Origin of the sequence: Streptomyces sp. T028 (assembly GCF_048159505.1) — a bacterium.
Classification (GTDB): Bacteria; Actinomycetota; Actinomycetes; order Streptomycetales; family Streptomycetaceae; genus Streptomyces.
Genome location: NZ_JBLRVZ010000020.1, coordinates 1 through 113,790, shown reverse-complemented (window position 1 = coordinate 113,790; position 113,790 = coordinate 1). Strand labels below are relative to the sequence as shown.

Here is a 113,790-nt window from a genome sequence, read left to right as displayed (position 1 = left end):
CCGGGCGATGACCTTCATCCGGCGCAGCGGCGACCACGACTCGGGGCGGCCGCACGCCTTCACACGGTCATGAGGATCTCCCCCTTCACCGACCCCTTCAGCGACGCCTTCACCGGCCCCTTCACCGGCCTCGGCGCCTTCCGGAGCGAGCTGCGCGACTGGCTCGACGACCACGACCTGTCCCCGTCGGTCGTGGACGGCGGGCTGGACGGGCAGGTCGCGCAACTCGGGCGGGTACGGCGGGCGTTGTGGGCGGCGGGCTGGATGCGGTACGGCTGGCCGGCCGAGGTCGGCGGGCTCGGCGGGCCGAGCGCCCTGCGCGCGGTGCTCGGCGAGGAGGTCGCCGCCCGCGGCCTGACCGAGCCCGGGATCTGGTCGATGGTGGAGGTGCTGGTCCCCACCCTGATCGACTACGCGCCGCCCGCGCTGGCCGCCGAGATGGTGCCTCGGCTGCTGGACGGGCGCGAGCAGTGGTGCCAGGGCTTCTCCGAACCGGGTTCGGGCAGCGATCTGGCGTCCGTGTCGACGCGGGCCGTCCCGTCCGCCGACGGGGAGGGCTGGGTGGTGTCCGGGCAGAAGGTGTGGACGAGCCTCGCCCAGTACGCGGCCCGCTGTGTACTGCTGGCCCGCACCGGCGGCCCCGGACACGCCGGGATCAGCGCGTTCTTCGTCGACATGGACTCCCCCGGGATCACGGTCCGCCCGCTGCGCACGATGCACGGCGTGGACGAGTTCGCCGAGGTGTTCCTCGACGACGTGCACGTCCCCGGGGCACGGCTGCTGGGCGCGCCCGGCGACGGCTGGCGCCTGGCCATGGACCTGCTGCCGCACGAGCGCTCCACCTGCTTCTGGCACCGGATCGCCCACCTCTACAGCCGACTGGACCGGCTTCTCGCCGACGGCTGCGAGGCCGACCCGGACGCGCTCGGCGCGGCCTGGCTCGATCTGCACACCACCCGCTGCCGCTCGGCCGCCACCCAGGCCCGGCTGGCCGGCGGCGGGCGGCTCGGCCCGGAGACCTCCGTGGACAAGATCCTGCTGGCCGGCGCCGAGCAACGGCTGTTCGACACCGCCCGGGAGCTGCTGCCGGGCACGGTCGAGCTCTCCCCGCAGGCCGGCTGGCGCACCGAATACCTCTACTCGCGGGCCGCGACGATCTACGGCGGCACGGCCGAGATCCAGCGCAACATCGTCGCCCGCCGTCTGCTGGACCTCGGAAAGGAGTGACCCGTGGACCCGGCCGAGCGCGCCCTCCTGGCGGACACCCTGCGCAAGACGCTCACCTCGGGCGCCGACCTCACTGACCTGGGCTGGCCCGAGATGCTGGTCGAGGAGCCGGAGACGGTCGTCCCGCTGCTCTTCCGGCTGCTCGGCGAGACGGGCCGGCACGCCCCGGTCCTCAACGACGTCCTCCTGCACGCGGCGGGCCTCCCCCTCACCGGTACACCGGCCCTCCCGTTCACGGGCGGCACCTGTCTGGTCTGGCTCAGGGACGGATCCTCGTACGACAGCCCGCTCGACCCCGAACTGCCCCTGCGGCGCACCGACGTCGACGCCGGCGCCCCGCTCCTCCCCCTCGCCGCCGGGCGCCGGGCGCTGGGCTGGTGGCTGCTGGGCACCGGCCACGCCATGCTCACCCTGGCACGCCAACACGTACTGGACCGCGAGCAGTTCGGGCGCCCGCTCGCCTCCTTCCAGGCGCTGCGGCACCGGCTGGCGGAGACGTACGTCGCCCTGGAGGGCGCAAAGGCGGCGCTCACGGCAGCGGCCGACGACACCGGCTCCCTGCTGGCGAAGGCCGCCGCCGGACGGGCCGCGCTCACGGCCGCCCGGCACTGCCAACAGGCCCTGGGCGGCATCGGGTTCACCGCCGAGCACGAGCTGCACCGGCATGTCCGGCGGGCGCTCGTCCTGGACGGACTGCTCGGCTCCACCCGTGAACTCACCCGTGAGGCGGGCTCGTTGCTGCTGCGTGAGGGCCGCACGCCTCGTCTGGTCGACCTCTGAGGAGCCCCGGATGACCCCTGTCGATCTCTGGCCCGACCTGCTCGACTGCCTCGACCTCACCCCGTGCGATCCGGGCGTCTACGAGGGCCGTTCCCAACAGCTCGAGTACCGGCGGCTGTTCGGCGGTCAGCTGCTCGCCCAGTTCGCCCGAGCCGCCACCCTGGCCGCCCCGGGCAAGGGCCTGAAGTCGTTGCACACCCAGTTCCTGCGGGAGGGCCGGACCGGCGAACCGGTGCGCTACACGGCAGAAGTCCCCCAGGACGGACGGACGTTCACCGCCGCACGCCTCACCGCCCGTCAGTCGCACGGAATCATCGCCGTGGCGAACGCGAGCCTGCATGTGTGGGAGGAGGGGCCGGACCGGCAGACGGTCGGCCCCGTGCCGTCGCTCCCCGGCCCGGAGCGGACCGCCGAACTCCCGCTGCTCCCCTGGGAGTCGCGCGCCGCCACCGACCTCGACACCGAGAAGCCCGAGCCGCCCGTCTTCGAGCTGTGGACCCGGGTGCCGAGGGTGCGCCGGCCCCTCGCGCCGGCCCTCCTCGCGTACGCCACCGACCTCACCCCGATCGGCACCGCGCTGCGGCCGGTGGCCGGGGTGACGCAGACCGACTCGGGGCGGGCGTTCGTCTCGGCGGTCACCTCGCACACCGTGTGGTTCCACCGCCCGGCCGAGGTGGGCGACTGGCTGCTCCTGCGCCAGCACAGCCCCGTCGCCGCACACGGCCGGTGCTTCGGGCGGGGGGATGTGCTGAGCGGGGAGGGGACACTGGTCGCGTCGTACGCGCAGGAGGCGTTGCTGCGGTTCCTGTGAGGGCGCCCCCTGCCCTGAGGGCGTTCCTGGGAGAGGCGAGAACCCCCTCAGGGCGCGGCCGCCTCCACCACCACCGCCGATCCCATCCCCCCGCCCGCGCACATGGACGCCACGCCCACTCCCCCGCCCCGGCGGCGGAGTTCGTGGACGAGGGTGACCAGCATGCGGGCGCCGGAGGCGGCGACGGGGTGACCGAGGGAGCAGCCGCTGCCGTTGACGTTGACCGTGTCGGCGTCCAGGCCGAGGCGGTGGATCGCGGCGACGGGGACGGAGGCGAAGGCCTCGTTGATCTCGAAGAGGTCGACGTCGGAGACGGACATACCGGCCCGGCCGAGGGCCTTGGGGATGGCTCGCAGAGGGGTCAGGCCCGTCTCGGACGGATCTGCGGCGACCGAGGCCCAGGCTCGGACCGTGGCGAGGGCCGGCAGGCCCGAGCCGTCGTCGGCCACGGCCAGCAGCGCTGCCGCGTCGTTCGCGCCGGAGGCGTTGCCCGCCGTGATCGAGAAGCCCTCGATCTCCGGGTGGAGGGGCTTCAGCCCGGCCAGCTTCTCCGCGCTGGTGTCGCGGCGCGGGTGCTCGTCGGACTCGAACACCCCGTGCGGGGTGTCCACCGGCACGGTCTCGGCCTTGAAGCGGCCCTCGTCGAGCGCGCGGACCGCGTTGCGGTGCGACCGCAGCGCCCACTCGTCCATCTCGGCACGGCTGATGCCCGCCCGGACAGCCGTGTTCCAGCCGACGGTGATCGACATGTCGAGGTTGGGGGCGTCGGCGCGGTCGGGGTGCGAGGGCGGCACCCAGCGCTCGGCGCCCCGGAAGGTCAGCCCGGGCGCGGTGGACAGGGACTGCACCCCGCCCGCCAGCACCAGCCGGTCCATGCCCGCCCGGACGGAGGCGGCGGCGGTCTGGACCGCGGCGAGGCCGCCGGCACAGTGCCGGTTCAGGGCCAGCCCCGGTACGTTCGGCAGGCCCGCGGTGAGGGCGGCGTGGCGGGCGACGACTCCCCCGCCGTAGTGCGACTCGGCGAGGACGACGTCGTCCACCAGGGCCGGGTCGAGGCCCTCCGCCACCGCGCCGACCACCCGCTCGGCCAGCTCGTACGCGGTGGTGTCGCGCAGGGTGCCCTTGAACGCGGTGCCGATCGGCGTGCGCAGGGCGGCGACGATCACGGCTTCAGGCATCGGCGGCCTCCTCCAGTTCGGCGACGAGGGTGCGGCGCAGCAGCTTGCCGGTCGCCGTGCGGGGCAGTTCGGGGCGGAAGACGACCGCGTCCGGGGTCTTGGACGAGCGCAGGCGCGCCTTGGCGTAGGCCCGGATCTCCTCCGGATCGCCCGCTCCGACGAGGACGGCGACCAGTCGCTGCCCCCACTCCGGATCCGGCACCCCGAGCACGGCGGCCTCCCGCACGCCCGGGTGTTCGAGGAGTACGTCCTCGATCTCGGCCGGGGCGATGTTCTCGCCGCCCCGGATGATGGTGTCGTCGGCGCGGCCCTCGATGTAGAGGTAGCCGTCGGCGTCGAGCCGTCCCCGGTCGCGGGTGGCGAACCAGCCGTCCGTGACGGTGCCTTCGGCGCCCGCGTACTCGCCGGAGATCTGCTCCCCGCGTACGAAGACGAGCCCGGTGACGCCCGCGTCCAGGGCCTTGCCGTGCTCGTCGCGGACCTCGACCTCGATGCCGGGCAGCGGGCGGCCGACCGAGCCGAGCCGCTCGCGGACCGCCGGTTCGTCGGAGGCCACGGCCCGCCAGTGGTCGTCGGGGCCGAGCACGCACACCGAGGAGGCTGTCTCGGTCAGGCCGTAGGCGTTGACGAAGCCGGTGTCCGGGAACTGCCGCAGCGCCCGCTCCACCACCGGCCGGGGCGCGCGGGCGCCTCCGTAGGCGAGGCTGCGCAGGCTCGGCGCCTCGGCGGGGGTGTCGCCGAGTTCGGCGGTGATCCGGGCGAGCATGGTCGGTACGAGCATGGCGTGCGTGACCCGCTCCCGGCGTACGGTCGCCAGCCAGCCCGCCGGGTCGAAGGACGCCTGGTAGACGATGCGGCGGCCCGCGTAGAGGTTGGTGAGCAGGTTCATCAGCCCGGCGACGTGGTACGGCGGGAGCGCGACGAGCGTCGCGTCGGCCGGGTCGGCGGAGCCGAAGTCCTGGGTGTTGAAGACATAGGAGAGCAGATGGCGGTGGCGCAGCAGGGCCGCCTTGGGGGCGGCCGTGGTCCCGCTGGTGTAGAGGACGACGGCGGTGGCGTCACGGTCGTCGGGGGCGGGCCGGGGGACGGCGTCACCGGATGGCTCCAGGAGGCCGTCCAGGTCGTCGGCGCGCAGCAGCTCGGCGCCCGGGTGGCGGGCGGTGAGTTCGTCCAACTGCTCACGTGAGAGACGGTAGTTGAGGGGTACGAAGGGGACGCCGGCCAGGGCCGCGCCGAACAGGGCGACGGGGTGGGCGAGGTGGTTCGTCCCCAGGTACAGGACCGCTGAGCGGTCACGGAAGCGGTCGGCCGCGTGGTGCGCGAGGCGCTGGAGTCCGGCGGCGGAGAGCGACCGGCCGCCCTCGGTGACGGCCGGCCGGTCCCCCGCGGATGCGGCCATTTCCAGGATCACGACTATGTTCATGAGAACGTCATTCTCATACACTCAGAGGCCGACTCGCAAGAGAGGGGAATGATGGTGCTGATCGAAGGTTCCTCGGCCCTGGTGGTCGGCGGCGCGGGCGGTCTCGGCGAGGCGACGGTACGGCGTCTGCACGCGGCCGGGGCCCGGATCGTGGTGGCCGATCTGGCGGACGACAAGGGCAAGGCGCTCCAGGACGAGCTGGGGGTGCGGTACGTGCGCACCGACGCCACCGACGAGGAGTCGGTGGCCGCGGCGGTCCGGGAGGCGGAGGACGCGGGTGAGTTCCGGATCGCGGTGGACTGTCACGGCGGTCCGGCGAGCGGCGGCCGACTGGTCGGCAAGGACGGCTCGCCGCTCGCGCTGGAGGGGTTCCGCGCGACGGTCGACGTCTACCTCACCGGCGTGTTCAACGTCCTGCGGCTGGCCGCGGCCGCCATCGCCCGCACGGCGCCCTTCGGCGAGGACGGCGGGCGGGGCGTCGTCGTCACCACCTCCTCCATCGCCGGATACGAGGGCCAGGCGGGCCAGCTCCCCTATGCGGCGGCCAAGGGCGGGGTGACCGCGATGACCCTGGTGGCCGCCCGGGATCTGTCCCCGCTCGGCGTCCGGGTCGTCTCGGTGGCGCCCGGCACGATCCTCACGCCCGCCTACGGCAAGGCGGGCGAGCAACTGGAGGCGTACTGGGGGCCGCAGGTGCCCCACCCGCGTCGGATGGGGCACCCCGAGGAGTACGCGGCCCTGGTCCAGCACCTGTGCGAGAACGACTATCTCAACGGTGAAGTGGTGCGCCTGGACGGCGCGTTGCGTTTTCCGCCGAAGTAGCTCCCGAAGCAGCTCCCGAAGCAGCTCTACTCGCGGTCCATCTCCTGCCGCGCCTTGGCCCACAGCCAGCCCGCGTAGCCGTGCAGTCCCTCGCCGAGCCTGCGGTTCATCTTCCCGGCGAGGGCGCGGGCGTAGCTGCCCTCCAGGAGGGCGGCGAGGCGGAAGCAGGCGAGGACCTGGTACCAGCAAAAGCCGGAGACGTCCCGGCCGGTCGACTCGCCGTAGTACGCGACGAGTTCGGCGCGGCCGGGGACGCCGTCCCAGGGCTGGAACTGGGGGTCGCTGCCGGGCGGGTCGCCCTTCTCGCGCCAGGCGGTGAGGATCCAGGCGAGGTCGAGGAGGGGGTCGCCGAGGGACGCCATCTCCCAGTCGACGATCGCGGCGAGGCGCGGGGCGTCGTGGGCGAACATGACGTTGGCGAACTGCAGGTCGCCGTGGACGATCCCGGTGGCGGTCTCCTTCGGGGTGTGCGCGGCCAGCCAGTCGGCGACGCGGTCGACCTCGGGGGACTCGCCCTCGCGGTAGCCGGGGGTGTCGCGGTAACCGTGCAGCATCTTCAGGTACTTGGGCGTCTGGCGTTCCAGCCAGCCCTCGGGGCGGCCGAGATCGGCCAGGCCGTGCCGGGCCGGGTCGACGGCGGCGAGTCTCGCGGCGCCGTCGACGAGGGCGAAGGCCAGCGACCGGCGCCATTCGGCGTCCTCCGCGTAGCGGCCGGGCAGTGTGCCGCGCGGTGCGAAGCCGTCGATCTTCTCCAGGACGGAGAAGGGCCCGCCGAGCACGTCGTCGTCGAGCACGCTCGCCCGCAGTCTGGGGTGCGGTACGTCGGTGTCGGCGAGGGCGGCGAGGACGCGGCTCTCGCGGCGGAACGCGTCCGAGGCGCCGGAGCGCAGATGGCGGCCGGGGCGGCGCAGGACGAGTTCGGTGCCGTCGGCGCGGCGGAGGGTGAACAGCAGGTTCTGGGCGCCGCCGGTGAGCGGTTCGAGGGCGGTCACGGGTCCGTCGCCGGGGAGGCCGCCCAGACCCGACCAGGCGTTGAGCCGGTCGAGGTCGGCCTTGCGGTCCAGGTCGGCCTTGCGGTCGTCGTCGGTCACCAGGTCACCGCCGTCTCGGGAAGGCGGTCCGCGTACTGGGCGCGGGCCGCGGTCAGCCGGGTGGGCAGATGGGCGGAGCCGAAGAGCCGGTCGTCGGCCGGTTCGGCGCCCTTGAGCAGCAGCCGCGCCACCACGTCCTGGTGGGCCTCGGTGGGGCCGTCGGCGACGCCGAGGGTGGGGCCGGAGTGCCACATCCTGGTCAGCGGCAGCTCGTTGGAGACGCCGAGGGCGCCGTGCAGATGCAGGGCGCGGTAGGCGACGTCGACCAGCACCTTGGGGGTGGCGACCTTCACGCCGGAGACATGGAGGCGGGCGCGGCGGGCGTCGGCGCGGTCGCCGGTGCGGGCGGCCTTGTCCATGTGCCAGGCGGCGTGCAGGACCTGCAGCCGGAACTGCTCGATCTGGATCCAGGTGTCGGCGAGTTGGTGACGTGCCGCCTGCTGGTCGGCGAGGGGTCCACCGCGGGTGCGGCGGGAGGCGATGCGCTCGGTCATCATCTCCAGCGCCTTCCTGCACTGGCCGACCGAACGCATCGCGTGGTGCAGCCGGCCGCCGCCGAGGCGGGTCTGGGCGATGAGGAAGCCGGAGCCGGGTTCGCCGAGGAGGTTCTCGGCGGGGACGCGGCAGCCGGTGAAGCGCAGATAGCCGTGCACGCCCTCGCCGAGCGGCTCGCCGCCCATGCCGGTGCCGCGCACCATCTCCATGCCGGGCGTCCCGGCCGGGATCAGGATCATCGAGGCGCCCCGGTGGACGGGCACGTCCGGGTCGGTGATCACCATGGCGATGACGAAGGCCGCGAGGGGGTAGTTGGAGGCGAACCACTTCTCCCCGTCGATCACCCACTCTCCCCCACTCTCGGCTCCGCTCGAGCGGGAGGTGCCCCCATCGTCCCGGACGGCCGTGCAGGTGAAGCCCCCGGGGTCGGCGCCGCCGGTCGGCTCGGTCATCGCGAAGGTGGAGACGATCCGCCCGTCGAGGAGCGGTTCGAGGTACTCCTTGCGCTGCTCCTCGGTGGCGTAGTGGGCGAGGATCTCCGCGTTGCCGGAGTCGGGGGCCTGGGTGCCGAAGCACATGGGCGCCCAGCTCGACCTCCCCAGAATCTCGTTGAGCAGCCCGAGACTGACCTGCCCCATGCCCATCCCACCCAGCGTGGGCGGCAGATGCGCGGCCCACAGCCCCTGCTCACGCACCCGGCGCTGCAACGGCCGTACGACCTCCCGGAAGACCTCGCTCCCGCGGTCGTAGGGCTCGGCGTTGCCCGGGAACAGCACGTCCAGCGGCTCTATCTCCTCGCGGACGAGTCGCGCGGCCCAGTCGAGTTTCTCCTGGAACGCGTCGTCGGTACTGAAGTCCCACATGACGCACCCTCCCACGTTGAAGCCCTCGTTGACGCTTGTTCAGAATGTTATTCTGCACAGGCGAGAACGATACTCTCACCCACGAGAACACTCCAGGAGGCGGCGGGATGGGATACGCGGACGAGCTGTTCGACCTCACCGGCCGGGTCGTGCTGGTCACCGGCGGCAGCCGGGGGCTCGGGCGGGCCATGGCGTTCGGCGCGGCCCGCTGCGGTGCGGACGTGGTGGTGGCGAGCCGCAAGTACGAGGTCTGCGCGGCCGTGAGTGAGGAGATCGAGAAGGAGACGGGCCGCTCGGCCCTGCCGTACGGCGTCCACGTGGGCCGCTGGGACGAGCTGCCGGGCCTGGTGGACGCGGTGTACGACCGCTTCGGCCGGCTGGACGGGCTGGTCAACAACGCGGGGATGTCCCCGGTCTACGACGACCTTGCCGCCGTGACGGAGAAGATGTTCGACGCGGTGCTGGACCTCAACCTCAAGGGCCCGTTCCGGCTGTCGGTCCTCGCGGGCGTCCGGATGGCGGAGGCCGGCGGCGGCGCGATCGTCAACGTCAGCTCCACGGGCTCCGTCCGGCCCCGCCCGGCGATCGTCCCGTACGCGGCGGCCAAGGCCGGGCTCAACGCGATGAGCGAGGGCCTCGCCCACGCCCTCGGCCCGGCCGTGCGCGTCAACACCCTGATGTGCGGCCCGTTCGCGACCTGGGCGACGCGGGGCTGGCAGGAGGACCCGGACCAGCTCGCCGAGGGCGTCCGCCCGCACGCCCTGCAGCGCATCGGCGCCCCGGAGGAGATCGTCGGCGGGGCGCTCTATCTGCTGTCGGACGCGTCGTCGTACACGAGCGGGGCGACACTGCGGGTGGACGGCGGGATGCCGTAGGCCCGACGACGTGTCAGGTGAGATCACCGTGTTCGCCGAGGCGCGGCGGCGGGCCGTACGACGTCTCCTGTCCCGGGATCCGGAACGGGCTGCCCACCAGGCGGTGGCCGCCCGCCTCGACGACCGCGCCCGGTGCGGCCGCGAGGGCCTCCGGGAGGGTGCGCACGGCCGCCGCGGGCACCCGCAGGGGGCGTAGCCGGGCCTCCCAGCCGGTCGCCGTGTCGGCGGCGAGGGCCTTCGTCACGGCGGTGACGACCTCCTCGCGGTGGGCCGCGCGCTCGGCCATCGTCGGGTAGCCCTCGATGCCGGCCTCGGTGGCGAAGGAGCGCCAGAAGCCGTCGTGGGTGATGAAGAGGGCCAGGTGGCCGTCGGCCGTGGGGAAGAGCTGGGCGGGGACGTAGTAGGCGTGGGCGCCGCCGAGGCGGCGGGGTGCGCGGCCCTCGTTCAGCCAGGTGGCGGCGTGGTAGTTGAGCTGGGACAGCATCACGTCGCGCAGCGAGACCTCGATCTGGCCGCCCCGGCCGGAGTGCACCTGCGCCACCAGGCCGAGGGCCGCCGCGAGGCCGGCCGAGTTGTCCGCCGAGGAGTAGCCGGGCAGCAGGGGCGGGCCGTCCGGGGCGCCGGTGAGGGCCGCGATGCCGGTGGCGGCCTGGACGACGTAGTCGAAGGCGGGTGCGTCGCCCGCGTCCATGCCCCAGCCGGTGAGGATCACGCACACCAGCCGCTCGTTCCAGGGCGCGAGCTCCTCGTAGGTGAGGCCGAAGCGGCGGACGGCGGAGGGTTTGAGGTTGACCAGCAGGGCGTCGGCGTCCCGGACCAGTTCGCGCAGGTGCTCCTGCCCCCGCGCCGTCGCCAGGTCCACGCGCACCGAGCGCTTGCCCCGGTTGAGGCTGGCGAAGTAGGCGTCCGAGACCTGACGGGAGAGGTCCCCGCCGGGCGGCTCGACCTTGGTGACGCGCGCGCCCAGGTCGGCCAGGAGCATGGTGGCGTAGGGGCCCGCGAGGATGTGGCCGACCTCCAGGATCCTGAGGCCCGCGAGGGGCCCGGTCATCGGAAGCCCGCCGCGACGGCCGCCACGGCGTCCCGGGTGCGGAGTTTCGAGGCGACGAGTGCGTCCCGGCCCTCGCCGATCGGCAGCAGGCGGACCGACAGGTCGGTCACGCCCGCGTCCGCGAACCGCCGGAAGCGCGCCTCGATGGCCGCCTCGTCGCCCGCCGCGCACAGGTCGCCGACGTCACGGGCGTCCCCGTGCTCCAGCAGCCGCTGGTAGTTGGGCGAGATCTCGGCCTCGCCGAGGATACGGTTGGCGCGCTCGCGGGCCGCGTCCACCTCGTGGGGCGCGCACAGGCAGACCGGGATGCCCGCGACGATCCGCGGGGCGGGCCGGCCGGCCGACTCCGCCGCCTTGGTGAGGGCCGGGACGACATGGTCGGCCACCGCCCGCTCGTCCGCCATCCAGAGGATCGTGCCGTCGGTGCGCTCCCCGGCGATCCTCAGCATCACAGGGCCCAACGCCGCCATCAGGACAGGCAGTTGGGCGACGGGGGAGATCGTCAGCGGGTTGTGGACCCGGAAGCGTTCGTTCTCGACGTCCACCGAGGCCGTCCCGCTCACCGCCGCGCCCAGCACTTCGAGGTAGTCACGGGTGTACGCGGCGGGCTTCTCGTACGGTACGCCGAGCATGTCGCGCACGATCCAGTGGTGGGAGGCGCCGACGCCGAGGGCGAGCCGGCCGCCCGCCGCCGCGTGGGCGGACAGGGCCTGCCGGGCGAGGGCGACGGGGTGCTGCGCGTGCACCGGGACGACCGCGGTGCCGAGTTCGATGCGCGAAGTGGCCTGGCCCATCAGGGAGACGGCGGTCAGCGCGTCGAAGTCCGTGGGCACCTGCGGCACCCACACCGTGTCGAAGCCGGCTTCCTCCGCCCAGCGGGCGTCCTCGACCATCCGCGTCGCCTTGTGCGCGGCGTCGCCCCGCTCGGGGCCGCTCATCACTCCGACTCTCATGTCGGTTCCGTCCTGTGGGTAAGGGCGCGGATGTCCGCGACGATGACGTCGAGCGGGGTGCCGGTCGGGTACACGGCGGCCGCTCCGGCCGCGCGCAGCCGCGGTACGTCTCCCGCCGGGATGGTCCCTCCGACGACGACCGGGATGTCGTCGCCGCCGGCCGCCCGCAGCGCCTCGACCGTGCGCCGGGTCAGCGCCAGATGCGCCCCGGACAGGATCGACAGCCCGACGAGGGCCACGTCCTCCTGTACGGCGGTGGCGGCGATGTCGTCGACACGGCGCCGGATACCGGTGAAGACGACCTCGAAACCGGCGTCGCGCAGCCCGCGCGCGACCAGTTTGGCACCCCGGTCGTGACCGTCGAGACCGGGCTTGGCGACAAGGACTCGGGTGGGCATCAGAACACCACCGGCTGCCGGAACTCGCCCCACACCTCGCGCAGGGCACCCGCCATCTCCCCCACCGTGCAGTAGGAGTTGGCGCAGTCGATCAACGGTTCCATCACATTGGCGTCTCCTTCGGCGGCGCGGCGCAGTCGGGTGAGGCGGGCGCGTACGTCGGCGGTGTCGCGCTCCGCCTTCACCCGGGCGAGGCGCTTCAACTGCCGTTCGCGGCCCTCGGCGTCCAGCTCGTACGTCGCGAGATCGGGCGGCGCCTCGTCCACGGTGAACCGGTTGACGCCCACCACCGGACGCTCCCCCGAGTCGACCGCCTGGTGCAGCCGCCACGCCTCGTCGGCGATCAGCCCCTGCAGATAGCCGTCCTCGATGCACCGGACCATCCCGCCGTGCGCCTCCAGATCGGCCATGACCCGCTCGACGCGCTCCTCGGTGGCGTCCGTCAGCGCCTCCACGAAGTACGAACCGCCCAGCGGATCGGCGACCTTGGTCACGCCCGTCTCGTGGGCGAGGATCTGCTGGGTGCGCAGGGCGAGCGTGGCGGACTCCTCGCTCGGCAGGGCGAACGGCTCGTCCCAGGCGGCGGTGAACATCGACTGCACCCCGCCGAGCACGGAGGCGAGCGCCTCGTAGGCGACGCGGACGGTGTTGTTGCGGGCCTGCGGCGCGTACAGCGAGGCCCCGCCCGCGACGCACCCGAAGCGGAACATGCAGGCCTTGTCGGTCTTCGCGCCGAACCGCTCGCGCACGAGGGTCGCCCAACGCCGTCTGCCCGCACGGTACTTGGCGATCTCCTCGAAGAACTCGCCGTGGGTGTAGAAGAAGAAGGAGATCTGCGGGGCGAACTCGTCGATGGTCATGCGTCCGCGGGCGAGGACGGTCTCGCAGTACGTCACCCCGTCGGCGAGGGTGAACGCCATCTCCTGGACGGCGGTGGCGCCCGCGTCGCGGAAGTGGGCGCCTGCGACGGAGATCGCGTTGAAGCGGGGCACCTCGGCGGCGCAGAACTCGATGGTGTCGGCGATGAGCCGCAGCGACGGCTCGGGCGGCCAGATCCAGGTGCCGCGCGAGGCGTATTCCTTGAGGATGTCGTTCTGGATGGTACCGGTCAGCCTGGCGCGCGGGATGCCGCGTTTCTCGGCGGCGGCCACGTACAGGGCGAGCAGGATCGCCGCCGTGCCGTTGATGGTGAAGCTCGTGCTGATGCGGTCCAGCGGGATGGTGTCGAAGAGGATCTCGGCGTCGGCGAGCGTGTCGACGGCGACGCCGACCCGGCCGACCTCGTCGGTGTACTCGGGGTCGTCGGAGTCGTAGCCGCACTGGGTGGGCAGGTCGAGGGCGACGGACAGTCCGGTGCCGCCCTGGTCGAGGAGATAGCGGTAGCGGCGGTTGGACTCCTCGGGGGTGCCGAAGCCGGAGTACTGGCGCAGGGTCCAGGTGCGGCCCCGGTAGCCGGTGGGGTAGTTGCCGCGTGTGAAGGGGAAGCCACCCGGGGCGGGCGGCTCGGTGCGCCGGTCGCCGGGGCCGTAGACCGGCTTCAGGGGAATGCCGGAGGCCGTGGTGTCGTCGTACGTCATGACAGCTGGTCCTTCATCACCTTGCCGGTGGCGTTGAGCGGCAGTCCGGTGCGGAACTCGACCTGCCGGGGCACCTTGAAGCCGGCCATGCGCTCCTTCGCCCAGGCGATCAGCTCGGCCTCGGTGACCGCGCCGCGCGGCACGACGAACGCCTTGCCGACCTGGCCCAGCCGCTCGTCGGGCACGCCGATCACGGCGGCCTGGGCGACCGCCGGGTGCCGCATGAGGAAGCCCTCGATCTCGGCCGGGTAGGCGTTGAAGCCGCCGACGACGAACATGTCCTTCTTGCGGCCGACGATCCTCAGGCGGCCCTCTTCGTCGAGTTCTCCCAGGTCGCCGGTGTGCAGCCAGCCGTCGGTGTCGATCGCCTCGGCGGTGGCGGCGGGGTCGTCGAGATAGCCGCGCATCACGCCGTACCCCCGGACGAGGACCTCGCCGTCGTCGGCGACGCGGAGCTCGAAGCCCTCGCAGGGGCGGCCGACGGTGGTGGCGACGGCCTCGTAGGGGTCGCCGGGGCGGGAGGCGGTGACGGTGCCGGCCTCGGTGAGGCCGTAGCCGGTCATCAGGTGGCGGAACGGCAGTTCGGCGGTGATCCGGCGGACCAGCTCGACCGGGATGTCGGCGGAGCCGGTGACCGCGACCCGCAGCGAGGACAGGTCCCGGCCGCCGCCCGACTGGAGGAGGGAGTGGTACAGGGTCGGCGGGCCCGGCAGGACCGTCACCCGCTCCTTCTCCACCAGCTCCAGCACCCGGTCGACGTCGAACACCGCCAGCGGCAGCACGGTCGCGCCCCGGATCATCGAGGCCACCAGGCCCGCCTTGTAGCCGAAGATGTGGAAGAACGGGTTGACGATCAAGTAGCGGTCGCCGGCGCGGAGTTGAGCGAGGTCGCACCACTCCTCGTAGAGCCGCAGGGTCTGGCCGTGGGTGGTCATCACACCCTTGGGGCGGCCCGTCGTCCCGGACGTGAAGATGATGTCCGCCAGGTCGTCCGGGCCGACCTCGCGCTCCAGGGGTTCGCCCGAGCCGAGGAACCCGCCTTCGCCGAGGTCGATCACGGGGATCCCGGGCGGGCCGGTGAACTCCCGGTCCAGGAAGCCGCCTTGCACCAGCAGCAGCTTGGCGCCGCTGCGGACGACGATGTCGTGCGCCTCCTCGTCGCGGAAGCGGGTGTTGACCGGGACGAGGACCCCGCCGGCCGTGAGCAGGCCGAACGCGGCGACGATCCACTCGGCCGAGTTCGGCGCCCACAGCGCGACCCGGTCGCCGGGGCCGACGCCCGCCGAGGCGAACGCCCCGGCGGTGCGCCGGACCTGGTCGGCCAGCTCTGCGAAGCTCCACCGCACGTCACCGTCCACGACGGCCTCGGCGTCGCCGAAGCGCTCGGCGGCGTCCCGCACCAGAGCGGGAATGCTCCGCCACCGCACTGTCGAAGTCATCCGTCTCATCCGTCGATCAGGCGGGCCAGGTTGCCGCCCATGACCTTCGCCTTGTCCTCCTCGGTGAGCTTCACCAGGTGGTCGACGTAGGTGACCGGGTCGGCCAGGCCCTCGGGGTGCGGGTAGTCGGAGCCGAACAGGACGCGCTCGATGCCGACGAGATCGCCGAGGGCGGCCATGTCCTCCTCCCAGAACGGGCTGATGTGGATGTTCCGCTTGAAGACCTGGACCGGGTCCTCCTGGAACTCGTGCGGCATCTTCTTGTACACGTCGGCCAGCCGGTCCAGGACCGGCAGCACCCAGGAGGCGCCGTTCTCGATGACGGCGACCTTCAGCTCGGGGAAGCGGGAGAGCGCGCCGTGGCAGATCAGCGAGGACACCGCGTCCTCGATCGGCCGCCACTCGTTGACCTGCCGGAACGCGTTGGGCTTGAAGGGCAGGAACTCGCGCTTGTTGCCCTCCCAGTCGTTCGCGTAGTTCGCGTAGCCGGAGTCGGAGGAGTGGAAGGCGACCAGGACGCCGGTCTCCACCACCCGCTTCCAGAACGGGTCGAACTCCGGCAGCGCGAAGGACCGGGTGCCGCCGAAGCCCGGGACCGGGGCGGGACGGATCAGGATCGCCCGTGCCCCGCGCTCCACGACCCAGTTCAGCTCGTCGATCGCCTTCTCGACGATCGGGAGCGTGATGACGGGGACGGTGAAGATACGGTCCTTGTAGGCGAAGCCCCAGGTCTCGTGCAGCCACTGGTTGAGGGCGTGGATGACCGCGTGGATCAGCTCCGGGTCGTCCTTCATCCGTTCCTCGATGAGGCTGGCGAGGGTCGGGAACATCAGGCTGCGCCGGATGCCGAGGTCGTCCATGAGGGCGAGGCGCGGGGCCGGTTCGCGGAACGCGGGGACCGAGCGCATGGGCTCGCCGAAGATCTCCCGGCGGGTCTTGCCGTCCGGGTTGCCGACCTTGAAGTACTCCTCCATGGCGCCGGGGCGGGCGACCACGTCGAAGGTGGGGTTCGGGATGTACTCGCTGATCTGCCCGCGGATCGCGATCTTCGTGCGGCCGCGGACGTTCACGTACTCGATCGCCCCGTCGTACTCCTTCGGGAGATACCGGGTGAGCGCTTCCTGCGTCTCGTAGAGGTGGTTGTCCGCGTCGAACAGCGGATACGCGAGATCACGAGAGGGCATGAGAGATCCTCCTTCGCCGATAGCGAGAATCGTATTCTCACTTGAGTGGAGTGGCAATGCCGTCGGCGGCAGTGCCGCCGGCGTTCAGGCCCTGGCGGAGCACGAACTTCTTGACCTTGCCGCTCGGGGTGCGCGGGAACTCGTCGACCGTGTGCACCTGTTCGGGCCACTTCTGCCGGGCCATGCCCGAGCGCTGGAAGTGCAGCCGCAGCTCGGCGAGGACCGGCGCCGACCAGCCGGGCAGCATCCGCAGCACGGCCGCGGCCCGCTCGCCGAGCCGCGGGTCGGGTGCGGCGACGACCGCCGCCTCCGCCACGCCGGGCAGGCCCAGCAGGACCTCCTCGACCTCCAGGGCGCTGATGTTCTCGCCGCCCCGGATGATGACGTCCGCCTTGCGGTCGGTGATCGACAGCCAGCCGTCGTCATCCACGACCCCGATGTCGCCCGTCCGGTACCAGCCGTCCTCGTCGAAGGCGGCGGCGGTCAGGGCCGGGTCGGTGTAGCCGAGGCAGAGGTCGGGGCCGCGGGTGAGGATCTCGCCGTCGTCGTCGAGCCTCAGCTCCACGCCGGGCAGCGGGAGTCCGTCGGTGTGCAGCCGCTTGGCGGCCGGTCCGTCGTACGGGGTGCAGGTCACCGAAGGGTGCTCGGTGGAGCCGTACGCCCGGAACACCGTGATGCCCAGGTCCTCCAGCCGGGTCGTCACGGCGGAGGCGACGGACGCGCCGCCGAGGCCGGCGTACCGCAGCCGGGCGAGGTGCTCGGGCGTGCAGTCCGGGTGGTCGAGCAGGCTCGTCATGTAGTACGTCGCGCCGCCGCCGACGGTCAGTCCCTCGTCCTTCATCAGTGCGAGCGCCTTGGCGGGGTTCCAGGTGTCGCCGAGGTGGACCGGGGTGCCGTCGAGCACGGGGATGAGGAAGGCGTTGACCATGCCGATGAAGTGGCCGACGGGGGCGACGGTGAACTGGCGGCCCCGGTCGGGCGGGTAGCTCGCGGCGAGCTGGCGGGTTTCGAAGCCGAGGGTGCGGTGGCTGTGGATCACGCCCTTGGGGTCGCGGGTGGTGCCGGAGGTGAAGGCGATCAGGGCGGGGGCGTCCGGGTCGACGGGGAGGGTGCCGGGCAGCGGCTCGTCGGCGAGCAGGTCGTCGAAGTCCCGGCCGACGACACCGACGACCGGCACGGAGGCGCACAGCTCGGGGTCGAAGACGAGGCGTCCGAAGCGTTCGGCGGCGAAGAAGGCCTTCGGGCGGGTGGCCTCGACGATGTACCGGACCTCTTTCGGGCCGTAGAAGTGGACCACCGGGACGACGACCGCGCCGAGGAAGGCCGAGGCCCAGAAGACGGCCGCCGCCTCCCTCCAGTTGGGCAGCTGCATGGCGATCACGTCGCCGGGACCCACGCCCCGCGCGGCCAGGCCGCCGGCCAGCCGCCGGGCCAGCTGCTCGACCTGCGCGAAGGTGCCCGCCCAGGGCCGTACCTCGGAATGGACGCGGAACTCGGTGTCCCTCGCCGCCGCCAGCCCCTTCGTCAGCAGGTCACCGAGGGTCTCATGGGTCCACCACCCCTCGGTCTCGTAGCGTGCGGCCAGTTCGGGCGGCACCGGCCGCAGGGCGCCGGAAGGGAAGGTCGGCATGAAGGGGATCGCCTCCTCTGCTGCACGAGAACTGCGAGAACTGCGAGAACTGCAGGAGAACTGCACTCGCGAGAATTGCACTCTCGCACAACGAGAAGGTAACTTCCATACATGGCACGCGACCACGGCTTCCATCCGGTGCGGATCACCCGGATCGTCGACGAGACGCCGGATGTGCGCACGTTCGCCCTCGACGCCGGATTTCCCTACCGGGCGGGGCAGTTCCTGACGTTCCGGCTGCGCGGGACCCTGCGCAGCTACTCGATGTCGAGCTCCCCCGACACCGACGGCGAGTTGTGCGTGACCGTCAAACGGGTGCCGGGCGGGCTGGTGTCCGGCTGGATGCACGACGAGCTGCGGCCCGGGGACGTCCTGGAGGCCACCCGGCCCAGCGGCTCCTTCTGCCTTCGCCCCGACGCGGGCGACCGGCCGCTGGTCGCGTTCGCCGGGGGCAGCGGGATCACGCCCGTGTTCTCCCTGGTGAAGAGCGCGCTGGCGACGACCGCACGGCCCGTACGGCTACTGACCGCCCACCGCGACGCACCGGCCGCGATCTTCCGCGCCGCACTGGACTCGCTGGCGGACCGCCATCCCGGGCGGCTCACCGTGCGGCAGCACTTCGACGACCGCGACGGCCTGGTCACGGCCGGGCGGATCCGGGATCTCGCGGCCGGTGGTCCGGCCGACTTCTATCTCTGCGGGCCCGAGCCGTTCATGACCCTGGTCGAGGAGACACTGACCGCGCAGGGGGTCCCCCGGGAGCGGATCGTCGTCGAACGGTTCACGCCGGTGAACGGCTCGGCGGCCCCGCCGACGCGGCCGGCCGACGGCACGGTCACCGTCGTCCTGCGAGGTCAGCGTCGCTCGGTGCCCCAGCGGGCGGGCGAGACCCTCTTGCAGAGCGCCCGCCGGGCCGGGTTCACGCCGCCCTTCTCGTGTGAGTCGGGCGACTGTGCGACCTGCATGGCCAGGGTCATCGCGGGGGAGGCAAAGATGCGGGTGAACAACGCCCTCGACGCCGACGAAGTCGCCGAGGGGTATGTGCTCACCTGCCAGGCGGAGCCGGCGGCGCCGGACGTGACGGTGGAGTACGAGGACTGACATGGTCGAGCTGGAGATCGAGAACGGGCTCGCCGTCGTCACCATCGACCGGCCGCACGCCCGCAACGCCGTCGACCTCACGACCATGGCCGAGCTGGAGAAGGCCCTGGACGCGGCGGAGGGCGCGCCGGCGCTCGCCGTGACCGGGGCGGGCGACAAGGCGTTCGTGTCGGGCGGCGACCTCAAGGAGCTGGCCCGGCTGCGCACCGAGCCGGAGGCAGCGGAGATGGCGCTCAGGATGCGTGCCGTCTGCGACCGCATCGCCGCCTTCCCCGGACCGGTCGTCGCCGCCCTGAACGGGCACGCGTTCGGCGGGGGCGCGGAGGTCGCGGTCGCCGCCGACATCCGGATCGCCGCCGAGGACGTCCGCATCGGCTTCAACCAGTCGCGGCTGGCGATCGTGCCGGCCTGGGGCGGAGCCGAGCGGCTGGCTCGGCTGGTGGGTCCGGGACGGGCGCTGCTGCTGGCCGGCACCGGCCGGATCATCGACGCCGCCGAGGCCGAACGGCTCGGTCTGGTCGACCTGGTCCTGCCGCGCGCCGGATTCACCGACGCCTGGCGGGAGGTGGCCCGCGCTCTGGCGACCGCGCAGGCCCGAGAGATCAAGGAGCTGACCACCCGCACGAGAACGCCGGAGGAGGCCGCCGCGGCCTTCGCCCGGCTGTGGGTGGCCGACGAGCACTGGGAAGCGGCCGAGAGGGTGATGTCCCGTGGCAAGTGAAGTCCGCGTCGAGGAAGGTCCGTTCGGGCCGGAGGTCCGCCCGGACGGACCGGTGGAGCAGACCGTGCTGTACCTGCACGGGGACCCGCGGCTCGCGGGCACCCCGCAGGACGCCCTGCCCACCGCCCGTGAACTGGCGCGCGCCACCGGGTACGCCGTGCTCTGCGCCCGCTACCGGCCCAGGTTCCCGCAGGCGCTTCAGGACGTGTACGACGCCTGGGAGCACTGCCGGGCCCAGGGCGGCGCGGTGGCGGTGGCCGGCAAGCGGCTCGGCGGGGCGCTCGCCGCGGGTCTGCTGCTGCGGCTGCGCGACGAGGGCGCGCCCCCTCCCACCTGCGCGGTGCTCGTGTCCCCGCTCCTGGACTTCACCCTGGAGGCGGCGAGCCTGCTGCTGAACGCGGCCGCCGACCGCACGGTCGACGCGGAGTCGCTCCCGGTACGGGCGGCGGCGTACGCCGGGGACACCCCGCGCACCACTCCCCTGCTCAGCCCGCTGCACGGCAATCTGCACGGCCTGCCCCCGATACAGCTGCACGCGGCCGGCACGGAGGTCCTGCTGGACGACGCCCTGTCCTTCGCGACGCGGGCGGCGCACTCGGGGGTGGCGGTGGACCTGCGGGTGTACGAGGACGCGTCGGCGCTGGGGCTGCGCCAGGTGGGGGCGATGGCGGAGTACCTGCACGGCTGGGGCAAACGGGCACATTACAGCCCGTCCGGCGTCTGAGGACGAGGCCCCTTCAGGGCCGAAGCGGGGGTCTGGGGGCGGCAGCCCCCAGCTCCCTCACCCCTCGTCGAGAATGAACTGCGCGGCCCGCCAAGCGAGCGCCATCACGGGCCCGTTGAGATTCCCCGACACCATCACCGGCAGGACAGACGCGTCTACGACCCGCAGGTTGTCAACACCCCGCACCTTGAGCCGCGCGTCGGTCACGTCCTCCGGCGCAGAGCCCATCGCACACGTGCCGATCGCGTGGAACCCGCAGTACCCGCCGTCCAGCGAGCTGCGGATGATCTCCTCGTCGGTGCCGACGCCCGGCCCCGGGAACGTCTCCCGCCGGATCCGGGAGGCGATGGGCTCGGTGCTGAAGAACTCCCGCAGCCGCCGGAACAGATCCGCGCCCACCTCACGGTCGTACGCCGACCGCCAGTACCCGGGGTCGATGTCGAGCCCGGCGTCCGGGTCGGCGGAGGTGATCGCGAGGGAGCCCTCCGAGGTGGGCCGGAGCACCATCGCGCAGGCGGACAGGCCGGGTTCCCTCTCGACCCCGGCCGGTTTGCCGGGCGTGAGCGCGCCGAGCGACCAGGGGGCGAGCAGGATCTCGGCGTCGGGTCGGGCCGACTCGGGGCGGGTCTTGAGGAAGCCGATCACGTCGTAGGCGGGCCGGGCGAGCGGGCCGCGCCGGGTGAGGAGGTAGCCGGCGCCGGTGCGGGCCTGGGCGGCCGGGGTGGCGAGGAGGCGGTTCACGCCGAGCGGGGCGTTCAGCCGGAACCGCAGGGCCAGGCAGCGGTGTTCGCGCAGCCGGGCGCCGACGTGCGGCCGGTCGAGGCGGACGTCGACGCCGGCCTGCCGGAGCGTCTCGGCGGGGCCGATGCCCGACAGCTGCAGCAGCCGGGGCGTGCCGAGGCTGCCCAGGCTGAGGACGACCTCACGCCGTACCCGTACGTCCTCCTCGTGCCCCTCGGCGGTGCGGACCCGTACGCCGACGGCCTTGTCGCCGTCGAACAGGACCCGCAGGGCCGTCGTGCCGTGGGCGACGGTCAGGTTGGGGCGGGAGCGGGCCGGGCGGAGGAAGGCGCGCGCGGCGCTGAAACGCTGTCCGGCCTTGATGGTGGCCATCGCGTACCCGATGCGCTCGCCGTCCTCCTCGTTGACGTCGGGGACGGTCCGCAGGCCGAACCGGGCGCCGGTGGCGAGGAGTTCGTCGCACAGCGGGTCCGGGTCGCGCACCCCCGACACATGCAGGGGCCCGCCCGCGCCCCGGGTGGCGGTGGCGCCGAACGCGTTGTCCTCCAGGGCCCGGAACACGGGCAGGACCTCGTCCCAGCCCCAGCCGGGGTTGCCGAGCCCCGCCAGGCCGTCCCAGTCGGCGCGGGTCCCCCGGTTGTAGACCATGCCGTTGACGGAGCTGGAGCCGCCCAGCACCTTGCCGCGCACCCACACCTCGGGGTTGCCGCCCTCCCTGAGCGGGCGGGTGCGGTAGTGCCAGGAGAAGGCCGGGTCGCCGAAGAGTTTGCCGACGCCCTTGGGGATCCTCAGATACGGGTGCCGTCCGGTGCCGCCCGCCTCGACGAGCAGCACCCTCGTCCCGGGGTCGCGCGAGAGCCGGTCGGCGAGCACACAGCCCGCCGATCCGGCGCCGACGACGACGTAGTCGTACATGTCTCTCTCCTCTACAGGTCGTCGCGGTACACCCGCCCGCCCTTCATGACGAAGCACACCCGTTCGGTGACCGACAGGTCGGCGAGCGGGTCTCCCGGTACGGCGACGACGTCCGCGAGGAGTCCCGCGCGCAGCCGTCCGCGGTCGTCGGTGTCGATGAGGTCGGCCGCGACGACGGTCGCGGCGCGCAGCGCGTCGAGCGGCCGCATGCCGCGGTCGGTCAGGGCGAGCAGTTCTCTGGCGCCCCTGCCGTGCGGGATCGCGGGCGCGTCGGTGCCGAGGGCGACCTTGACGCCGCGCCGGATCGCCCGGGCGGTGGACTCGCGGGCGCGCGGGAAGACCTCGGCGGCCTTCGCCTGGAGTTCGGGGGCGGCGTGGGCGGTGTTCATGCCCTCGGTGAGATAGGTGGTGGCGACGAGGAAGGTGCCGCGTTCGGCCATCAGGTCGAGGGTGGCGTCGCTCGCGAGGAAGCCGTGCTCGATGCAGTCGATGCCGGTCTCGACGGCGGCCCGGATCGCGGTGTCGCCCATGCAATGCGCGGCGACCTTCACCCCGGCCCGGTGCGCCTCGTCGACGATGGCGCGCAGCTCCTCGTCCGAGTACTGCTGGGCGCCGGCCGGTCCGGTGTGCGACATGACACCGTTGGAGGCGCACACCTTGATCACCCGGGCGCCGTACTTGAGCTGGTACCGGACGGCCTTGCGGACCTCGGCGACACCGTTGGCGATGCCCTCCTCGACGGTCAGCGGGAGCACGCCCGGTGCGAACGCCTGGAACATGGTGGGGTCGAGATGCCCGCCGGTCGGGGCGATCGCGTGCCCGGCGGGCACGATCCGGGGGCCGTCGACCCAGCCCAGGTCGATGGCCTTCTTCAGCGCCACGTCCAGGAGCACGCCCCCGGTCTGCACGAACAGACCGAGGTTGCGTACGGTCGTCCAGCCGTGGTGGAGGGTGCGGCGGGCGTTGGCGACCGCGCGCAGGGTCCGTACGGCGGGGTCCTCCTGGACCGGGATGAGGGGACTGCGGTGGTCGGGGCCGCCCAGGAAGAGGTTGACCTCCATGTCCATCAGGCCCGGCAGCAGGGTGACGTCCCCGAGGTCGCGCACCACCGTGCCCTCGGGCAGAAGGGCCGGCCGGCCGACCTCGGCGATCCGCTCGCCGACCACCAACAGCTCACCGGGCTCGACGAGTTCGCCCTTGTCGACGTCGAGGAGGCGGGCGGCCCGCAGCAGGACCGGTGGTTCCGGCGGCCGTTTCATCACACGGCCGGTTCGACGACGGCGTCGATGCTCGACGGACCGCTGTCGGGGACGCGCGGCTGCCCCCAGGCCTCGACGGGAAAGGCGACGGTGATCAGTGAACAGAACGCCCACAGCAGGTGTCTGTCCTCGTCGCCGATGCCGTCGAGCCGCACCTTCTCCAGGTACGCGGTGCCCTTCTCCAGGAGGGGGAACGCCACGTCGTAGAAGGCCTGGAGTTCCTCCATCGTGCCGGCGACGCGCTTGGCGTAGCGGGCCCGTTCGCCGTGGATCGCCCAGTCGGCGAAGGGTTCGAGCTCGGCGAACTCGGCGGGAAAGACGTTGGCCATGTCCGGGATCTCCCTCACTTCGCGTACTCGTCTCACTTCGCGTACTCGTCCACGAACCTGCGTGCCGTGGAGTGCAGATGGCGCAGCAGAACCTCCTGGTCGCACAGCGGGAAGCTGTCCAGGGTGCGCGACTCCAGCATGGTCTGGGTGGCCTCCAGGGTGTTGCCGTCCTGCAGCCCGTACTCCTTGAACGACACCACCGCGAGCTCCTGCTGGAGCCGCTGGAAGGCGTTCTCCGGCGGGACGAAGTAGGCGGTGCCCTCGAAGATGTGCGTGTTGTACGAGGTCGGCCAGTAGTGGTACGTCAGCACCCAGTTGGGCCGCCAGATCAGCAGCATGAAGTTGGGGAAGAAGACGAAGGAGTCCATGCCCCAGACCTTGCTGCGGGTCGGGTTGACGGCCGACGGGAGTTCCTCCGTGGTCAGGCCGATGTCGGGGGCGTCCCAGGCGCCGAACAGACCGCTGCGCAGGGCCCGTTCGACCGGCTTGACCATGGCCCGCTCCTTCGGCGGTGCGATGCCGCCCCAGGAGGAGACCATGCTGTGCGGGCCGTCGATGTCGTACGACAGCGCCTCGTAGCCGTACTTCTTGATCTTGGCGGCCTCTTCGGCGACGTACTGGCCGGAGTGCAGGATCGGCGCGTGGTAGAACTCGGCGAACGCGTCGATGAACAGCTTCCAGTTGCTGCCGATCTCGGCGCGGTACTTGTGCACCTGGGTGAGCTTGTGGAACGGGTAGCCCTCGATGCCCTCGCCGAACCTGCCGAGGTAGTCCTTCAGGGACTGGCTGTTGTCGGGGTCGAGGTTGACGAAGATGAACCCCTCCCAGACCTCGGTGTGCACCGGCAGCAGTCCGTAGCGGGACTTGTCCAGGTCGAAGAACTCCGACTCCTGCTGGACGAAGGTGAGCTTGCCCTCGAGGTCGTAGCGCCAGGCGTGGTACTTGCAGGTGAAGGCGCGGCAGGTGCCCTTGGTCTCCTCGCGCGGGTAGTCGTCCCAGACGAGCTTGTTGCCGCGGTGCCGGCAGACGTTGTGGAAGGCGCGCACCTCGCCGTCCGTGCCGCGCACCACGACGACGGAGGCGCGGGCCGCGTCCAGCTCCTTGGTGAAGTAGCTGCCCTTGCGGGGGAGTTGCTCAACGCGGCCGACGTTCAGCCAGGTCCGGCGGAAGATCGCGTCTCGTTCGCGTTCGTAGAACTCGGCTGAGATCGAGTCCGCGTAGGAGACCGGCTCGGTGTCGATCTCGAAGTGCTCGGTCCAACTGCCCTCGGAGGGCTTCGGGAAGTGCGCCATGGAACGGAACCTCCGGTCGGTTGACCCCGTCAAGATAACAGCGATCTCTCTTGAGGAGAATACCGTTTCCGCTTATCGTCGACAGAGTTCTCAAGACGTCTGGGCCCTGGGAGGACGCACGTGACCGCTACCACGCGCCACCGGCACTGGATCGACGGCGGGGACGCTCCACCGGACGGCGGAGACGCACCACCGGACGGCGGGAGCCGGCTCACGACGCTCGACCCGGCCACCCGCGAGCCAGGTGACGAGATCGCCGCGGGCACGGCCGCCGACGTGGACCGGGCGGTGGCGGCGGCCGAACGGGCCCGGCACGGCTGGGCCGCCCTCTCCCCCGCCGGCCGCTCGGCCGTGCTGCACCGGATCGCCGACGCGATCGAGGCCGACGCCGACACCCTGATGGACCTGGAACGGGCGTGCACGGGGAAGATCCCGGCGCAGCTGCGGCTGGAGGTCGATCTGTCGGCGCAGTACTTCCGCTACTACGCGGGGGTCGTCCGGGCCGCCGGGCAGGGCTCGGTCGTCGAGCAGGGGGCGGGCGTGCACACGTACACCCGTTACGAGCCGTACGGCGTCGTCGGGGTGATCACCCCCTGGAACCTGCCGCTGAACCAGGCCTGCCGGGCGCTCGCCCCGGCGCTGGCGATGGGCAACGCGGTGGTGGCCAAGCCCTCGGAGTTCACCTCCGTCTCCACCCTGCGCCTGGCCCGGCTCGCCTCCCGCGCCGGGCTGCCCGACGGGGTCCTGAACGTGGTCACCGGCACCGGTCCCGAGGCGGGGGCCGCGCTCGCCGCGCACCCGGGGGTGCGGCGGCTCGCCTTCACCGGGTCGGTGGCCACCGGCCGGCGGCTGGCCGAGGTGGCCGCCGGGCGGCTGATCCCCCTCACGCTCGAACTGGGCGGCAAGTCACCCCTGTTGGTGTTCGCGGACGCCGACCTGGAGCGGGCGGTCGCGGCGGCCGTGGCGGCGCTCGCGGCCAACTCCGGGCAGGTCTGCTCGGCGACCACCCGGCTGCTGGTGGAGGAGTCCGTTCACGACGAGGTGGTGGAGCGGGTGGTCGCGGCCGTGGAGAAACTCCAACCGGGCGTGGACTTCGGCCCGTTGATCACCGAGGCGCAGTACGAGAAGGTGCTCGGCTTCCTGGCCGGGACCCCGGGGGCGGTGACCGGTGGCGGGCCGTACACGGAAGGTCCGGCCGCGCGCGGGCTCTACATACGGCCCACCGTGTACGCCCGGGTCGACCCGGCGGCCCGTATCGCCCGCGAGGAGGTGTTCGGGCCGGTGCTGGTGACCATGGCCTTCCGGGACGAGGCGGACGCACTCGCCCTCGCCAACGACACCGACTACGGGCTGGTGGCGGCCTTGTGGAGCGGCGACCTGGCGCGCGGGCTGCGGCTCGCCGAGCGCATCGACGCCGGGCAAGTGGCCGTCAACGGCGGCCCGTTGACCGTGGAGACACCGTTCGGCGGCTACAAGCGGAGCGGTTACGGGCGGGAGAAGGGGCTGGCCGCCCTGCACGAGTACGCCCAGCTCAAGACCGTCAGCGCACAGCTCTGGTGAGGAGGCAGCGGATGTACGACGAGAACAGGCAGCGGGCCGCACGGGCGGTGCGCGCGGAGGTCATCGGCGACGACGGCGGGCGGACGGCCCCGCCCGGGGACCCGGTGCCGCCCGAGTACCAGGACTATCTCACCGCGATGGCCTGGGGTGTCTGGGCCCGCGGCGGGCCGCTCAGCAAACGCGACCGCAGTCTGCTGGTGCTGGCGATGACGGCGGCGAACGGACGGATGGACGAGTTCCGGATCCATCTGCGGGCCTCCGCCAACACGGGTGTGACCGACGACGAGGTGAACGAGCTGCTGTACCAGATCACGGCGTACTGCGGTGCGCCGGCCGGGAACGCGGCCCGCTCGGTCATCCGTGAGGTGCGCACCGCGCGGGAGGGGGTGTGAAGGGCTTGGTCGTCGGTTTCGTCGGGCTCGGGAACATGGGCGGCGCGCTGGCCGCCAACCTGGTGAGGGCCGGTTTCGAGGTCCTCGCGTACGACACCGCGGGCCCGGACCGCACACCCCTGGGGGCCCGCTGGGCACCGGGGCCCGCGGACGTGGCCCGGGGTGCCGACGTCGCCGTGCTGAGCCTGCCCGACGGGACGGTGTGCGAGGAGGTGGTACGGGATCTCGTGGCCGTCCGCGACCGGCGGGTCACGCATGTCGTGGACACCTCCACGGTCGGGGTGTCGGCGGCGCGCAGGCTGGCCGCGATGGGGCTCGCCCATGTGGACGCGCCGGTGTCGGGCGGGGCGGCCGGGGCCCGCAAGCGGACCCTGATGGTCATGTACGCGGGTACGGACGACCACTGCGCGCACGTCGAGCCGGTCCTCGCCGGGCTCAGCGACCGCCGGCGCCGGGTGGGCGACCGGCCGGGGCAGGCGCAGGCGCTGAAGCTCGCCAACAACTTCCTGGCCGCCACCTCGCTGGCCGCGACCAGCGAGGCCGTCGCCTTCGGCACGGCGGCCGGGCTGGATCCTGCGGTGATGGTGGACGTCCTCAACGCCGCCAGCGGCCGCAGCGGGGCCACCGCCGACAAGTTCCCCGACGAGGTGCTGACCGGGCGGTACGCGTCGGGGTTCAGCAACACGCTGATGGCGAAGGACGTACGGCTCTATCTGCGCGAGGCCGCAGGACTGGGCGGCGCGGCGGCGGTCGCGGGGGTGACGGAGGCGGTGTGGGAGGCGTTCGCGCGGCAGGAACCGGGGGCGGACTTCACACGGATCTACCCCTTCACCGCGGGCATTGCGGAGTCCTCGCAGACCGGCGGCCCCGTGTCGGAACCCAGCAGCACGGACAGCACCTCGCGCACGACCTCCGGGTAGCGCTCGTCGCCGTCCTGGTCGGCGAGCCACAGCTGGTGGATGCCCTCGACCAGGGCGAACAGCGCGGTGGCGCCGGTACGGGTGTCCAGGCCGCTGGGCAGCCGGTCCCCGTATCGGGCGGCGAGGTGCTCGGCGAGATGGTCCTGGAGGGTGCGGCAGCGGTCGCGGACATAGCCGCGGGCGGGTTCCTGGCCGGTCACCGCCTCGGCCATGACGACGCTGTGCACACGGGCGAGGGACGGGTGGTGCTGTTCGAAGGCGACGGCCTCGGCGAAGTCGCCGGCCCAGTCCTCGCCCACCCTGCGGTCGGCCAGATTCTCCCGGGCGAGCCGGTTGCGCAGCTCCAGCACTTCGAGGAGCAGCCGCTTCTTGCTGGGGAAGTAGTGCAGGACGCCCTGCCGGGTGAGCCCGGCGCGCTCGGCGACGGCGTCGATCGAGGTGCCCTTGAACCCTCGGTCGGCCAACACCTCCAGCGCCGCCTCGAGGATGACCTCACGCCGTGCGCACACCACGGAGCTGCCCCTTTCCGCCGTTGGACGGGTGCTCGCACACCCTACCGATTCCGGGATGTTCCTCACAGACCCATCGCGGAGAGAGCGGCGCGGGCCGCGTCCCGGGCGGCGGCTCCCGGGGCGTCCGGGCCGGCGACGTCGGTGAGCAGCCGTACGTCCTTGGCGAGCAGTCCGCCCGCGTGGGCGGCGATACGGTCCAGGGTGCCGCCCGCGTCGACGACGCGCTCCAGCGCGAAGCTGGCGGAGCTGCCGCGCGGGAGGATCCGGCCTAGGCCGTCCCGGTCCAGGCCGAGGCGGTCGCCGAGCGCGAGGGTGTCGGCGGCCAAGCCCAACTGGGCGGTGAAGAGGAGGTTGTTGAGGAGTTTGGCGAGTTGTCCGGAGCCGGTGGGGCCGAGGTGGACGACGGGGTCGCCGTAGGTCTCGAAGACGGGGCGGCAGCTGTCGTACGCCTTCTCCTCGCCGCCCACCATGACGAGCAGGGTGCCCTGCTCGGCGGCCCGGCCGCCGCCGCTGACGGGGGCGTCGAGGACGGTGACCTGTTGGGCGGCGGCCCGCTCGGCGAGGCGGCGGCAGGTGTCGGGGTGGACGGTGGAGTGCACGACGAGGCAGCCGCCGGGACGCAGCCCCGTGAGGACCTGCTCGGCCACGCCGAGCACGTCGCCGTCGTCGACCACACACAGGCACACCAGATCGGCTGCGGCGCCGAGCGCGGCGGGCGAGGCGGCGGTGCGGGCGGGGGTGCGCTCGAAGGGGGCGAGGGTCCCGGGGCGTCTGGCCCACAGCGTGGTCTCGAAGCCCGCCTCGACGATCCTGCGGGCCATGGGCGCTCCCTGGCTGCCCAGGCCGATGAAGCCGACGCGCATCCCTTCAGTCCTCCTGTGTCCGGGGCCGCCAGAACACGGCCAGCAGTCCGGCGGTGGCCACGACGCCCACCCCGGCGGTCAGCGCGGCGCCCGCCCAGCCGGTGACACCGGTGCCGGCCGCCTCGTCGAGCGCGTACCTCCCCGGCCCCCACGCGCTCAGCGCGAGCGTGAGGACGCCCAGGACGAGGACGTACTCGTAACCCTCCTTGAACACGAAGAAGCCGTTGCGGCGGTGCGCGAGCAGGCCCGCGACGAGCATCACGGACAGCACCGCCGCACAGGCCAGGGGTGTGAGGAAGCCCGCCAACAGCAGGGCGCCCGCGCCGAGTTCGGTGAGGACGCTCAGCCAGGCCTGCAGCCGGGGGCGGGTGAGGCCGAGGCCGGCGAACCAGCCCGCGGTGCCGGTGATGCCGCCGCCTCCGCGCCAGTGGTTCCAGCCGTGGGCCGCCATGACCGCGCCGAGGACGACCCGCACGGCCAGCAGGGCCGCGTCCGAGGCCTCACCCATGGCGGCCCTCCACCCCGGGCAAGGCCTGGACCCCCAGCGCGCACTCCTCGACGAAGGCGAGGACATGCAGATGGTAGGCGAGGGCGGTGCGTCCGACGCTGGTGTTGTGGCCCGCGCCCGCCTGTTCGTGCCGTACGACGCGGGGCGCGCCGGTGAACATCGAGGCGAGGTCGGCCAGCCCCTCGGGGCCGCTCAGCCAGACCTGCTCGTACTCGGCGATGGTCAGATGCACCGGCACCGGAACGCGTGCGGCGAGGCTCGCGAACTCCGCCTGCCAGTTCTCGCGGTGGCCCTCGTAGGCGGGCGAGGCCGCGCCGATGCCCCGGCCGCCGTGCACGTCCGGCGGGTAGGCGTGCGGCGGATACCACAGGACGCGACGCAGGTTGGGCCGGGTGCGGGACGGGTCGCGGCGCCATTCCTCCATCGCCCGCAGGGAGTTGGGGTGGTGCGTCCGGCCCATCCCGGCGAGCTCCACGCCCAGCAGGTCCGCGCCGCGCGGGTCGCTCGCCATGCGCACGGTGAGCTCGCAGCCCGCCGAGTGCGCCCACAGGAACACGCCGACCCCGCTCTCCCTGCCTTCCAGCAGCGCGTCGACGGCCGTGAACGCGAAGTCGGTGCGCTGTTCGGGGGTGCGCATCCGCTCCTCGTGTCCGGCCGAACTGCCGTAGCCGGGACGGTCGAGGGCGATCACGGTGAAGCCGGCGGCGACCGCGGTGCGCAGCAGGGAGAGCCGGGGGTGGCCGGGGTGGTCGAAGTAGGCGGAGGTGGTGGCGCCGCCGTGCAGGGCGACGATCACCGCCTGCGGGCGGGGTGCCGCGGCGACGAGCGCGGAGGCGGGCACGCCGTGCACGTCCACGACCTGTCGCCGTACGGCGGTGGTGAGTTCGGGTCCGAGTGAGGTCATCCGTCCGTCCTGAGCAGGAGTACGCCGCCGGGGGTGAGCCCGCCGCTGGAGACCACGGCCGTGCGCGCGCCCGCCACCTGGCGCGCGCCGCCCTCGCCGCGCAGCTGGACCACGGCCTCGTGCAGCAGGCCCATGCCGTGGGTACGGCCGTGGGAGAGCTGTCCGCCGTGCGGGTTGAGCGGGATCACCCCGTCGCGGGCGATGTTCTTGCCGCCGTCCAGGAAGTCGCGGGCCTCGCCGATACCGCAGAAGCCGAGCGCCTCCAGCCAGGACAGGCAGTTGAAGGTGAAGCCGTCGTAGAGCAGCGCCACGTCGACGTCGGCGGGGCGCAGGTCGGTGCGGGTCCACAAGTGGGCGGCCTGGCCGAGCACTTGGGGTTCGTGGGTGAGGGTGGCCTGGTCCCATTCCGGGCGTTCGACGATCTGGGTGCCGACGGCCTCGATCCTGATCGCGGGCTTCGGCCGGTCGGGTGCGGTCTCGGCGGCGGACACCACGACGGCGGTGGCGCCGTCGCAGGGGACGTCACAGTCGTAGAGGCCGAAGGGGGTGGTGATGGTGCGGGCGGACAGGTAGTCGTCCATGGTGAGCGGGTCGCGGTAGACGGCGTCCGGGTGGAGGGCGGCGCCCGCCCGCTGGTTGAGCGCGATCCAGCCGAGGGTCTCGCGGGTGCTGCCGTAGCGGTGCATGTGCCGCTGGGCGTTCATCGCCAGCATCATCGCGGGCGAGACCGCGCCGAAGGGCTTGAACCAGCCCTCGGGACCGGCCGGTTGGGGCATGCGGATGCGGCCCTGGCGGATCAGTTCGGCGTACGTCGCCTCCCACACCGTACGGAAGCACAGCACATGCCGCGCGAGTCCTGCGGCGACGGCGAGCAGCGCGGCGATGACGGAGCCGCCGGGACCGAAGGTCTCACCGGCGCCGTTGTGCCAGACGGGACGGATGCCGAGGGCGGACTCCAGGGCGGTGACCCCGCCTTCGGCGAAACCGCCGTAGGCGCCGCCGCCGGGGTAGGTGGAGAGGCCGTCGATGTCGTCGAGGGTGAGTCCGGCGTCGGCGACGGCCTTCTCGCAGGCCTCCACGGTGAGTTCGAGGGGCGGGACCATCAGCCGCCGGCCGAGGCGGGAGGCGCCGGCGCCGCTGATGACGGCCCGCTCCTCGAACCTGCGGGGGCTCACCGGCGGGCGGACGCACGCGCCGACGCGCTCGGGGGGCGGGTCGTCCGGGGGCAGCTCGGCCGGGGGCGGCTGGTCGGGGGCCGGGCGGAACAGGGGCAGCCAGGTCTCCCCCGCCCGTTCGAAGACGGCCTCCATGCGCAGGCCGATCCACAGGTCCTCCGGTGCGCAGTCGACCACGTTCGTGGTCAGGCGCACCCGGGGGTCCTCCTCGACGGCGACCTGGGCGAGGACGAACGGGGTGGGCAGGCCCGGGAAGGGGAAGCGGTGGTTGACGGTGAAGCCGATGAGCGTGGCGCGGCCGGAGACCTCGCGGATCGCGAGGTCGTGGGATCGGCACTGTCGGCACACCGGCTGCGGCGGGTGGACGAGGGCCTCGCAGGCGGTGCAGGCCTGGAAGCGCAGCCGCCCGTCGCGGCCGGAGGTCCAGAAGAACTCGGTCTCCTGGGACACGACCGGCTGCGGACGGGCGGTGTGCTCGGCTTGCGGGCTCAACGGACCTTCGCCTCCGCCTTGCGCACGGTGACCGGCTCCGCCAACCCCTGTTCGTCACAGACCCGTTGGAGGGTCACCAGGGTCTCCTCCAGGCCCGGACCGAGCCGGGGGCCGGGGGTGAAGGTGGCGGGGAGGTGCCGCATGCCCTGGATGACGCCGATGGTCTCGTAGTGCACGGCGCCCTCGGGATCGCACACGAAGTCCGGTGCGCGATCGAGGACTTGGAGCAGCATCCGCTTGAACACCGTACGGGCCACGTTGGAGCCGATGCAGCGGTGGATGCCGAGGCCGAAGGCGGTGTGGCGGTTGCCGGGGCGGGCGAGGTCGACGTGGTCGGGGTCGGGGAAGACGGCCGGGTCGCGGTTGGCCATCGCCCAGGACAGCCACAGCCGGTCGCCCTCCCGGAACTCCTTGCCGGCGATCTCGCAGTCCTCCGCGACGGTACGGCCGTCGCCGGGCGCCGGGGTGAAGTAGCGCAGGAACTCCTCGGTCGCCGAGTCGAGCAGGGTCGCCCGCTCCCGGCTCAACCGGTCCCGTTCGCCCGGGTGTTGGGAGAGCCATTCCAGGGCGTGGGCGGTGAGCGCGGTGGTGGTGTCGAAGCCGCCGCCGATGAGGAGGGCGAGCGCGCCGACGAGATCGCCGTCGGACGGGGCCTCCCCGTCGATCTCCATCCGGGCCAGGGCGTCGGCGAGACCGGGGCGCGGGTTCGCCCGCACCTCGTGAAGGGTGGCGCCGATGTCCTTGATCATGGCCATGTGCGCCTCGATCACCCGTGCCATGTCCGGGGAGTGGGGCGGGGTGTAGACACCGGCGTGGGCGGGCTCGTTGTACAGCTCCCACTTCTTCAGCGGGATGCCCATCATGGCGAGGGTGAAGACGGCGGGGACGATGTTGGCGAGGTCGTCGACGAAGTCGATCCGGCCGGACTCGATCCGCTCGTCGAGGCAGGCTCGGGCCACCTCGTCGATGAAGGGGATCCAGCGGGCGATCGCCGCCGGGGACAGATAGGGGTTCAGGGCATTGCGGTAGGCGCGCTGCTCGGGCGGGTCCATCTCCAGGAAGCCGCCCCGGATACCGCGGCCGCGCGCCGGGGCCGGGATGTTGATGCCCTGGTAGCCGCGGCGTTCGCCGTGCACGTCGTGGTCGTTGGAGAGCTTCTCCTGGGCGCGGGCGAAGGCGAGCAGTTCGCGGTTGCCCGCGGCCACCCAGTGCCCGCCGTAGGTGTCGGACCAGGCGAGCGGGCAGCCCTCGTGGAAGGAGCGGGTCTCCTCCTCGAACCGGTCGCGGTACTCGTGGGCGTGCCGGTCGAAGTGGACGCGGGGGTGTTTGCGGGTCTCGTCGTCATCGGTCATCTGATTCCTCCGTGGATACTCCGCCCTTCAGGGCGGAGAGGAAACGGACTCCTGCGGAGCGGGTCAAGGGGCTGCGATGCGCCGCCAGGGCGGATCGCAGTGCTCTGACCGGCAGTTTTAATCTTTACGCACTGGCTCGCTAGTTTGTGAGCGTGACCGAGACGTGCGTGAAGCGGGCGTTCAAGTACCGCTTCTATCCGACCGATGCGCAGGCGGCCGAGCTGTCGCGCACGTTCGGGTGCGTGCGGAAGGTCTACAACCTGGCGCTCGCGGCCCGTACCGAGGCGTGGGCGCGGCAGGAGCGGGTCAACTACAACCAGACCTCGGCCATGCTGACGGCCTGGAAGAAGACTGAGGAACTGGCGTTCCTCAATGAGGTGTCGTCGGTGCCGTTGCAGCAGACGCTGCGGCACTTGCAGAGTGCGTTCACCGGTTTCTTCGCCAGGCGAGCCAAGTACCCGCGCTTCAAGTCCCGGAAGAAGTCGCGGAAGTCCGCCCAGTACACCACCAGCGGTTTCCGCTTTTGTGACGGGAAGCTGACTCTGGCGAAGATGGCGGAGCCCCTGGCCATCGTGTGGTCGCGTTCTCTGCCCGAGGGGGCGGAGCCGTCCACCGTGACGGTGTCGCAGGACAGCGCCGGGCGCTGGTTCGTCTCTCTGCTGTGCGAAGACCCGTCCGTCAAGCCACTGACCGCCACGGACGCGGCGGTCGGCGTCGATGTCGGCCTGGACCACCTGCTGACCCTCTCCACCGGAGAGAAGATCGCCAACCCCCGCCACGAACGCCGCGACCGCGTCCGGCTCGCCAAGGCCCAGCGGGAACTGTCCCGCAAGGCCAAGGGAGACGGCACCAACCGGCGCAAGGCCCGGCGCAAGGTCGCGAAGATCTACGCGAGGATCGCCGACCGCCGCCGGGACGGGCTGCACAAGCTGACCACTCGACTCGTTCGTGAAAACCAAACGATCGTGATCGAGGACCTGACCGTACGCAACATGGTCAAGAACCGGAGCCTGGCCCGTGCCATCGGCGACGCGGCGTGGTCGGAGTTCCGGGGCCTTCTGGAGTACAAGGCCGCCTGGTATGGGCGGGAAGTGATCGCGGTGGACCGCTTCTTCCCCTCCTCCAAACTGTGCTCCGTCTGCGGCGCCCTGGCTGACAGGATGCCGCTGAACGTCCGCACCTGGACGTGCGACTGCGGCACGACCCATGACCGGGACGTGAACGCGGCGCAGAACCTTCTGGCCGCCGGGCTGGCGGTGACAGTCTGTGGAGCCGGTGTAAGACCTCAACGGAGAACTCCGGGCGGGCAGTCGGCGACGAAGCAGAAAACCCCACGGCGCGAGCCGTAGGAATCCCCCTCGGTTCACGAGGGGGAGGAAGTCAACCGAAGGCCTCTTCGCCGACGACCGTCGTCCGGTGCAGCAGCCGCTCGGAGTTCTCGTCGTACGGCAGCGCCCGGTGCAGGATCCCGGTGTTGTCCCAGACGACGAGGTCGCCGACGGTCCAGTCGTGCGTGTAGCGGAACCGGTCCTGGGTGCTGAAGTCCAGCAGCTCGTCCAGCAGGGCGCGGCCGTCCTCGGGGTCCATGCCCACGACATGGTCGGCGGTGGTGCCCGTGACCAGGGAGCGCCGGCCGTCGCGGCGCCGCCAGACGAGGGACATCTCGTGGGTGGGCTGGGAGCGCCAGGCCGCGAGCTCCTCCTCGGTCGGGTCCGGGTTCACCAGCCGCTGCGAGGCCTCGAAGCTGTGCACCACGCGCAGGTTCTCGTACCGCTCACGGTCCTTCTCCGGCAGGTTCTCGTACGCGGCGTAGGTGTTGGCGAACTGCGTTCCGCCGCCGACGGTCGCGACATGACGGGCCGTCAGCGTGGTGGCCTTGACGGGCACGTCGTCGGTGGTGCCGTCGAGGTGCCAGTAGAAGGCGCCCTTCAGGTACTTGGCGGTGCGGCTGACCGCGGGGTCGAGCGAGATCGGGAAGATCTCCCGGCCCCTGAGCGAGACCACCTCTCCGAGCCGCCGGCTGAACGCCAGCTGCTGCTCGTCGTCGAGGTGCAGCCCGCGGACCAGCAGGACTCCCCGCCATTTCAGGGCCTCGGCGGCGCGTTCGACGAAGGCGTCGTCGAGGGGATCGGACACGCCCGTGAACTCCACCCCGAGCGACGGGCTCAAGGCCTTCGAATCGATCATGGAAACACCCCTTCCATTCGCGAGAACCATATTCTCATCATGGTCGTGACGGGAAGTGGAGAGCATTAGATTCTCTTGTCCGGATCCTTGATTCGCTCAAATGGAGAATGTAGTTTCCGGACATCCGGGGTCTGACCATCGGGGGCCGACCGAACTAGGAGGCGGGATGCGGTTCAAGGACAAGGTGGCGATCGTCACCGGGGCCGGACAGGGCATCGGCGAGGGGTACGCGAAGGCGCTGGCCGCCGAGGGCGCGAGGGTCGTCGTCGCCGAACTGAACGAGGAGCAGGGGCAGCGGGTCGCCAAGGAGATCGGCGACGCCCTCTTCGTGAAGGTCGACGTCGCCGACCCGGCCTCGGCGCAGGCCCTCGCAGACACCGTCGTCGCCGAACTCGGGCGCATCGACCACCTGGTCAACAACGCCGCGATCTTCCACGGCATGCGCCGCGAGGGCATCGTCACCGTCGACTACGACTACCTCGACCGCTTCCTCAGGGTGAACCTGCTGGGCGCACTGCATGTGACCCGCGCCGTCCTGCCGCACCTGAAGGAGGGCGCGGCGATCGTCAACCAGTCGTCCACCGCCGCCTACCAGCCCACCGGGTTCTACGGGCTGGCCAAGGCCGGCATCAACCACCTCACCGTCTCCCTCGCCGCCGAGCTCGGCGGGCGCGGCATCCGCGTCAACGCGATCGCCCCCGGGCCGACGGACACCGAGGCCACCCGCAGCATCGTCCCCGAGGAACACCGGGGCGCGATGGTGCAGAACCTCGCCCTCAAGCGCATGGGCACCCCCGCCGACCAGGCGGGCGCGGTGCTCTTCCTGCTCTCCGACGACGCGAGCTGGCTCACCGGGCAGATCGTCGCGGTGGACGGCGGACAGGTGGTGCGGCTGTGAGCTCCCTCCTCGTGAAGTCGCAGCTGATCGACGGCAAGCTGGTCGCGGCGGAGACCACCTTCGCCTCCCACAACCCCGCGACCGGCGAACTGCTCGGCCACGCCCCCGACGCCACCACCGCGGACGTGCTGACCGCCGTCGCCGCCGCCCGCCGCGCCTTCGACACCACGAGCTGGTCCACGGACCGGGAGCTGCGGCTGCGCTGCCTGCGCCAGTTGGAGCGGGCCCTCGACGAACACCGCGAGGAACTCCGCGAGTTGACCATCGCCGAGGTGGGCGCTCCGCGCCAGCTCACCCACGGCCCCCAGCTCGACGAGCCGATCGGCCTGGTCAGGTACTACGCCGACCTGCTGGAGAAGTACGAGTTCAGCGAGGACCTCGGGGAGATCGAGTCGCGCGGCCAGCGCCACCACCGCTGGGTGGAGAAGGAGGCCGCCGGGGTCGTCGCGGCGATCCTGCCGTACAACTACCCCAACCAGCTCGCCCTCGCCAAGCTCGCCCCCGCGCTCGCGGCCGGCTGCACGGTCGTCCTCAAGGGCGCCCCGCAGAACCCGCTCATCACCCTCGCCCTCGGTGAACTCATCGCCGAACACACCGACATACCGCCGGGGGTCGTGGGCGTGCTCAGCTCCTCGCGCGCCGAGGTCGGCGAACTCCTCACCACCCACCCGGACGTGGACGCGGTCACCTTCACCGGTTCGACCCCCGTCGGCCGCAGGATCATGGCCGCCGCCGCGGACACCGTGAAGCGGGTCTTCCTCGAACTCGGCGGCAAGTCCGCGATGATCGTCTTCGAGGACGCGGACTTCGCGAAGTCGGCCATGTTCGCCGCGTTCACCATCTGCTCCCACTCCGGGCAGGGCTGCGCGCTCACCTCCCGCCTCCTCGTCCCGCGCGCCCACCACGACGAGATCGTGGCCCTCGTCGCCGCCGGCCTCGACCGCGTCAAGGTCGGCGACCCCACCGACCCCAGGACCTCCATGGGCCCGCTCATCAGCGAGCAGCAGCGCGACAAGGTCGACGGCATGGTGCGGCGGGCGGTCGCCGACGGCGCGACCCTCGTGCGCGGCGGCCACGCGATCGACCCCGGCTGGTTCTACGAGCCCACCCTCCTCGCGCACGTCGACCCCGACAGCGAGATCGCCCAGGAGGAGGTCTTCGGACCGGTCCTCGCGGTGATCCCCTTCGACGACGAGGAGGACGCCGTCCGCATCGCCAACCACTCCAGGTTCGGCCTGTCCGGCGCCGTCCACAGCGCCGACGAGGACCGCGCCCTGCGCGTCGCCCGCCGTATCCGCACCGGCACCTTCTCCATCAACGGCGGCAACTACTTCGCCCCCGACGTGCCGTTCGGCGGCTACAAGCAGTCCGGCGTCGGCCGGGAGAGCGGACGGGCGGGCTTCGAGGAGTTCCTGGAGGAGAAGTCGTTCGCCCGGGTCGTCGTACCGCAGGACCCGGCATGAGGCCCCTCGAAGGGATCCGCGTGCTGGAGGTCGCGATGTACGGCTTCGTGCCGTCCGCCGGGGCCGTGCTCGCCGACTGGGGCGCCGACGTCGTCAAGGTCGAGCACGCCGTCACCGGCGACCCGCAGCGCGGACTGCGCCAGACCGGCACCTTCAAGGTGGAGGGCGACCCCAACCCGAACGTCGCCCACGCCAACCGGGGCAAGCGCTCCCTCGGCCTCGACATGGCGACCGAGGACGGCCGCGAGGTGCTGTACGAGCTGGTCAGAGGCGCCGACGTGTTCCTCACCAGCTTCATGCCCGCCTCCCGCGCCCGGCTCGGCATCGACGTCGACGACATCCGCGCGGTCAACCCGCGGATCGTCTACGCCCGCGGCAGCGCCCTCGGCCCGCGCGGACCGGAGTCCGACAAGGGCGGCTACGACATGACCGCCTTCTGGTCCCGCGCCGGCACCGCCCGCTCCATCACCCCGCCCGGCACGGAGGGCCTGATCAGCCCGCCCGGACCGGCCTACGGCGACACCGTCTCCGGCACCAACCTCGCGGGCGGCGTCGCGGCCGCCCTGCTGCGCCGCGAGCGCACCGGCGAGGCCCCGGTCGTCGACGTGTCCCTGCTCGGCAGCGGGCTGTGGGCGCTCGGCCACTCCATCGGGCTCTCCCTCCACCTCGACCGCGCCTGGGAGGGCGTCACCCCGAGCGCCCACGGCTCGCCGGCCAACCCCCTCTCCGGCCTCTACCGCACCGCCGACGACCGCTGGATCTCCTTCGTGATGCTCCAGCCCGCGAGGTTCTGGGCGAACGTCTGCCACTGCCTCGGCCGCCCGGACCTCGCCGACGACCCCCGGTTCGCCACCGCCGGGTCCATCGCCGCGCACACCCACGACGCGGTGAAGATCCTCCGCGAGGTGATCGCCACCCGCACCCTCGCCGAGTGGTCAAAGGACCTCGCCGCCCTGGACGGCCCCTGGGCCCCGGTCCAGGACACCCTCCAGGCCGCCGCCGACGCGCAGGTGCGCGCCAACGGCTACATCGGACAGGCCGGCGAGCTCGAACTCGTCGCCAGCCCCGTCCAGTTCGACGTCGAGGACACCCGCCTCGGCCCCGCTCCCGAGTTCGCCGCGCAGACGGAGGAGATCCTCTCCGAGCTCGGCTACGACTGGGACCGCATCCTCGCCCTCAAGGCGAGCGGCGCGGTCACCTGAAACCCGCTGATCCTCCGATCCGGCTGTTCCTCCGATCCCGCAGTTCCCCTCCCCCGGACGACGGCGTCCGGGCTCCCCGAGGAGGCACCTTGCGCAGGCTGCTCATCGGCTCGGTCACCGTGCTCGCGGTGCTGCTGGCCGGCTGCTCCACCAGATCCGACGACGACTCGAACTCCGACACCGCGCAGAAGGCGACGCCCGCCGCCGGGGCGTCCGCGGCCTCGGCCGACTTCGGCACGCTGAAGAACGTCTGCGGTCCCGGCACCGCGAAGTCCTCGTCCGTCCAGGGCGTCACCGACAAGAGCGTCCAGGTCGGCGTCATGTCGGACGTCGGCTACACCAAGAACTCCGAATTCCCGGACGCCGCCAAGGTGTTCACCTCCTGGTGCAACGACGCGGGCGGCATCAACGGCCGCAAGATCGTCGCCGTCACCCGCGACAGCAAGCTCATGCAGGTCCGCCAAGCCGTCCTGGACGCCTGCAAGTCCGACTTCGCCCTGGTCGGCGGCGGCTCCGCGCTGGACGCCCTCGGCGTGCAGGACCGTCTGAAGTGCCTGCTGCCCGCGTTCCCCGCCCAGTCCAGCCAGATCGGCGCCATCGGCTCCGACCTCCAGGTCCTCTCCGGCGGCGCCGCCCCCGGCTACTTCCAGTACGCCGGCTACTACACCTGGCTGCTGAAGGACAAGTACCCCGACTCCGCGCGGAAGGTCGGCATCATCTCCGGCGACGCCCCCGTCACCAAGGTGATGTCCGGCCAGTTCAAGGAGGCCATCGCCGGCCTCGGCGGCAAGGTGTCCTACAGTGACCGCTACCCCGCGGCCGGCGTCTCCGACTGGACGCCGTACGCCCAGTCCCTCAAGAACAAGGGCGTCAAGGGCCTGGTCTTCCTGGGGGACTTCGCGAGCCTCGCCAAGCTGGAGCAGGCGCTCACCAACATCGGCTACACCCCCGACTGGATCGACGCCAACAGCAACGCGTACGGCCCCGCCTTCCGCCAACTCGCGGGCACGGCCCTGGCGAAGCAGCACAACTACGCCGAACTCTTCGCCACCGCAACGCTGGAGAGCGCCGCCGACAACCCGGCCACCCAGCAGGTGATCGACCTGTTCAAGAAGTACGCGCCGGACAAGCAGGTCACCTACCCGGTGCTGCGCGCCTTCTCCGCGTGGCTGCTGTTCGCCACCGCCGCGAAGGACTGCGCCGAACTCACCCGCACGTGCGTGTACGACAACGCGGTCAAGCAGACCGCGTGGACCGGCGGCGGCCTCCAGGCCCCGACCGATCTGAGCAGGTCGGACCTCCCCTCGAAGTGCTACACGATCGTCGAGGCGACCGCGAAGGGCTGGCAGCTCGCCGACTTCGAGCCGACCACCGGCGTCTACCGCTGCGACGCCCCCACCTACAAGTACAAGGCCGACTACGGCAAGCCGGCCACCCTCGCGGACGTCGGCAAGTCCCTGGCCGACGTCACCTGAAAGGGAGGTGAGCCACCGTGAAGGTACGCGTCGACCCCGAGCGCTGCCAGGGCCACACCCTGTGCTTCATGCGCGCCCCGGAGGTCTTCGAGCTGAGCGAGATCGACGGGCACTCCACACCGGTCACCGACGAGGTGCCCGAGGACCAGGAGGGAGCGGTTGTCGAGGCCGTCCGCTCCTGCCCCGAGCGAGCCATCGGCGTGTTCTGAGAGGAGGCACCCCAATTGACCGCCCCCGACATCCCCGATATCCCTGACACCCCCGACACCCCCGACATCGCCGACGCCGCCAACGCCGCCAACGCGGCCAGGCCGGTCAGGACGGCGGTCGTCACCGGCGGCGCCTCCGGGATCGGCCGGGCCATCGCGCGGCGTCTGGCCGCCGACGGTCTGAAGGTCGCCGTCCTCGACCTCGTCCCGGCCGAGGAGGGCCACGGCCTCACGGTCGACGTCACCGACCGGGACCAGGTCGACAAGGCCATGGACGCCGTACGCGAACGCCTCGGACCGATCTCGGTGCTGGTGAACGCGGCCGGCAAGGACGGCTTCACCCGCTTCGGCGAGCTGTCCTTCGCCGACTGGCAGCGGGTCGTCGACATCAACCTCAACGGTGTCTTCCACTGTGTGCAGTCGGCACTGCCGGACATGTGGGAGGGCCACTGGGGCCGGATCGTCAACATCTCCTCCAGCAGCGCCCACTCCGGCCAGCCCTTCATGGCGCACTACGTCGCCGCCAAGTCCGCGGTGAACGGCCTGACCAAGTCCCTGGCCCTGGAGCTCGGCCCGCGCGGCATCACCGTCAACGCGATCCCGCCCGGCTTCGTCGACACCCCGATGCTGCGCACCGCCGAGCGCAAGCAGCAGCTGGGCGGCTCCGTCGAGGACCACATCGCCCGCACCCCCGTACGCCGGGTCGGCCGACCGGAGGACATCGCGGCGGCCTGCTCCTTCCTGGTGAGCGAGGAGGCCGGCTACATCACCGGCCAGATCCTCGGGGTGAACGGGGGCCGCAACACATGACGAGGCTGCCGCCGGTTCCGTACGAGGACTGGGACGCCGAGGCCCTGAAGCCACTGACGGGCGGGCGGAAGGTGCCGCCGTCCAACGCCCTGGGCCTGCTGGTCCGCCATCCACGGCTCGCGAAGGCGTTCCTCACCTTCAACACCCATCTGCTGCTGCGCAACTCGCTGCCACCGAAGACCCGGGAGCTGGTGATCCTGCGGGTGGCGTGGCGGCGCAGGTGCGCGTACGAGTGGGCGCACCATGTACTGATGGGCCGTCAGACAGGGGTGACGGAGGAGGAGTTGACCGAGGTACGGACGGGCAGTCCGACTCTGGTCAACCGTGCCGTCGACGAACTGGACGCCACCTCCACCCTCTCCGACCCCGTCTACGAGGAGCTGGCCGGGGAACTCGACGAGCACCAGCTCATGGACCTCGTCTTCACGGTCGGCGCGTACGGGGCCCTGGCGATGGCGTTCAACACCTTCGGCCTGGAACTCGACGAGGGCCTTGCGGACGGCGGCTTCGACGAGACCTGAGGACGTACGACTTGTTCGCCCGGCCGACTCGGGCCCTCAGCGTGCGAACTTTTCGATGGCCGCCGGGGTGACGGGGGTGAAGAAGTTGACGAGGTTGCCGTCGGGGTCGCGGAACAGCAGCGACCGGTTGCCCCAGGGCATCGTGGTGGGCCCGGCGACGAAGTCGATGACGAAGCCGGTCAGGTTCTGGTGAACGCGGTCCACGTCGTCGACGAGGAACTCGGTGATCACGCTGTGGTTGTCCGCCGGGCGGGCGGAGCCCGGGGCGAACAGCGGGACGGTGCGGGTGCCGGCGATCGCGAGGGTGGCGCCCGCGGTCCTGAGTTCGGCGAAGTCCTCGGTGGCCCACGTCGCCCGCGCCCCTGTGGCCCGCTCGTAGAACTCGACGAGGCGCGCGACGTCGCTGGTGATGATGCGGACCGAGACGAAGTCCATGGGAATCTCCTTGGCTGTGCTGGAGGCGTGCACGTCGCAGGCTAGGAGAAATAGTGGTCAGAATCGGTCCTGTATTGGCGTTAGGCTGAGGACATGCCCCGACCGACCGCCCGTGTGCTGACACTCCTGGAGCTGCTGCAGTCGGGCGGCACCCGGACGGTGGCCGAACTCGCCGACCGGCTCGGCGTCGAGGGGCGCACCGTGCGCCGGTACGTGGACCAGCTGATCGACCTGGACGTGCCCGTGGAATCGGTGCGCGGCCGCTACGGCGGGTACCGGCTCGCCCCCGGGTACCGCCTGCCTCCGCTCATGCTCAGCGACGACGAGGCGCTGGCCGTGCTGCTCGGCCTGGTCGCCGGCCGCCGAACAGGGCTGACGACGACGGAGCGCACGGCGAGCGAGACGGCATCGGCGAAGATCCGGCGGGTGCTGCCCCAGCACATCGCCCGTCGGCTCGACACACTCCTGGAAGCTCTCGCCTTCACGGATCAGCCCGGTGAGTTCGACACCCCGGACGCCGAGGTCCTGCTCACCATCGCCGATGCGGTGCGCCATCGCCGACCGGTCTCGATCCGCTACACCGACCGTGACGGACGGCGCAGTGAACGCACGCTGCACGCGTACGGGGTCGTCGCCCATGCGGGCCGGTGGTACGTCACGGGCCAGGACGCGCGGATCGGCGAGGACCGAACCTTCCGGCTCGATCGCATCGCGGACGCGCGGACCCTGCCCGGCTCGTTCGAAGAGCCCGTGGGTCCCGGTCCGGCACAGCGCCTGTTGTCAGCCTTCGCCACGGCCGAGTACCGGCACGAGGTGACCTTGCGGATCCACGGCACCGTTGAGCAGATCCGCGTCCACCTTCCCGCCGGCGTCGCGAGCCTGGCGGAGGACGCGCCCGTGGCAGGCGAGGACCGGGCGACCGAGCGCTGGCTGCGCGTCGAGCTGCGGGCGGAGCGGCTCGACTGGTTGCCTCCGGTACTCGCCGCACTCGACCGGCCGTTCGTCATCGAGCGGCCCGATGAACTGCGCGACCTCGTCACCGCGCTCGCCGATCGCCTCACGTCCTACGCCCGCCAAGCCTGACAACGAGGAACCGTGAGCTCATGAGCCCCCTCTGACGTGCTGCTTCATCTCCTCCAGCCGGGTCAGGATCGGGAAGCCGTCCACGCTGAGGGCGTTGCCGTGACCGGTCTGGTGGATGTCGAAGACGGACTGGAGGGCGGCGTAGAAGCCCTGGACGTCGAGGGTCTGGTTGACGGCGCGCTTGGCCTGGCGCAGGCCGAAGGGGGGCATACGGGCGATGCGGTGGGCCAGTTCCCGGACGGACGCGTCGAGGTCCTCCAGGGGGACCACCTTGTTGACCATGCCCACCTGTTCCGCCTCGTGGGCGGTCAGTGGCCGGCCGGTGAAGAGGATCTCCTTGGCCTTGCGCGGGCCCAGCTCCCAGGTGTGGCCGTGGTACTCGACGCCGCCGATGCCCATGTGCACCACCGGGTCGGAGAACTCGGCGTTCTGCGCGGCGACGATCAGATCGCAGGGCCAGCACAGCATCAGCCCGGCGGCGATGCACTTGCCCTGCACGGCGGCGATGGTGGGCTTGGGCAGGTTGCGCCACTTCAGGGAGTACTCCAGATAGCGGCGCGTCTCGGCGTCGTAGATCCACTCCAGGGTGATCTCGCCGGGGCCCGGCCAGCGGTCCTTCAGATCGTGGCCGGCGGAGAAGTGCCGGCCGTTGGCGCGCAGGACGACGACCCGTACGTCCTCGTCGCGGGCGGCTCGGGTGAAGGCGGCGTCGAGATCGTCGAGGAGCGCCATGGTCTGGGCGTTGGCGACCTCGGGGCGGTTCAGGGAGATGGTCGCGATGCCGTCCTCGGCGTCGTACAGGATCTGGTCCATGCCGCTCCTTGGAAATGGTCAGCGGGGCAGGCCGAGGATGCGCTCGGCGATGATGTTGCGCTGGATCTCGCTGGTGCCGCCCGCGATGGTGCCGGCGAAACTGCGCGCGTAGCGCTCGAACCAGCTGGAGACGAAGTCCTCGTTGTTCATGTGGTGGTGCGGGCCGGTGAGCACGGGGTGCGGCAGCGCGTCGGCGCCCGCCGCCTCCAGGGCGTACAGGGAGGCGCTCTGGACGGCCTCGGAGCCCAGCAGCTTCAGCACCGAGATCTCGGCGGGGTCGCGGTCCCGGCCGAGCCGGCGGTGGCCGAGGAGGCGCAGGGCCTGGAGGTCCATCTGGAGGGTGGCGTACCACTCCTGGTCGCCACCGGTACCGGCGGCGTCGCGCACCAGGTCCGCGAGGCGTTCGGCGTACGACAGCCAGAGCAGGGTGCGTTCATGGCCGAGGGAGCCGTTGGCGACCCGCCAGCCCTCGTTCAGGGGGCCGACGAGGTTCTCGCGGGGCACCCGGACGCCGGTGAGGAACACCTCGTTGAAGTCGAGGTCGTCCTCGGCGGCGATCGAGCCGAAGGGGCGGCGGACGACACCCTCGGTGTCGGTGGGGATCAGCAGGGCGCTGATCCCCTTGTGCCTGGGCGCGTCGGGGTCGGTGCGCACGAAGGTGAGCAGGACGTCGGCGTCGTGGGCGCCGGAGGTCCAGATCTTCTGCCCGTCGACGACGAAGACATCGCCCTGGAGCACCGCCCGGGTGCGCAGCGAGGCCAGGTCGGAGCCCGCCTCGGGTTCGCTCATGCCGAGCGCGGCGGTGAGCTCGGCGCGCAGGATCGGCACCGCCCAGCGGGCCTTCTGCTCCTCGCTGCCGAAGGTGAGCAGGGAGGCGGCGATGATGCCCAGGCCCTGAGGGTTGAAGCTGTGGTAGATCCGCCGGTCGGCCAACTCCTCCAGATGGGCGAGCTGTTGGGGCAGGGTGGCATGGCGGCCGCCGTACTCGGGCGGCTGGCCGGGGAGCAGCCAGCCGTGGTCGAACAGGGTGCGCTGCCAGCGGCGGGCCCAGTCGGGGACATGGGCGCTGGACCGTGAGCGCTCCCGGGCCTCTCCCTCTGCGGGCAGCTGTGCGTCGAGGAACGCGGCGAACTCGGCGCGGAACCGGGTGACCTGGGGATCGTCGGCCAGTTTCATCATGTGAGCAACGCCTTCCGGTGGGCTGACGCGGTGCCGAGGAGCAGATCGCAGGCCTGGGCCCGCTTCAGAGCGAACTGCAGCTCGTTCTCCCAGGTGAAGCCCATCGCGCCGAAGAGCTGCAGTCCGTGGCGGAAGACCAGGCGCTGGCACTCCCCCGCCGCCGCCTTGGCCATGTGCGCGGCACGGGTGCTGCGGGGGTCGTCCTCGGCGATCGTCAGGGCGGCGAAGTGGGTGAGGGCACGGGCGCGTTCGATCGCCACATGCAGGTCGGCGGCCTTGTGCTTGACGGCCTGGAAGGAGCCGATCGGCCGCCCGAACTGCACCCGCTGCTTCACATGGACGAGGACCAGGTCGAGGACCCGGCGGCAGGCGCCGACCGCGGTGGCGGCGAGTCCGGTGAGCGCCAGGTCGGGCACGCCCGCCACCAGGGCGCCGGAAGCCACCACGGCGCCGGACTCCACCCGCGCCACATGGAGGTTCGGGTCGAGGACCGGGATCCGCTCGGCGGCCAGCTCGGTGCCGCGTACGACGGTGACGCCGTCCGGGGTGAGCAGGGCGACCTCGTCGGCACGGTCGGCGTCGAGGACGTACCGCCCGAGGCCGTCGAAGACGGCGGTGCCGCTGCCCTCGGGGAGCCGTCCGGTCAGCGGGGCGAACCAGGTGGCGGTGGCCAGGAAGGGGGTGGGATCGGCGGCGTACCCCAACTCCTCCAGGATGAGTGACAGTTCCAGCGGGGGCGCCTCCAGCCAGCCGAGGCGCAGATAGGTCTCCCACTGCTCCCGCTCGGGCCTGCCGCGCACCTTGGCGACCGTCTCCCGCGCCGTGCGCCGCAGCAGCCGCTGCTCGTCGTCGAGTTCGAACTCCACGCCCAGCCTCCCTCCGTACGCGCCGTGCGAGAATAACATTCTCACTATCGGGAAGTAAGAGTCTTGTTTCTGAGACAGCGCAATTCGGTAGGGGGAGTGCCCTCTCTTTTCACATGAGTGGAGTACCGTTCTTCCATGAGTGCCGTCCCCGCAGATCCGGTCGAGACACCCGAGCCCGCCTGGCGGCAGCGTGCCGTCGAGCGCTCCACGCGCGCCGCGAAGCTGCGCGCGGAGCAACGCGTCCAGCGCTTCCTGGACGCCGCGCAGGAGCTGATCGCCGACAAGGGCACCACCGACTTCACCGTGCAGGAGGTCGTGGAGCGTTCCCGCCAGTCGCTGCGCAGCTTCTACCAGCACTTCGACGGCAAGCACGAGTTGCTGCTCGCGCTCTTCGAGGACGCCCTGTCCCGGTCCGCCGCGCAGATCCGGGAGTCCTCGGCGGCCGGACGTGACCCGCTGGAGAAGCTGAGGATCGCGGTCGACCTGCTCTACCACTCCTCCGAGCCGCGCGCCGGTGCGCAGTCCCCGCTGTTCACCGACTTCGCCATCCAGCTCCTGGTCAGCCACCCCGACCAGGTGGCCAGTGCCCATCTGCCGCTGCTCGGCTTCTTCACCGAGCTGGTGGAGGACGCCGTGGCGGCGGGCCAGGCCGTCTCCCCCAAGCCGCGCCGCACCGCCTCCCTGATCATGCAGACGGCGATGTTCACCGCCCGGGCGCCCTCGGCACCGGTCGGCGCGCATCCGTCGCCGATCTCGGCCGAGGAGGTGTGGGCGTTCTGCCTGGGCGGGATCACGGGCGGGGCGGTCACGGACACCCCCGCCGCGGAGGAGGAGCCCGAGAGCGAGCCCGAGGCGACCGCGGCAGCTCCCGAGCCCGCCGCGAAGGCTCCCGCCAAGAAGGCGGCCGGTCCCCGCCGGACGACGGCCCGCACCACGGCCCCCAAGTCGCCCGCCGCCAAGTCCTCGGCCAGGGCGTCCCGCAGCAAGGCCTGACCCCACCGACAGCAGGAGGAGGCCGTCCCGTACGCGTCACGGGGCGGCCTCCTCACGGACGTCTCACGCCCCCAACGAGTCCAGCACCCGCCGCGACCCCTGCACCGCCGTCCGCTGCATCAGGTCCAGTACGCCCCTGAGGCCCGCCATCTCCGAGCCGCCTCCCGCCCGGCCGGGCCCCCCGTGCCGCAGCGCGGGCAGCGGTGAACCGTGGCCGGTGGTCTGCCCCATGGTGAGCGAGTCGAGCAGATGCAGCCGACCGTGCCAGGCGGCGGTCTCGGTGACGAGACCGGTCGTCCACGGAACGTCGTCGCTCACCGCGGGCGCGGCGAGGCTGCCGCGCCCGCGCACCAGCAGCTCCGCCGCGTGCGCGGTGTCCCGGTACGCCAGCACGGTCGCCGCCGGTCCGAACGGCTCGACCTCGTGCGGCGCGGCGGCCTCCGGGTCGGCGGAGACGAGGAGGGTGTCGAGGAAGGCGCCCCGCTCCGGGTCGGCGTCGACCACGCGCACCTTCTCCGGGTCGCCGTGCACGAACCGCCCCGACTCGGCGATCCGGCGCACGGCCCGCCGTACGTCCTCGCGCTGGGCGAGGCTGACGACCGCGCCCATCCGAACGCCCTCGGCGGCGGGGTTGCCGACGGTCACCCCGGCCAGCTCGGCGGCGATCGCGTCGAGGGCGGCGGCCTCCTGCTCGCGGGGGACGAGGACCCGGCGGATCGCGGTGCACTTCTGGCCCGCCTTGACCGTCATCTCGGTCACCACCTCCCGCACGAACGCGTCGAACAGCGGCGATCCGGGCGCGACGTCGGGGGCCAGGACGATCGCGTTGACGGAGTCCGCCTCGGCGTTGAAGCGGACCGAGCGGGACACCAGCGCGGGATGGACCCGCAGGGTCCCGGCGGTGGCCGCGGAGCCGGTGAAGGACAGGACGTCCTGCTCGCCGAGGAGTTCGAGGGCGGGCCGGACCGAGCCGACGGTCAACTGCAGCGCCCCGGGCGGCAGTACGCCGGCCTCCGTCACGATCCGTACCAGGTGCTCGGTGAGGTACGCCGTCGGGGTGGCCGGCTTCACCACGCTCGGCATGCCCGAAAGCACGGCCTGCGCCAGTTTCTCCAGCGGGGCCCAGACGGGAAGTTGAAGGCGTTCACCTGGAGCATCAGCCCCGGGGAGGGGGAGACGAGGTGGAAGCCGAGGAAGTCCTCACCGCGGGCGAGACGTTCGGCGGGGCCCTCGACCAGGTGCGGTGCGTCCGGGAGTCCGGCGCGGGCCCGGGCGGCGTAGTCGCGCAGGACGCGGATGCCGCCGTCGACGTCGTAGCGGGCGTCGTTCGGGGTGGCTCCGGCGCGCGCGGAGAGGGCGTAGAGCTCCTCGCGGCGGGCGCGCACGGCATCGGCGACCGCGTCCAGCAGACCGGCCCGCCGATGAAACGTCAGGGCCCGCAGCGCGGGGCCGCCCACGCGGCGCGCGTGGCAGAACGCCCCGGCGAGGTCGAGGCCGGCGGAGGAGACACGGCACACCAGGTCCCCGGTGACCGCGTCGTGCACGTCGGTCGCGGACCCGTCCGCGACGGTGGGGGTGACCCAGGTGTCCTGCAGATGGCTCTGGAGCATGGGATGCGGCCCGCTTTCTTCGAGAACGCCGGACTGTCTTCGAGTACGTCGGAGGGGAGGGCGTGCCTTATGGCACCGGGTGGTGGCCCCAGATGTCGGCGGTGTAGACGCGGCTGACCCAGGTGCTCTCGTCGACCTGCACGCCGCCCGCGCCGATCTCGATGCCGAAGCCGGCCGGGGAGGTCATGCAGAAGGAGAACATCCCGTCGTTGGCGTGCTTGCCGAGCGTGGCCATGAGTTCGACGCCGTGCTCGCGGGTGCGGTCGTGGGCGCGGCCGACCTCCTCCGGGCTGGAGACCTCGCACAGGATGTGGTGGGTGCCCTCGTTCCGGTACGACCGGATGAAGGCGATGCTGTGGTGCCTCGGATTGCAGCCGAGGAAGTAGAAGGTGCCCCAGGGGTAGTCGGCGGTGTCGCTGAGCCGGAAGCCCAGGACGTCGCAGTAGAAGTCCACCGCCTCCTGCACGTGCGGCGTCTTCATCACCACATGCCCGAGGCCCTGGTCACCGGTCACGAAGTCGACGCCGAGCGGCGACACGAACTGGGTGGGTGCCAGGCGGCGGCCGCAGAAGAGTTCCGTGCGGATGCCGAGCGGGCCGGCGAAGTGCACCATCCGGGCCACCTGGCGGTCCCGGCACTCCTCGTCGGTGCCGACGCGGACCTCGACGCCGGCCTCCTTGAGCCGCACGGTCATCTCGTCGATCGCGTTCGGGTCGCGGACCTCCCAGCCGATGACCGTCACCCCGCCCGTCTCCGCCTCGGTCAGCCACATGCGGAACGGGTGCTGGTCCATGCGCAGACGGTGGGACGCGAACCCGCCGGGCTCTCCCGGCTCCACCGCGAGGCCTATCACTGTGCGGGCGTATTCCGCCCATGCTGTCGGGTCGGGGGCGCCGATTGCCCACGTACCCAAGGCTCTGGATCGTCATGACGAAGAAGGCATTGGCATTTGTCAGACCCTTGACGGTCAAGGGTCGTACGAATACGTTGGCGCCATCGAGCCGAGGAGGTCCGACGATGCCGGGAGAAGCGCCCGAGAAGGCCCGCCTGCAGCCCGTCGACGAGAGCGCGCTGCACGAGAGGACGCTGGCGTCGCTGGCGCCGTATCGCGACGAGGACGGCCGGATCTACACGATCTGGGCGACCCTCGCGCACCACGAGGACGCGCTGCGCCGCTTCCTCGTCTTCGGCAACCACGTGCTGGGGAAGAACACCCTGCCGCTGCCGTCCCGGGAGCTGATGATCCTCAGGATCGCCGCCCGTGCGCGGGCCGCGTACGAGTGGGACCAGCACGTACGGATCGCCCGCCGCGCCGGGCTCGCCGACGGGACGATCCTGGCCGCCGCGCAGGGCGACTGGGACGGGCTGGACGAGCTCGACCGGGTGCTGCTCACCGCCACGGACTCGCTCCTCGACCGCCAGGGCGTGGACGACGGGCTGTGGGCCCGGCTGACCGCGCACCTCGGCACCGAGCAGGTCATCGACGTCCTCTAAAAGAAGCCGTATGAAGCTCGCCAACCTCGCGGGCCGCCCGGTCGTCGTCCGCGACGACCTCGCCCTCGACATCGCGGACGCCGGCAAGGGAGCGTTCGAGCCGCGCCTGGAGGTGCTCTGCGACCTCGCCCGCCACGACGAGCTGCGGGCGCTCGCCGAGTCCGCCGACGACAGCGCCTGGAAGCCGTTCGAGCCGCGCGACCTGGGGCGGGTGGCCAAGCCGTACAAGGCGATCGGGGTCGCCCTGAACTACCGGGCGCACGCCGAGGAGTCCAGCCTCCCGGTCCCGGACGAGCCGTCGGTCTTCGCGAAGTTCGCCTCGTCGGTCGTCGGCCCGTACGACGCCATCGTGGTCGAGCCGCAGTACGACAAGGTGGACTACGAGGCCGAGCTGGTCGTGGTCATGGGGCGGACCGGCAAGAACATCCCCGAGGGCGAGGCGTGGTCGTACGTCGCCGGTGTCACCGCCGGTCAGGACGTCTCCGACCGCAAGGAGCAGTGGCGCAAGCCGATCAACCAGTTCACGCTGCCGAAGTCGTACGACACCTTCAGCCCGATCGGCCCGTACCTGGTGACGCCGGACGAGTTCGCCGACCCCGACGACATCGAGGTGGCGGGCTGGGTCGACGACCTGGAGGTGCAGCGGGGCCGGACCTCGGACCTCATCTTCAGCGTGCCCGAGCTGATCGCCTGGCTGTCGAGGCGGGTGACGTTCGAGCCCGGCGACCTGATCTTCACGGGCACCCCGGCCGGCTGCGGCGTCCGCCGCACTCCTCGCCTCTACCTCACCGAGGGTAAGGTCCTGCGGACCCAGGTCACCGGCGTCGGCACCATGGTCAACCCGGTCGTCGCCGGCTGATCCCAGCCGGCCGACCGCAGCCGGTCGACTCCAACGGAAGGGCGGGAGATCGTGACGGACACCGTGGGCGAGCCGGGCATCGCCGGCGCCAGCCGGACCCGGGAGTTCTCGGAGCTCCTGCGCCACCACCATCGTGAGCTGGGCACCACCGAGCCGCGGGATCTCGACGCGATCGAGATGGTCACCGACCTCACCCGGCTCGAGGCCCGGCTGACCAAGGACTTCGAGAAGCACGTCCACCGGCCGCTCGGCCTGACCTGGGCGGGCTTTCGGATCCTGAACGCGCTGTGGGTGTACGGCCCGCTAGCCCAGCAGGACATCGGGCGGGTCTCCGGCTCCACCCGGGCCTCCATCTCCAGCGCGCTCGCGACCCTGGAGAACCGCGGCCTGGTGGCCCGTGAACGGGTCGAGAGCGACCGTCGTCAGCTGACGGTGGAGCTGACCCCCGAGGGCCGCGAGACCCTGCGCCTGGCCATCGAGGCCCAGACACGGCGCGAGCGCGCCTGGACCGGCGTCCTGCGCGACGACCAGCTCAGTGAGCTGGTGCATCTGCTGCGTACGCTGGTCAACCAGGAGACACCGCCCGCGGAGTGAGCGGCCTCCGGGAAACCGGCCCACCGTCACAGGTGTTTTTTCATCAAGCCTCTAACGGTCAAGCATCTAACAGTAGGTTGGTTTCTCAAGGGAGAGAATCATGGTCCGTCGTGTCGTCACCGGTGTCGGCTCCAGCGGCAAGCCCGTCATCGTCAGCGACGGGGAGCCGCCCGTCACGCGTCAGTACACCCACACTCCCGGCTTCGGTCGCTCCCTGGTGTGGAACACGACGGCACCCGCCGCCCCGTCCGACGATCCGACGGCGTCTCTCACGTCCTATGTCCCGGCCCGCGGCGAGACCATCGCGCTGACCGTCACCTTCCCGCCGGCCACTGTCTACGCCGACCCGGCGTGGGACCCCGCGGCGGCCGGCGCCGAGCAGTTGGAGGCCACCCCCGGCCTCGCCGAGCTCTTCGAGCCCGACAACCCGGGCATGCACACCATCCCCACCGTCGACTACGGCGTCGTCCTCAGCGGCGAAGTCGTCCTGGACTTCGACGGCGGCGAGACCGCGGTCCTCAGGCCGGGTGACCTCGTCGTGCAGAACGGCACCCGGCACGCCTGGCGCAACACCACCGCCGAGCCCGCCACGGTGTTCTTCGTCCTGATCGGCGCGGGCGGCACCTCGTGAGCGCGCCGGCGACGGCCGCGCCCGGCGCCCCGGTCGTCGAGCTCGACCTCGACGACCTGCGCCGCGACCCCTACCCCGCCTACGCCGAGCTGCGCCGCACCGCCCCGCTCGCCTGGGTCCCCTCGGTCGGCCGGTATCTGCTCACCCGCTACGAGGACATCGTCCGCTACGAGGACATCGTCCACGCGGAGAAGCTGCCCGAGGTGTTCTCCTCCCGCGAGGACGGCTCGCTGCTGCTGCGCACGGTCGGCCCGAACATGCTCCGCGAGGACGACCCGCACCACCGCCGGCTGCGCTCCGCCGCCGAGCCGCCCACCCGCCCCCGCCAGGTCCGCGACCTGTGGGCCGGCGCCTTCGAGAAGACCGCGCACGACCTGCTCGACCGGATCGCCGGCCGCGGCGAGGCCGACCTGATCGCCGACTTCGCCGAACCGCTCGCCGCCGCCAACCTGGCGCTCGTGCTGGGCCTGCGCACCGCGAGCGCCGAGGACGTCTCCGACTGGTCGCGGGCGATGATGGCCGCCAACGGCAACTACGCCGACGACCCCGACGTCTGGCTGCGCGCCGAGCGGGCCACCCGCGCCATCGAGGACACGGTCGCCGAGGCCGCCCGCCGTGAGCCCGACGGCTCGGTGATCTCCTCCATGGTCCACGCCGACGGCCCGGTGGAACTGCCCGAGATCCAGAACAACGTCAAGGTGATCATCGGCGGCGGTGTCAACGAGCCGCGGGACGTCTTCGGGGTCGGCGCCTGGGCGCTGCTGAACCGCCCCGAGGTGCTGGACCGGGTGCTCGCCGACCCGGCCGCGTGGAGGCGGGTCTTCGAGGAGACCGCCCGCTGGGTCTCGCCGATCGGCATGTACCCGCGCCGGCTCACCCAGGAGTACGAGATCGCCGGGGTGACCCTCCCGGCCGGCAGCCGCGTCACCCTGGTCATCGCCTCGGGGAACCGGGACGAGTCGGTGTTCGAGCGGGCCGGGGAGTTCGACCCCGACCGTCCGCACCGCCCGCATCTCGAACCCAGCTAGAAGCCGAGAAGTTCGTCACCGGGTTGCTGGGCAAGGAGGTGATCCGCGCCCAGGACCGGGCCGGCTTCGTGGTCAACGCCCTCCTGGTGCCGTACCTCCTCTCCGCGATCCGGATGCTGGAGTCCGGCCACGCCTCGGCGGACGACATCGACACGGGCATGGTCTGGGCTGCGCCCACCCCATGGGCCCCCTGAGCCTGGCCGACCTGATCGGCCTGGACACCCTCACCGCCATCGCGGAGGCGATGTACGCGGACTTCAAGGACTCGCTGCACGCCCCGCCACCCCTGCTGCTACGGATGGTCGAGGCGGGCCTGCTGGGTCGCAAGTCGGGCAGAGGGTTCCATGAATACGCCGGGAACACCTGAGGGGCGCGGGGCCCTGACATATGCGGCTCCGCCGCGTGGGCGCGACCAGCCCCCACGGCGCCGCACGTACTCACGCATGGGACTTGGCAGACGAGGCGAACGCATCGGCACCGTCCAGATCGAAATCACCATGATCACTGCCAAGCCCCTGCGCGACCAGCGCGGCCGCCGCACTCCCCAGCACCGCCGCGTCACTCGGCGTACGTCCCAGCCCGATCCCCCGCAGATACCCCGCCGAGAACGCGTCCCCGCACCCGGTGGTGTCGACGACGTCGACGACGAACGCCGGCACCGGCTCCGCCCCGTCCGCACTCACCACCAGCGCCCCGTCTCCACCCCGCGTCACAGCGACGACGCCCACCCCGGCGGCCAGCAACTTCCGCGCACCGGTCAGCAGATCGTCCTCGCCGGTGAAGCCGAGGACCTGGTCCTCGTTGGGCAGGAAGTGGTCGACGTGGGGAAGCGCCGCCTCGATCTGCTCGAAGCTGCCGAGCACCCCCGGCGCGAGCAGGTCGACGGAGGTGACGACCCCGTGCTCCTTCGCGTACGACAGGATCCGCGTCGCGGTGTCGACACCGATCAACTCGGGCCCGCCGAGGTGCAGATGGGTGGCCTCGGCGAGGGCGTCCCAGGGCACGTCGTCCAGGCCGTAGGTGATGTTCGCGCCGAGCAGGTGCAGCGAGGGCCGGTCACCGTTGGGGCGGATGGGCAGGACGCTGGCGGAGGTCGCGGTGTCCGTGCGGCGGACGAGGAACTCGGTGTCGATTCCCGCCCTGTTCAGCAGCTGCACGAGCATGTCACCGCTGGGATCGGAGCCCACGGCGCCGGCGCTGTACACCTGCGCGCCCAGCTTGGCGAGGGTGAGGGCGGTGCCGCCGGCCGTTCCCGCGGCGGTCATCCGGATGTCCTCGACCAGGGTCGCGCCCTGCCCCTCGGGTATCGCCTCCACCGGCCGGACCAGGACGTCCAGGACGTGCACGCCCATCGTGAAGACCTTCATCTGCTCCCCCTGTTGTCCTCTTGCGCGGGTGGTACGGGACGGGTGGTTCCGTAGTTGCGGGCGATCGCGGCCTCGATCACCGCGAGTTGCTGCTGTTCGTCCAGGAAGCGGGGGGTGCCCATGGAGGCCGCGCGCTGGTAGACGCCGCAGGCCCATTCGAGGAGCAGGGCGTGTTCGACGGCCTGGTCGAGGGTGACCGCGTGGGTGACCGCGCCGTGGTTCGCCATGAGGGCGGCGCTGCGCCCGTCGAGGGCGGTGAGCACCGACTCGGCGAGCTCCGGGGTGCCGAAGGTGGCGTACGGCGCGACCCGGACCGTACCGCCGACGGCGAGCAACTGGTAGTGGATGCAGGGGAGTTCGTCGAGCACGCAGGACACGGCGGTGGCGTGGGGCGCGTGGGTGTGGACGACGGCTCCGGTGCCGTAGCGGCGGTAGACGCCGAGGTGAAGCTCCAGTTCCGAGGTGGGCTCGTAGGTCCCCTCGACGAGCTTGCCGTCGAGGTCGACCACGGTCACCTGGTCCGGGGTCAGTGCGGCGAGGACCGCTCCGGTCGCGGTGATGGCGACCCGGTCGTCGACGCGGACGCTCACGTTGCCTGCCGTGCCGATGAGGAGGCCCTCGGCCCCGAGGCGCCGGCAGGCGTCCGCGACGGCGGCCCGCTCCTGGCTCAGCGCCGAGCTTGAGGCGGTCATGGGCGCGAAGGTAGCGTAAACATGAAACAAAGTCACGTTCACGTTCGGAGACGGTTCTTGAACACTCCTCTGCGCCGCACCCCTCGTCAGGCGCGCAGCAAGGCCCGTCTGGCACTGGTCCTGCGGGCCGCCGAGCGCATCCTGGTCGAGGAGGGCGTGGAGGCGCTGACGACGACCCGGGTCGCGGCCGAGGCGCAGGTCTCCGTGGGCTCGCTGTACCAGTACCTCCCAGACCGCGGCGCGATCATCGACGCCCTGGCGGCGGGGTACTTCGCCCGCCTGGAAGCCGTGATGGACGATCTCGTCGGGGCCGCGGCCGTGGAGCGGTGGGAGGATCCGGTCGGGGTGCTGATCGACGCGTACGCGGGGATCTACCGTACGGAGCACGGTTTCCGGGCCCTGTGGTTCGGCAGCGGGCTGACCGAGCGGACCCGGGCGGCGGACCGTGAGCACAAGCGGCGGATGGCCGACGGGATCCGCCGGGTGCTGCTCGCGCTGGACGTCGTGCGCGACGACGAGCCGCTCGCCCGCGCCTGCCATGCCGCCGTCCTCGCGGCCGACGCGCTCGCACAGGAAGCCTTCCGCCGGGACGCGGACGGTGACGCGACCCTGCTCGACGAGGCGAAGGTGATGCTGCGCGGCTATCTGACGGACGTCGTGGGCCGCTACTGAGCCCCGCCCCACCCACAAAGGGAACAGAGCCTCGAAACACCGACGGATCGGCTTCACCGTCGGGACGACAGGATTTGAACCTGCGACCCCTTGACCCCCAGTTGCGGAGCCCCTGAGCGGCGTGCGACGGGTCGTTCTTCGAGGTCAGTGTTGAGCGTACTCGGCCGAGTAAAGGAGTCTTTGAACTCAGGCCTCCGCCGGACTGCCTCGTCGCCTCACGCACCGCCTTCCTCTGATCGATGAGAGCTGCTACAAGCTCTGGCGCTTCCATCGTCGCGCTTCAGCTGGGAGCGGGCAAGTGAATGCATGTGCGCCTCGGCGCTCGGGCGGTGACGCTGTCCAGTTAGAGTGTGCGGTTCATCATCCGCAGCTTATTGAGGAGTTGACGGCGCTTCAGGCACGGACGAATGGCGAGTGTCTGTGCGTACGGCCTCGGGACGCTGGAGACTTGTCCTGCGTCCGTCTCGAACCGTACGGCCCCTGCGCCAGATCCTCTTGACGGCTGTTCTGCATCAGGCCAACCGAGCCCGCACCATCGACACTCGCTTTCCGGCGCGGGATCGGCCTGTTGCCACGCCCGGCTCTGTGACCGGCACAAGTTCAGCCCCGCGCATGCTGCGCCCCGCCGTCGGAGAAGGAAACGGGAAACAGCATCGATCGCCTTGTCCGCCCGGGAGGCGCTGCCGCACTCTTTCGTGCAGCACCAACCCGGCCTGGGTGGATGGGCTTTGGAGGTTTCCGTGCCACAGTCGTCCACCGAGTTCGGCGAGGAGCTGAGGAAGCGGCGTCTGGAGGCCGGGCTGAGCCTCACGGCCTTGTCCGGTGCCGTGCATTACAGCAAGGCGCAGTTGAGCAAAGTCGAGCGGGGAATCAAGGCACCGAGCCGTGATCTCGTTCGGCTGTGCGACGCCGCCCTTGGTGCCGACGGAGCGCTGATTGCCTTGGCCGCCGAGGCTGCTCCTGACGTACCTACTGAACCAGCACCCGGCCACATCGACGAGGAGGACTGGATCATGCAGTTGTCGCCGGATGGCCCAAACAGGTTCCAGTCCCTGGGGCGGCGAGAGGTCGTGAGCGCTGGCGTCGCATCAATGATGACGTGGCGATCTGACGGATCCGGCCCGGTCTCCCCGGCATCGGGTGCCGGCATGCTGGAAGCCTCCAGCTCGCTGTTCACGCACTACCGGCGACTCGGCCAGGCGGTGGAACCCGGCCTGCTCCTGCCCGTCCTGATCGCGCAGACGCACACTCTTCGGGAACTGTCCGCTCAGACAGACGCCGGCACCCGCCAGCGGTTGCTGGCCCTCGGCTCCCGGTACGCCGAGTATGTCGGCTGGCTGGTGCAGGAAACCGGGGACGACCATGCGGCACTGTGGTGGACGCAGCGCGCGGTCGACCTGGCAGCAGCCGGCGATGACCAGGCACTGGCCGGCTACGCGCTGGTCCGAAGGGCCTTGGTCTCCTTGTACCGCGACGACGCCCAACAGACCATCAGCCTGGCCCGCCGCGCGCAGAGCGGCCGACTGCCACCACGGATCCGGGGGCTGGCCGCACAACGCGAAGCCCAAGGGCACGCACTCGCGGGTGACCTCAATTCCTGTCTGCGTGCCCTGGAGCGCGCTCGTACACTCCTCGCCCGCGAGGACGACAGCTCCGACGGGCCGGTGATTGGCACAATGCACCTTCCCGACCCGGTCGGCATGGTGACCGGCTGGTGCCTCGTCGATCTCGGCCGGCCTCGGGAAGCGAGCGAGGAACTCGACCGCCAACTCGCCCTGGTCAGCCAGGACGCGGTTCGCACCCAGGTGCGATACGGCGTGCGCCGTGCGCTCGCCTATGCGTCCGCCGGCGAGCTCGACCAGGCGTGTGCGCTGACGGCACCACTGCTCGACGACGTGGTGGCAGTGCGCTCAGCGACAGTCACAACCGATCTACGGCGTCTTGCCCGGGTCCTGGCTCGCCATGCGAACCACCCTTCCGTACGTGAGCTCGGGCCGCGGCTCGGCACGTTATCGCGCTCGTCCACTTCCTGAGGGGGACATCACCGTGAAAGAGGTCTTCATCAACTACCGCACAGGCGACGGGGAAAAGACCGCCGCTCTGATCGACCAGGAGCTGTCGCGTCGCTTCGGCCCGCAGCACATCTTCCGTGCGTCGAGGTCCATCGCGCCCGGCGAGGCCTACCCCGACTCCCTGTTGGCCGCGCTGCGACGCAGTTGCCTGCTTCTGGCCGTGGTCGGGCCGGACTGGACGAACTTCCGTACACGGCTGCACGACCCGGAGGACTGGGTGCGCAGGGAGATCGAGGAGGCGTTCAGCTGTGAGCTTCCGGTTGTTCCCATTCTGGACGGACGGAAGACGAACCGGCTGAGCACGGCCGATCTGCCGTCCGAGCTGGCGCGGCTCGCCGACCTGCAATCCATTCCGTTCGACACCCATGACACCGAGAGCGGTATCAAACGCATCGGCGATCTGGTCGCCGAGATGGTTCCCGGGCTCGACGACCTGTCCCGAGCCGACGTGACGTCGCCCGTGTCGGACACCGTGACCAACTCGATCACAGACGTGAGCGGAACGGCGGTACAGAGCCGTGACTTCACCGGAGACGTTGGCGGCACCGTTGTGAAGGGCGCTCAAGGCCCTATCCACACGGGCAACGGCAGCATCTACCAGAACTCCCGTCACGTGTCTGGCGACCGGCACTTCTCGGGGAACGGGATGACGTACTTCGAGGGCGACAACCACGGCAACGTCCAGCATCGGTTCGGTGAGCCGGATCGGCGCGAGGACGATGGCCGGTGAACCAGCAGGGCACTACACGAGTCGAGAACCCACACGGCTTCATACACACCGGTGCCGGCAACATCTACGTCAACGGCGGCGCACACCTCCAGGACTCGGACAAGCCAGCCTTCCGACGCGTCGCCGAAGACCAACTCCGCCGGTTGCGACGCGTGTTGGTCGACCCGCCCGGCATGGGCAAGGCCCGCGCGATGCTCGCCGACACCGGCACCGTCATCCTGGACGGTGATCCCGGCAGCGGCCGTACCTCTGCGGCCCGCGTACTACTGCGGGACTGCCGCCGGGACAGTGGCGTCTTCCACGAACTTCTGCCCGGCGAGGAGGACGAACTGGCCCTCCATGACCCTGCGCTGGTCGGAACCGGCGATCAGTTGCTGCTGGATCTGTCGGGCGCCGACGACCGCCAGTGGTCCGCGGCACGGGCCGACCTTCCTGCGCTCCGCAAGTCCGTACACGAACAGCACTCACATCTTGTCGTCGTCATGCCGCACGACGGCATCCTCGATCCCGATCTCCAGTACTACCGGGTCGGTATCGGGCGGCCTCCAGGCCTGCAGGTTCTCAGACGGCACCTCCGTATACACGGCATGCCGTACGAGCAGTACATGCGGTCCGACGTCACCGTCGACGAGTTCGTGGGCGTGGAAAGACCGATGCGGGAGATCGCGGACTTCGCCGACCTGGTGCGCCGTGCCCGCGAGACCGCCCGGCCGGACGAAGAATTCGCACAATGGTGCACGACAGCCAAGACAGCACGCAACGACCGGCGGAAGGAAGTCGCCACACGCGTCGCCGCATTGCGCGAGGATCCTCAGCGGGCGCTGCTGATCACCGTCTCCATGCTCCACGGGGCACACGCCGATGTCATCCACCGCGCGGCCCAGCTCCTGCTGCGCACTCTCGCTTCCCCATCGGACGGGCTCCCGCTGCTCCAGCACAAGGACCTCGCCGAGCGGCTCACGGAGATCTCAGCCGCTACCGGGCCGCACGGACACGTGCGCTTCACAGACCTGGACTACGACTCGGCCGTCCGCGCACATTTCTGGGACCACATGCCCGACCTGCGGCCCCACCTCGGCACATGGGCCGCAAGCATCGTGGACCTGAACGACCCGCACGTCACCCCCACCGTTCGTGACGATCTAGTGACGCGTCTGGCCGGCCAGTACCTACGAACCAGGCGCGGAGACAGCCTGGCGTCTCTCGCCGAACGTTGGAGCATCGAGGCGACCAGCAGAGCGCGGCTGGAAGCCGCTGTCCATGCGCTCGCCTGCGGCCTTGAAGATCCGGCCCACGGCAGGGAGTTCCGCGAACGTATCTATCAATGGTGTGCTCACCGTCGCCTCCGGGGCGAGTTCGCCCAGGTACTCGTCCGGATCTGCGCCGATGCCCTCGCGGCCAGCCATCCGGATCAGGCTCTGCTCAGGCTGTACTACCTGGCCCGGCGCGAGCGCGACCCGGCGCCTGCGCTGCAGGCGTTGGACGACCTGGTGGCCGGCAGCCGGCGGCTGCGCCGAAGGCTCCTCGACCGCCTCGCGCGATACAGCCCCTCCCCGCCCGACCTCAGCATCTTCCTGCGAGTCTGCGATCCGGTGCCGCTGACGGATTCCTCCGAAACCTCACGCGCGCTGGTGGAGGAGAGAGAAGTACAGCGCTCCTTGACCACCTGCTGGCATGCGGTACTGGCCGGGCTGCCGCGGGCGACGTGGCAGCCGCACGCGGCACGTTGGCTCCACCGGGCGGCCGACGGCATCGGGCGCCGTGGTGAGCTTCTGCTCGACCTCCTCGTCAGCGCGGCCGAGCGATGCGGGGAACGACGGGGTGAGGCCTTCGCCGCGCTGTACGCAAGCGCCCGAGAAGCCGAGCGCACTGCCCCGGGAGGTCTCAAGCGCTCCGCCGAGACCACCGAACTGCTACTCCACAAGATCAATGTGGCCCAGGGCCTCGGCCCAGCCACCCCTCCGCCGTCAGCCAGGGGGACTCAACCGTGACGACCGCACGAAAGACGACAACCCTCTTCCTCACCGTCTTATGCGGCCTGCTGCTGACCATCGTCGGTCTGACCCACCGGTGGCCCATGTGGACATGGCCGACGCTGGCCGCGCTCCTCCTCGTCCTCCCCGCAGCGGCCTTCCGCATCGCTTCACGCCGCCGGGGCTCCATCCCGGTCAGCTTCGAAGAACAACGCACGGCGACCCCCGTAGAACGCACAGAGTGCCACGTCAGCCGAGTGGCACTGCCCAGCCACTGGGACGACTACAACTTTGTGTTCTCGGCGACCGTACGCTGGTATCTCCTCGACTCACCCGGAACCGGCCCCGTCCTCAATCCGGCAGGACTCGCCGTCGAAACGGTCCTGAACCGTGCCCGCGCCGTCACCGAGAGACGGGAACCGGGCCGAGTCTCACTCGTACAGCATGAACTCAGCGGTGTCCTCAGTCGTATGTGCCCGGACCCCACCGGGCATCTACAGGCGATGGCGGAAGACATCAGCCTCACCTTGCTGGAACAGGACCAAGAGCGCTTGGACAAACTCGCCGACGTGCGCAAGGACAAGGCAGTCTGGGAACACCAACGCAAGTACGAGCAGAGCAAGCGCCAGTACCTGGGCGAGGACGTACTCAAGGACACCGGCAGCGCTGTGGTCTGGTGGCTCGCCAAGAACGACGAGCACGTGGAAAAGACGGTGGCGGATCTGGCCCTGCTCGCGCAGCTCACGTCCGCAGCCAATGACACGGACATCCCCGAGCGCCTTCAGAACCTCCTCTCGCAGCAGCCCAGCGAGGGAATCGCTCCGGAAATCGTGGAGGCGGAACCGGCTCCCGCGTCACAGGAACGGACGGCCACGGATCATCTCTCGGGCTTCTTCGACGCCATGGGCTTCACGGAGGGAGACGACCGGCGGGCGATGCTGGCCAAACAGGTCTCCGACATCATCACGCAGCAGAACCGACACGAGACAGCCGAGGCCCTACGACGCCGGTTCGATCCGCCGACGGCCTTCACGTCGGACAACGGTGAGGAGCCGAATTCCTCTGCCGACGCGCCCGATGAACCATCCGCATCCCCCATCTAGGAGAAGACGATGGACAGTGAGCTGGCCGCTCTTGCAGCGTCGGGAGCAACCACACTGGTTTCCCTCATGGTCACCGACTCCTGGACACATGCCCGTGAACTTGTCGCACGGTTCTTGGCACGGATCGGTTCGGACGACATCACAATCGCCGACATGGCCGACGCGAGGACCCGGCTGCTCACCGCCGACGCTGCAGAAGACGAGCAGGCCATCAATGCCGTCACAGCGCAATGGCAGGTCCGCCTACAACAGCTCGTCGAAACCGAGTCGGTCACCAGCAGCGAACTGCGCCTCCTGCTGACCTCGTTGCAGCAGCTCGCCGCTACCTCAGTGAGGCATATTGGGACCGTGCACAACGACATCACCGGCGGCGTTCAGCACGGTCCCATCATCCAATCAGGCCGAATCACCGGGCTTACCTTCCACGCCCACCAACCCCCAGCCCCCGAACAAGGCTGAGTTGCGGGGCGCGCCGAACGGTCAGCGTCGCAAAGCACCCCTCGCATCTGTGGAACCCCTGACGCCACGCCAGAACACGCGTCATGGCACAACCTTCCTGCGGCCATGGCCTCCAGCAAGCCAGGCCATGACGGTTAACGCTGGGAAGAGCTCCAGCCTTCAGCATCGGCGCGACGTTCACCAGCATTCCGCTGCCGGGACCGGAGCTGGCCTGGCCTCGTGACGGACGCCCGCCCTTTGATCGGCGCAGGGGCGGGCGTCGTCGTGTCGGAGCGGGTCAGTCGGCGCAGAGGGTAAGGTCCACCGTGTCACCGGCCATGACGGTCTTCGGGGTGTGCGGGTTCACGGCGACCACCGAGCCCGGCTTGCAGGCCTTGACGGCCTTCTTGTCGACAGTGCCGAGCTTCGTCCGCGTCTTCGACAGGTACGCCTTGGCGCCCTGCAGATCCCAGCCCGTGAAGTCGATCGGGAGGGGCCGGCCGTCAGAGGCGGCATACAGCATGGTGGCGGCGTCACTCGATACGGTCGTGCTGCTCGCCGCGGGCCACACCCTGTGATTCGTGCCCCCCGGCCATCGAGGCCAGCGCGGTCCCCCCGCCCTCCACGATGAGGGCGGTGGCGACGGCAGTGATGCCGAGGGCTCGGCGGCGACGGGTGCGGCGCACGATACCCGGTGCGTCGAATGCGGGTACGTCGGTGGAGTCAACGTAGTTCGTCATGGCGTTCACCAGTTCCTACCCCTGCGCCGGCCACGGCCCCTAGATCTGCCCGCACCAGCCGCAAATTGCGAGCGCGATGTGCCGATGGTCGCGTTCGTGTCCGCCGTACTACCCCTGTCACCTCTTACGGGGCAGCCCACTCCTCCATGACCGAGGCAGTTTCTTCGATACAGACATCGACAATATCGGTGAAGGATTCAAAACTGTGCGACGGGAAGTAGATCGGCACGAGCCCGAAGAGCGGTTTCGTGACGTCCACCCGTGCCATATCGACACGCGAGTCTAGGTCGTAGTGCATAAGGGTGTTACGGAACGGCTTCGAGGCGGGGTCAGTAATCAACCTCGCCGCTGATGTGTCCGTGATCTTCTCAATGAGCGTCATGGACTTCGCTGTGAGCTCACCGGGTCGTTCGTCGTGAATCATGTTTAGGCTGCAAAGAACCTGATACACGGTCAAGAAGCGAATCTTGAATACCGTGTACTCCACCCTGCTGGCATCCGGGCTAAGGCTGGCCACCGAGTCAACGAAGTTCATCAGGCCTCGAAAAACCGTCAGAAGCCTGTTGATGTCTGGGGTGCCCTTTCCGTTGAAGACTCGCCGGTAGTATTTAGCTGCACGTACGTCATTGGGACGCTGACCGAAGAGGATTGGATCCAAGTAGCTCGCAAATGTCTTAGCACCCGAATCTGTTCTTGCCCCGAGAGTGCGAAAATAGCGCCCATACTCCTCGTAGATGGCTTGCAGCTTCGGTCCTGATCCTTCCTCTAGCAATACGTCAGGCTCGACACCCAGATGGAACGTGGCGGCGTGAGTTGTTGAGATGATCCTCCCGTCATAGCTGTAAAGCCCCAGGTCTGTTTCCAAGAAACGAGCGGCCTTGAGCCATGTGTTATTTAGAAACTTTTCGCTGTGTGCGGTGGAGATCTCCTCCCGGAAGTAAGCGAGCTGCCCGTCGATGCCTCGCCTGTTGTCTTCAAACAACTTCAAGCTATGCCGCGAACGCGCAACGATTGACTCAGCATCGCTCGACAGCAGCGAGGGCAGTGCCGGATCAATGATCTTGAGCTTTCGGTAGGATTCGTGCACAAAGAGCGAGAGGTAGGGTGCCATGCAAAACATGATCGTTGCACCGTGCTCAGCAGCTCTCGAATCGCTCAAATCGCGCGACATTCGCCCGACGTAGGTTGCATCGCTGTTCATGCCCTGCGCAATGACATCATCTCGAACGCTCACTATTTTCTTCCTCTCCTCATTGAAATAAGCTGGGTGGGCTTGGAGCATCCCACTCCGCGAACTATGTAGGCGGGAGTGTGTTTTGGGCGAGGCGGAAGCGGTGGCCTTCTGCCGTGTCACCGAAGTCGCGTTCGCCTCGATCTTTCGCGAGGGTCCGCCGACGGAGTCGGTGGACCCTTTTGCTTTCCGGAGCTGATGGTGGGCAGGCCAGCGGCCCGGTTGTCGCGTCGGGTGGGCGCCGGGTTCCACTGCCCGGGGCGGGTGATGTAGTCGTCGGAACGGTGGAAAGTTGCTGGTCAGCCGGGGGTGGGCAGGAGCGCGAGCCGTTCGAGGGCGGTGGTGATCTCGCCGGTCCAGGGCCAGTGCTGGGTGAGGCGGAGAATCCTGCGTCGGCCGGTGGTGACGAGCTGGGCGGCCGCGGAGAACAGGCGGAAGCGCAGGCGGCGGGGTTCCCAGAGGCGGGCCTTGCCGGTGAGGGCGAGCATGGGCATCCAGGCCAGGAGGTCGAGGGCGATCTGGACAATCTCGAGCCAGACCTTGTTCTGGGCTGTTGTGTGGAGGGGCAGGTTGCGCAGTCCGGTGGCCCGGGCGGCCCGGATCCGGTCCTCGGCCCGGGCCCGCAGCCGGTGACGGAGCTCGAGGGCGGCGATCGGCCGGTCAGGGGTGTTGGTCGCGAAGCATGTGATCCGCATGCCGTCCGCGTCCGTGATCCTCAACTGGGCGCCAGGATGGGGCCGTTCCTTTCGGACGATCAGTCGCATTCCCTTGGGCCAGCCATCCAGGAGCTTGCCGGTGAGCTCAGCGACCCAGGCCCCGTCACGGGCCTCACCGTCGGTCTCGACGGCCGGGGTCCAGGCTGAGGCGGGGACCTTCAGCACGTGTTCGTGGATCGCTTCGGTGACCGTCATGCCGACCGAGTAGGACAGCCATCGTCCTCGTCGCGCGAGCCAGGACACGAAGTCGTGGGTGCCGCCCGCGGAGTCGGTGCGGATCAGGGTCTGCCGCCCCCGCCGGTATCGCTTAGGCAGTTGAGCCAGGGCGAGTTGGGCGGTGGTGATGTGGTCGGCTGCCGTGTTGGAGCCCGCGTTTCCCGGCCGCAGGAGGGCGGCGACGGGCTCACCGGTTCCGCCCGGTCCGTGGTCGAGGAAGGCCGTCAGCGGGTGATGGCCGTAGGTCTTCTTCCAGGTCGCCGCCGCGTCCTCCTTGTCGGAGTGGGCGATCACGAGGACTCCGTCGAGATCGATGACGACCTGCCCGTCGGCGTCCGGGGCGTTCTTTCCGGCCAAGGACCAGGCATGGCAACGGACTTCGGACCGTGCGGACCGGATGGCCTGAAGGGCGTTCTCACCGGAGGCGGCGAGGGTGTCGATCAGGCGGGAGATGGTGGGGTCAGAGGCGACCGGGCCGAAGACGGCCGGCTCACACCGCAGCATCGCGACGTCCGCGAGGCAGTCCCCGCCCAGTGCGACCGCCAAGGCGACGTCCAGGAGGGCCTTGCCGGGATCGTGGACGGCCCGCGGCTTCCGCCACGGAGCCAGAGCCTGGGATATGGCCTGGTCAAGACCGGTCTTGCGGACCGTTTCGACGAGCAGGACCGACCCAGCCTGGGAGACGACCTGGCGGCCGTCGTCCTGGAAACGGACGCGGGGGTAGGACCCGATAGAGTGCTTCACCTGGGAAGTGCCTCCGGCGGTGGCAGGAACAAGGACCTCGACAATCCTCATTCTTGCTGGTCAGGGGCACTTTCTGCTTTCCTGACCACCTGCCGGACAGCCCGCTTCATGAAAGCGCGAGGTTCGTCATCGTCGCGGAAGCGCTTGTAGAACCACTCGGGTACTCGGGTGGTGTCCAGGCGCGTGCGGAGTACACCGTCCTGCACGTCCCGTGCGACGTTCCGTAGGCGGTGCCATTCGCCTTCGGGGACGGGTCCGGGGCGACCGTTGCGCAGCTCGGTGTTGACGACCTTGGTGAGTCGGTCGCGTTCGTCGGCCACTTTGCGTTGACCGGACCAGATCTCGTAGGCGATCTGGTAGGCCGCCAGGGACGGGACAAAGAAGCTGAGGAGGGTGTCGCCCAGAGTGGCGTCCGCGACCACCAGACCGGCGACGAGGCCGACGGCGGCCCACAGCATCGCGGTAGCGGCAATGAGGTGGCTGTAGCGGCGGCGGAGGCGGGCGTCCCAGGCGAGGTTCTGTTCCTGGGCGATGAACACGTCGTAGGGGTGGTGGACGTCGTGGGTGGGGTCGTACCAGCCGGCGGTGATGCGCTTGTCCTTCGCGGAGCCTCGGGGGAGCTTGCGCGCGAGACGGCGGACGTCGGGTTCGGGGATGGGATCGCCTGCAACGGTGGCACGCCACGGCAAGTGGAACAGAGTGATGTCGAACATCTCCTGAAGCAGGGCGCCCTGGCGGGCGGTGTTCCCGGCGAGGCCCTTGAGTAGGAAGGCAGATACGACGAACCAGAAGAACCCGACGATCGAGACGATGGTCCGGCCGTGGCCGATCAGCGTAATCAGGACGCCGGCAGCGGCGAGCGCGACGGCGGCTGTGACGCGCACGGCTTCGAGGAGTTGGCCGCGATGGTGGCTTGCCGACGCGGCGCGTTGCAGGAGCAGCATGTCGTCGTCGAGCTGCCGTTCGTGGATGGCCCGAGGTGGGATCCCGTGGACGCCATCGGGGTCGGTGGAGAAGTTCATGGCCTGGTCATCCGGTTTCCGAACAGCTTCTTCCACACGTCGTAGGCGGCGCGTTCCTGTTCCTCGTCTTCCAGGTCGACCGCCTTTTCCGCGATGGCGCGGGCCTGGTTGAGCGCGTTGGCAGCGGCGAGTTTCTGGGGCGCGTTCATGACGGCGTTGACGTCACCGCCTAGGCCGGCAGGGTCGGGCCACTCGTCGTCGATGCGTTCGGCGGCGGTGGCCAGGAACAGCACGATCTCGTCCTGGTAGCGCCCGATCGGCGGTTTCACCAGTGACTGGGCCATGACCTCCAAGAGGAAGGAGGGCGACACGGGCTCGCCGAGTTCGCGGTTGATGCCCTTGACCATCTTCACGAAGGGGACGTACTTGCCGTCGCAGTCGGCGTTCTTGGCGATGCTCAGCTCGTGGTGGCGCTTGGGGTTGGTCGCGATCCAGTCGCCTGCCGAGGGGTTGGGGATGTAGTAGCCGCCGTCGGCTCGCTTGAAGGCGGGGACTACGTCGATCGACATGACCTCGTCGTCGGGGCCGTAGGGGATGACGACGGCCATGCCGTCGCGGGCGACGGAGCTCCACTTCTGACGGAGCAGGGTCTCCAGGGCGTTGATCACTTGGATGGGCGCCTGATCGCGGAAGCTGGCCTGGGAGCCATCGGCGTCGAGGACCACGAAGATGTCGATGTCCTTGAGCTTCTTCGTCTTGGTGTCGCGCCGGTAGCTGCCGGTGAGGAAGTCGTCGGCAAGATCCCAGTGCGACCGGACGAAGTCGCGGATGGCCTCGTGCCGTGCCTTCGCCAGGTCCTGCTCGGTCTGGGTGATCTCCAGGTTGTGCTTGAGCTTGGTGAAGGCGTCGTCGATGTATCCCATAGCGGTGTGTCCCTGCTCGTGGTCTCAGGTGTGGTAGTACCGCATGCCGGTCGAGGCGTGCGGGGCGGAGCCGAGGGTGCCGAAGGTGATGCCGCGCAGGCCGTCGGTGCTCGCCCGATGGCCGGGGCCCCATCCCGGTTGCGGGGTACGGGGCCCGCTGAAGGTGCAGAACAGCCGGTAGGTGGTGCCCGCGGGCACCCGGTCGAACTTGGCCCGGAAGCGGGCGGCCCGGGCACGAGAGGCGGTGAACTCGGCGTTGCCGTCGCCGGAGGTGGTGTAGGACACCGGGAACTCGATCACCGGTGCCACGGCCCCCGAGGGCTGGTGGCACTCGAGGACGACCGTGTCGAGGGAGCCCTCCTCGATCCACGCCTTGATCGCGTTCTCGTTCTGCACCCAGTCGCGATGCAGCCGGTCCATGTTGATACCCAGGTCGGCGAGGATGTCGGTGATGGTGCCGAGGATGACGTCGGTCAGGTGCGTGGCGGTGTGGGTCCGGGTGTAGCTGTAGCTGTAGGTGTAGGTGGAGGTCATCGCTGGGTCACCGCCCGTCGCAGAGCCTCACGGTCGATCAGCGGACCGGAGTTGGCAGCCTTCGTCTCCGGAGCGAGCGGGACAGCGTCGGACAACCGGGCGTGACCGTTGGCGGCTGCCTTCACCTGCTCCTGGAGCGGGGCCGGGGACGGCAGGTGGATGGTGAAATCGTCGGCGCCCGCCGCGCCGGGGACGGGGTTGAGGTTTTCCTCCAACGTCAGCGCCGCCGTGCCGGACACCGTCGTGATCTCGCAGTGCATCTTGCCGGCCACCAGGGTGATCGGGTGCTGCCGCAGGTGCCCTGCCGCGATCAGCATCCGCCCGACTGCCTCGGCGGCCGACATCGCCTGCACCGCCTCGTCGCGGGACAGCGCGGAGGACTGCGCCACGGTGTCCGCCACGAGGTCCGAGATCACCGCCCAGGTTCCGCTGGCGCTGCGCATGGGAGAGGCCGCCACCTGCCTAGTACGCCGCACGGGACACCTCCGGCTCACCCGTCTCCGCGACGGCGTTGCGCACCGCGGCGGCCAGGTCGTCTTCGGTGAGGTTGCTGGGGTCCAGCACCGTGTCCAGTCGCTGAGCCAGGGCTTCGAAGACCACCTTTCGCGTACGGCGGCCGTCCAGCCCGTGAGCTGCCTCGGCGATGCGGTCCATCGCCTGGGAGCGCGCCAGCTCACCCAAGGCGGGGTACTTGTCGGCCAGCATCACCAGCGTGGAGGCCAGGATCTTCCGCAGCGCTTCCGGCTCGGGAAGCGGGATGAGGATGGCTGCGTCGGAGCGGGAGAGGAACGCCTCGTCCAGGGCGGTGGTGAAGTTGCTGGTCGCGACGAAGAACAGGTGCGGGTGCTGAGTGGCGTTGAGATCCAAGGCAGTGAGCACCGCGTCGGTGGCGCGGTGGACATCGGCCGGGTTGGCTGCCAGTGACGCCGCCGAGCGGGCGACCGCCATCGACTCGACCTCGTCGAGGATCACCACGGTCGGCACACCGTCCGACGCAAGACCTGGCACGTACTCGCCGAGCAGCTCGCTGACCCGCTGCTGCGACTGACCGTGCTCGGCGCTCATTAGCCCGTGCGGGTTGATCTCAATCCGCCGGACCGCGCCTCCGGGGACGTAGCGGGCGACCTGCGCCGGCAGACCCCGTGCCAGGGTGGTCTTGCCGGTACCGGGAGGGCCGTAGAGCGTGCACAAGCCGTGCAACGCCGTCACCGCGAACGGCAGGTCAGGCCGCACGAGCAGCGACAACACGGTCTGGTTGCGCAACCGCTCCTTGATCTCCTCCGGCACCACGATGGCGTCCCACAACGCGGCCTCCGCCGAGTCGGCGGTGATCACCTCGTCCGACAGCACGCACTCCTGGACTCTCGTCACCTCAGCTCCGTCCCCCCACACACCGTGGGTAACCTCAGATCCGAACATCATCTTCCGCATTTCGGGTAGAGTACACGACATGACGGAGATGCAACTCGACACACTTCGCTCGGGCGTGTTCCGCTGGAGCTGAGCGATTTGACCGACCGGTAACCAAGGCGTGCCTAAGATGCGAGCGGAGCATTCAAGATCGAGAATCGTCCGCTGATCAGTGGACGTCGACTGGCCCGGAGACGAGCGACGTGAACGACCCCCAACTGGACCCCGGCGACATCGCAGCCCTGTTCGATCGCGCCCGACTGCGAATGGCGCGCGAACTCCGTGGGCTCACCCAGGTCCAACTGGCCCGGGAAGTCGGCTCCGTCACCGCAGCCTCGATCAGCCAGTTCGAGAACGGACACACCAAGCCCGCCACATCGACGCTTCGCCGGCTTGCGGTCGCCTTGCGGGTACCGCCATCGTTCTTCGCCGCGCCAGCCCGCCCCCCTGCTCAGGACCAGGTCAACGGGTTCTTCCGCAGCCTCCGATCCACCTCCCCCCGAGATCGCCAGCAAGCGCTCGCGCACGTGCACCTCGCACGGGAACTCGCGCTTGAGCTTGAAAAACACGTCGCGTTGCCCGACCTCAATCTGCCGCGCATCCCAATCGACGAAGGACAGCCTCTTCAGTCCGCCGATATCGAACAAGCGGCAGCCCAGGTCCGTGACCACTGGAATGTCCCACGCGGGCCAGTTCAAGATGTCGTGCGACTACTAGAAATGAACGGGATTATTGTCGTCCGCTTCCGTGTCAGCATCGAAAAAGTTGATGCATTCTCCGTCGACTTCCCAGACAGGCCCGTTGTTGCTCTCGGGGCTGACAAGGGCCTGCGCGACCGCTCCCGCTTCGACGCAGCCCACGAACTAGGACATCTGGTCTTGCATGGCCTCACTGGAAAAATTGGCGACAAGGTCACTGAGAGCCAAGCCCACGAGTTCGCCGCCGCGTTCCTCATGCCAGCCGACGACATCAGATCCGAAATTCCGGACCGGCTCGACTGGCCCGCCTTTCTTCACTTGAAAGCGAAGTGGCACGTCTCGCTAGCCGCCCTTTTGGTCAGGGCAAAAACGCTCGGCGTCATGAGCGAACACACCTACGCCCAGGGATGGAAAGCCTTGTCTGTACGAGGGTGGAGAAAAGTAGAGCCTGGTCCCCTGGGAAATCCAGAGGCTCCCGTACTCCTGCAGCGCGCACTAGAACTCATGGAAACAACAGGTACCTCCTTCGCTGATTTCATCAGTCGTTCTGGCCTTCCGGAAGGCGACGTTCGAACCCTGCTCAGTCGGGATATCAGCGAACGACCCCGCGTAGAGTTTTGACCTACGTCCCGGCCACTCAGTACTCGAGGCCATCGAGATCCGGACCGTTCCCGGGCCAACGACTCCGACGAGCACTTATAGCCGTCATGTGTACAGGTCAGCGATGCGTTGCCGCTGCACCAGCAGACGAAGAACCTGCTGGGTACCCCTTGGCGCCCGGCCAAGGGAAATGCCCTGGTCACGGCAGGCACAGCTGGCGTGGTGGTCGCAGGTGGTCGCACGAGACTGGAGGTGTCGGCTCTTCCTCCGCACTCTGGAGGCGATCCTCATGCGTACCACCGCCGACCGCGGCCGCGTCTACCGCAGGTGCGGCTGCCGAGACACCCACCGCCGCCAGCTGGGAGCACACTGCCCCCGAATGCTCATCGACGGTCACCACGGGACGTGGACGTTCGCGGTCGACGTTCCCGCCCCAGCCCGCCACCGGACCACTGTCCGGCGAGGCGGCTTCACGAGCCACGACGCCGCCGAGGCCGCCCTGCGGACGTTCCTGGAGGGCGAGGCGGGCGGGTTCAACGCCGACCCGAACCAGACCGTCGCCGACTACCTGAACACCTGGCTGACGGCGAAGACGCTGGTGCTCAAGCCGACCACCATGGCCCGCTACCGGGACTATGCGCACAACGATCTCGTCCCCGCCTTCGGCAGCCTGAAGCTGGACGAGCTCAGGCACCGGCACATCAGCGCCTTCGTGACCGGCCAGCTCGCCGCCGGCCGCGGCCGCACCACCCTCTATCGATGCCTCGCCACCCTGTCCAGTGCGCTGGGCGACGCAGTCCGCCAGCACCGCCTCGCCCATAACCCCGCCAGCCCGCCGGCCCTGCGGCGGCCGCCCGCGCCGGAGCGCCGGATCTGGACCACCGACGAGGCGGTCCGCTTCCTCCGGCACTGCCACACGGCCGACCCGGACATGGCCGACCTGTTCGAGCTCCTCATCGGCACCGGCCTGCGCAAGGGCGAAGCCCTCGGCCTGCACTGGGACGACGTCCACCTACGCGAGGGCGTCCTCTACGTGCGCTGCACACTCTCCGCGATCGACAACAACCGACTCGTCATCACCGCGCCCAAGACCCGCTCCAGCAGGAACTGGGTGGCCATCTCACCCCGCGTCGCGTCCGCCCTCCGACGCCGGGCCCGGTCCACGGATCGCAGCCACACGGCCCCCGGCGGTCCGTTCACCGGGCTGGTCTTCTGCCGGCCCGACGGCCGGCCGCTGCGGCCCAGAACCGTCCTGGACCGGCTCCGGGAGCTCTCCGACGAGGCCGGTGTCCCCCCGGGTTACCGTTCACGACCTGCGCCACCTGGCCGCCACCCTCACCATCACCGCCGGCGTCCCGCTCACCGTGGTCTCCAAGACCCTGCGCCACTCCACCCTGTCCACCACGGCCAACATCTACAGCCACCTCACCCGGCAGGCCGCCCGCGAAGCCGTCGAGACCATCGAACACACCCTCACCCGGGCCGAACAGAGAGCCGACCGTCAGGCCCGGCAGACGCGGCCGCGCTCACCACGCGACCACATCCAACGGCTGCGCGAGGCCCTCCACCGGCTCCGCTCCCCCGCCCCGCCGCCCTTCAGCGCCACCGCGGCCCGGCCGCAACCCCGGCCTGCGACCACCAGCCCTCCAGGAACCCGAAAGGCCGCCCTCCCGCAACGAGAGAACGGCCTCCGACCTGCATCAAAGCTGGTCGGGACGACAGGATTTGAACCTGCGACCCCTTGACCCCCAGTCAAGTGCGCTACCAAGCTGCGCCACGTCCCGTCGCGCTTCCGCGGCGGTGAGCTGCGGGAACGCGCAGGTAAACCTTACCGTACGGGGACGGGTGCGGGCTTACGGGGAGCCGACCGGCACTGCGCACCTTGACAGACACTTTGGTCTGACCTTTGAATGATTCACACTTCGCGTGAATCTCTTCGCGTGAATCTCTTCGCGTGAATCTCTTCGCGTGTATCACTGCGCACGCATCCGGCAGAGGGGTGTCCCCGCCGTGGACTTCGAGCTGACCGAGGACCAGAAAACGATCCGCAAGGCCGTCGCCGGGCTTCTGAAGGACTTCGACGACCGGTACTGGATGGACAAGGACCGCGACCACGCGTTCCCCGAGGAGTTCTACGCCGCCGTCGCGGGCGGCGGCTGGCTGGGCATCACGATGCCGGAGGAGTACGGCGGTCACGGCCTCGGCATCACCGAGGCCACGCTGCTGCTGGAGGAGGTCGCGCGCTCCGGCGGCGGGATGAACGCCGCCAGTGCGATCCACATGTCGATCTTCGGCATGCATCCGGTGGTCGTGCACGGCTCCGAGGAGCTCAAGCGCCGCACCCTGCCCCGGATCGCCTCCGGCGACCTGCACGTGTGCTTCGGCGTGACGGAGCCGGGTGCGGGTCTCGACACGACGAGCATCACGACGTACGCCCGCCGGGACGGCGACCACTACGTCGTCAGCGGGCGCAAGGTGTGGATCTCCAAGGCGATGGAGTCGGAGAAGATCCTGCTGCTGACCCGGACGGCGAGGCTCGACGAGGTCGGCCGGCGCACCGACGGCATGACCCTGTTCCTCACCGACCTCGACCGCGCCCGGGTCGACATCCGCCCGATCCCGAAGATGGGCCGCAACGCCGTCACCTCGAACGAGCTGTTCATCGACGATCTGCGTGTCCCGGTCGAGGACCGGGTCGGCGAGGAGGGCGAGGGCTTCCGGTACCTCCTCGACGGGCTCAACCCGGAGCGGATGCTGATCGCGGCGGAGGCGCTCGGCATCGGCCGGGTCGCGCTCGACCGGGCGGTGCGCTACGGGCGTGAGCGCGTCGTCTTCGGGCGGCCGATCGGCCAGAACCAGGGCGTGCAGTTCCCGCTCGCCGACGCCCTCGCGCGACTGGACGCGGCGGAGCTGGTGCTGCGCAAGGCGACCTGGCTGTACGACCAGGGGCGGCCCTGCGGACGGGAGGCGAACACCGCCAAGTACCTGTGCGCGGACGCCGGTTTCACCGCCGCCGACCGGGCGCTGCAGACGCACGGCGGGATGGGCTACTCCGAGGAGTACCCCGTGGCCCGCTTCTTCCGTGAGGCGCGGCTGATGCGGATCGCGCCGATCAGTCAGGAAATGATCCTCAACTATCTGGGATCGCACACACTGGGACTGCCGAGGAGCTACTGATGACCGACCGGTCGGGTCTGTTCGATCTCACGGGGCGTTCCGCGCTGGTCACCGGCGCGGCGGGCGGCATCGGCTCCGCGGTCGCCGAGGCGCTCGCGCGGGCGGGTGCGGCGGTGCTGGTGACCGATGTGGACGGGGCGGCCGCGGCGGCCGTCGCCGGGAAGATCGCCGCGGGCGGGGGTACGGCGGACAGCGCGCCGCTGGACGTCACGGACCGGTCGGCGGCGGACGCGGCCGTGGCCCGCGCGGCCGGACTCACCGGCGGCACCCTTCACATCCTCGTCAACAACGCCGGGATCACCGCGCCCGCCATGTTCGACAAGCTGACGGAGGACGCCTTCCGCCGGATCCTCGACATCCACGTGCTCGGCGCCCACCACTGCGCCCAGGCGGCGCTGCCGTACCTGCCCGAGGACGGGCGGGGCCGGATCATCAACGTCACCTCGTCGGCCGGGTTGGTCGGCACTCTGGGCCAGGTGAACTACTCCGCCGCCAAGGCCGCGGTCATCGGGCTGACGAAGTCCCTGGCCCGGGAACTGGCCCGCAGGAACATCCTCGTCAACGCCCTCGCCCCGCTGGCGGCGACCCCGATGACCGAGACCATCCGCACGAACGAGAAGTTCGCCCCCCAGATGCTGGCCCGGATCCCGCTCGGCCGCTGGGCGGAGCCGGCGGAGGTCGCGGGCGCCTTCGTGTTCCTCGCCTCCGACGCGGCGTCCTTCGTCACCGGACAGGTGCTGCCGGTGGACGGGGGCATGGTCATTTGACTGCTCCCCACCCCGAGGGGCAGGGGATTCCTGGCTCAGGCCGCCTCCTGGAGCTGCGCTCCAGGAGGTCTTGCGCCCTCGACACCAGCCGGGTCCAGACCAGCCCGGACGAGCATCACACGCGCGGAGTTCTTGTCCCTGGGAGACACGAGCCCGCACGTAGTGCACGTGTACGTGCGTTCCGACAGCGGCAGTGCGTGCTTGGTTCTCGCTCCGCACTGTCCGCAGTCCATGGTGGTGTACGCGGGATTCACCAGACGCACATCCCGCCCGTGCTTGCGGCCCATCTCGAGCAGCGCCCGTTTCGCGGCCCCGATGGCGGCATCCGCCGCCTTGCGCGCCATCGGCGTCCTTGCGAGGAACTTCGGCTTGAAGTCCTCCACCGCGACTACGTCGTGATCACGCACGACCTTCTTCGCCCACTTGCGGGCGGCGTCTTGCCGCTGCCGTGCGATCTTCTGGTACGTCTTCGCCCGCCACCGCTTCGCCTCCCTGTATCCCTTCGAAGCCGCCTGCGCTCTCTTCGGCCTGCGGCGGGCCACCATCCGGTCGTACCGGGTCAATTTCGCCTGTGCCTTCCGGCCGTACTCGCCGTTCGGCAGGTCGTGGGCGGCGCTGGTGGTGGTCGCCGTCTCCTTCACCCCCCAGTCGATCCCGATCACTCTGCCAGTTTTCGGCAAGGGTCGGCTCCGGACGGGGACGACGAACGAGGCGTACCAATGCCCGGTGGTGTCCTGGTAAACACGCACCGAGGACGGCTCAGCGGGCAATGTGCGGGACCACACCACGCTCAGGATGATCCCACCTGCCAGGTGCAGGCGGCCATCCTTCAACCGGAAACCCCGCCGCGTGTAGTTCAGAGTGGGCCGCACCTCCATCTTCTTCTTGTGCTTCGGCATCCCAGCCCGGCAACGCGTGGGCAACCGCTCCTTGATGTCCTTCAGGGCCTTCGCACGGGACTTTCCGAAGTCCCGGACGACCTGTTGCTGCGGCACCGAGGACCCCTCGGCCAGCCAAGGCGTCACAGCGCGGGCCTGGGTCAACAGCCGGTCCAGTCGGGCGGGACCGCATTTCTCCCCATCGGCATGGGCCCTTTTAGAGCGGGCCACGCACTCGTTCCAGATCCACCGACACCGGTCCCACTCCGCCAGCAGCCCCGCGTCGGCCGCGGGCGACACCCGCAATCGGTACGTGTACCTGGCGTGGCCAACCCCGTCGGGCACTTTCACTGCCACCATCGCCTCGCCCCCTCCCGATTCCACGCCGCCGCCAACCAACCGTATGTACGACGCCCATACACCCGCACCAGCCTTCCGCGCCCGCCACCCCTATCAGCGAACATTGGCACACGCGTTCGATCCCGCTCCATCGGGCAGCCTGCACAGCTCTCCATTCCGCGGGAGCCGGAAACGAGATGCGGGGTTCCACGCCCAGGTGAGCAGGCCCTGTTCTCGTATAGCTACGGCCAACGGATATGTAGCGCTGCGTGATGCTAGGGGTCGGACCCCGCGCGAGGGCGAGCGGTACAGCGGGTGGCGGCCGAGGCTCAGTTCTCGTATGGCTATGGCCAGGTGGCATGTGGCTCTTTGTGATACTCGGGACTTCCCATGGCAACAGAGCCGCCCGCAGCCTCCGTCGCATCCTTCGCGACTCGTCCTCTGGCGCCTGTGAGGAGGGTCGATCGAGCAGTCTGCAGTGTCAGATGTTCCCGGTAGGGTCCCCGTGGTGGTGTGAGCCGGTGTTGGAGGGATTATGGCGAGACGAATACGGGACGAGGCGTTCCGGATAGAGCAGGGGTGCTATGCCCCCCACGTACGTCCGATCAATGAGATGGTCAACGCCTTGCGCGACTAGGACGGGCGTGGCTGGATGCCGCACGTTGACCCTGGCACGGAGGCGTGGAGGCGCGCGCCTTGTCGATCCTGCGGGGACCCGGGCCCCAAGACGCAGGAGGGCGCCGGTTCCGGATTTCTGTGCGTGGAGAACGACGATCCGACAGCGGAGCTTCAGGTCCGGCTCTTCGAGGGGGCGGGGATTGCGCCGCGAGACGTCACTCCCTGGAACGCCTACCCCTGGTAAATCAACCGCTCGCCGAAGGCGGCCGAGCTTCAGGCCGGCGTCGAGGTCCTGAAGCTGCTGCTGGGGCTGATGCCGAAGGTCGAGGTCGTGCCTCTCCAAGGCAGCGAAGCCCAGGACGCGTGGCGCCGCCTGCTCAAGACGCACCCCGGAGTCGTCCGTGAACGGAGTCTGAAGATGGTCAGCACCTATCCACCGGGACGGCAGGCTCTCTTCGTGCGAGACCCGGATGAACGCGCCCGCCGCGCACAGCACAGAGTCGACTCCTGCCGGACCGTCGGGGACGTGCTCCGTGGCGAGGGCGGGCAGAGGTAGGGTCCGCGCACAGATCAGGCCGTGGAGCAGCTTGGCAATAGGCGAGGGGTAGCGCCGGGATGAGGGGGCGAAATGGCACAGGCGACGCTCTGGAGGTTCCGCGAGTGCGGCGCGGAGAATCCGAGGGGCAGCGCTCAGTCCCGAGAGATCAACGAACCAGATCAACCCCACGCGCCACTCTGGTCATCGCGTGGCCCTGGACCCGTGGCCGACGGGACGCACCAACGCGTACGACACGTCTGGCTCCGGGTGGGTTGTGTACACCCGCGAGCCCGGCAGGTGGCGGCAGCGCTGGGACAGCCTTGCCCTGTCGCCGCGTCTTGGTCACCGTTGGCGAGATGAGAGACCCTCTCTCCTATTGCCCTGAGGACTCCACGAAGTGAACGCAGAATTCTGGGTCGCCGTCTTCGCTGCAGGCGTCGCCCTCATCGCACTGATCAGCAGCTCGGTCAGCGCCGCCAGAGCCCGCGTCAAAACCATCGAAGACGCCTATATCGCACGCTACTGGCAAATCCTAGACGGCTTCCCCTCCCTGGCCCTCGTCACCGAGGACGGCACAGCATGCAGCAGCGAGGAACTCAAAGCCGTGCGCCTGTACTTGCGGCTTTGTGAAGACGAGCTGGAACTGCGCGAGTTGGGCTGGGTCGGCGGCGAGACCTGGGAGCAATGGCGCCCCGGTATCCGAGCCCAGCTCAACCAGTGGCCCGTCGCCGCCGAATGGGCCCTCATCCGCGACTGCCATCGCGCACCCCACCAGTTCAAGCTACTGCGCCAATTGGACGCTACCCCTGACTATGATCCCTACCGGCCCCGCCCCTACATTGGCCGCTTCACGCGCCAATGGCGGGGACTGTGATTGTCCCTGCGGCCCACCGAACGGCATGGAGACAGGCGGCACGGCCCCTCCAGGCCATGAAGACCGGCCGCAGCCAGGGCTAATGCGTTCTCAGTCGGCGAGATGAGCTGATCGCCTGCGTCATCTTCCCTGTTGGGTCGACGTGTTGAAGCGGATCGAACAGGGGTGGAAGCGTGCCGGGGTGGCGTACGTTCTGGGTGCCGGAGGATCGTCGGGTGGCGGGGGATCCGTGCCAGTTCTGGCCGGGCGGGCGGACCTGGCTGTTCGGCCGGGCCCTCTCCCGCGGGCTTCGGTAAGCGTCTTCAGCACACCAGGAGATCGATGGCGACCTCCAGTCGTTCGAGGTAGAAGTCCCGTGATGCGGCCTGGTGCTTGAGGCCGGTCGATGCGCTAATCATCGTCTGGGCGACTTGGCGGGCCGCCGCTTGTCCTGCCTCGACGGCGATGGCGTCTGTGATCAGTTGCTCGAAACGTTGCGGCGTGGTCTCGACGATCTCCCCCAGGAGGTCGGGGTTGTCCTCGATGACCACCGCCACATCGCGCGTCAGCGGGCCGATGTAGCGGCCCGCCCACTGGTCGAACGCATCGAGGAGGCGCTCTGCAAGGGGTCGGCCGGTGTCGGCCAGGACGTGTTCGACCGCCGTGATGTCGCGCTCCAATACCTGGGTGACGGCGGCGCGGAACAGGCTCTCCTTCGAGGAAAAGAGGAAGTAGAGCCCGGGCCGGGAGATGTGCGCCGCCCGCGCCACCTCCTCCATCGAGGTCTTCCGGTAACCGAATCGCGCGAACGTGACCATGGCGGAGTCCAGAACCATGGTCCGACGGTTGGTGTCGGCGACTGTCGACGGCGAGTGGCCGGCATCGGGACTGCTCATGGGCCGAGCATACGAGCGAGATACGTACTATACAAATCAAGTCTAATACGTATAGTCGCCGCCATGACTACTTGCGAACCCATCTCCACGCCCTTCACCGCCTCCAGCACCGCGGACGAGGTCCTGCGGGGCGTCGACCTCACCGGCGTCCGCGCGATCGTGACGGGCGCTTCCTCCGGAATCGGGATCGAGACGGCTCGTGCGTTGACCGCTGCCGGGGCGGAGGTGACGCTCGCTGTCCGGAAGACGACTGCGGGTGACGCCGTCGCTGAGACGATCTCGAAGTCGACCGGAGGGATACGGCCCCGAGTCGTCCGGCTGGACCTTGCCGAAAGGATCACTGTCACGCGATTCGTTGACGCGTGGGGCGGCCCGCTTCACCTGCTGATCAACAACGCGGGCGTGGTCACTGGTGGCCTCGAACGAACGCGTGAGGGCTGGGAGCTGCAATTCGCGACGAACCATCTTGGCCACTTCGCCCTCGCCACCGGCCTTCATGACGCCCTGGCCCTGGGAGCGGCCGACCGCGACGGAGCACGGATCGTCTCGGTCAGTTCGACGGCGCACATGCGTTCCGGCATCGACTTCGACGACCTTCACTTCGAGCGTCGCAGCTACGATCCGCAGCTTGCCTACGCTCAGTCGAAGACCGCGAACTCTCTCTTCGCCGTCGAGGCGACTCGCCTCTGGGCGTCCGACGGCATCATTGCCAATGCGGTGAACCCCGGCGGTGTCGCGACGGGACTGCAGCGGAACTTCACAACGCAACAGAAGGAGTCGCTCGATGCGGCCGAAGCCGCCGGAGTCTTCACGTACAAAACGGTCGAGCAGGGGGCTGCCACCAGCATCGTTGCGGCCGTCGCCCCGGAGTTCGCGCACTCCGGAGGCCACTACCTCGACGATTCACAAGAGGCCTACACCGTGACGAACGACGCCGACCTCGCGCAGCACCCGCACGGTGTCAAGGAATGGGCGCTCGATCCCGCCACCGCCAAGCGCCTCTGGACGGTCTCGACCGACCTGCTTCGCGTCTGACCTCCTGACGCCACAGCAAGCGGTACCGCCGCCTTCTTGATTGGTCACCGCATCGACTCACAAGACCGATACCACATGGCCTGCGAAGATGGCAACGTCCGATGCGCAGAGCCAACCCGGTCGGTTCCTCTCCGAGAACCCGGTGCGGGGCACCGCCTTCGGCGCGACCGAGACGCTGGCCAGCGCGGCTCAACACGCTGAACTCGGCAGAGAAGTACGCGCATGCGTGGTCGGTTCACCCAGTTCGGCAACAAAAGACGCGACCCCTGATGACCAAGGTTGTCGAAGCCTTTGACTACGAACAGGGGTCGCGTTTGCGTGCCATCCTCCCTGATCGGTGTCCTGCAGCGCCACTTGTCGGACACCGATTCCACCTGCCCAGAACCGGAACCGTCACAGCTCGCCTGCCTGGCGGACGTGTTGGGCCGGCTACCCGATCCGCGCCGTGTCCGGGGCCGCCGCTACCGCCTGGGCTCCCTGCTCGCGCTGTGCCTGGTCGCCGTCCTCGGCGGAGCCACGTCCCTGGCCGCCATCGCCCGCTTCGCCACCGATACGGCTCCGACCTGCGCGAACAACTCGGACTGACCTCCAGCACACCCAACGCCTCCACGCTGGGAAGGCTCCTGGCCCGCCTCGACGGCGATGCCCTAGACGACGCCGTGGGTGCCTGGCTCGCCCGCTACGTCGCCGACCCGGTCGACGAACCCGGCGACACCCTGGTCGGTCTGGCCGTCGACGGCAAGACCGTGCGCGGATCCCGCACCGACGGCACTGCTGTCCACCTGCTCGCCGCCGCGCTCCACGCATGCCAGACCGTGATCGCCCAGCGCCAGATTGCCGCGAAGAGCAACGAAATCCCCGCCTTCGCCCCGCTGCTGAACCGGATCGACCTGCGCGGTGTCGTCGTCACCGCAGATGCGATACACACCCAGCGCGCCCACGCCGAACGCGTCATCACCGCTGGCGGCCACTACCTCCTGGTCGTGAAGGGCAACCAGAAGAAGCTGCACAAGCAGCTGCGATGCCTGCCCTGGAAGCAGATTCCGCTGCAGGCCCGCACTACCGGGGCCAGACACTGCCGCCGCGAGATCCGCGGTCTGAAGGTCTGCACCGTCCTGCCAGGTCTGCTCTTCCCGCACGCGGTCCAGGCCATGGAGATCAAGCGCCGCCTGACCTGCTGGGCCACGTACTCCACCGCGGCGGCCGGCACCTCCTTGGCCGACTCCGGGAACCGGGCCTCCACCTCGAAGAACTTCAGCAGCAGCGCAAACCCGAGCCGAGTCGCACCGGACTTGTTCCGCACCCGCTTCATGTCGTCTTCCAGCAGCGTCCAGACCTCGATCAGGTACTCCGGCTCCCAGTCCTGCCGCACCCCGTACTCCTCCACCCCGTCCGAGATCACTCGTTCAGCTCAACGAGGCGCCTGGCGAGGGGAAACGACGACCACAGCAGTCACCCAGCGCTACATGTCCGTTGGCCGTAGCTATACGAGAACAGGGCCGAGCACGGCACCTCCTCGCAACAGACCATGTGACAGCACCCGGGGCCTGCGTATTGAATGTGAAGGCCGGACCTCTGCAATGGTCCGGCCGAAACGGACGCACCCCGATGAGAGGCCCGAGACCGTGCCGCGCTCCGCACAGCAGCAGCCCACCCCCCGTTTCGAGACGCTGACCGTGCCGAAGGCGTCGGACGTGCTCGCGAACGAGGTACGGGAGCGGATCCTGTCCGGGGAGTTCGGCGAGGGCACGGCCCTGCCCCCGGAGCGGCAGCTCGTCGAGCAGACCGGACTGAGCCGGGCGACCGTGCGCGAGGCGCTGCGGATCCTGGAGGTCGAGGGACTGCTGGAGATCCGGCCGGGACGCGGGGGCGGGGCCTTCGTGCACCGGCCGGGGCGGGAGTCCCTGGCGAACACCGTGCAGTTGGTGATCCGGGGACAGGGCATCCGCCTCGAGGCGCTGCACGAGACCCGTGAGGCGATCGAGCCGGCCTGCGCCGCGCTGGCGGCCCGCCGCCGCACCGAGCGGGATCTGGAGGAACTCGACGCGGCGCACGCGGAGTTGGTCGGCGCGGGCGAGGACGTCCAGCGGTTCCTGCGGGCGAACGTGCGCTGGCACACGGCGGTCGCGCGGGCGGGGGACAACGAACTGCTCATCGGGTTCATGAGCGCCCTCGCCCGGTCCATCCACGCGGCGACGAACCTGGAGACGTTCCTGGACGCCGGGATCCGCGAGCTGACCGCCCGCGCGCACACCCGGATCACTGAGGCGATCCGGGCGGGCGACGAGGCGGCGGCGGCCCGGCGGATGACCCGGCACGTGTGCGGTTTCGCCGCGGCGGCTGCCGAGGTGGACGACCGCCGGTCCATCTGAGAATGTGATTCTCAAATTCGCGCAACACCATTGACAGCTTCGGTCTGACCTTTAATACCATCCCGGTATGAGCGAGGTGAGTCCCGTACTGTCCGTGGCCGCCGACGGCGACATCCGCGTCGTCACGCTGAACCGCCCGGACCGGCTGAACGGCGTGTCCGAGGAGCTGCACCGCCGGCTCTCCGAGGTGTGGCGCGAGCTGGCCGACGACGCCGGGGCGCGGGCCGTCGTCCTGACCGGCGCGGGCCGGGCGTTCAGCGCGGGTGGCGACTTCGACCATCTGCGCCGCCACCACACCGATCCGGAGCTGCGGGAGCGGTCGATCCGGCTGGACCGCACGATCCAGACCGACATGATCCGCTTCCCGCTGCCGGTGGTCGCGGCCGTGAACGGCCCGGCGGTGGGTCTGGGTTGCTCGCTGGCCCTGGGCTGCGACCTCGTGCTGATGGCCGAGGACGCCTATCTGGCCGACCCGCATGTGTCCGTGGGGCTGGTCGCGGGCGACGGCGGGGTCACCCTGTGGCCGCTGCTGACGAGTCTGCTGCGGGTGAAGGAGTACCTCTTCACCGGGGACCGCATCCCGGCCGCCACGGCGGTCGAACTGGGCCTGGCCAACCGGGCGGTGCCCGGCGACCGGTTGATGGACGAGGCACTCGCCCTCGCCCGCCGGCTCGCGGCCCAGCCCGCCGAGGCCCTGCGCGCCACCAAGGCGGCCCTCGCGGCGGTGGTCGAACAGGTATCACGGGGCGGCATGGAGGCCGCGCTGCTGGCCGAGCGGGCCACGATGACCAGCCCGGACCACATCCGTATCGTCGACGCACTCGCCTCCCGGGCCGCCCGCCCGGCGGCGCCCGAGGAGGCCTGAGAGGCGTGGAGTCCGAGGAGTTCGTCCTGGTCCGCGAGCTGCTGCGGTCGTTCGCGGCCCGGCACCGGATCGGCTCGGCCGACGAGGCGGAACCCGCCGCCCGTGCGGCGGCGCAGGAGGCACTCGACGGGCTGGGCCTCGCCGGTCTGCGCCGTACGGCGCCACCGGTCGCCACCGTCCAGGAGTGCGCGCTGCTCGCCGAGGAGCACGGCCGCCGCCCCCTGACCACGTCCTTCCTCGGTACGGCCCTGCTGGCTCCCGAGGTCGTACGGCTCCTCGGCGAGGCGGAGTTCGAGGGCACCCCGACGGTCGCCCTCGCCCCCGACCTCGGCTTCCCGCCGGCGAGCCCCGGGGAACTCGTCGCCTGGGACTGCGAGGGCGCGGACAGCGCCCTGTGCGTGGACGCCGAAGGACTGGTGGTCCGTACCGGGTTGGGCCCGCCCGCCCCCACCGCGGACCTGTTGCGCACCGTGCGGTGCGCCCTGCCCGGCGGCCCGGTCGTCGGCAGGCTCGCCCCTGAGGCCCTGTTGCACTGGCAGGCCTATGCCCTGGTGATCGTGGCGAGCGAACTCGTCGGTGCGGCCCGGGAGTTGGTCGCGCTGAGCGTCGAGTACGCCCGCGAGCGCCGCCAGTACGGCCGTCCGATCGGCTCCTTCCAGGCGGTACGGCATCTGCTGGCCGACGCGACGGTCCTGGTGGAGGCCTGCACGAGCGCCACCCGGTACGCCGCCTGGTGCCTGGACCACGAGCCGCCCGGCCGGGCGCTCACCGCGGCCCGGGTGGCGAAGGCGGAGGCCGGCTCCTCGGCGGTGGAGGCGGTGTACACGGGCATGCAGGTGTTCGGCGGAATCGCCCAGACGTGGGAGCACGTGGCCCATCTGTATCTGCGCAGGGTCCTGGTGGGCGCGGCCGTGCTGGCGCCCCCGGGCGAGCTGCTGCCCGTCCTGGCGGAACCGGAACCGGAACCGGAGGCGGTGGCACCGTGACCATGACCGAGACCCCCCTCGACTTCGGCGACCCGGCCGACCTGGAGCGCCTGCGCACCGCCTTCCGCGCCTGGCTGGCGGACCACCCGCTCCCCGAGCGCCTGCCGGACGAGCCGCCGCCCGTCTTCCTCCACCGCTGGCACCGCCTGCTGCACTCCGGCGGCTGGGTCGGCCTCGACGTCCCCGAGGAGTACGGCGGTCGTGGACTGACGTCGCTTCACCAGGTGGCCGTGAGTGACGAGTTGGGCGCGCTGGGCGCACCCGGTGTCCCCCGCGTCGGCTATCTCGCCCACGCTCTGCTGGAGTTCGCCTCCGAGGAGCAGCGCCGCCTGCTGCTGCCGCGCATGCTCGCCGGTGACGACGTCTGGTGCCAGGGCTTCAGCGAGCCCGGCGCCGGCTCCGACCTCGCGGGGATGACCACGTACGCCGAACGCCACGACGAACGCCACGACGACGGTCACTACACCGTGCGCGGGCAGAAGCTCTGGACGAGCTACGCGCAGTACTCCGACCACTGCCTGCTGCTGGCCCGCACCGACCGCACGGCTCCCCCGCACGCCTCGATCACCGCGTTCGCGCTGCCTCTCGACCGTCCCGGGGTGACCGTGCGCCCGTTGCGCGCGGCCAACGGCGACGACGAGTTCTGCGAACTGTTCCTGGACGACGTACGGCTCGCGCGGTCCGAGCGGATCGGGGCGGAGGGAGACGGCTGGGCGCTGGCGATGACCACGGTGTCGTACGAACGCAACGCCCTGGACACCGGGCATCTGTCGAAGTACGGGCTGCTGGTGGAGCGGCTGCGGCGGGCAGCGCGCGAGCGGCGCGGCGAGCTGCCGGACGGGCTGCTGTCGGAGATCGGGCGCTGCTTCGTCGACTACGAGGTGCTGCTCGCACACGCCCGCCGCCGGATCGCCGAACGGCTCGCCGGACAGCCGGCGGGGCCGGAGTCGTCCGTCGACAAGCTGCTGATGACCCGGGCCGAACAGCGCCTGTACGCGACGGCGTTGAAGGTGTTCCCGCACGAGGTGCACGGGCCGGGCGGGGACGTCTTCGCCGAGTACCTCTACTCGCGGGCCGCGTCCGTGTACGGCGGCACCTCACAGATCCAGCGGAACATCATCGCCAAGCGCGTGCTGCGCCTGACCGACGGAGCGGACCGATGAGCCAACTCAGGCGTCACGACGAGGAGTTCCTAAACATCCCGAACGTGATCAGGCTGGCCGCCCGCCGGTTCGGTGACGCCCCGGCACTGGTGGAGGGCGAACGGCGGCTGAGCTTCCGGGAGGTGGAGGAGCTGATGCTGCGGGCCGTCCGGTCGGCCGTGGCGCTCGGTGTCGGGCCGGGCGACCGGGTGGGACTGTGCGGGCCGAACTCCGCGGAGTGGATCGTCGCCGCGCTCGGCATCCAGGGCGCGGGCGGGATCGTCGTCCCGCTCAACACCCGCTTCAAGGCCGGGGAGATCTCCTACATCCTGCGCAGGTCCGGTGCGAGGGCGCTGTTCGCCGCCGCCTCCTTCCTGGGCACCGACCACGTCGCCGCGCTGAAGGAGGCGGACCCCGGACTGCCCGCGCTGGGGACGACGGTCTCGCTGCTCGGGCCACGCGGTTCGGCCGGGCTGAGCTGGGAGGAGTTCCTGGCCCTCGGCGAGGAGTCGGACGTCTCCGCCGCCCACGCGGCGATCGACCGGCTCGGCCCGGACGACGTATCGGACGTGATGTTCACCTCCGGCACCACCGGCCACCCCAAGGGCGTGATCCTCACCCACGGCCAGTCGCTGCGCGCCTATGGCTGGATGTCCGAGGAATACACCTTCCGCGCCTCGGACACCTTCCTGGTCGTCCCGCCGTTCTTCCACTGCTTCGGCTACAAGGCGGGCTGGCTCGCGTCCTTCCTGCACGGCGTGACCGTCGTCCCCATGCCGGTCTTCGACGCCGGCCGGGCGCTGGAGATCATCGAGCGGGAGCGGGTGAGCATCCTCCTCGGCCCGCCCACGATCTTCCACGACCTGCTCGACCACCCCGAGCGGGCCGCGCGCGACCTCTCCTCCCTGCGTGTGTCCATGACCGGCGGCACGACGATCCCCGAGTCCCTGATCCGGGCGATGAAGAAGGACCTGGGCTTCGACATCGTGCTGAGCGCGTACGGGCTCACCGAGTCGACGGCCCTGGTCACCTCGACCCGCCCCGGCGACAGCGAGGAGACGGTCGCCCGCACCACCGGCCGCCCGATCCCCGGCGTCGCGGTGCGGATCGCCGGGGGCGACGGCGCGGACGGGGTCGGGGAGGTCCTGGTGCGCGGCTACAACGTCACCCGCGGGTACTGGGACGACCCGGCCGCCACCGCCGAGGCCGTCGACCCGGACGGCTGGCTGCACACCGGAGACGTCGGGTGCCTCGACTCGGCGGGCAACCTGTCGATCGTCGACCGGAAGAAGGAGATGTACATCGTCGGCGGCTTCAACGCCTACCCTGCCGAGATAGAGAAACTGCTCCTCGGCTACGGGCCCGTCGCCCAGGTCGCGGTCGTCGGCGTGCCCGACGAGCGGCTCGGGGAGGTCGGCTGCGCGTTCGTCGTCCCCCGGCCGGGCGCACAGGTCACCGAGGCGGACGTGGTGGCCTGGGCCCGGGAGCACATGGCCAACTTCAAGGTGCCGCGCCATGTCCGGTTCGTGGAGGCACTGCCGCGCAACGCCGGCCAGAAGGTGCTCAAGCACGAGCTGCGCGACCGGTTCGGGAGCCGCTGACATGGGGCAGGAGGGCCCCCTCGCCGGGATCACGGTCGTGGCGCTGGAGCAGGCGGTGTCCGCCCCCATGTGCACCCGTACGCTCGGGGACTTCGGGGCCCGTGTCATCAAGGTGGAGAACCCCCGGGGCGGTGACTTCGCCCGGCACTACGACGACGTGGTGGGCGGTCTCGCCGCGCACTTCGTGTGGGCCAACCGGGGCAAGGAGTCCGTCGCCCTCGACCTCAAGACGCCCGCCGGAATCGACGTCCTGCACCGGCTGCTGGACCGCGCCGACGCCCTCGTCTCCAACCTCGTCCCCGGCGCCATGGCCAAACTCGGCCTCTCCGCACGGGACTTGGCGGCCGGTCACCCGGACCTGATCGCCGTCGACATCGACGGATACGGCTCCGGCGGCCCCCTCTCCCACAAGCGCGCCTACGACCTGCTGGTCCAGGCCGAGTCGGGGGCCTGCTCGGTGACGGGCAGCCCGGGACATCCCGCGAAGCCCGGGCCGCCGGTGGCCGATGTGTGCAGCGGGCTGTACGCGGCGCTGTCGGTGACGGCGCTGCTGTACGCCAAGGGGCTGGGCGGGCCGGGCCGGGTGGACCGGGCGGCGCCCGCGTCGGTGCCCGCGTCGGTGTCGGTGAGCCTCTTCGACACCATGGCCGAGCTGATGGGCTACCCGCTCACCTACACCCGGCACTCGGGCGTCGAGCAGCAGCCGCTCGGCATGAGTTCGCCCGCCGTGTCGCCGTACGGCGCCTATCCGACGGCCGACGGGCAGACCGTCGTGCTGGGGACGACGAACGACCGTGAGTGGGACCGGCTCGCCCGTGAGCTGCTGGGGCGGCCGGACCTCGCGGACGACGACCGGTTCCGCACCAACGCGGGGCGGGTCGAGCACCGGGACGTCCTGGACGCCGAGATCGCCGCCTGGTGCGCGCGGCACGGCCTGGCGGACGTCCAGGACCGGGCGGACGCGGCGGGCATCGGCAACGCCCGCTACAACACGCCGAGCGAGGTCCTCGTCCATCCGCAGCTCGCTGCCCGCGACCGCTGGCGGGAGATCGACACCCCGGCCGGGCCGGTGCCGGCGCTGCTGCCGCCGCCGGTGATCGACGGCTACGACCCGCCGATGGGCGCGGTGCCCGCGCTGGGGCAGCACACGAACGCCGTGCTCGCCGAACTCGGGCTGTCCGAGCGGGAGATCGCCGCGTTGCGGGAGCGGGGTGCCGTCGGATGACCGTGCTTCTGACGAGCGACGCCGACGGGGTGCGCACCCTGACCCTCAACCGACCGCACCGCAGGAACGCCCTCGACACGGAGCTGTGGGAGGCGCTGCGGGCCGCCCTGACCGAGGCGGGGCACGACCGGGACGTACGGGCCCTGGTGCTGACCGGGACGGGCGGGGCGTTCTGCTCCGGGGCCGATCTGCCCAAGGAGGTCAGCGCGGCTCATCCCCTGTACCGGATGCGGACGTTGACCGATGTGACGCTGCTGCTGCACGAGCTGCCGGTGCCCACGGTCGCCAAGGTGACCGGGCCGGCGGTGGGCGCGGGCTGGAACCTGGCCCTCGGCTGCGATCTGGTGGTGGCGACCCCGGAGTCGACGTTCTCGCAGATCTTCGCGCGGCGCGGGCTCTCCCTCGATCTGGGCGGCTCCTGGCTGCTGCCCAAGCTCGTCGGACTCCAACAGGCCAAGCGGCTCGCCCTGTTGGCGGAGACGGTCGATGCGGCGGAGGCCCATGCGCTCGGCCTGGTCACCTGGGTGGTGGACGCCGAGGGGATGGACGCCTTCGTCGACGGTCTCACGGCCCGGCTGACGGCGGGGCCGCCGGTCGCGCTCGCGCAGACCAAGGCGCTGCTGAACGAGGGCGCCGATCGCACCCTGCGGGACGCCCTCGCGAGCGAGGCGCGGGCGCAGTCGGTCAACTTCGCCTCCGCCGACGCCCCGGAGGCGTTCGCCGCCTTCGCGCAGAAGCGCACACCGCGCTTCACGGGCCGCTGGGCGGTTCCGGGACGAACGGAGGACACATGATGCGGGAAGCGGTGATCGTGGCGGCGGTGCGCACGCCCCTCGGCAGAAGGGGCGGGGGTCTGGCGGAGGTTCATCCGGCGGACCTGTCCGCCGCCGTGCTCGGCGCCCTGGTGGAGCGGACCGGCCTCGACCCCGAGACGGTCGACGACGTGATCTGGGGGTGTGTCTCCCAGGTCGGCGACCAGTCGAGCAACATCGGCCGGTACGCGGTCCTCGCGGCGGGCTGGCCGGAGAGCGTGCCGGGGACCACGGTCAACCGGGCCTGCGGGTCGAGTCAGCAGGCCTTGGAGTTCGCGGTCCAGTCGGTGTTGTCGGGGCAGCACGAGGTGGTCGTGGCGGGCGGGGTGGAGGTGATGAGCCGGGTGCCGCTGGGCTCGGCCAAGGCAGGCGGAATGCCGTACGGCCCCCAAGTCCTCGCCCGCTACGAGGACTTCTCCTTCAACCAGGGGCTGTCGGCCGAACTGATCGCCCGTAAGTGGGGGTTCACGCGGGAGCGGCTGGACGCGTTCGCGGTGCTCTCGCACGAGCGGGCGGCGGCCGCGCAGGACGCGGGAGCGTTCACCGGGGAGATCGTGCCGGTGGCGGGGATCGGGGCCGACGAGGGGATCCGGCGGGGCAGCGGCGTCGAGACGCTGGCGCGGCTGAAGCCTTCGTTCCAGGAGGACGGGGTGATCCACGCGGGCAACGCCTCGCAGATCTCCGACGGCGCGGCCGCCCTGGTCGTCACGACCGCTGACCGGGCACGGCAGTTGGGGCTGCCACCGCTCGTCCGCCACCGGGCGGGCGTCGTGGTGGGCTCCGATCCGGTGCTGATGCTGACCGGTCCGATCCCGGCGACCGAGAAGGTGCTGCGCAAGGCCGGGGTGGGGCTGTCCGAGGTCGGGGTGTTCGAGGTGAACGAGGCCTTCGCACCCGTACCGCTGGCCTGGCTCGCCGAGACCGGCGCCGACCCGGAGCGACTCAACCCGCTCGGCGGGGCGATCGCCCTCGGCCATCCGCTGGGAGCCTCCGGGGCCGTCCTGATGACCCGCATGATCCACCACATGCGGGCGCACGGCCTGCGGCACGGCCTGCAGACCATGTGCGAGGGCGGCGGCACCGCCAACGCCACCCTCGTCGAACTCGCCTCCTGACGGGAGCCGTCCGTGCAGCGCACCCTCTTCACCGACGACCACGAGACGTTCCGCGCCCTGGTCCGGGACGTGGTGGCGAACGAGGTGGTCCCGCACTACGCCGCGTGGGAGAAGTCCGGCCGGCTGCCCCGCTCCTTCTTCGAACTGCTCGGCTCGCTCGGCCTGTTGGGGATGGCGGTCCCGGAGGAGTACGGCGGGGGCGGCCGGCCCGACTACCGCTTCAACGTCGTCCTCCAGGAGGAGGCGGCCCGCGCCCTGGTCACCCTGGGCACGGTCCGCACCCAACTCGACGTCGTCCTGCCCTACTTCCTCACCTACGCCGACTCCGCGCAGCGGCAGCGCTGGTTCCCCGGGCTGGCCTCCGGGAAGCTGCTCACCGCCATCGCGATGACCGAGCCCGGCACCGGCTCCGACCTCGCCGGGATCCGCACGACCGCCGTGCGGGACGGGGACGCGTACGTGCTGAACGGGGCGAAGACGTTCATCACCGGCGGGCTGCTCGCCGACCTGGTGATCGTGGTGGCGCGTACGGCGTCCGATCCCGGGGACCGGCGGGCCGGGCTGACCCTGCTGGTCGTCGAGGACGGCATGCCGGGCTTCACCCGGGGGCGGGTGCTGGACAAGATGGGCATCAAGGTGCAGGACACCGTCGAGCTGGCCTTCGACGACGTCCGCGTACCGGTCGCCAACCGGCTCGGCGAGGAGGGCGCCGCCTTCTCCTACCTCGGGCACAACCTGCCCCAGGAACGGATGACGGTGGCCGTCGGCTCGGTGGCGCAGACGCGGGCGGCGCTGGACACGACGGTCGAGTACGTCAAGGAGCGCGAGGTGTTCGGACGCACCGTCGCCTCGTTCCAGAACACGAAGTTCGAACTCGCCGCCGTCGCCGCCGAGTTGGAGGCGGCGCAGACGCTGCTGGACCGGGCCGTGCTGGAGCTGGTCGAGGGCCGGCTGTCCGGCGCGGACGCGGCGAAGGTCAAACTGTTCTGCACCGAGGTACAGGCCCGGGCCGTCGACCGCTGTCTTCAACTCTTCGGCGGATACGGCTACATGCTGGAGTACCCGATCGCCCGGCTGTACGCGGACGCCCGCATCACCCGTATCTACGCCGGGACGAGCGAGGTCATGAAGGTCATCATCGCCAAGTCGCTGGGATTGTGAGCCGTGGAGGACTTCTCGAACAGGGCGGGCGTGGCGTTCGTCGCGGGCGGTACCGGCGGCATCGGCGCGGCCGTCGTACGGGCCCTGGCCGCGCGGGGCAGCGCGATCGCGTTCACCTACCGGTCCGACCAGGAGACGGCACGGGCGCTGGCCGAGGAGGTGAAGGCGGCCGAGGCGCTGCGCGTCGACCTCACCGACGAGGAGGCGACGGCCCGCGCGGTGACCGGGACGGCCGAGGCGCACGGCGGGATCCACACGCTGGTGTACGCGGCCGGCCCGCATGTGCCGATGCGGCATCTGAGCCGGGTGTCGCCGGGCGAGTACCGGGCACAGTTGGAGGCGGACGCGGTGGCGTTCTTCAACCTCGTCCACCCCGCGCTGTGCGTGCTCCGGGAGAGCCGGGGCAACGTCGTCGCGGTGACCACCGTCGCCACGCGCCGCTACCCGGTGCGCGACGGGCTGTCCTCGGGCGCGAAGGGAGCCGTGGAGGCGGTGGCCCGGGCGCTGGCCGCCGAGGAGGGCCGCTACGGCGTCCGGGTGAACTGTGTCGCGCCCGGCATGCTCAACGACGGGATCGCGGCCCGGCTGATCGAGTCCGGCGAGCTGGACGAGGCCGCGCTCGCGGTCACCCGGCGCAACATCCCGCTGCGCCGCTTCGGTTCGGCGGCGGACATCGCGGAGGCGGTGGCGTTCCTCGCCTCGGACCGGGCGGGGTTCATCACGGGGCAGGCGCTGGGGGTCGACGGCGGGTACAGCGTGTGAGTCGGCCTGGCCGCGAGGTGCGGGGTCACGGCGTGTGGAGCGGCCTGCCCCCGACGTACGCGGCGCGGACGGCCTCGGCCGAGAGCGCGTCGAGCGCCTCCCGCAGGGGCACCTGGAGCAGGCACAGGTCGGCGACCGAGCCGACAGTCAACTGCCGTGGCTTTCCGGGGCGTTCGGGTGTGCCGAGAAACAGGCGCAGGGCGGCCGAGGGCGTGACGTCCTCCCCGTCGGCGCGCTCGACGGCGGCCCGCATCACCGCCCACGGGTCATGGGTGCCGTAGGGCGCGTCCGTGCCGGCGGCGACCGGGACGCCCGCCTCGGCCAGGGTGCGGCAGCGGTAGAGGTGGGGGCGGTCGTCGGGGTGGACGTCGGCGGCGTAGGCGTGGGCGCGTTCCACGGGGAAGTGCGGCTGGGTCACCACGGTCACGCCGAGCCGGCGGATCCATTCGACCGACTCCGCCGGGACGACGGCGGCGTGCTCGATGCGGTCGCCGTCGACCGGGCCCACGTCGTCCAGGGCGAGCAGGGTCACCAGCAGCTGCACCCGGGTGACGCAGTGCACGGCGACCGGTCCGGGCCGCAACCGGGCGATGGTGGAGGCGAGTTCGGCGGGCGTCGGCAGGGTCGGGTCGTCGAGCATCAGCTTCACCGGGTCCTCGGCGGACATCACGAGGACCCGCTGCGGAAGGACCGAGAGCATCCGCGCGAGGCCGTCGCGGGGGCGGGGGTCGGCGTTGGTGAAGCCGGTGACGCCGAGCCGGGCGGCGCGTCGGCCGACCCCCGCCAGGTCGAGCGGCACGGGCGGGACGAGATCCCGCAGCCGCTGGTCCTCCCGCCAGAGACGGCCGTCGACGGCGAGGCCGGCCTCGCCGTCGAATCCGGCGGTGCTGTCGAATCCGGCGGTGCCGTCGAGTCCGGCCGCGCGCAGGGCGGCACTGTTGAGGAACCACATCGCCCCGCTGCGGTGCTGGACCCGCACCGGCCGGTCGGGGACGAGCCCGTCCAGCACCCGGCGGTCCAGTTCCCCGGCGACGCTCTCGTGGTACCCGACGCCCCGCACCCACTCCCCCGGCGCACCGGCCCGCAACGCCGCCGCGAGCCCCTCCCGGCCCCGCACCTCACCGGGCCCGACCCGCACCGACCCCGCCTCGGCTGCCAGGGCCGCCAGGTGTACGTGGTGATCGTGCAGCCCTGGCAGCAGCGCCCCGCCCCGCCCGTCGACGTCGGCCGCCCCGGGCAGCCCCCGCCCGATCTCGGCGATCCGACCGCCTCGGACACGTACGTCGACCCGCCCCCGCCCGGCCACCTCCACGTCCCGAATCAACACGGCCGGGCTCCGGGGCCGTCGCCATTCCGGTTCGGCATGGACACGACCGATCCGCCCGCCCGGTCCGCCTCCGGCGGCTGCCCTGCCGGGCGTCCGGCCACTCCATGACGCCGAGCCGCCACCGGTCCCTCACCTCCCCCGGCCCCCGAACCGGCCCTCCGGGCCCTCTGGGAACCCGCCAGCCTCGCCGCGCACGCCGTCATGGACACGCATAGCAACTCCCCTCCTCCGGCGGCCAGCGAGCGGGCGGCGGCGTGGGCGGCGTACAGGCCGGTGACCGGGTCGGCGAGGGCGTCGCCGAGGAAGACCGGCCGGCCGGACGTGTCACGGCCGGTGAGGCCGCCCGCCACGGCCGCGTCGTCGCCGAAGGCGACCCGGTCGTCCTCGCGGCCGTATCCGGTGATGCTCACCCAGACCCGGCCGGGCCGTGCGGCGAGGAAGTGCTCCGCGTGGATGCCGAGCCGGCGCAGCGCTCTCGGCCGGGACGCCTCGATGACGACGTCCGCCTCGGCGACCAGGTCGGCCAGTGCCGGGGTGGTGAAGTCGAGAACGCGGCTCTCGTGCCCTTCGTTCAGCCGGCGGTAGAAGCCCGGGTGCCCGAAGCGGGCGCCGTCGGGCCGGGTCGTGCTCTCCGCCTTCACCACGCTCGCCCCGGCGAGCCCCAGGAGGCGGGCACAGAGCGGGCCGGCCCAGAGGGCGGAGAGATCGACGACCCGGAGACCGGTGAGGGCGCGTGGCCGTCGCGCCCCGTGGTGGGCCGCCCGTACGGGGGCCCGGTCGGCGCCGGCCGAGGCGTGGCCCGCCGACGGAATGCCCAACAGCTGGGCCCGGCAAGCCAGTTGTGCCGCCGTGACGTGCCGCGCCACGGTGGTCAGATCGGAGTCCGGGGACGCCCCGAGGAGAGCCAGCAGGGCGGGCAGGGCAGCCGTGTCGTCGGGGCGTGCCAGGTTGACGGCGGCCCAGCCGTCGGCGGTGGCGAGGAGCCGGCAGGAGCCGCCCGCCGAGATACGGCCGGGCAGGTCGAACCCGGCCAGACGCGCCCGCAGGAAGAGGGCCTCGGGAAGGTCGACGGGGACGCCGGTCAGTGCGGTGAAGTCGTCGGTCACCTCGGCGAGCGGAGCGAGGTACTGCGACACGGACTGCATCCAGGGCAGCACGCCCGCTTCGAGAGTGGCATTCTTCCTCATGCGAACACCCTTCTCCTCCGAGGTGAGCCAAGATTACACTCCATGGGCCATGGAGCCGCCCTTCCGTCTGATCGACCTCGACCACAGCACCGGTCCACCACCGCCACGGCTGCCACGGCCGGGGCAGGCCGTGCTGGTGGGACTCGCCGGTCGCCCTCGTCCGGCCGGCGACGTGTTCGACGTCCTGCTGACGGCCGTACCCGACCCGCCGCGCCCTTGGGTGGGATGCGCCGACCCACACTCCGTCGCCCGCCTCCTCCGTGAGAACGTCACCCGGCAACCGGCGGCGGCCGTCACCCTCGTACAGGTCCTGCGGGCGGGATCCGCGCTGCCCGCCCCGGACCGGCTGGTCGTCGAGTCGCTCGCGTACTCCGCCCTGCAAGGGGGCGCGGGCTTCCGCGACTGGCTGGCCGCCGCCCCCGCGCGCACCCCGCGCCCCGCCGCCGAGCCCGTGCGGCTGCACCGCGACGGCGGGCGGCTCACCGTCACACTGGACCGGCCGCAGGTGCGCAACGCCTTCGACGCCGCCACCCGCGACGCCCTGTGCGAGGCCCTGGAGGTGGCCGTCGCGGACCCCACGGTCACCCGCGTCGACCTGCGGGGCAACGGTCCCGCGTTCTGCAGCGGGGGCGACCTCGCCGAGTTCGGTACGTCCCGGGATCCCGCCGCCGCCCATCTCGTCCGGGTCGGCCGCAGTCCCGCCGCCCTGCTCCAGCGCTGCGCGGCGAAGGTGACCGCCCGTCTACACGGGGCCTGCGTCGGATCGGGCATCGAACTGGCGGCCTTCGCGGGCCGGGTGCTGGCCGCGCCGGACACCACGGTCCGGCTGCCGGAGCTCGGCATGGGGCTGATCCCGGGCGCCGGCGGCACGGCGAGCCTCCCGGCCCGGATCGGCCGGCAGCGCACGGCGTATCTCGCCCTGACCGGAACGGCGTTGGGGGTGACGGAGGCGTTCGCCTGGGGGCTGGTCGACGAGATCGACACGGACGTCGGCCCGGCAGGCCGGAGTCGATGACGGTCCGTCAATCCGCGTGGGAGGGAGGTGCGGTGGAGCTGTGCACCAGCAACTCGACGGCCGGTCGGACGGGTTCCGGCGGAAGGGGTCTTCCTTCCACCGCGGCCGTGAGGACCGCGACCGCGTGGTCCGCGACGGCGGTGAAGTCCTGGCGCAGGGTGGTCAGGGGCGGGGAGAGGTAGGCGGCCGCGGGGATGCCGTCGAAGCCGACCACGCTCACGTCGTGCGGCACGGTCCGGCCGACCTCGGCGAAGGCCCGGATCAGGCCGATGGCCATGTCGTCGTCGGCCACGAACACGGCGGTGACCTCGGGCAGCCGGGCGAGTTCGCGGCCTGCCGCGTAGCCGGAGGCAGCGGGAGTCCGGTCGCCCTCGGCAGGCAGGGGCGGTTCGTGGGCTCCGGCGGCGGCCAGGGCCTCGCGCCAGCCGCGCATCCGGTCCCGGGCGCTGAACCAGTCCTGGGGGCCGGGGACATGCCGGACCGTGCCGTGACCGAGGGCGAGGAGATGCTCGGTGGCGAGGCGGGCGGCGGCGACCCCGTCGGCCTCGACGACGGTGTTGCGGCCGTCCGTCGTCTCGACGGGGGTCCCGAGGCTGACGACCGGCAACTCCGTGGGTAGCCGGGTGGAGCGGCCGTCGTGGATGGGCTCGACCAGCACGATGCCGTCCACGCCCTGCTCCAGCAGCGACTCCAGGGCGGCGGTGACCCCGCGTCCCGCCGAGGTGGTCGCGAAGGCGCAGGTGTATCCGGCGCGCCGTACGGCCTGCTCCAGGCCGAACAGGAGGGAGGTCGGGCCGTGCAGGGCGGAGCCGAGGGCGACGACGCCGATCCTGCGGTAGCGGCCCAGGAGGAGGGCGCGGGCGGCGGTGTTGGGGCGGTAGTCCAGTTCACGGATGGCGTGCAGGACTCGCTCGCGCACCTCGGGGCTGACATGGGGTTCGCCGTTGACGACCCGTGACACGGTCTTCTGCGAGACACCCGCCGCGTGGGCCACCTCCGTCATCCCCGGGCCGCGTCAGCGTTGGCGGCGGATCCCCGCACGTCAAGACCCGTCCCGACCTTTCCCGGACACTCGTCACCCGACACGCAGATTTTCCTCACGCGTCATCCACGCCCCTCCAAGGGGCCGGAAATACGCCTCCGGATTCGGACATGCGGTCCATAGGAACTCATTTCTTTCGATGGTTGATGTTTCCATGACGTGAGTCCGGAGTGAACGTCGACGGACGGGAAAGGAATTCATCCGTTTCCTCCCTCATGGCCGTCCACCCACGACTGACCGAATCATTGCGGCTGGTTACCAGCCGATCGTTCGATCGTTGACCGGTGAGTAATAAGCGCACTACCTTTCAACCGTTTCTAGCAAGCGATTTGATCCCGCCTTCCGCGGTGACCTGTGCCCGCGCGAATGTGGTGCACCGCCTTTGCTGTCCTGAACTCCCCCACCCTGCGGTTTCACGTTGATTCGGAGAATCATGACGTCCGCTGCGCGTTCCGAGGACATGATCATCGGCATCACCCCGTTCGGCGAGCCCGACGCCGGTCTCGCCCTGGCGGTCGGCCGGGCCGGCGGCCTCGGCGTGCTCGACCTGGGGCCCGGGGACAGAAGAGCGCGCGAGGCACTGGCCCGGCTGCGCCGCGCGTCACCGGGCGCGTACGGCGTGCGGGTCGGACCGGGCTGCCGGCTCGCTCCCGCCGATCTGGCTCCCGGGGATTCCGGGCCGCACACGGTGGTGCTCACCGCCGACGCGCACTGGCCCGTGACCGAGGTCGCGGGCCGGTACCGCGTGCTGGTGGAGGTCACCGATCTCGCGAGCGCGCGGGCGGCGGTGCGCGCCGGGGCGCACGGGCTCGTCGCGCGGGGCGCCGAGTGCGGCGGCCGGGTCGGCGAACTCAGCACGTTCGTGCTGCTGCAGCAGCTGCTCGCGGCGCCGGATCTCGGGCTGCCGGTGTGGGCCTGCGGCGGCATCGGCCCGCGTACGGCCGCCGCCGCGGTGGCGGGCGGTGCGGCCGGTGTCGTCCTGGACAGCCAGCTCGCCCTGCTCGACGACGCGGCACTGCCCGAGCCGGCGGCCGCCGCGCTGCGCGCGATGGACGGCTCCGAGACCGTCGTCGTGGCCGGTCACCGCGTCCTGCGGCGGCGCGGCCCCGACGCCCCGCAGGTCCCGGAGGACGCCGGGCCCGAGGCGGTGGCGGCACTGCTCGGCGCCCGGGACCTTCGTACCCAGTTGCTGCCCGTGGGCCAGGACGGTTTCCTCGCCGCCCGGTTCGCCGGGCGCTGGGGCGACGCCCGGCGGACGGTGCGGGCCCTGCGCGAGGCGGTGCTGGACGCCGTACGCGACGACACGGCCGTACGGGCGCTGCGGGCTCGGTCGCCGATGAGCCGGGCGCTCGGTACCCGGCTGCCGCTCGCGCAGGGGCCGATGACGCGGGTGAGCGACGAGGCCTCCTTCGCCGCCGCGGTCGCCGCCGAGGGGGCGCTGCCGTTCCTCGCGCTGGCGCTGGCGGACGGGGCGCGGACACGGGAGCTGCTCGCCGGGACCCGGGACGCGGTCGCGGGGCGGCCCTGGGGTGTGGGGGTGCTCGGTTTCGCGCCGGAGGACGTGCGCGCCGCCCAGCTGGAGGCCGTACGGGAGCTGCGGCCGACGCATGCCGTCATCGCGGGCGGGCGGCCGTCCCAGGCGCAGGCGCTGGAGCGGGACGGCATCCGGACCTTTCTGCACGTGCCGTCGCCGGGGTTGCTGCGGCAGTTCCTCCAGGCGGGGGCACGCCGGTTCGTGTTCGAGGGCTCCGAGTGCGGCGGGCATGTGGGACCGCGCGGCAGCTTCCCGCTCTGGGAGGCCCAACTCGCCGTTTTGGAAGACTACTTGGCTGACGCGGACGGCTCGGATCTGGAGGTGTTCTTCGCGGGCGGGGTGCACGACGAGCGGTCGGCTGCGATGGTCGCCGCGCTGGCCGCGCCGCTGACCGCGCGCGGCGCGGCGGTCGGGCTGCTGATGGGGACGGCCTATCTGTTCACCGAGGAGGCGGTGGCACACGGGGCGATCCGGCCGCTGTTCCAGCGGCAGGTGCTGGCCGCCGAGGGCACCACGCTGCTGGAGTCGGCGCCGGGCCATGCCACCCGGTGCGTGCCCAGCCCGTTCGCCGCCGACTTCCGTGGGGAGGAGGCCCGGCTGCGCGCGGAGGGCGTGCCCGACCGGCGGGTCTGGGAGGAGCTGGAGCGCCTCAACGTGGGCCGGCTGCGCCTCGCCAGCAAGGGCGTGACCCGTGACGGCGACGGCACGCTCGCCCCGGTCGACGAGCAACGCCAGTACGCGGAGGGGATGTTCATGGCCGGGGAGGTGGCCGTGCTGCGCTCGGCCACCACGACCCTCGCCGCGCTGCACGCCTCCGTGACGACCGGCGCCGCCGAGCATCTCGCCCTGCGGGCGGCCGAGTTGGGAGTGGACCGGGGCGGGCGGACGGAGCCCGAGACCCCGGCGCCGCTCGACATCGCTGTCGTCGGTATGGCGTGCATGTTCCCGCAGGCACCCGACCTGCCCACCTTCTGGGCCAATGTCGTCGGAGGCGTCGACGCGGTCGACGAGGTGCCGGTCGACCGCTGGGACACGGCCGTCCACCACGGCGAGTCCACCCCGTCGAAGTGGGGCGGCTTCCTGCCGCCGATCCCCTTCGACCCGCTGCGCTACGGCATCCCGCCCGCCTCCCTGGGCCACATCGAACCGGTGCAGCTGCTGTCCCTGGAGGCCGCCCGGCGGGCCCTGGAGGACGCCGGATACGGCGACGGAGGACGGGAGTTCGACCGCTCGCGCACCTCGGTGGTGTTCGGCGCGGAGGCGGGCAGCGACCTGTCGAACGCGGCCACCCTGCGGGCCGTGCTGCCCTCGTACTACGGGAAGGTCCCAGCCGGTCTGGAGGAGCAGCTCCCGCGGCTCACCGAGGACTCCTTCCCCGGCATGCTCGCCAACGTCATCTCCGGGCGGATCGCCAACCGGCTCGATCTCGGCGGCACCAACTACACGGTCGACGCGGCCTGCGCGTCCTCGCTCGCCGCGGTCGACGTCGCCTGCAAGGAACTCGTCGGGGGCACCTCCGACGTGGTGCTGTGCGGGGGCGCCGACCTGCACAACGGCATCAACGACTTTGTGCTGTTCTCCTCCGTCCACGCCCTGTCCCCCACCGGACGCTCCCGGGCCTTCGACGGCTCGGCGGACGGCATCGCCCTCGGCGAGGGCGTGGCCTGCGTCGTGCTCAAACGTCTCGCGGACGCCGAACGCGACGGCGACCGGATCTACGGCGTGATCAAGGGCCTCGGCGCCTCCAGCGACGGCCGCTCCCTCGGTCTGACGGCGCCCCGCCCGGAGGGCCAGCGGTCGGCGCTGGAGCGGGCGTACCGCAGCGCGGGCGTCTCCCCGGCCGACGTCGGTCTCGTCGAGGCGCACGGCACCGGAACCGTGGTCGGCGACCGTACCGAACTGCGCATCCTGGGCGAGGTGTTCACCGAGGCAGGGGCCACGTCCGGGGCGTGTGTGCTGGGTTCGGTGAAGTCGCAGATCGGGCACACCAAGTGCGCGGCCGGACTGGCCGGGATGATCAAGACGCTGCTGGCGCTGTACACCGGTGTCCGGCCGCCGACGCTGCACGTCGAGGCGCCCAACGCGGCCTGGGACGCGGACAGCAGTCCGTTCGCCTTCCACGCCGAGGCCCGCCCCTGGGCGGCGCCCGCCGGGAAACGGCTCGCCGGGGTGAGCGCGTTCGGGTTCGGCGGCACCAACTTCCATGTCGTACTGAGTGCTTACGCGGACGGCGCGCCGCCGGTGCGGGGCCTGGACGCCTGGCCGGCCGAGCTGTTCCTCTTCCGTGGACGGGACGAGGGCGCGGCCCACCGGGCGGCGGAGGAGCTGCTGCGCGCGGCGGAGGCCGACGGGCGACCGTGGCGGCTGCGGGACCTGGCGCTGAGCGCGGCCCGGCGGTCGGACGCGAGCGGCGATCCCGTACGGCTCGCGGTCGTGGCGTCGGACGTGGACGACCTGACCGGCAAGCTCCGGCGGGCCCTGCGCGGCGAGTCCGATCCCCGGCACGGGCTGCACACGCACGACCCGCAGGACGGCAAGGTCGCCTTCCTCTTCCCCGGCCAGGGCAGTCAGCGCACCGGCATGCTCGCCGAACTCTTCGTGAATTTCCCCGAGTTGAGGTCGTATCTGGAGCTCGGTCACTCCCACGCCGGCGCGCTGTATCCGCCGGCCGCCTTCGACGACGCCGTACGGGAACGGCAGCGGGCCGCGCTGACCGACACCCGGGTCGCGCAGCCGGCCCTCGGGATCGCGGGGCTCGCCGCGCACGCCGTGCTCACGGCGGCCGGGGTGCGCCCGGACATGGCCGCCGGGCACAGCTACGGCGAGCTGGTCGCCCTCGGCGCGGCCGGCGCCCTCGATCCCGAGACCCTGCTGGAGCTGAGCGCCGAGCGGGCGGCGGCGATCCTGGAGGCCGCCGCCTCCGCCGGTCCGGAGCCCGGCACCATGGCCGCCGTCGCGGCCGGCGCCGAGGAGGTGACCCGGGCGCTGCGAACGGCGGGCGCACCGGACTCCGTGGTCCTCGCCAACCGCAACTCGCCCGAGCAGACGGTGATCTCGGGCCCGACCGACGCGGTCTCGGACGCCGTACGGCTGCTGCGCGAGGCAGGCCTCGGGGCGAAGCGGATCCCCGTGGCCTGCGCCTTCCACAGTCCGCTGGTCGCCGGAGCCGGTGACCGGTTCGCCGAGGTGCTCGCCGAACGGCCGGTGCACGCCCCCGAGTTCCCGGTGTGGGCCAACCGCACGGCCGCCCCCTACCCGGTCGACCCGGACGCCGTACGAGCCGGACTCGCGGCGCAGATCGGTGCGCCCGTCGCCTTCGCCGAGCAGATCGAGGCGATGTACGAGGCGGGGGCGCGGGTCTTCGTCGAGGCCGGTCCCGGGTCCGTGCTGACGCGGCTGGTCGGGCAGATCCTCGGCGACCGGCCGCACCGCACGGTGGCCTGCGAACCCCGGCCCGGCGGCGGCCTGCCCGGCTGGCTGGACGCCCTGGCCCGGCTCGCCGTGGCCGGGCTGCCGGTGCGCACCGGGTGGCTGCTGCGCGGCCGGGACGCGGTCGACGCCGTCCACACGCCCGTACCGAAGCGGCCCGGCTGGACGGTGGACGGGCAGCTGGTCCGCACGGCCTCCGGAGCCCTTCTGCCCGGTGCGCTCGCACCCGCCCGACGAGTCGGGGACCCTGTCGAAAGGACTGTGCCGACTGTGACGACGAACCCCCCGCACGGCGTCCCGTCCGACCGGGACGCGCTGATCTCCGAGTTCCTGCGCACCAGCCGGGAGATGATCGCCGCCCAACGGGACGTGCTGCTCACCTACTTCGGCGCCACGCCCGGAGCACAGCCGCCGGCGCCGCTCGCACCGCAGGCCGTGGCCCGGCCGGAGGTGATACCGGCGGAAGTGATACCGGCGGTGGCGGAACTCGTACCCCCGACGGCAGCGGCCCCGGAGCCCGATTCCGCTCCCGTCGGGGGCACCGACGTCCAGCAGGTCGTCCTGGAGATCATCAGCGAGCGCACCGGCTATCCCGTCGACATGATCGAGCCCGACCTCGATCTGGAGGCGGACCTCAGCATCGACTCCATCAAGCGCGCCGAGATCGCCGGTGAGCTGGCGAAACGGCTGGGTGCCGGGGGCGGGGCGGACCTCACCGCACTGGACGACGCGGAGCTGGAGGAGCTGGCGAAGGCGCGGACGGCCGCGGCGGTGACGGACTGGCTCAGGTCGCGCCTGGAGGGCCCGGCCTCGCCCGTAGCGGGATCGGCGCACGCGGAGCCTTCCCTGCCCGCGGACGCGGAGCCTTCCCTGCCCGCGGCCCGGGAGCCTGCCGACGCGGCGGACGAGGTCACCGGTGAGCCGCCCCGGCGGCACGTGTTGCGCCCGGTCCCGCTCGACGCCGGCGCCTCCGACCCGTCCGCCGTGCTCGCCGGCACCCGCTGGGCCCTCCTCGGGGACGCCCCGGAGACCGCCGCGCGCCTCGCGGCCCACGGCGCCGACGTCGTCGTACACCCCCGGGACCACGCACTGTCCGAGGCGGACGGACCGGTGGACGGGGTGCTGTACCTCGGTGCGCTCGCCGGGCCCGAGGACGACGTGCCGGTGCTGCCCGACGCGTTCGCCGTGCTGAAGGCGGCCCTGGGGCGCGGCCCCCGTTGGCTGCTGGCCGTGCGGCACACGGACGGCGAGGTGCCGGACGCCCGGTCGGCGGGGCTGCGCGGGCTGTTCCGGACCGTGGCCCGGGAGTACCCCGAGACGCTCGCGCGGGTGGTCGACCTGGCCGACGCCTCGCCGGACGGGGTCGCGCGGGTCGTGGTCGAGGAGGCCGTGGCCGCCGACCGGACGCCGGTGGTGGTGCGCGACGCCTCGGGGCGGCAGGGTTTCGAGCTGGTGGAGGAGCCCCTGGGCGCGCTCGGCAGCACCGGCGCCGGACCGGCCGGAGACGGGGTCGCGGAGGCGGCCGCACTCGGCCTGGACCAGGACTCGGTGGTGGTGCTGACGGGCGGGGCGCGCGGCATCACCGCGCAGTTCGCCGCCGCGCTCGCCGGCGCCGCCCGCTGCCGGCTGGAACTGCTCGGCCGTACGCCCGCGCCGGACGGCCCCGAGGACACCGACACGGCCGCCGCACACACCCGGGCCGAACTGCGGTCCGTACTCGCCGCGCGGGGCGGGCTGAAGCCGGCGGAGATCAGCCGCGCGGCCGAACTCCTGCTGGCCCAGCGGGAGATCACCGCGACCCTCGGTGAACTCACCGCGCTCGGCGCCCGGGTGCGCTACCGCTCGGTGGACTTCCGGGAGCCCGAGGCGGTGGTGCAGGCGGTGAAGGAGATCCACGCCGAACACGGCCGGCTCGACGGTGTGGTGCACGCGGCCGGAATCATCGAGGACCGGCTGATCGCGGAGAAGACCGCCGAGTCCTTCCAGCGGGTCTACGGCACCAAGGCGACCGGCGCGGACGCCCTGCTCACGGCGCTGGAGGAACTGCCGTCGGCGCCCGCGTTCACGGTCCTGTTCGGCAGCATCTCCGCCGTTCTCGGCAACCGGGGCCAGGTGGACTACGCGGCCGCCAACGACGCGCTGGAGACCCTCGGTGCCGCCTTCGCCGCCCGCACCGGGCGGCGCGCGATGACCGTGCACTGGGGCCCCTGGGCGCCCGCGCCCGGTCACGGCGGGATGGTCGGGGCGGAACTCGCCCGCGAGTACGCCCGGCGCGGCATCCGGCTGATCGACCCCGAGGAGGGGACCGCGGCACTGCTGCGGGAGCTGGCGTGGGGCGATCCGTCGGTCAGGGCCGTGGTCCACACCGCGTCGGGCTGGTGACCGGTGTCGCCTGCAATCCCCGGAAGGGCGACTGTGACGGCCCGTCAAGTGCCGGTCGCCATCGTCGGCATGTCGGTGCTGCTGCCGGGGGCCACCGATCTGGACGCCTACTGGCGGAATCTCCGGGACGGCGTGGACGCCATCGGAGAGGTGCCGGAGGGCCGTTGGGACGCCGACGCCTACTACCGGCCGGGCACCGCGGCCGAACCGGCCCTCGCGGAGCGGGTCTACGCCCGTAGGGGCGGGTTCGTGGACGGGCTCGCGCAGGTCGAGGTCACCCGGTTCGGGATCATGCCGAACTCGGTGGCCGGCACAGAGCCCGACCAGCTGATCGCCCTGCACGTGGCCTCCGCCGCCCTGGACGACGCGGGCGGCGCGGACCGCCTCCCCGACCGAGGGCGCGTCGGCGTCGTCCTCGGCCGGGGAGGCTACCTCACCCCCGGTCTGGTCCGGCTCGACCAGCGGGTGCGCACGGCCGGGCAGCTCGTACGGACGCTGGGCGAGCTGCTGCCCGACCTGTCCGACTCCCAACTCGACCGAGTCCGGGAGGCGTTCACCGAGCGGCTGGGTCCGGACAGCCCCGAGTCCGCGATCGGTCTCGTGCCCAACCTCGCCGCGTCCCGGGTCGCCAACCGGCTCGACCTGCGCGGACCGGCGTACACGGTGGACGCCGCGTGCGCGTCCTCGCTGGTCGCTGTGGACCAGGCGGTCGGTGAACTGGCCTCCGAGCGCTGCGACATGATGCTCGCAGGGGGCGTCCACCACTGCCACGACATCACGTTGTGGAGTGTCTTCTCCCAACTGCGCGCCCTCTCCCCCAGCCAGCGCATCCGTCCCTTCCACCGGGACGCGGACGGCATCCTGATCGGTGAGGGCACGGGGGTCGTCGTCCTGAAACGGCTGACGGACGCCGAGCGGGACGGCGACCGGATCTACGCCGTGATCCGGGGCACCGGCGTGGCGAGCGACGGCCGGGCGGCCGGGCTGGTCAACCCCGACCCCGGCGGCCAGGCACAGGCCGTACGGCAGGCGTGGCGGGTCGCCGGGCTCGACCCCGCGGCGCCCGGTTCGCTCGGCCTGCTGGAGGCGCACGGGACGGCGACTCCGGCGGGCGACGGCGCCGAACTCACCACGCTGGCTGAGGTGTTCGGGCCGGGGGACGGCGCCCCCGACGCCGTCCTGGGCTCGGTGAAGTCGATGATCGGGCACACCATGCCGGCCGCCGGTGTCGCCGGTCTGGTCAAGGCCGCGCTCGCCGTCCACCACGCGACGCTGCTGCCCACGCTCCACTGCGACGATCCGCATCCGGCCCTGGCCCGCACCCGCTTCCGCACGCTGGAGAAGGCGGCGGAGTGGGAGACCGGGCCCGGGCAGCCGGTGCGCAGGGCCGCCGTCAACGCGTTCGGGTTCGGCGGGATCAACGCGCATGTGGTGCTGGAGGAGGCGCCGGGGGCGCGGGCGGAGGTCGGTGGACCGAGGACCGGCCCCGCCTCCCGTGCGCTCGCCCAGGTCACGCAGGTCACCGAGCCCGAGGAGATCCTGCTGCTCGCCGCGGAGTCCCCGGCCCGCCTCGCCGCCCTGCTGGACGCCGACGACGTCACCGTACGTTCCGCCGGACTCGACCCCACGCGCCCGCACCCGGACGCGGGCCCCGCCCGGCTCGGGATCGTCGACCCGACGGCCAAGCGGCTCGCGCTGGCCCGTCGCGCGCTCGGCAAGGGGCGCGCCTGGCACGGCCGCAACGACGTCTGGTTCCGGCCGGACCCCCTGCTCGGTACCGCCGGGCACGGAAAGCTGGCGTTCCTCTTCCCCGGTCTGGAGGGCGACTTCGCCCCCCGCGTCGATGACATCGCCGCCCACTTCGACCTGCCCGCTCCGGTGCTCCCTCACCGCGAGACGCAGGACATCGGCCGGCACGGCTTCGGGGTCGTCGCCGTGGGCCGGCTGCTCGACGCCGCTCTGCGCCGCACCGGGATCGTGCCGGACGCGGTCGCCGGGCACAGTGTGGGCGAGTGGACGGCGATGGCGGCGGGCGGGCTGTACGCCGGGGACGAGGTCGACGCCTTCATGGCCGGCTTCGACCCCGACTCGGTGACGGTCCCCGGGCTGGCCTTCGGCGCGATCGGAGCCTCCGCCGAACGGGTGCTGGCGGCTCTGCGCGACGAGGGCGGGGAGCGGGCGGGGCTCGTCCTCTCCCACGACAACGCGCCGGGGCAGTCGATGGTGTGCGGTCCGCAGACCGCGGTGGAGGACTTCGTCCGGGCCTTCCGCTCCCAAGGCGTGCTCAGCCAGGTACTGCCGTTCCGGTCGGGCTTCCACACGCCGATGCTGGAGCCCCACCTCGGCCCGATCGAGGAAGCCGCGGAGCGGTTCCGGCTGCACGCGCCGCACACACCCGTCTGGTCGGGGACGACCGCCGCCCCCTTCCCCGAAGGAAAGGCGGAGATAAGGGAGTTGTTCGCAAGGCATCTGCTGGAGCCCGTCCGTTTCCGGCAGTTGGCGCTGGCCCTGTACGAGTCCGGGCACCGGGTGTTCGTGCAGGCGGGCCCCGGTCAGCTCGGCTCCCTCGTCGGCGACACCCTCGGCGGACAGGACCACCTGGTCGTCGCCGCCAACTCGCCCCACCGCACGGGCCTGGCCCAGCTCCGCCGGGTCGCCACGGCGGTGTGGACGGCGGGGGCGCACGTGGCTCCCTCCCTTGCGCGACCCCGCCGGACGGAACCTCAACGGCCGGCGGTACGCCTGGACTTGGGCGGCGCTCTGGTGTCCCTCGCACCGGAGAGGCTCGCCGAACTCCGGGCGGGGCTGCGTCCCCGCGCGGGCAGCGGCCCCTCACCCCTGGACACACTCGCCCAACACTCCCCATTGGCCGCCGAGTTGAACGCGCTGATGCGCGAGACATCGGACATGGCGGCGGCTCTCCTGGGCGCACCGGCCCCGGGTCCCGCCCGGCTCACCCCCCGCCGCACCACCGTCCGTGTCTCCCCCGACACCATGCCCCACCTCCTCGACCACTGCTTCTTCCCGCAGCGTCCCGGCTGGCCCGACGTGGCGGACCGGTGGCCGGTGGTGCCGGCGACGACGATCGTGCGGCACATCATGGACGCGGCGGCCGAGGCCGCCCCCGGCACCGTCCCGGTCGCCGTGCACGGCGCGCGGTTCGAGGAGTGGCTCACCGCCACCCCGCCCGTCGACGTACCGGTGACGGCGACCCCGGAGGGACCGGACCGCGTGGCCGTGTCCTTCGGCCCCCGCGCCCGCGCCACGGTCGAACTGGCCGCCCGCCACCCGTCCCCGCCTCCGGCCCCCTGGCCGGCCGGCACCGCCGCCGAACGCGTCCCCGAGCACACCGCCGCCCAGCTCTACGACGAGCGCTGGATGTTCCACGGCCCGGCGTTCCAGGGCGTCACCGAGCTGACCGCGATCGGCGACCGCCATGTGCGCGGAATCATCACCACCCCGCCCGCACCCGGCGCGCTGCTCGACAACGTCGGTCAGATCCTCGGCTACTGGATCATGGCGACGCGGACCGAGCGGACCGTGGTGTTCCCGGTCGGTATGCGGGAGATGCGGTTCCACGGTCCGGATCCGGCGCCCGGCACCGAGGTCGCGTGCCTCGTCCGGATCACCTCGCTCACCGACACGGTCCTGGAGGCGGACGTCCAGCTGACGGTCGACGGCACGGTGTGGGCCGAGCTGTACGGCTGGCAGGACCGCCGGTTCGACAACGACCCGAAGACCCGTCCCGTCGAGCGCTTCCCGGAGCGCAACACCCTCTCCGAGGCGAGGCCGGACGGCTGGACGCTGCTGCACGAGCGGTGGCCGGACCTCGCCTCCCGCGAGCTGATCATGCGCAACTCCCTGGGCGGCCAGGAACGTTCGGAGTACGCGGCGCACGCCCCGCGCGGGCGCCGGCAGTGGCTGCTCGGCCGGATCGCCGTCAAGGACGCCGTACGGCAATGGCTGTGGGATCACGGCGAGGGACCGGTCTTCCCGGCCGAACTCCGGGTGCGCAACGACGAGTCGGGCCGCCCGTACGTCACCGGTGTGCACGGGCGCGTCCTGCCCCCGCTGAACGTGTCCCTGGCCCACTGCGCGGAGGCCGGCGTGGCGATCGTCCGCCCGCGCCCACCTGGCCCCGGCCGCGGGACCGGCCCCGGCCCCGGTCCCGGTCCCGGTCCGGGCATCGACATCGAGGAGGTCACCGACCGCACACCGGAGACCCTGGAAGCGGCACTGGGCCCGGATGAACTCCGGTTGCTGAGAGACCTGTTGACGACCACCGGGGACTCCGAGGCGCTCTGGTTCACCCGCTTCTGGGCGGCGAAGGAAGCCGTCGCCAAGGCGGAGGGCACCGGATTCGGGGGCCGGCCACGGGACTTCACCGTGCTCGACGCGACCCCGGACGGCGACCGGCTGACCGTCTCCGGCCGACTGGAGGGCTCCTACGCCGTGCACTGCGAGCCGGCCGCCAACCCGCCCACCCTGCCCGCCCGGAGTTACGTCGTCGCCTGGACGACGGGCCCCGCCCCGGCGCCCACGGAACCGAACCGACCGAAGGAGTACGACCGATGACCCCCGTCACCGCCGACGAGGAGAGCGTCCTCGCCGACATCACCGGCATGCTCGCGCGGCTCCTGGAGGACGAATACGGCCTCGACGACGTGGAGATCGGCATGCAGACCACCTTCAACCGCGATCTGGAGCTGGAGAGCATCGACCTGGTGACGCTGGCGGGACTGCTCCAGGAGCGGTACGGGGACCGGGTCAACTTCGCGGAGTTCCTGGCCGGGATGGAGTTCGACGAGATCATCGAGCTGACCGTCGGCCGGCTCGTCGAGTACGTGGTGACCAGTCTGAAGGCGGCGGGGGCGAGCTGACCCATGGCGATGGTCGACACCGGCGCCGTCCGGTTGCACGTCCAGCGGCTCGGCCCCGGCGGGGACCGCCCGGCCGGTGCCACCGTCGTCCTGGTGCACGGTCTGCTCACCGACAGCCTGGCCAGCCACTACTTCACCGTCGCCCCGGCGTTCGCGGCGGCCGGCCTCGACGTCGTCATGTACGACCTGCGCGGCCACGGCCGCAGCGCACGCCCCGCCGAGGGCTACACCCTGGACGACAACATCGACGACCTGGAGGCGCTCGTGGACCGGCTGGGGGTGACCGGGCCGGTGCATCTGGTCGGCAACTCCTACGGCGGCACGATCGCGTTCGGTTACGCGGCCCGCCATCCGGAGCGGGCGGGCAGTGTCTGTCTCATCGAGTCCGAACCGGCCACCCCTGCCTGGGCGGAGAAGCTGGAGCGCATCCTGGGCTGGGTGGTGGAGCGGCTCGCGCACCACGAGCCGGAGGCCCTCGCCTGGGTCACCGCCAACCGGGGGCAGCACACGGCCCGGCTGGCCAGGGGTGCGGCGCGGCTCGTCCGGGAGACGACGCTCAGCCGGGACATCCCGGCGAGCCGCGTGCTGACGGAGGAGCGGATCGCGGCGGTGCGCTGCCCGGTGCTCGCCCTCTACGGGGGCGACTCCGACCTGGCCGAGCAGGCGGACTGGCTGGAGGGGGTGCTGCCGGACTGCCGGACCGTGATCGTGCCCGGCCATGAGCACTCGATCCTCGTGGAGGCCTCGCAGACGGTGGGCGGGCACGTCCTGTCGCTGGTGGAGGAGACCCTCGGGACGGCGGCGCGGTGAGCCGGTTCCTGTTCGTCGTGCCGCCGCTGGTCGGGCACGTCAACCCGACCGTGGGGGTCGCCGCCGAGCTGGCCGCGCGGGGGCACCGGGTGGCGTGGGTGTGCCCGGATCCGGAGCTGGTGGGACGGCTCGCGGGGGCCGGGGCGCTCGTGTTCGGATGCGCCGGCACCGCCCAGGGCGAGCGGCCCGCCGAGCTGCGCGGCCCCGAGGCGCTGAAGTTCCTGTGGGAGTGGTACCTGCTGCCGCTCGCCGAGGCGATGGCACCGGGAGTGCGGGCGGCCGCCCGGGAGTTCCGGCCGGATGTGGTGGTGGCCGATCAGCAGGCCTTCGCGGGGGCGTTCACCGCGGAGCGGCTGGGCCTGCCCTGGGCGACCTCGGCGTCGACGTCGGCGGAGTTCACCGATCCGCTGGCCGGGCTGCCCAAGGTGCGGGAGTGGGTGGAGCAGCGGCTGGCCGCGCTGCGCACCTCGCTCGGCGACCCCGGGAGGGCGACCGACCCGCGTTTCTCCCCGCACCTGGTCCTCGCCTTCAGCGCACCGGAGTTGGCGGGCGTGGCCGAGGGGGTGCGCTGGGTCGGCCCCTCGATCACCGCGCGCCGGGAGGCGTCCGGCTTCCCCTGGGAGTGGCTCGACCCCGGCCGGTCCACCGTCCTCGTCAGCCTCGGCACCGCCAACACCGATGTGGGCGGCCGATTCCTCGACGTGTGCCGGGACGCACTGCGCGAACGGGCCGACCGGGTACAGGGGTTGATCGTCGACCCGGGCGGCACGCTCGGCGCCGCCGGTGACGACAAGGATGTCCTGATCACCCCTTCCGTACCCCAACTCGCGCTGCTGGAGCGTGGAGTGAACGCGGTCGTGTGTCACGCCGGGCACAACACGGTGTGCGAGGCGTTGTGGCACGGCGTCCCGCTCGTCGTCGCCCCCATCCGGGACGACCAGCCGGTGGTGGCCGGCCAGGTCGTGGCCGCGGGGGCCGGGGTGCGGGTGCGCTTCGGCCGGGTCACGGCGTCGCGGCTGGGCGCCGCCCTGGACGCCGTACTGCACGAGCCCGGGTACTGGGTGGCCGCCGAGCGGATCGGCTCGGCGTTCCGCGCCGCGGGCGGCGCACCGGCCGCCGCGGACCATCTCGACGAGCTGGCAAGGGAGTCCGGATGACCGACGAGACCCGGCCGGGCGAGCGGATCGCCGCGCTGCGCCCCGCCTACCAGGACGACATCGCCGCCGGTGTGGAGCGCTTCCTGGAGCCCCGGAGCACCGACTGCCCGTGGTGCGGCTGCCAGGACCTCACCACCCGGCTGCGCACCACCGACCTGCTCCAGCACAAGCCGGGCCGGTTCGTTCTGGACCGCTGCGAGGGCTGCGGGCACGTCTTCCAGAACCCCCGGCTCACCGCGGAGGGGCTGGAGTTCTACTACCGGGACTTCTACGACGGCCTCGGCGAGAAGAAGCTCGGGGAGACGTTCGGGGCGCGGACGAAGACGTACCGGAACCGGGCCGAGTCGATGCTGCCGTACGACTCCGCGCCGAAGGCCTGGCTGGACGTGGGCACCGGGCACGGGCACTTCTGCGCGGCGGCGAAGGAGGTGCTGCCGGACACGGTGTTCGACGGGCTGGACTTCACCGACGGCGTCGAACTCGCCGAGCGGGAGGGCCGGGTGGAACGCGGCCACCGGGGCAGCTTCCCGGACCTCGCGCCCGAACTGGCCGCCCGCTACGACGTGGTGAGCATGTTCCACTACCTGGAGCACAGCACCGACCCCGACCGCGAACTGCGGGCCGCGCGGGAGGCGGTGCGGCCGGGCGGGCATCTGCTGATCGAGGTCCCCGACCCCGAGAGCCGTTACGCCCGGCTGCTCGGCCGCTGGTGGCTGCCCTGGCTGCAGCCGCAGCATCTGCACTTCGTGCCGGTGGCCAATCTGCGGGACCGGCTCACCGAGCTGGGCTTCACGGTGGTCGCGGAGCAGCACGCCGAGCCGCACGACCCGGTCGATCTGCTGGCCGCCGTATGGCTGGCGCTGGACCACGCGGCGCCGCGCGAGGACGCGCCGTGGCTGCCCGAGCCGCCGGGAGCGCTGCGGCGCACACTGCGGGCCGCGCTGCTGATCGCGGGCATTCCCGCGTTGATCGCGGGCACCCTGCTCGACCGGTTCGCCGTCCGGCCGCTGGCGCACCGGCTGGGCGTGTCCAACGCGTACCGGATCGTGGCCAGACGCGACTGACGGCAATCGTTGCCCGACGCGACCGACGGGGTGGGCAGACGGGTTCCGCCGTGCTAGCTTCGGGCTCACCGGACCATCAGGAATCCTGACGATCCACGGTGTGCGGCCCGACGAACGGAACCCGTATGTCCATCCTGGCCAGACCCGCGGTGGCGACCCGTGCCGCGAAGACCATGCAGGGCCTCACCAGGCTGGCGAGCCGCCGCTCCGGCGGCCCCGGTTCCACGGCCGCCTGGCGGGCCCGGTTCCCCGAGTACCCGCGTGACGCGAGCGAAACGACCGTGCCGACGTCGGTGGCCCCGGCGCCGGTCACGGTGTACCTGCCGCCGGGTGGGACCGCCACCAGGCCGCCCGTGCACGTCAACTTCCACGGCGGCGGCTATGTCATGTCGATGCCGGTGATGGACGACGCGCTGTGCCGGTTCCTCGCCGTCGAGGCGGGAGTGGTCGTGGTCAACGTGAAGTACGTGGTCGCGCCGCAGCACCCGTTCCCGGCGCCGACCACACAGGCGTACGAGGTCGTCGACTGGGTGGCCGGGCACGGCGCGGAGCACGGCTGGGACGGCGCGCGGCTCACCGTCGGCGGGCAGAGCGCGGGCGGCGGACTCGCCGCGGCCGTGGCCCGCCAGTCCCTGGAGCGGGGCGGGCCCGCGATCGCCCTGCAGGTGCTGCACTATCCACCGCTGGACCTCGCCACCGCCGCCCGGGACAAGAAGGCCGCCGTCGCCAGGCCGATGCTGCGGCCCTGGATGGCGGACGTCTTCGACACGTCGTACGTGCCGGACCGGCGTGAGCGCGCCGACCGGCTCGTCTCCCCCGCGCACCCCTCGGACACCGCCGAACTCAAGGGCATCGCGCCGGCCCTGGTGATCACGGCCGAGTACGACCTGCTGCGCGCCGAGGCGGCCCGCTACGCCGAGCGACTGCACGCGGCGGGTGCTCTCGTCGAGCACCACGAGGTCGCCGGCGCGGACCACGGCTACGACACGAACGACGACGAAAAGGCGCGCCAGAGCTACGCCCTGATGGCTCGTCATATCCGAAGGGCCACCGCGCCCGACGCCCCCTGACAGGCGCGGGCGCCGCGGTCCCG

At 71.4% G+C, this 113,790-nt stretch carries 102 protein-coding genes, 1 tRNA gene and 4 pseudogenes (1 of these 107 only partly in view); 61 read left to right on the top strand and 46 right to left on the bottom strand.

Annotated elements, in window-relative coordinates; translation table 11 throughout:
* The 4 genes in view from ACLZN2_RS20635 to ACLZN2_RS20620 are tightly spaced (at most 10 nt apart) and all read left to right on the top strand, a layout consistent with a single transcriptional unit that may run on beyond the window.
* Positions 1-73: the end of a nuclear transport factor 2 family protein gene (locus tag ACLZN2_RS20635; RefSeq protein WP_416980111.1), read on the top strand. The gene continues 338 nt to the left of window position 1, outside the view; only the last 73 of its 411 coding nucleotides appear in the window; its start codon lies off the left edge, out of view; the stop codon is at positions 71-73.
* Positions 70-1,227, top strand: coding sequence for an acyl-CoA dehydrogenase family protein (locus ACLZN2_RS20630; RefSeq protein WP_416980109.1), 1,158 nt, complete (start codon positions 70-72; stop codon positions 1,225-1,227). The genes ACLZN2_RS20635 and ACLZN2_RS20630 overlap by 4 nt, the downstream gene beginning before the upstream one ends.
* Positions 1,228-1,230: 3 nt before the next feature.
* The gene (locus ACLZN2_RS20625; protein WP_416980107.1) at positions 1,231-2,007 is read left to right on the top strand and encodes an acyl-CoA dehydrogenase family protein; all 777 of its coding nucleotides are present in this window, start codon (positions 1,231-1,233) and stop codon (positions 2,005-2,007) included.
* Between the two features lie 10 nt (positions 2,008-2,017).
* Complete coding sequence (locus tag ACLZN2_RS20620; protein WP_416980105.1) at positions 2,018-2,818, top strand: acyl-CoA thioesterase; 801 nt, start codon at positions 2,018-2,020, stop codon at positions 2,816-2,818.
* Between the two features lie 47 nt (positions 2,819-2,865).
* Here the strand turns inward: ACLZN2_RS20620 and ACLZN2_RS20615 are convergent, their stop codons facing one another.
* On the bottom strand, positions 2,866-3,996 hold the full coding sequence (locus ACLZN2_RS20615; protein WP_416980103.1) for a thiolase family protein: 1,131 nt from the start codon (positions 3,994-3,996) through the stop codon (positions 2,866-2,868).
* Entirely contained in the window at positions 3,989-5,419 is a 1,431-nt protein-coding gene (locus tag ACLZN2_RS20610; protein WP_416980101.1) for a class I adenylate-forming enzyme family protein, read from the bottom strand. The genes ACLZN2_RS20615 and ACLZN2_RS20610 overlap by 8 nt, the downstream gene beginning before the upstream one ends.
* Before the next feature lie 54 nt (positions 5,420-5,473).
* Between ACLZN2_RS20610 and ACLZN2_RS20605 the strand changes: the two genes are divergently transcribed.
* Complete coding sequence (locus tag ACLZN2_RS20605; RefSeq protein ID WP_416980227.1) at positions 5,474-6,241, top strand: SDR family oxidoreductase; 768 nt, start codon at positions 5,474-5,476, stop codon at positions 6,239-6,241.
* 26 nt (positions 6,242-6,267) lie between these two features.
* Here ACLZN2_RS20605 and ACLZN2_RS20600 read toward each other — a convergent pair whose 3' ends face one another.
* Positions 6,268-7,332, bottom strand: a complete 1,065-nt coding sequence (locus tag ACLZN2_RS20600; protein WP_416980099.1) for a phosphotransferase family protein — start codon at positions 7,330-7,332, stop codon at positions 6,268-6,270.
* A complete protein-coding gene (locus ACLZN2_RS20595; protein ID WP_416980097.1) occupies positions 7,329-8,690 on the bottom strand; it encodes an acyl-CoA dehydrogenase family protein in 1,362 nt (453 codons plus the stop codon). Before ACLZN2_RS20595 ends, ACLZN2_RS20600 begins: the two co-directional genes overlap by 4 nt.
* A 107-nt stretch (positions 8,691-8,797) precedes the next feature.
* Here ACLZN2_RS20595 and ACLZN2_RS20590 point away from each other — a divergent pair, with 107 nt between their 5' ends.
* Entirely contained in the window at positions 8,798-9,565 is a 768-nt protein-coding gene (locus ACLZN2_RS20590) for an SDR family NAD(P)-dependent oxidoreductase (protein ID WP_416980095.1), read from the top strand.
* A 13-nt stretch (positions 9,566-9,578) separates the two neighbouring features.
* Here ACLZN2_RS20590 and ACLZN2_RS20585 read toward each other — a convergent pair whose 3' ends face one another.
* From ACLZN2_RS20585 to ACLZN2_RS20555, 7 genes are read right to left on the bottom strand one after another with little or no spacing between them, the layout of a single operon-like run.
* Positions 9,579-10,616 carry a CaiB/BaiF CoA transferase family protein gene (locus ACLZN2_RS20585; protein WP_416980093.1) on the bottom strand — a complete coding sequence of 346 codons (1,038 nt, stop codon included), beginning with the start codon at positions 10,614-10,616 and terminating at the stop codon, positions 9,579-9,581.
* Positions 10,613-11,569, bottom strand: coding sequence for a TIGR03564 family F420-dependent LLM class oxidoreductase (locus ACLZN2_RS20580; protein ID WP_416980091.1), 957 nt, complete (start codon positions 11,567-11,569; stop codon positions 10,613-10,615). The genes ACLZN2_RS20585 and ACLZN2_RS20580 overlap by 4 nt, the downstream gene beginning before the upstream one ends.
* On the bottom strand, positions 11,566-11,967 hold the full coding sequence (locus ACLZN2_RS20575; RefSeq protein WP_416980089.1) for a cobalamin B12-binding domain-containing protein: 402 nt from the start codon (positions 11,965-11,967) through the stop codon (positions 11,566-11,568). Before ACLZN2_RS20575 ends, ACLZN2_RS20580 begins: the two co-directional genes overlap by 4 nt.
* Complete coding sequence (locus ACLZN2_RS20570) at positions 11,967-13,544, bottom strand: methylmalonyl-CoA mutase family protein (protein WP_416980087.1); 1,578 nt, start codon at positions 13,542-13,544, stop codon at positions 11,967-11,969. Before ACLZN2_RS20570 ends, ACLZN2_RS20575 begins: the two co-directional genes overlap by 1 nt.
* Positions 13,541-14,983, bottom strand: a complete 1,443-nt coding sequence (locus ACLZN2_RS20565; protein WP_416980085.1) for a FadD3 family acyl-CoA ligase — start codon at positions 14,981-14,983, stop codon at positions 13,541-13,543. The genes ACLZN2_RS20570 and ACLZN2_RS20565 overlap by 4 nt, the downstream gene beginning before the upstream one ends.
* Positions 14,984-14,988: 5 nt before the next feature.
* Positions 14,989-16,167, bottom strand: a complete 1,179-nt coding sequence (locus ACLZN2_RS20560) for an amidohydrolase family protein (RefSeq protein ID WP_416980083.1) — start codon at positions 16,165-16,167, stop codon at positions 14,989-14,991.
* 37 nt (positions 16,168-16,204) lie between these two features.
* Entirely contained in the window at positions 16,205-17,797 is a 1,593-nt protein-coding gene (locus tag ACLZN2_RS20555) for an AMP-binding protein (protein WP_416980081.1), read from the bottom strand.
* A 111-nt stretch (positions 17,798-17,908) separates the two neighbouring features.
* Between ACLZN2_RS20555 and ACLZN2_RS20550 the strand changes: the two genes are divergently transcribed.
* From ACLZN2_RS20550 to ACLZN2_RS20540, 3 genes are read left to right on the top strand one after another with little or no spacing between them, the layout of a single operon-like run.
* Positions 17,909-18,898 (top strand): 2Fe-2S iron-sulfur cluster-binding protein, encoded by a 990-nt coding sequence (locus ACLZN2_RS20550; protein WP_416980079.1) that lies wholly within the window; start codon positions 17,909-17,911, stop codon positions 18,896-18,898.
* A 1-nt stretch (position 18,899) separates the two neighbouring features.
* The gene (locus ACLZN2_RS20545; RefSeq protein ID WP_416980077.1) at positions 18,900-19,619 is read left to right on the top strand and encodes an enoyl-CoA hydratase/isomerase family protein; all 720 of its coding nucleotides are present in this window, start codon (positions 18,900-18,902) and stop codon (positions 19,617-19,619) included.
* A complete protein-coding gene (locus ACLZN2_RS20540; RefSeq protein WP_416980075.1) occupies positions 19,609-20,343 on the top strand; it encodes an alpha/beta hydrolase fold domain-containing protein in 735 nt (244 codons plus the stop codon). Before ACLZN2_RS20545 ends, ACLZN2_RS20540 begins: the two co-directional genes overlap by 11 nt.
* Positions 20,344-20,400: 57 nt before the next feature.
* On the opposite strand, the gene ACLZN2_RS20535 is transcribed toward ACLZN2_RS20540, so the two are convergent.
* From ACLZN2_RS20535 to ACLZN2_RS20520, 4 genes are read right to left on the bottom strand one after another with little or no spacing between them, the layout of a single operon-like run.
* Entirely contained in the window at positions 20,401-21,999 is a 1,599-nt protein-coding gene (locus ACLZN2_RS20535) for a GMC family oxidoreductase (protein WP_416980073.1), read from the bottom strand.
* Between the two features lie 11 nt (positions 22,000-22,010).
* Complete coding sequence (locus ACLZN2_RS20530) at positions 22,011-23,258, bottom strand: amidohydrolase family protein (RefSeq protein ID WP_416980071.1); 1,248 nt, start codon at positions 23,256-23,258, stop codon at positions 22,011-22,013.
* On the bottom strand, positions 23,258-23,587 hold the full coding sequence (locus tag ACLZN2_RS20525; RefSeq protein WP_416980069.1) for a hypothetical protein: 330 nt from the start codon (positions 23,585-23,587) through the stop codon (positions 23,258-23,260). The genes ACLZN2_RS20530 and ACLZN2_RS20525 overlap by 1 nt, the downstream gene beginning before the upstream one ends.
* A 32-nt stretch (positions 23,588-23,619) precedes the next feature.
* Positions 23,620-24,879, bottom strand: coding sequence for an aromatic ring-hydroxylating oxygenase subunit alpha (locus ACLZN2_RS20520; protein ID WP_416980067.1), 1,260 nt, complete (start codon positions 24,877-24,879; stop codon positions 23,620-23,622).
* 120 nt (positions 24,880-24,999) lie between these two features.
* On the opposite strand from ACLZN2_RS20520, the gene ACLZN2_RS20515 reads away from it, so the two are divergent.
* Genes ACLZN2_RS20515 through ACLZN2_RS20505 form a run of 3 tightly spaced genes read left to right on the top strand, consistent with a single transcriptional unit; the run spans position 25,000 to position 27,751 of the window.
* On the top strand, positions 25,000-26,439 hold the full coding sequence (locus tag ACLZN2_RS20515; RefSeq protein WP_416980065.1) for an aldehyde dehydrogenase family protein: 1,440 nt from the start codon (positions 25,000-25,002) through the stop codon (positions 26,437-26,439).
* 11 nt (positions 26,440-26,450) lie between these two features.
* The gene (locus ACLZN2_RS20510) at positions 26,451-26,831 is read left to right on the top strand and encodes a carboxymuconolactone decarboxylase family protein (protein WP_416980063.1); all 381 of its coding nucleotides are present in this window, start codon (positions 26,451-26,453) and stop codon (positions 26,829-26,831) included.
* A complete protein-coding gene (locus ACLZN2_RS20505) occupies positions 26,828-27,751 on the top strand; it encodes an NAD(P)-dependent oxidoreductase (protein ID WP_416980061.1) in 924 nt (307 codons plus the stop codon). The genes ACLZN2_RS20510 and ACLZN2_RS20505 overlap by 4 nt, the downstream gene beginning before the upstream one ends.
* On the opposite strand, the gene ACLZN2_RS20500 is transcribed toward ACLZN2_RS20505, so the two are convergent.
* From ACLZN2_RS20500 to ACLZN2_RS20475, 6 genes are all read right to left on the bottom strand, one after another.
* A complete protein-coding gene (locus ACLZN2_RS20500) occupies positions 27,652-28,260 on the bottom strand; it encodes a TetR/AcrR family transcriptional regulator (RefSeq protein WP_416980059.1) in 609 nt (202 codons plus the stop codon). The two genes, ACLZN2_RS20505 and ACLZN2_RS20500, sit on opposite strands and share 100 nt — an antisense overlap.
* Positions 28,261-28,325: 65 nt before the next feature.
* Entirely contained in the window at positions 28,326-29,126 is an 801-nt protein-coding gene (locus ACLZN2_RS20495) for an NAD(P)-dependent oxidoreductase (RefSeq protein ID WP_416980057.1), read from the bottom strand.
* A gap of 4 nt (positions 29,127-29,130) precedes the next feature.
* Positions 29,131-29,634: a DoxX family protein gene (locus ACLZN2_RS20490; RefSeq protein ID WP_416980055.1), complete on the bottom strand. Its 504-nt coding sequence runs from the start codon at positions 29,632-29,634 to the stop codon at positions 29,131-29,133.
* Positions 29,627-30,538 (bottom strand): alpha/beta hydrolase, encoded by a 912-nt coding sequence (locus ACLZN2_RS20485; RefSeq protein WP_416980053.1) that lies wholly within the window; start codon positions 30,536-30,538, stop codon positions 29,627-29,629. The genes ACLZN2_RS20490 and ACLZN2_RS20485 overlap by 8 nt, the downstream gene beginning before the upstream one ends.
* Positions 30,535-32,205 (bottom strand): thiolase C-terminal domain-containing protein, encoded by a 1,671-nt coding sequence (locus ACLZN2_RS20480; protein WP_416980051.1) that lies wholly within the window; start codon positions 32,203-32,205, stop codon positions 30,535-30,537. The genes ACLZN2_RS20485 and ACLZN2_RS20480 overlap by 4 nt, the downstream gene beginning before the upstream one ends.
* Positions 32,202-33,557, bottom strand: coding sequence for a cytochrome P450 (locus ACLZN2_RS20475; protein WP_416980049.1), 1,356 nt, complete (start codon positions 33,555-33,557; stop codon positions 32,202-32,204). Before ACLZN2_RS20475 ends, ACLZN2_RS20480 begins: the two co-directional genes overlap by 4 nt.
* A gap of 146 nt (positions 33,558-33,703) precedes the next feature.
* On the opposite strand from ACLZN2_RS20475, the gene ACLZN2_RS20470 reads away from it, so the two are divergent.
* Complete coding sequence (locus ACLZN2_RS20470) at positions 33,704-34,906, top strand: RNA-guided endonuclease InsQ/TnpB family protein (RefSeq protein ID WP_416980047.1); 1,203 nt, start codon at positions 33,704-33,706, stop codon at positions 34,904-34,906.
* A 31-nt stretch (positions 34,907-34,937) separates the two neighbouring features.
* On the opposite strand, the gene ACLZN2_RS20465 is transcribed toward ACLZN2_RS20470, so the two are convergent.
* Complete coding sequence (locus ACLZN2_RS20465; protein ID WP_416980045.1) at positions 34,938-35,744, bottom strand: TauD/TfdA dioxygenase family protein; 807 nt, start codon at positions 35,742-35,744, stop codon at positions 34,938-34,940.
* Positions 35,745-35,910: 166 nt separating this feature from the next.
* Here ACLZN2_RS20465 and ACLZN2_RS20460 point away from each other — a divergent pair, with 166 nt between their 5' ends.
* The 7 genes from ACLZN2_RS20460 (at position 35,911) to ACLZN2_RS20430 (ending at position 42,322) form a co-directional block, all read left to right on the top strand.
* Positions 35,911-36,642, top strand: coding sequence for an SDR family oxidoreductase (locus ACLZN2_RS20460; RefSeq protein ID WP_416980043.1), 732 nt, complete (start codon positions 35,911-35,913; stop codon positions 36,640-36,642).
* Positions 36,639-38,105: an aldehyde dehydrogenase family protein gene (locus tag ACLZN2_RS20455; RefSeq protein ID WP_416980041.1), complete on the top strand. Its 1,467-nt coding sequence runs from the start codon at positions 36,639-36,641 to the stop codon at positions 38,103-38,105. Before ACLZN2_RS20460 ends, ACLZN2_RS20455 begins: the two co-directional genes overlap by 4 nt.
* Entirely contained in the window at positions 38,102-39,307 is a 1,206-nt protein-coding gene (locus ACLZN2_RS20450) for a CaiB/BaiF CoA transferase family protein (RefSeq protein ID WP_416980039.1), read from the top strand. The genes ACLZN2_RS20455 and ACLZN2_RS20450 overlap by 4 nt, the downstream gene beginning before the upstream one ends.
* A gap of 89 nt (positions 39,308-39,396) precedes the next feature.
* The gene (locus ACLZN2_RS20445; protein ID WP_416980037.1) at positions 39,397-40,782 is read left to right on the top strand and encodes an ABC transporter substrate-binding protein; all 1,386 of its coding nucleotides are present in this window, start codon (positions 39,397-39,399) and stop codon (positions 40,780-40,782) included.
* A 17-nt stretch (positions 40,783-40,799) separates the two neighbouring features.
* Positions 40,800-40,991, top strand: a complete 192-nt coding sequence (locus ACLZN2_RS20440; RefSeq protein WP_359279387.1) for a ferredoxin — start codon at positions 40,800-40,802, stop codon at positions 40,989-40,991.
* 15 nt (positions 40,992-41,006) lie between these two features.
* Positions 41,007-41,801: an SDR family NAD(P)-dependent oxidoreductase gene (locus tag ACLZN2_RS20435; RefSeq protein WP_416980034.1), complete on the top strand. Its 795-nt coding sequence runs from the start codon at positions 41,007-41,009 to the stop codon at positions 41,799-41,801.
* Positions 41,798-42,322, top strand: a complete 525-nt coding sequence (locus ACLZN2_RS20430; RefSeq protein WP_416980032.1) for a carboxymuconolactone decarboxylase family protein — start codon at positions 41,798-41,800, stop codon at positions 42,320-42,322. The genes ACLZN2_RS20435 and ACLZN2_RS20430 overlap by 4 nt, the downstream gene beginning before the upstream one ends.
* A gap of 36 nt (positions 42,323-42,358) precedes the next feature.
* On the opposite strand, the gene ACLZN2_RS20425 is transcribed toward ACLZN2_RS20430, so the two are convergent.
* Positions 42,359-42,757, bottom strand: coding sequence for a VOC family protein (locus tag ACLZN2_RS20425; protein ID WP_416980030.1), 399 nt, complete (start codon positions 42,755-42,757; stop codon positions 42,359-42,361).
* Between the two features lie 93 nt (positions 42,758-42,850).
* Here ACLZN2_RS20425 and ACLZN2_RS20420 point away from each other — a divergent pair, with 93 nt between their 5' ends.
* Entirely contained in the window at positions 42,851-43,840 is a 990-nt protein-coding gene (locus ACLZN2_RS20420; protein WP_416980028.1) for a helix-turn-helix transcriptional regulator, read from the top strand.
* A gap of 18 nt (positions 43,841-43,858) precedes the next feature.
* On the opposite strand, the gene ACLZN2_RS20415 is transcribed toward ACLZN2_RS20420, so the two are convergent.
* The 3 genes from ACLZN2_RS20415 to ACLZN2_RS20405 are packed head-to-tail and all read right to left on the bottom strand — an operon-like array spanning position 43,859 to position 46,698.
* The gene (locus tag ACLZN2_RS20415; protein ID WP_416980026.1) at positions 43,859-44,653 is read right to left on the bottom strand and encodes an enoyl-CoA hydratase; all 795 of its coding nucleotides are present in this window, start codon (positions 44,651-44,653) and stop codon (positions 43,859-43,861) included.
* Positions 44,654-44,671: 18 nt separating this feature from the next.
* Positions 44,672-45,832, bottom strand: coding sequence for an acyl-CoA dehydrogenase family protein (locus ACLZN2_RS20410; protein WP_416980025.1), 1,161 nt, complete (start codon positions 45,830-45,832; stop codon positions 44,672-44,674).
* Positions 45,829-46,698 (bottom strand): acyl-CoA dehydrogenase family protein, encoded by an 870-nt coding sequence (locus ACLZN2_RS20405; RefSeq protein ID WP_416980023.1) that lies wholly within the window; start codon positions 46,696-46,698, stop codon positions 45,829-45,831. The genes ACLZN2_RS20410 and ACLZN2_RS20405 overlap by 4 nt, the downstream gene beginning before the upstream one ends.
* A 135-nt stretch (positions 46,699-46,833) precedes the next feature.
* Here ACLZN2_RS20405 and ACLZN2_RS20400 point away from each other — a divergent pair, with 135 nt between their 5' ends.
* Positions 46,834-47,691 (top strand): TetR/AcrR family transcriptional regulator, encoded by an 858-nt coding sequence (locus ACLZN2_RS20400; protein ID WP_416980021.1) that lies wholly within the window; start codon positions 46,834-46,836, stop codon positions 47,689-47,691.
* Positions 47,692-47,754: 63 nt separating this feature from the next.
* On the opposite strand, the pseudogene paaZ reads toward ACLZN2_RS20400, so the two are convergent.
* Both paaZ and ACLZN2_RS20390 read right to left on the bottom strand, forming a co-directional pair.
* Positions 47,755-49,301: pseudogene (gene paaZ / locus ACLZN2_RS20395) on the bottom strand (phenylacetic acid degradation bifunctional protein PaaZ).
* A 67-nt stretch (positions 49,302-49,368) separates the two neighbouring features.
* Positions 49,369-50,214: a VOC family protein gene (locus ACLZN2_RS20390; RefSeq protein ID WP_416980019.1), complete on the bottom strand. Its 846-nt coding sequence runs from the start codon at positions 50,212-50,214 to the stop codon at positions 49,369-49,371.
* A 104-nt stretch (positions 50,215-50,318) separates the two neighbouring features.
* Between ACLZN2_RS20390 and ACLZN2_RS20385 the strand changes: the two genes are divergently transcribed.
* From ACLZN2_RS20385 to ACLZN2_RS20360, 6 genes and pseudogenes are all read left to right on the top strand, one after another.
* Positions 50,319-50,795, top strand: a complete 477-nt coding sequence (locus tag ACLZN2_RS20385; RefSeq protein ID WP_416980017.1) for a carboxymuconolactone decarboxylase family protein — start codon at positions 50,319-50,321, stop codon at positions 50,793-50,795.
* 10 nt (positions 50,796-50,805) lie between these two features.
* The gene (locus ACLZN2_RS20380) at positions 50,806-51,654 is read left to right on the top strand and encodes a fumarylacetoacetate hydrolase family protein (protein WP_416980015.1); all 849 of its coding nucleotides are present in this window, start codon (positions 50,806-50,808) and stop codon (positions 51,652-51,654) included.
* Positions 51,655-51,705: 51 nt separating this feature from the next.
* Entirely contained in the window at positions 51,706-52,248 is a 543-nt protein-coding gene (locus tag ACLZN2_RS20375; protein ID WP_416980013.1) for a MarR family winged helix-turn-helix transcriptional regulator, read from the top strand.
* Positions 52,249-52,348: 100 nt separating this feature from the next.
* A complete protein-coding gene (locus ACLZN2_RS20370) occupies positions 52,349-52,879 on the top strand; it encodes a cupin domain-containing protein (protein ID WP_416980011.1) in 531 nt (176 codons plus the stop codon).
* Positions 52,876-53,907, top strand: a complete 1,032-nt coding sequence (locus ACLZN2_RS20365) for a cytochrome P450 (RefSeq protein ID WP_416980009.1) — start codon at positions 52,876-52,878, stop codon at positions 53,905-53,907. Before ACLZN2_RS20370 ends, ACLZN2_RS20365 begins: the two co-directional genes overlap by 4 nt.
* 113 nt (positions 53,908-54,020) lie before the next feature.
* Positions 54,021-54,274, top strand: a pseudogene (locus ACLZN2_RS20360) (3-hydroxyacyl-CoA dehydrogenase family protein).
* Positions 54,275-54,344: 70 nt separating this feature from the next.
* Here the strand turns inward: ACLZN2_RS20360 and ACLZN2_RS20355 are convergent.
* Positions 54,345-55,274 carry a carbohydrate kinase family protein gene (locus ACLZN2_RS20355; protein ID WP_416980007.1) on the bottom strand — a complete coding sequence of 310 codons (930 nt, stop codon included), beginning with the start codon at positions 55,272-55,274 and terminating at the stop codon, positions 54,345-54,347.
* The gene (locus ACLZN2_RS20350) at positions 55,271-55,966 is read right to left on the bottom strand and encodes a class II aldolase/adducin family protein (RefSeq protein ID WP_416980005.1); all 696 of its coding nucleotides are present in this window, start codon (positions 55,964-55,966) and stop codon (positions 55,271-55,273) included. The genes ACLZN2_RS20355 and ACLZN2_RS20350 overlap by 4 nt, the downstream gene beginning before the upstream one ends.
* Positions 55,967-56,023: 57 nt before the next feature.
* Between ACLZN2_RS20350 and ACLZN2_RS20345 the strand changes: the two genes are divergently transcribed.
* The 6 genes from ACLZN2_RS20345 to ACLZN2_RS20320 all read left to right on the top strand — a co-directional run bounded on the left by ACLZN2_RS20345 (position 56,024) and on the right by ACLZN2_RS20320 (position 62,975).
* Positions 56,024-56,638, top strand: coding sequence for a TetR family transcriptional regulator (locus tag ACLZN2_RS20345; protein ID WP_416980003.1), 615 nt, complete (start codon positions 56,024-56,026; stop codon positions 56,636-56,638).
* Between the two features lie 740 nt (positions 56,639-57,378).
* Positions 57,379-58,671, top strand: a complete 1,293-nt coding sequence (locus tag ACLZN2_RS20340) for a helix-turn-helix domain-containing protein (RefSeq protein ID WP_416980225.1) — start codon at positions 57,379-57,381, stop codon at positions 58,669-58,671.
* A gap of 13 nt (positions 58,672-58,684) precedes the next feature.
* Positions 58,685-59,440: a TIR domain-containing protein gene (locus ACLZN2_RS20335; RefSeq protein ID WP_416980001.1), complete on the top strand. Its 756-nt coding sequence runs from the start codon at positions 58,685-58,687 to the stop codon at positions 59,438-59,440.
* Positions 59,437-61,431: a hypothetical protein gene (locus tag ACLZN2_RS20330; RefSeq protein ID WP_416979999.1), complete on the top strand. Its 1,995-nt coding sequence runs from the start codon at positions 59,437-59,439 to the stop codon at positions 61,429-61,431. The genes ACLZN2_RS20335 and ACLZN2_RS20330 overlap by 4 nt, the downstream gene beginning before the upstream one ends.
* A complete protein-coding gene (locus ACLZN2_RS20325; protein ID WP_416979997.1) occupies positions 61,428-62,516 on the top strand; it encodes a hypothetical protein in 1,089 nt (362 codons plus the stop codon). The genes ACLZN2_RS20330 and ACLZN2_RS20325 overlap by 4 nt, the downstream gene beginning before the upstream one ends.
* A 9-nt stretch (positions 62,517-62,525) precedes the next feature.
* Positions 62,526-62,975, top strand: coding sequence for a hypothetical protein (locus tag ACLZN2_RS20320; RefSeq protein ID WP_416979995.1), 450 nt, complete (start codon positions 62,526-62,528; stop codon positions 62,973-62,975).
* 277 nt (positions 62,976-63,252) lie between these two features.
* On the opposite strand, the gene ACLZN2_RS20315 is transcribed toward ACLZN2_RS20320, so the two are convergent.
* From ACLZN2_RS20315 to ACLZN2_RS20275, 9 genes are all read right to left on the bottom strand, one after another.
* Positions 63,253-63,477, bottom strand: a complete 225-nt coding sequence (locus tag ACLZN2_RS20315) for a PASTA domain-containing protein (RefSeq protein ID WP_416979993.1) — start codon at positions 63,475-63,477, stop codon at positions 63,253-63,255.
* Positions 63,478-63,487: 10 nt separating this feature from the next.
* Complete coding sequence (locus ACLZN2_RS20310) at positions 63,488-63,694, bottom strand: hypothetical protein (protein ID WP_416979991.1); 207 nt, start codon at positions 63,692-63,694, stop codon at positions 63,488-63,490.
* 124 nt (positions 63,695-63,818) lie between these two features.
* Entirely contained in the window at positions 63,819-64,928 is a 1,110-nt protein-coding gene (locus ACLZN2_RS20305; protein WP_416979989.1) for a hypothetical protein, read from the bottom strand.
* A gap of 296 nt (positions 64,929-65,224) precedes the next feature.
* Positions 65,225-66,601: an IS1380 family transposase gene (locus ACLZN2_RS20300; protein ID WP_416979987.1), complete on the bottom strand. Its 1,377-nt coding sequence runs from the start codon at positions 66,599-66,601 to the stop codon at positions 65,225-65,227.
* Positions 66,602-66,648: 47 nt separating this feature from the next.
* On the bottom strand, positions 66,649-67,623 hold the full coding sequence (locus ACLZN2_RS20295; protein ID WP_416979985.1) for an S-4TM family putative pore-forming effector: 975 nt from the start codon (positions 67,621-67,623) through the stop codon (positions 66,649-66,651).
* On the bottom strand, positions 67,620-68,486 hold the full coding sequence (locus ACLZN2_RS20290) for a CBASS oligonucleotide cyclase (RefSeq protein ID WP_416979983.1): 867 nt from the start codon (positions 68,484-68,486) through the stop codon (positions 67,620-67,622). The genes ACLZN2_RS20295 and ACLZN2_RS20290 overlap by 4 nt, the downstream gene beginning before the upstream one ends.
* Positions 68,487-68,510: 24 nt before the next feature.
* A complete protein-coding gene (locus tag ACLZN2_RS20285; RefSeq protein ID WP_416979981.1) occupies positions 68,511-69,020 on the bottom strand; it encodes a hypothetical protein in 510 nt (169 codons plus the stop codon).
* Positions 69,017-69,463: a hypothetical protein gene (locus ACLZN2_RS20280; RefSeq protein ID WP_416979979.1), complete on the bottom strand. Its 447-nt coding sequence runs from the start codon at positions 69,461-69,463 to the stop codon at positions 69,017-69,019. Before ACLZN2_RS20280 ends, ACLZN2_RS20285 begins: the two co-directional genes overlap by 4 nt.
* A gap of 19 nt (positions 69,464-69,482) precedes the next feature.
* On the bottom strand, positions 69,483-70,391 hold the full coding sequence (locus tag ACLZN2_RS20275) for an AAA family ATPase (protein ID WP_416979977.1): 909 nt from the start codon (positions 70,389-70,391) through the stop codon (positions 69,483-69,485).
* 242 nt (positions 70,392-70,633) lie between these two features.
* Between ACLZN2_RS20275 and ACLZN2_RS20270 the strand changes: the two genes are divergently transcribed.
* From ACLZN2_RS20270 to ACLZN2_RS20260, 3 genes and pseudogenes are all read left to right on the top strand, one after another.
* A complete protein-coding gene (locus tag ACLZN2_RS20270) occupies positions 70,634-71,749 on the top strand; it encodes a helix-turn-helix domain-containing protein (RefSeq protein WP_416979975.1) in 1,116 nt (371 codons plus the stop codon).
* Between the two features lie 103 nt (positions 71,750-71,852).
* Positions 71,853-73,031, top strand: a pseudogene (locus tag ACLZN2_RS20265) (site-specific integrase); the annotation flags it as partial.
* Positions 73,015-73,473: a tyrosine-type recombinase/integrase gene (locus tag ACLZN2_RS20260; protein ID WP_416979973.1), complete on the top strand. Its 459-nt coding sequence runs from the start codon at positions 73,015-73,017 to the stop codon at positions 73,471-73,473. The pseudogene ACLZN2_RS20265 and the gene ACLZN2_RS20260, both read left to right, overlap by 17 nt.
* On the opposite strand, the gene ACLZN2_RS20255 is transcribed toward ACLZN2_RS20260, so the two are convergent.
* Positions 73,436-73,512: transfer RNA gene (locus ACLZN2_RS20255), tRNA-Pro, on the bottom strand. The two genes, ACLZN2_RS20260 and ACLZN2_RS20255, sit on opposite strands and share 38 nt — an antisense overlap.
* 226 nt (positions 73,513-73,738) lie before the next feature.
* On the opposite strand from ACLZN2_RS20255, the gene ACLZN2_RS20250 reads away from it, so the two are divergent.
* Positions 73,739-74,905 (top strand): acyl-CoA dehydrogenase family protein, encoded by a 1,167-nt coding sequence (locus ACLZN2_RS20250; RefSeq protein WP_416979971.1) that lies wholly within the window; start codon positions 73,739-73,741, stop codon positions 74,903-74,905.
* The gene (locus ACLZN2_RS20245; protein ID WP_416979969.1) at positions 74,905-75,672 is read left to right on the top strand and encodes an SDR family NAD(P)-dependent oxidoreductase; all 768 of its coding nucleotides are present in this window, start codon (positions 74,905-74,907) and stop codon (positions 75,670-75,672) included. Before ACLZN2_RS20250 ends, ACLZN2_RS20245 begins: the two co-directional genes overlap by 1 nt.
* 35 nt (positions 75,673-75,707) lie before the next feature.
* On the opposite strand, the gene ACLZN2_RS20240 is transcribed toward ACLZN2_RS20245, so the two are convergent.
* Positions 75,708-76,910 carry an RNA-guided endonuclease InsQ/TnpB family protein gene (locus ACLZN2_RS20240; protein ID WP_416980223.1) on the bottom strand — a complete coding sequence of 401 codons (1,203 nt, stop codon included), beginning with the start codon at positions 76,908-76,910 and terminating at the stop codon, positions 75,708-75,710.
* A gap of 1,532 nt (positions 76,911-78,442) precedes the next feature.
* On the opposite strand from ACLZN2_RS20240, the gene ACLZN2_RS20235 reads away from it, so the two are divergent.
* Positions 78,443-78,919 (top strand): hypothetical protein, encoded by a 477-nt coding sequence (locus ACLZN2_RS20235; RefSeq protein ID WP_416979967.1) that lies wholly within the window; start codon positions 78,443-78,445, stop codon positions 78,917-78,919.
* A gap of 302 nt (positions 78,920-79,221) precedes the next feature.
* Here ACLZN2_RS20235 and ACLZN2_RS20230 read toward each other — a convergent pair whose 3' ends face one another.
* Positions 79,222-79,794, bottom strand: a complete 573-nt coding sequence (locus tag ACLZN2_RS20230) for a TetR/AcrR family transcriptional regulator (RefSeq protein WP_416979965.1) — start codon at positions 79,792-79,794, stop codon at positions 79,222-79,224.
* 63 nt (positions 79,795-79,857) lie between these two features.
* Here ACLZN2_RS20230 and ACLZN2_RS20225 point away from each other — a divergent pair, with 63 nt between their 5' ends.
* The 3 genes and pseudogenes from ACLZN2_RS20225 to ACLZN2_RS20215 form a co-directional block, all read left to right on the top strand.
* Positions 79,858-80,829: an SDR family NAD(P)-dependent oxidoreductase gene (locus tag ACLZN2_RS20225; protein WP_416979963.1), complete on the top strand. Its 972-nt coding sequence runs from the start codon at positions 79,858-79,860 to the stop codon at positions 80,827-80,829.
* 318 nt (positions 80,830-81,147) lie between these two features.
* Positions 81,148-81,414, top strand: coding sequence for a transposase family protein (locus ACLZN2_RS20220; RefSeq protein WP_416979961.1), 267 nt, complete (start codon positions 81,148-81,150; stop codon positions 81,412-81,414).
* Positions 81,318-81,878 (top strand): annotated as a pseudogene (locus tag ACLZN2_RS20215) (ISAs1 family transposase); the annotation flags it as partial. The gene ACLZN2_RS20220 and the pseudogene ACLZN2_RS20215, both read left to right, overlap by 97 nt.
* Here the strand turns inward: ACLZN2_RS20215 and ACLZN2_RS20210 are convergent.
* Positions 81,800-82,201 carry a DUF4158 domain-containing protein gene (locus tag ACLZN2_RS20210; RefSeq protein WP_416980221.1) on the bottom strand — a complete coding sequence of 134 codons (402 nt, stop codon included), beginning with the start codon at positions 82,199-82,201 and terminating at the stop codon, positions 81,800-81,802. The pseudogene ACLZN2_RS20215 and the gene ACLZN2_RS20210 overlap by 79 nt on opposite strands.
* Between ACLZN2_RS20210 and ACLZN2_RS20205 the strand changes: the two genes are divergently transcribed.
* The 10 genes from ACLZN2_RS20205 to ACLZN2_RS20160 all read left to right on the top strand — a co-directional run bounded on the left by ACLZN2_RS20205 (position 82,140) and on the right by ACLZN2_RS20160 (position 92,870).
* On the top strand, positions 82,140-83,201 hold the full coding sequence (locus ACLZN2_RS20205; RefSeq protein WP_416980219.1) for a FadR/GntR family transcriptional regulator: 1,062 nt from the start codon (positions 82,140-82,142) through the stop codon (positions 83,199-83,201). The two genes, ACLZN2_RS20210 and ACLZN2_RS20205, sit on opposite strands and share 62 nt — an antisense overlap.
* Positions 83,202-83,268: 67 nt before the next feature.
* The gene (locus ACLZN2_RS20200; protein WP_416979959.1) at positions 83,269-84,066 is read left to right on the top strand and encodes an enoyl-CoA hydratase/isomerase family protein; all 798 of its coding nucleotides are present in this window, start codon (positions 83,269-83,271) and stop codon (positions 84,064-84,066) included.
* 5 nt (positions 84,067-84,071) lie between these two features.
* Positions 84,072-85,052 carry an acyl-CoA dehydrogenase family protein gene (locus tag ACLZN2_RS20195; protein ID WP_416979957.1) on the top strand — a complete coding sequence of 327 codons (981 nt, stop codon included), beginning with the start codon at positions 84,072-84,074 and terminating at the stop codon, positions 85,050-85,052.
* A 2-nt stretch (positions 85,053-85,054) separates the two neighbouring features.
* Positions 85,055-86,215, top strand: coding sequence for an acyl-CoA dehydrogenase family protein (locus ACLZN2_RS20190; protein ID WP_416979955.1), 1,161 nt, complete (start codon positions 85,055-85,057; stop codon positions 86,213-86,215).
* Positions 86,212-87,795: a FadD3 family acyl-CoA ligase gene (locus ACLZN2_RS20185; protein ID WP_416979953.1), complete on the top strand. Its 1,584-nt coding sequence runs from the start codon at positions 86,212-86,214 to the stop codon at positions 87,793-87,795. The genes ACLZN2_RS20190 and ACLZN2_RS20185 overlap by 4 nt, the downstream gene beginning before the upstream one ends.
* A gap of 1 nt (position 87,796) precedes the next feature.
* Positions 87,797-89,020, top strand: a complete 1,224-nt coding sequence (locus ACLZN2_RS20180) for a CaiB/BaiF CoA transferase family protein (protein WP_416979951.1) — start codon at positions 87,797-87,799, stop codon at positions 89,018-89,020.
* A complete protein-coding gene (locus tag ACLZN2_RS20175) occupies positions 89,017-89,814 on the top strand; it encodes an enoyl-CoA hydratase/isomerase family protein (protein ID WP_416979949.1) in 798 nt (265 codons plus the stop codon). Before ACLZN2_RS20180 ends, ACLZN2_RS20175 begins: the two co-directional genes overlap by 4 nt.
* The gene (locus tag ACLZN2_RS20170) at positions 89,814-90,947 is read left to right on the top strand and encodes a thiolase family protein (protein ID WP_416980217.1); all 1,134 of its coding nucleotides are present in this window, start codon (positions 89,814-89,816) and stop codon (positions 90,945-90,947) included. The genes ACLZN2_RS20175 and ACLZN2_RS20170 overlap by 1 nt, the downstream gene beginning before the upstream one ends.
* Positions 90,948-90,959: 12 nt before the next feature.
* Positions 90,960-92,108: an acyl-CoA dehydrogenase family protein gene (locus ACLZN2_RS20165; protein ID WP_416979947.1), complete on the top strand. Its 1,149-nt coding sequence runs from the start codon at positions 90,960-90,962 to the stop codon at positions 92,106-92,108.
* Positions 92,109-92,111: 3 nt separating this feature from the next.
* Positions 92,112-92,870, top strand: a complete 759-nt coding sequence (locus tag ACLZN2_RS20160) for an SDR family NAD(P)-dependent oxidoreductase (protein ID WP_416979945.1) — start codon at positions 92,112-92,114, stop codon at positions 92,868-92,870.
* Positions 92,871-92,895: 25 nt separating this feature from the next.
* On the opposite strand, the gene ACLZN2_RS20155 is transcribed toward ACLZN2_RS20160, so the two are convergent.
* Both ACLZN2_RS20155 and ACLZN2_RS20150 read right to left on the bottom strand, forming a co-directional pair.
* Positions 92,896-94,197 (bottom strand): amidohydrolase family protein, encoded by a 1,302-nt coding sequence (locus ACLZN2_RS20155; RefSeq protein ID WP_416979943.1) that lies wholly within the window; start codon positions 94,195-94,197, stop codon positions 92,896-92,898.
* Positions 94,191-95,384 (bottom strand): CoA transferase, encoded by a 1,194-nt coding sequence (locus ACLZN2_RS20150; RefSeq protein ID WP_416979941.1) that lies wholly within the window; start codon positions 95,382-95,384, stop codon positions 94,191-94,193. The genes ACLZN2_RS20155 and ACLZN2_RS20150 overlap by 7 nt, the downstream gene beginning before the upstream one ends.
* A gap of 49 nt (positions 95,385-95,433) precedes the next feature.
* On the opposite strand from ACLZN2_RS20150, the gene ACLZN2_RS20145 reads away from it, so the two are divergent.
* Positions 95,434-96,399 (top strand): enoyl-CoA hydratase/isomerase family protein, encoded by a 966-nt coding sequence (locus tag ACLZN2_RS20145; protein WP_416979939.1) that lies wholly within the window; start codon positions 95,434-95,436, stop codon positions 96,397-96,399.
* A 7-nt stretch (positions 96,400-96,406) separates the two neighbouring features.
* Here ACLZN2_RS20145 and ACLZN2_RS20140 read toward each other — a convergent pair whose 3' ends face one another.
* Positions 96,407-97,402, bottom strand: coding sequence for a LacI family DNA-binding transcriptional regulator (locus ACLZN2_RS20140; protein ID WP_416979937.1), 996 nt, complete (start codon positions 97,400-97,402; stop codon positions 96,407-96,409).
* Between the two features lie 472 nt (positions 97,403-97,874).
* Here ACLZN2_RS20140 and ACLZN2_RS20135 point away from each other — a divergent pair, with 472 nt between their 5' ends.
* The 7 genes from ACLZN2_RS20135 to ACLZN2_RS20105 all read left to right on the top strand — a co-directional run bounded on the left by ACLZN2_RS20135 (position 97,875) and on the right by ACLZN2_RS20105 (position 113,767).
* Entirely contained in the window at positions 97,875-104,786 is a 6,912-nt protein-coding gene (locus tag ACLZN2_RS20135) for an SDR family oxidoreductase (protein ID WP_416979935.1), read from the top strand.
* Positions 104,787-104,855: 69 nt separating this feature from the next.
* The gene (locus tag ACLZN2_RS20130) at positions 104,856-109,361 is read left to right on the top strand and encodes a beta-ketoacyl synthase N-terminal-like domain-containing protein (RefSeq protein ID WP_416980215.1); all 4,506 of its coding nucleotides are present in this window, start codon (positions 104,856-104,858) and stop codon (positions 109,359-109,361) included.
* Entirely contained in the window at positions 109,358-109,666 is a 309-nt protein-coding gene (locus ACLZN2_RS20125) for an acyl carrier protein (RefSeq protein ID WP_416979933.1), read from the top strand. Before ACLZN2_RS20130 ends, ACLZN2_RS20125 begins: the two co-directional genes overlap by 4 nt.
* Before the next feature lie 3 nt (positions 109,667-109,669).
* A complete protein-coding gene (locus ACLZN2_RS20120) occupies positions 109,670-110,476 on the top strand; it encodes an alpha/beta fold hydrolase (RefSeq protein WP_416979931.1) in 807 nt (268 codons plus the stop codon).
* The gene (locus ACLZN2_RS20115; RefSeq protein ID WP_416979929.1) at positions 110,473-111,633 is read left to right on the top strand and encodes a glycosyltransferase; all 1,161 of its coding nucleotides are present in this window, start codon (positions 110,473-110,475) and stop codon (positions 111,631-111,633) included. The genes ACLZN2_RS20120 and ACLZN2_RS20115 overlap by 4 nt, the downstream gene beginning before the upstream one ends.
* The gene (locus ACLZN2_RS20110) at positions 111,630-112,697 is read left to right on the top strand and encodes a class I SAM-dependent methyltransferase (protein ID WP_416979927.1); all 1,068 of its coding nucleotides are present in this window, start codon (positions 111,630-111,632) and stop codon (positions 112,695-112,697) included. The genes ACLZN2_RS20115 and ACLZN2_RS20110 overlap by 4 nt, the downstream gene beginning before the upstream one ends.
* A gap of 125 nt (positions 112,698-112,822) precedes the next feature.
* Positions 112,823-113,767 carry an alpha/beta hydrolase fold domain-containing protein gene (locus tag ACLZN2_RS20105; protein WP_416979925.1) on the top strand — a complete coding sequence of 315 codons (945 nt, stop codon included), beginning with the start codon at positions 112,823-112,825 and terminating at the stop codon, positions 113,765-113,767.
* Positions 113,768-113,790 lie beyond the last annotated feature (23 nt).

Coding starts and splice junctions, on each gene's coding strand:
- ACLZN2_RS20460 (WP_416980043.1), top strand. CDS start 35,911: ATGCGGTTCAAGGACAAGGTGGCGATCGTCACCGGGGCCGGACAGGGC.
- ACLZN2_RS20320 (WP_416979995.1), top strand. CDS start 62,526: ATGGACAGTGAGCTGGCCGCTCTTGCAGCGTCGGGAGCAACCACACTG.
- ACLZN2_RS20315 (WP_416979993.1), bottom strand. CDS start 63,477: ATGCTGTATGCCGCCTCTGACGGCCGGCCCCTCCCGATCGACTTCACG.
- ACLZN2_RS20530 (WP_416980071.1), bottom strand. CDS start 23,258: ATGAAACGGCCGCCGGAACCACCGGTCCTGCTGCGGGCCGCCCGCCTC.
- ACLZN2_RS20555 (WP_416980081.1), bottom strand. CDS start 17,797: ATGCCGACCTTCCCTTCCGGCGCCCTGCGGCCGGTGCCGCCCGAACTG.
- ACLZN2_RS20560 (WP_416980083.1), bottom strand. CDS start 16,167: ATGCCCTCTCGTGATCTCGCGTATCCGCTGTTCGACGCGGACAACCAC.
- ACLZN2_RS20485 (WP_416980053.1), bottom strand. CDS start 30,538: ATGACCTCACTCGGACCCGAACTCACCACCGCCGTACGGCGACAGGTC.
- ACLZN2_RS20140 (WP_416979937.1), bottom strand. CDS start 97,402: ATGACGGAGGTGGCCCACGCGGCGGGTGTCTCGCAGAAGACCGTGTCA.
- ACLZN2_RS20400 (WP_416980021.1), top strand. CDS start 46,834: ATGAGTGCCGTCCCCGCAGATCCGGTCGAGACACCCGAGCCCGCCTGG.
- ACLZN2_RS20570 (WP_416980087.1), bottom strand. CDS start 13,544: ATGACGTACGACGACACCACGGCCTCCGGCATTCCCCTGAAGCCGGTC.
- ACLZN2_RS20510 (WP_416980063.1), top strand. CDS start 26,451: ATGTACGACGAGAACAGGCAGCGGGCCGCACGGGCGGTGCGCGCGGAG.
- ACLZN2_RS20575 (WP_416980089.1), bottom strand. CDS start 11,967: ATGCCCACCCGAGTCCTTGTCGCCAAGCCCGGTCTCGACGGTCACGAC.
- ACLZN2_RS20150 (WP_416979941.1), bottom strand. CDS start 95,384: ATGAGGAAGAATGCCACTCTCGAAGCGGGCGTGCTGCCCTGGATGCAG.
- ACLZN2_RS20495 (WP_416980057.1), bottom strand. CDS start 29,126: ATGCGCGTCGGCTTCATCGGCCTGGGCAGCCAGGGAGCGCCCATGGCC.
- ACLZN2_RS20525 (WP_416980069.1), bottom strand. CDS start 23,587: ATGGCCAACGTCTTTCCCGCCGAGTTCGCCGAGCTCGAACCCTTCGCC.
- ACLZN2_RS20590 (WP_416980095.1), top strand. CDS start 8,798: ATGGGATACGCGGACGAGCTGTTCGACCTCACCGGCCGGGTCGTGCTG.
- ACLZN2_RS20380 (WP_416980015.1), top strand. CDS start 50,806: ATGAAGCTCGCCAACCTCGCGGGCCGCCCGGTCGTCGTCCGCGACGAC.
- ACLZN2_RS20490 (WP_416980055.1), bottom strand. CDS start 29,634: ATGGGTGAGGCCTCGGACGCGGCCCTGCTGGCCGTGCGGGTCGTCCTC.
- ACLZN2_RS20285 (WP_416979981.1), bottom strand. CDS start 69,020: ATGACCTCCACCTACACCTACAGCTACAGCTACACCCGGACCCACACC.
- ACLZN2_RS20415 (WP_416980026.1), bottom strand. CDS start 44,653: ATGGACCAGATCCTGTACGACGCCGAGGACGGCATCGCGACCATCTCC.
- ACLZN2_RS20615 (WP_416980103.1), bottom strand. CDS start 3,996: ATGCCTGAAGCCGTGATCGTCGCCGCCCTGCGCACGCCGATCGGCACC.
- ACLZN2_RS20200 (WP_416979959.1), top strand. CDS start 83,269: ATGAGCGAGGTGAGTCCCGTACTGTCCGTGGCCGCCGACGGCGACATC.
- ACLZN2_RS20545 (WP_416980077.1), top strand. CDS start 18,900: ATGGTCGAGCTGGAGATCGAGAACGGGCTCGCCGTCGTCACCATCGAC.
- ACLZN2_RS20145 (WP_416979939.1), top strand. CDS start 95,434: ATGGAGCCGCCCTTCCGTCTGATCGACCTCGACCACAGCACCGGTCCA.
- ACLZN2_RS20185 (WP_416979953.1), top strand. CDS start 86,212: ATGAGCCAACTCAGGCGTCACGACGAGGAGTTCCTAAACATCCCGAAC.
- ACLZN2_RS20125 (WP_416979933.1), top strand. CDS start 109,358: ATGACCCCCGTCACCGCCGACGAGGAGAGCGTCCTCGCCGACATCACC.
- ACLZN2_RS20225 (WP_416979963.1), top strand. CDS start 79,858: ATGACTACTTGCGAACCCATCTCCACGCCCTTCACCGCCTCCAGCACC.
- ACLZN2_RS20295 (WP_416979985.1), bottom strand. CDS start 67,623: ATGAACTTCTCCACCGACCCCGATGGCGTCCACGGGATCCCACCTCGG.
- ACLZN2_RS20370 (WP_416980011.1), top strand. CDS start 52,349: ATGGTCCGTCGTGTCGTCACCGGTGTCGGCTCCAGCGGCAAGCCCGTC.
- ACLZN2_RS20180 (WP_416979951.1), top strand. CDS start 87,797: ATGGGGCAGGAGGGCCCCCTCGCCGGGATCACGGTCGTGGCGCTGGAG.
- ACLZN2_RS20565 (WP_416980085.1), bottom strand. CDS start 14,983: ATGACTTCGACAGTGCGGTGGCGGAGCATTCCCGCTCTGGTGCGGGAC.
- ACLZN2_RS20105 (WP_416979925.1), top strand. CDS start 112,823: ATGTCCATCCTGGCCAGACCCGCGGTGGCGACCCGTGCCGCGAAGACC.
- ACLZN2_RS20230 (WP_416979965.1), bottom strand. CDS start 79,794: ATGAGCAGTCCCGATGCCGGCCACTCGCCGTCGACAGTCGCCGACACC.
- ACLZN2_RS20520 (WP_416980067.1), bottom strand. CDS start 24,879: ATGGCGCACTTCCCGAAGCCCTCCGAGGGCAGTTGGACCGAGCACTTC.
- ACLZN2_RS20290 (WP_416979983.1), bottom strand. CDS start 68,486: ATGGGATACATCGACGACGCCTTCACCAAGCTCAAGCACAACCTGGAG.
- ACLZN2_RS20630 (WP_416980109.1), top strand. CDS start 70: ATGAGGATCTCCCCCTTCACCGACCCCTTCAGCGACGCCTTCACCGGC.
- ACLZN2_RS20475 (WP_416980049.1), bottom strand. CDS start 33,557: ATGACCGATGACGACGAGACCCGCAAACACCCCCGCGTCCACTTCGAC.
- ACLZN2_RS20620 (WP_416980105.1), top strand. CDS start 2,018: ATGACCCCTGTCGATCTCTGGCCCGACCTGCTCGACTGCCTCGACCTC.
- ACLZN2_RS20465 (WP_416980045.1), bottom strand. CDS start 35,744: ATGATCGATTCGAAGGCCTTGAGCCCGTCGCTCGGGGTGGAGTTCACG.
- ACLZN2_RS20310 (WP_416979991.1), bottom strand. CDS start 63,694: ATGACGAACTACGTTGACTCCACCGACGTACCCGCATTCGACGCACCG.
- ACLZN2_RS20280 (WP_416979979.1), bottom strand. CDS start 69,463: ATGCGCAGCGCCAGCGGAACCTGGGCGGTGATCTCGGACCTCGTGGCG.
- ACLZN2_RS20350 (WP_416980005.1), bottom strand. CDS start 55,966: ATGACCGCCTCAAGCTCGGCGCTGAGCCAGGAGCGGGCCGCCGTCGCG.
- ACLZN2_RS20410 (WP_416980025.1), bottom strand. CDS start 45,832: ATGATGAAACTGGCCGACGATCCCCAGGTCACCCGGTTCCGCGCCGAG.
- ACLZN2_RS20450 (WP_416980039.1), top strand. CDS start 38,102: ATGAGGCCCCTCGAAGGGATCCGCGTGCTGGAGGTCGCGATGTACGGC.
- ACLZN2_RS20190 (WP_416979955.1), top strand. CDS start 85,055: ATGACCGAGACCCCCCTCGACTTCGGCGACCCGGCCGACCTGGAGCGC.
- ACLZN2_RS20135 (WP_416979935.1), top strand. CDS start 97,875: ATGACGTCCGCTGCGCGTTCCGAGGACATGATCATCGGCATCACCCCG.
- ACLZN2_RS20205 (WP_416980219.1), top strand. CDS start 82,140: ATGTCGTCTTCCAGCAGCGTCCAGACCTCGATCAGGTACTCCGGCTCC.
- ACLZN2_RS20175 (WP_416979949.1), top strand. CDS start 89,017: ATGACCGTGCTTCTGACGAGCGACGCCGACGGGGTGCGCACCCTGACC.
- ACLZN2_RS20420 (WP_416980028.1), top strand. CDS start 42,851: ATGCCCCGACCGACCGCCCGTGTGCTGACACTCCTGGAGCTGCTGCAG.
- ACLZN2_RS20595 (WP_416980097.1), bottom strand. CDS start 8,690: ATGTGGGACTTCAGTACCGACGACGCGTTCCAGGAGAAACTCGACTGG.
- ACLZN2_RS20120 (WP_416979931.1), top strand. CDS start 109,670: ATGGCGATGGTCGACACCGGCGCCGTCCGGTTGCACGTCCAGCGGCTC.
- ACLZN2_RS20535 (WP_416980073.1), bottom strand. CDS start 21,999: ATGTACGACTACGTCGTCGTCGGCGCCGGATCGGCGGGCTGTGTGCTC.
- ACLZN2_RS20170 (WP_416980217.1), top strand. CDS start 89,814: ATGCGGGAAGCGGTGATCGTGGCGGCGGTGCGCACGCCCCTCGGCAGA.
- ACLZN2_RS20425 (WP_416980030.1), bottom strand. CDS start 42,757: ATGGACTTCGTCTCGGTCCGCATCATCACCAGCGACGTCGCGCGCCTC.
- ACLZN2_RS20610 (WP_416980101.1), bottom strand. CDS start 5,419: ATGAACATAGTCGTGATCCTGGAAATGGCCGCATCCGCGGGGGACCGG.
- ACLZN2_RS20580 (WP_416980091.1), bottom strand. CDS start 11,569: ATGAGAGTCGGAGTGATGAGCGGCCCCGAGCGGGGCGACGCCGCGCAC.
- ACLZN2_RS20430 (WP_416980032.1), top strand. CDS start 41,798: ATGACGAGGCTGCCGCCGGTTCCGTACGAGGACTGGGACGCCGAGGCC.
- ACLZN2_RS20110 (WP_416979927.1), top strand. CDS start 111,630: ATGACCGACGAGACCCGGCCGGGCGAGCGGATCGCCGCGCTGCGCCCC.
- ACLZN2_RS20385 (WP_416980017.1), top strand. CDS start 50,319: ATGCCGGGAGAAGCGCCCGAGAAGGCCCGCCTGCAGCCCGTCGACGAG.
- ACLZN2_RS20245 (WP_416979969.1), top strand. CDS start 74,905: ATGACCGACCGGTCGGGTCTGTTCGATCTCACGGGGCGTTCCGCGCTG.
- ACLZN2_RS20550 (WP_416980079.1), top strand. CDS start 17,909: ATGGCACGCGACCACGGCTTCCATCCGGTGCGGATCACCCGGATCGTC.
- ACLZN2_RS20240 (WP_416980223.1), bottom strand. CDS start 76,910: ATGGTGGCAGTGAAAGTGCCCGACGGGGTTGGCCACGCCAGGTACACG.
- ACLZN2_RS20355 (WP_416980007.1), bottom strand. CDS start 55,274: ATGAAGGTCTTCACGATGGGCGTGCACGTCCTGGACGTCCTGGTCCGG.
- ACLZN2_RS20585 (WP_416980093.1), bottom strand. CDS start 10,616: ATGACCGGGCCCCTCGCGGGCCTCAGGATCCTGGAGGTCGGCCACATC.
- ACLZN2_RS20130 (WP_416980215.1), top strand. CDS start 104,856: ATGTCGGTGCTGCTGCCGGGGGCCACCGATCTGGACGCCTACTGGCGG.